Here is a 115343-nt window from a genome sequence, read left to right as displayed (position 1 = left end):
GCTTGATCACGACAGCTCCTTGCATTCCCTTGTCCACCATCAGCATACCGGAGCCACCCGCCGAGGGGCAGGGGGCTGCCGATTGCGCCGCCCTCGCCGGGTCACCATAATGGTGTTCCCACAGGCCCAGCGACAGGATCAGCCGCATGCCAGATGCCGAGTCACCCGATCACGATTTCGACTGCCTGGTCTTCATCGGTCGTTTCCAGCCCACCCATCTGGGTCACCTGGCGATCATTCATGAGGCCCTGAAGCGGGCCCGGCAGGTCATTGTGCTGATCGGCTCGGCCTGGCAGGCCCGTTCGCTGCGCAACCCCTGGCGCTTTGACGAGCGCCGCCAAATGTTGCGCAATGCCTTCGACGAAGCCGATAACCAGCGACTCGAGATCGAGCCGCTACTCGATGCCCTCTACAATAACGATGTCTGGGTACGCGATGTTCAGCGCAAGGTGCGTGACCTGACCTCACCGCGCCATGCCCGCCTGCCGCGCATCGGACTGATTGGCGCCAGTCGCGGCCAGTCCAGTTATTACCTGTCACTGTTTCCGCAGTGGGAATCGGTCAGCGTGCCCATGGTGGAGGGGATCTCGGCCAGTCAGATTCGCGAGCGCCTGTTCCGCTCCCCCCTCGCGGCGACCGACTATGCCAACGCCGGAGCGGCGCATGAACTGCCGCCCAGTGTGGTGGACGGTATCCGGACCTTTCTCGACAGTGAGGCGTATCAACAGCTCGTCGAGGAGCAGGCTCTGCTGGACCAGTACCGCCAGGCCTGGGCCCAGGCGCCCTACCCGCCCATCTTCGTGACCGTCAACGCCGTCGTCGTGCAGTCCGGGCACATCCTGCTGGTCAAGCGCACGGCAGCCCCGGGCAAGGGGCTATATGCCCTGCCCGGCGGTTTCATCAATTCCCAGGAACGCCTGCTGGATGCCTGTCTGCGGGAGCTGCGCGAACGGGTACGCCTGAAAGTGCCGGAGCCGGTGCTCAAGGGCTCGCTGCGTGGCCAGCGGTTGTTCGATGAGCCTCATCGCAGCTGGCGGGGTCGGACCCTGGCCGAGGCGTTCTACTTCGCCCTGCGTCCGGATCAACAACTCCCCCGCCTCAAGCCCGTCCAGGGCGGCGATCATGCGCGCTGGGTGCCGCTCGCCGACCTGGAGCCCGATGGCCTCTTCGAGGACCACTTCTTCATCATCCAGAACTTCCTCGGCCTGCCCGCCGACTTCAGTGGCCCCTGATGCCTTTCACCCCTCAAGAAAGTCGCGCGGCAGCTTCATCATCTGCCGCCACAGCTTCTCGACGCCGGGCTTGTGAACCAGCGAACAGCGGTAAAGGCGGATTTCCAGCGGTACATCGTTCTTGTCATCGCCGGCACGCACCAGGCGGCCATCATCGAGCTCCTGACGGATGCAGAAATCCGGAATCCAGGCCACGCCCACGCCCTGCAGCACCATGCCCTTGAGACCTTCGGCCATGGCCGTTTCGTAGACGGTGCGCAGGCGCATGCGCAAGGGGTCATTCTTCAACAGCATGCGCACACTGCGCCCGAGGAAGGCCCCCTGGGTATAGGACAGATAGGGAATGGCATCACCGTTATCCAGCGAGTAACGCGGGCGACCCCGGGCGTCCGGCACGCTCACGGGCAGCATCTTGACCTGACCGATGGCGAACGATGGAAAGACCTCCGGATCGAGCTGCATGCTCGCGTAGGGGTCATAGTAGGCCAGCATCAGGTCGCAGTTGCCCTCGCGCAACACATGGATGGCATCCCCCACGTTCATCGCCGCCAGGCGGGTCGGTAGCTCCCCCACCCCTTTCTGCAGGCGCGAGATCCATTGCGGATAGAAACTCAGCGCCAGGGAGTGCGCCGCCACGATATCCAGGGCCTCATTGGCCATGGAAAGCCCGCGCAGGTGCCCCAGACTCTCGTTGAGTTGCTCGACCATGCTGCGCGCGGTGACCAGAAAAAGCTGGCCCTCCGGTGTCAGCCCGACAGGCGTTGTCGAGCGATCCACCAGGGTAATGCCGACGGCCTGCTCCAGAGCACGGATGCGGCGACTGAAGGCCGGCTGGGTCACATGACGCTGGCGAGCGGAGGCAGAAAAGCTGCGGGTATTGGCCAGGGCGACGAAATCTTCCAGCCACTTGGTTTCGAGATTCACCGGTACTCCGATTGGTCAATGCATGGTGATGGCGCGCGCAAGCTGCCCTGCCCGCACTCTCCCGGCCCTTCCATGGGCTTGGGGCCAGAAATATCGAAGCCGTAATGTACCGCAGCGATACAGGAAGCCCAAGCCGGTCATTGCACCGGCGCCAACAGGTAGGCTGCCCGCGACACCAGCTTGCGCCACAGCGGCCGACACTGGATCTCTTCCAGCGTCACCCGGCGACACGCCGCGAAATCGCGTACCAGCATGGCATGCACATCCGCGGCGAAGCGGCGGTCCGGCACGAAGGCGGTGATCTCGAAGTTCAGCCGAAAGGAGCGATTATCCAGGTTGACGGTACCGACACTGGCAGCTTCATCGTCGATCAGCATGACCTTTTGATGCATGAACCCGGGCTGATAACGATAGACCCTGACCCCGGCACGCAGCATGTCGGGCAGGAAGGAAAAGGCCGAGAGAAAGACCAGCAGGTGGTCGGGCCGCTCGGGGATCATGATGCGCACATCGACGCCGCGCATGGCAGCCAGTCGCAGTGCATCCTGAACACTATGGTCCGGCACGAAATAGGGGCTGGTGACCCAGAGACGCTCACGGGCACTGTGAATGGCATGCTGTACCAGCAGGCTGGCCGTTTCCTGGGGATCGGCCGGACCAGACGGTACAATGATCACGTTCTGGCACTCCTCGCCGCTGGTGCTCGGGGTCCAGGTCAGGTTGATGACCTGGCCGGTAGCCCAGTGCCAGTCTTCCCAGAAGGCTTCCTGAAGGCCCAACACGCTCGGGCCCACCAAATGCAGGTGGGTGTCTCGCCAATGACCATGTCGCGGGCTTTCGCCCAGGTATTCCACGCCCACATTCGAGCCGCCGATCCAGCCTTCGCGACCATCGACCACCATCACCTTGCGATGATTGCGAAAGTTCAGCTGGAAGCGATGGCGAAACCCGCGCGAGGAATGAAAGGCACTGACCTGAACCCCGGCTTCACGCAGGTCATTGAGATAGTGCTCGGAGAGTTGGTGGCAGCCGATCTCGTCGTAGAGGAAATAGACCCTCACCTCGCGTTGCGCCGCATCCTGAAGATGCTGCTTGAACTCACGCCCCAGGACATCCTCACGCACGATGAAGAACTGAACCACAATATAGTCGTCGGCACGTTCGATACCGTCGAAGAGACTGCGAAAGGTCGCCTGGCCATCGACCAGCAGTTCCGCCCGGTTGCCACTGGTCAGTGGCATCATGGCGAGTTTTTCCACGGCAACTACATCGGCAACGCTGCCGGTCACCAGGTAGGGCTCAACCAGTTGGCGATAACGCCCTAGGACGCGTCGCAGCACGCTGTCGCGCACCCCCCTGGCCGACACATAACCGAAGAATCGCGGTCGACCGAAGATCCAGTAAAGTGGCACCGCCAGATACGGAATGGTCAACAGCGAGATCATCCAGGCGATGGCGCCCTGTGAGGTACGGCTCGACATCAGCGCCTGAACCGCCGACAGCACGCCGAGCACATGAATTACCACGATCAGCAGACCGAGCAGCCAGGACGCCATTCAACGCTTCCTTGCACCGAGTTCAGACACAAGCCATGGGCTCATGACGTTGGGAGGCGCGCCCACCCAGGGTCGAGGGCGCGCACGGCCGAGAATCAGACGCGCTCGGCGATGATTTCCTTCCATTTGGCCGGTCCGGTCTGGTGCACCGAGGTACCGGCGCTGTCCACGGCCACGGTCACCGGCATATCCTCGACCTCGAACTCATAGATGGCCTCCATGCCGAGATCCTCGAAGCCGACCACCCTGGCCTGCTTGATGGCCTGGGCGACGAGATAGGCCGAACCGCCTACCGCCATCAGATAAACGGCACGATTGTCGCGGATCGCCTCGATGGCCGCCTCGCCACGCTCGGCCTTGCCGACCATGCCCAGCAGGCCCGTTGCCTCGAGCATGGTTCGGGTGAACTTGTCCATTCGCGTGGCCGTGGTCGGGCCGGCCGGTCCCACCACCTCATCACCGACCGGATCCACCGGTCCGACGTAATAGATGAAGCGCCCCTTGAGATCCACGGGCAGCGACTCACCCTTGCCGATCATCTCGACCATCCGCTTGTGCGCCGCATCCCGACCGGTCAACAGCTTGCCATTGAGCAACAGGGTGTCTCCCGGCTGCCAGGTACGGATTTCCTCGGCGGTGATGGCGTCCAGATCGACCCGCTTGACGTTGTCGCCGGTTTCGTGCGTGATCTGCGGCCAGTCCTCCAGCTTCGGGGCCGGCAGTGCCGCGGGTCCGGAGCCATCCAGGGTGAAGTGAGCATGGCGGGTAGCCGCGCAATTGGGAATGATCGCGACCGGCTTGTTCGCCGCATGCGTCGGATAATCCTTGACCTTGATATCCAGCACCGTGGTCAGCCCGCCCAGCCCCTGGGCACCGATACCGGTCCGGTTGACCGTGTCATAGAGCTCGAGTCGCAACTCTTCCGCACGATTGGCCGCGCCCCGTGCCTGAAGGTCCTGGATGTCGATGGGATCCAGCAGCGACTCCTTGGCCAGCTCCATGGCCTTTTCCGCTGTGCCACCGATGCCGATGCCTAGCATGCCCGGCGGGCACCAGCCGGCCCCCATCTTCGGGAGCTGATCGAGCACCCAGTCGACCACATTGTCCGAGGGATTGAGCATGGCAAACTTCGACTTGGCCTCGCTGCCGCCGCCCTTGGCCGCGACATGGACCTCGATCCTGTCGCCAGGGACCAGTTTGTGATGGATCACCGCGGGGGTGTTGTCGCGGGTATTCTGACGCTTGCCATCAGGGTCGGCGAGCACCGAGGCGCGAAGCACGTTGTCGGGCAGCAGATAAGCCCGACGCACCCCTTCGTTGACCATGTCATCGAGACTCATGTCGGCCTCGAAACGCACGTCCATGCCGACATGCACGAAGACCGTGACGATACCGGTGTCCTGACAGATCGGCCGATGGCCGATGGCGCACATGCGCGAATTGATCAGGATCTGGGCAATGGCGTCACGGGCAGCGGGGTTTTCCTCGCGCTCATGGGCCTCGGCCATGGCGTCGATGAAGTCCTTGGGGTGGTAGTAGGAAATGTACTGGAGAGCATCGGCGACGCTCTGGATGAGGTCGTCCTGTTGAATCACGGTCATGAGCACGTCGCTCCTTGGTCGGGTCGCTATCCCGCTTCTGTGCCGGCAGAGGCCTGGTCACGCGTCACCGTGTCATGCGCGCGGCGCATCAGGCCCCGCCATGACGGCGGGCTTCCGGATGGATAATGGTACCGCAAGCATCGCGCCTGGGGCAGTTCGATCTTGCCTGTCTGATGTCTGCCTCGAGCCGGCTCGGACTACCTTGCTGACTTATCCCGTTTTTTTATATTTGCCGATCTTTTGAATAAACAAGATAACGGTATAAATCTTTGGCTTCTTGTTCATCCCTTCGGTTGAGCTTCATCCCAGGGCGAGCTGGCGCTCCTTGAGCTCATGAAGTCGATCGCGCATGCGGGCCGCTTCCTCGAATTCCAGGTTCTGCGCAGCCTCGACCATGGCATCCTCGAGCCGGGCCACTTCCTTGCGCAGCGCTTCCGGCGACAGGGCCTGCGGATCATATGGGCCGGAATCTTCCGCCACCTTGCGCTCGCCCTTGCGCCCCTTGCTCTTGCGGCCAGGCGTCTCGGCCGATTCGAGGATATCCGCCACCGAGCGCGTCACCGTCTCCGGGGTAATCCCCTCAGCTTCGTTGTGAGCCATCTGCTTTTGACGACGTCGCTCCGTTTCAGCCATGGCGCGCTGCATAGAATCGGTGATGCGATCGGCGTACAGCACGGCCTTGCCGTGCGCATTGCGTGCCGCCCTGCCCATGGTCTGAATCAGCGAGCGTTCATTGCGCAGGAAACCTTCCTTGTCGGCGTCGAGCACCGCGACCAGTGACACTTCCGGGATGTCCAGCCCCTCGCGAAGAAGGTTGATGCCGACCAGCACATCGAACTGGCCGAGGCGCAGGTCGCGGATGATCTCCACCCGCTCGACCGTGTCGATGTCCGAGTGCAGATAGCGAACCCGCACGTCATGTTCATCCAGATATTCCGTCAGGTCCTCGGCCATGCGCTTGGTCAGGGTAGTGACCAGCACGCGCTCTCCGGCACTACTGCGAACGCGCGCCTCAGAAAGCAGATCATCCACCTGGGTTGTGGCCGAACGAACCTCGATCTCCGGATCCAGCAGTCCGGTGGGCCGTACCACCTGCTCGACCACTTGGCCGGCATGCTCTGCCTCATAGGGGCCGGGCGTGGCGGAGACAAAGACCGCCTGCGGGCATATGCGCTCCCATTCCTCGAATTTCATGGGGCGGTTGTCGAGCGCCGACGGCAGGCGGAAGCCATAGTCCACCAGGGTTTCCTTGCGTGAGCGGTCTCCCTTGTACATGCCACCCACCTGGGGAACGCTGACATGGGATTCGTCGATGAACAGCAAAGCATCCGCGGGTAGATAATCGAAGAAAGTCGGCGGCGGCTCACCCGGATCGCGCCCCGAGAGGTAGCGCGAGTAATTCTCGATACCGTTGCAATAGCCCAGCTCCAGCATCATCTCGATATCGTAAAGGGTCCGTTGCTCGAGCCGTTGCGCCTCCACCAGCTTGTCATGCTTGCGCATCCAAGCCAGCCGCTCGGTCAACTCTTCCTTGATCGAGTCGATGGCCCCCATGATCGTCTCGCGGGGCGTGACATAGTGCGTCTTGGGGTAAATCGTCATACGCGGGACCTTGCCGCGGACCTCGCCCGTCAGGGGATCGAAGAGACTGATGCCATCGATCTCGTCATCGAACAGCTCGACGCGAACGGCCTCGTCCTCGGAGTCGGCGGGGAAGATGTCGATGACATCACCGCGCACCCGATAAGTGCCGCGCTTGAAATCCATGTCATTGCGCGTGTACTGCAGCTCGGCCAGGCGGCGCAGAAAGGCGCGCTGGTCGATCAGCTCGCCACGATTGAAGTGCAGACGCATCTTCAGGTAGGCATCCGGATCACCCAGACCATAAATGGCCGACACCGAGACCACGATCAGAGCATCCCGACGCTCCAGCAGGGCCTTGGTGGCCGAGAGTCGCATCTGTTCGATGTGATCGTTGATCGAGGCATCCTTCTCGATGAAGGTATCCGAGGAAGGGACATAGGCTTCCGGCTGATAGTAGTCGTAGTAGGAAACGAAATACTCGACGGCATTATCGGGAAAGAATGCCTTGAACTCGCCATACAGCTGAGCGGCGAGGGTCTTGTTGGGCGCCATGACGATGGTCGGCCGCTGCAGACGCTCCACCACATTGGCCATGGTGAAGGTCTTGCCCGAGCCGGTGACGCCGAGCAGCGTCTGATGAGCCAGTCCCGCATCCAGACCTTTCACCAGGTCCTGAATGGCCGCGGGTTGATCCCCGGCCGGCTTGAAACTGGACGCCAGGCGAAACGACTTGCTCATGGATTCTCCCTGCTGTGGTGTGGCCCCTGGGTGCCGGCTCGCGGGATAGCGTCTATCCACGGCGACGCGAGCGAGCTCAGGGCGTCTGCCGCGTGTTGATCTGCACCTCCGAGGTCGTCATCAAGCGGTGTATCGGGCACTTGTGACTGATTTCCTCGAGGCGCTGCCGCTGGGCATCATCCAGATCCCCCTGAAAGCTCATGATGACATCCAGGCGATAGATACCGCGGGTTTCATCGCGTTCGTCACGCACCACCATCACCTCGACACCCTCGAGTGGCCACTCCTTGCGACGCGCATACATCTGGGCCGTGATGGCCTTGCAGGCCCCCAGTGACAGATCGAAATAATCATGCGGATCCGGGGCCTGACCATCACCGCCATAGGCCTCCGGCACATCCACCAGCAGGTCCTCGAAAGACTCGATCCTGGCCCGCTGGCGCAAGCGGCCATCACGCTCACTCTGCAAGACGATACTCATTCAGCTCACCTCGATGTTCAGCCCCAGCGCACGGATGGTCTCGATCAACGCCTGTCGGCGAACCCGGCCATCCACCTCGGCGCCATGACGCCCTACTTCGGCACTCTCGACGCCATCCATCATCATCAGTGCCGTGGTGATCCGGTTGACCTGATCCGCGTTCTCGACACCCTTGAAACTCAGTGATACCTGCGACATGCCGGCAGCTCCATTGATCGTCAGTGAGCCCTGTCGGTCTCGTACCTGTGCATTGCGATGCGAAGTCTAACATGATGCCAGTTCGAGCGGTTCACGGCACTTGCATTGTGGCCCCGGCACCCTCACCTGTTAAGCTGACAACAGCCATGCGCACGCCACACCGGCAAGCACGTCCACAAGGATCCGACATGTACGACTGGATCACTCAGAGCGGCGGTCGCCGTGAACATGACACAGAAATCACCTTCGACACACCCGAGCCGGCTCAGCAAGCCCTGGAAGGGCCTGTCATGTCGCCCCTGCCCCGGCTCGGCCTGCTCGACGTCACGGGGGAAGGCGCCGAGCGGTTTCTCCAGGGGCAGACCAGCGCCCAAATGTCGCTAGTGGATGGCGGCTTTGCCCCGCCGAGCTGCTTCTGTACCCCCAAGGGCCGAGTGCTCGCCAACGTTCAGGTGTGCCGTGTCGACTCGGGGCACTACCGACTGCTGATGCACCATCAACAGCTCGACTCCCTGCGCCAGCATCTCGCCAAGTTCGCGCCCTTTTACAAGGTGGGACTCCAGATCCGGGAGGACCTGGCCCTGATCGGCCTGTACGGCCATGAGGCCCCAGCGGTTGCCGAAGCGCTGCTCGATATCACGCCCCCGCCCCCCTGGCAGCAGACCAGCCATGAGAGCGGCCTGGTGGTCGGTCAGCCCGGCCCGACGCCCCGTATGCTGATCTGCGTCCCCGACGACCAGGCTGGCCCAATGTGGTCATGCCTGTCGGGCAAGGTCACGCCGGTCGACAGCCTCACCTGGCAGCTTCACGACATCCAGTCAGGACTGGTCTGGCTGGACGCCGGCCAGAGCGACAGCTACCTGCCGCAAATGCTCAACTGGGAAGCGTTGGGCGGCATCAGCTTCAAGAAGGGCTGCTACACTGGCCAAGAGGTCGTCGCTCGGGCGCACTTCCGCGGCCAGGTCAAGAAACGCCTGATGCGTGCGCAACTGGAAGGTGCCCATCGCCCTCCAGTCGGCAGCGGCATCCTGGATGCCAACGGCAAGCGCCTCGGCGAGGTGGTGTCCGCCGCCCTGGACGCTTACGGCCAGGCCGAGATACTGGCCGTGATGAGCACCCGCGAACCAGCCGAACCGCTCAGCGTCGAGGATCAGCAGTTGAAACGTCTCAAGCTTCCCTACGCGATTGAACGGCTCGACCCGGAACAACTGGCTGGCGCTCTCTAGAAATCTCCGGCCCGTCCCGGCGTCAGGCTAGCGCGAAAAGACGCCGGGCATTGCGGGTGGAATTCATGGCCACCTGTTCCGGTGTCTGACCTTTCAGTTCCGCCACGGCGCGGCAAACCTCGACCACTCGCCGAGGCTCGTTGCGCTGGCCCTGGTAGCCGCTCAAAGGCATGTCGGGGCTGTCGGTCTCGAGCACATAGCCATCATCCGGAAGTGCCGCAACGGCGCGCTGCAAGCGCCTGGCTCGCGGATAGGTCACGGCACCTCCCAGCCCCAGCAAGAAGCCCAGGCGATGGAAGACCATGGCCTGTTCAACAGAGCCGGCGAAGCCATGCACCAGCCCCCCTGCCGGCGGGGCCAGCTGACGCAATCGCTTGGCGAGCTGATCATTGGCGCGTACACAATGCAGTACCAACGGCAAGCCATGCGCCTTCGCCAGGCGCAGCTGAGCATCCAGCAGCGTCTGCTGGGCGTCCAGGGTATGCGCGAAGCGTGCATCCAGCCCGCATTCGCCGACCGCCACCACCTCGCGATGATCCGCGAGCCATTCGCCCAGGGCCTCAATGTCACCCGGCCCATGCGCCTCCATGAAGCACGGATGCAGGCCCAGGCAAACCGCAATGTCCGCGTGGCGGCCCATGGCCAGCACCTCGGGCCATCGCTCACGGGTGGTGGCCGGCACCACAAAGCCACCGACGCCCGCCTCCCGCGCGCGTTGCAGAACATCGGTCCTGTCCGCTGCAAAGGCCTCGAGGTCGAGATGACAATGCGCATCGATGAAACACGACATGCTATTGAGCGGTCCACCCCAGGTCGATATTCCAGCTGGCGCCCGTGACGGCACCCGCCGCATCGGAGGAGAGATAACCCACCAGCTGCGCCACTTCATCGGGCTCGATGAGGCGTTTCACGGCGGCATTCTTGAGCATGATCTGCTCAATGACTTCCTGCTCCTGCATGCCGTGCATGCGGGCCTGGTCGGCAATCTGGTTATCCACCAGCGGGGTCTTGACGTAGGCCGGGCAAAGCGCATTGGCGGTGATGCCCTGGTCACCGCCCTCCAGTGCCGCCGTCCTGGTCAGGCCGATCATGCCATGCTTGGCACTGACATAGGCCGCCTTGCCCGGGGACGCCACCTGGGCATGCACGGAGGCGATGTTGACGATGCGCCCCCAGCCTGCGGCGCGCATGTGCGGCCAGGCAGCCTGTGTCAGCAGGAAGGGCGCCGTGAGCATCAGGTCGATGATGTGGCGCCACTTGTCCTCGGCAAACGACTCGATGGGGGCGACATGCTGGATGCCGGCGTTATTGACCAGGATGTCCAGATGGCCGAAGCGTTCCACGGCATGTTCGACCGCCGCCCGACACGCCTCTCCATCGGCCAGGTCGGCCTGGAAAAAGGCCGCACCGGCAGACTCTGCTGCCTTGCGCCCCTCGGCCTGGAAGTCCACTGCCAGCACCTGGTGGCCCTGGGCACAAAAGTGGCGCATCACGGCTTCACCGATGCCGCTGCCGGTACCGGTGACCAGGGCAACACGCGGCTCTTGTGACGTCTCGTTCATGGTTGACTCCTCGAGGATTGACGGCCATCAGAAAAACGCAATGTCGCCAGCATAAGCCAAAGCCTGACGTCCTGCCTATGACCAGCCGGCTGGCGCGGACAATCGACACTTTGCCACGGATGCCGGACACTGTGACATGCACCGCCACTAGACTCGAGGACTCTTGATGACACCTCAACAACGCCTGGAAATTGCCGAAGACATCGCCCGTCAGGCAGGTCGCATGATTCGCGATGCCCGGGACGGCCAGCACTTTCAGCATCGCTACAAGGACGGCCAGGAACTGGTCACCGACACCGACGTCGAGGTCGACACCCTGATCCGGCAACGTCTATCAGAGGCATTTCCGGAGGAGCAGAGGCTCAGCGAGGAGCTGGCGCCAAATCGCGATGCCCTGGAGAACCCCAGCGCCCTGTGGATCGTCGACCCCATCGACGGCACCGTCAACTTCGCTCATGGCCTGCGCCATGTAGCCGTCTCGATCGGCTGGGCCAGTGCCGGCCAACTGCATCTCGGCGTGGTGCATGCGCCCTTCCTCGATGAAACCTATACCGCCCTCTCGGGCCAGGGCGCCTGGTGCAATGGTCATCCCATCCAGGCGAGCCGGGCCAGCGGGCTGAAGCGGGCGCTGGTCGGCACCGGTTTCCCCTACCGCCATGACAGCCGCCCACCCTTGATGCGCCGATTGATGGCGGTGCTCACACATTGCCAGGATATCCGTCGCAACGGCTCGGCGGCTCTGGACCTGTGCGATGTGGCCTGCGGGCGTCTGGATGCCTACTACGAAAGCGTCGCCCCCTGGGACTTTGCCGCCGGGCTGGTCATCGCCAGGGAAGCCGGGGCAGCAACCGGCCATCTCTATCCGGGACCCGGCGGGATTCCACAGGATCTCTACGGCGAGAATCTGCTGGTATCCAGCCCGGAACTGCACGACGCACTCGGCGACCTGCTCCGACAGGCCGATGCCAGCGAGCTGGCGGCCTGGTAAGGCGAAGCCGCCACAGCCCGATGGCGGATAGCGGGGCACAATGGCGGCGCTTTAGAGAGTCTATTGGCCAAAGGGGGCCGGGCTCCGTCACAATCGCGCTTTAATACCTTTTTCCCTCATGAGGAGTCTCACGATGTACATTGTCATATTTGGCCGCCCTGCCTGCCCCTTCTGCGTGCGCGCCGAGGCGCTGGCAGAATCCTTGCAGACGGCCGGTGCCATCGAAGGATATCGCTACGTGGACATCATCGAGGAAGGCATCAGCAAGGCGGACATGGCCAAGACCATCGGCAAGCCGGTGAACACGGTGCCGCAGATCTTCGCCGACCAGACGCATATCGGCGGCTTCACCGAGTTCAACCAGTATGTCGCCGATAACGCCCTGCTGTCGCCCGCTACTCAATAAGCCTCCGCTCCCGCCGTCACCGTCCCCGATCGCGCCCTTGACCGCCCACTGGGCGGTCTCGACCCCGACCGTCTCGCCTCGTTGAATCCGCCCACACCGCGGCGGTATACAATATGAAGAAAGGAAAATCGGCACAGGGCGTCGACACTGGGGGTCACGGATGCAAGGCGGCACGCTCATCCAGGCATTATGGCGGGACTACACGGACCGGCAACCGGACATCAGCGCACTGGACCTGTGGTCGAGTGCCACCATGGCGGAATATCTCACCCTGCTGACCCCGAGCCTGGGGCCATGGTCGGCAAAGTCGCTGATTCCGGGACTCGCCGAACATGGATATACGCCACGTCAGCGCTATGCAATGCCCGAACGAGGGCTGCTGTTGACCTTGCTGGCCACCGACATGCCACGCCAGACCTGGCTTGTCCTGGCGGAATTCCAGGTCGCCACCCTGTCACGCCAGCCTCGCGACCTGTTGCAACGCCTGATTGACAGCGCCGACGGTCGGCCGGAAACGCTGCCCGTCGGCGGCCGCCCCTGGTCGATGCCGACCTGGGAAGACTACCAGGCCTTGCATCAGGCCGATCCACTGGCCGCCTGGCTGGCCGTCATGGGAACCCGTGTTCACCATCCGGGGTTCGACTGTGACCGGCTCGACACCTCCATGAAGACACTCGACAACCAGCTCGACCAGCGAGGCTACACAGGACATACCGACCGGCTGCAGGGCGTCTTTCCCGTATCACCGCTACTCGACTACCGCTTCTATCCAGGACATCCTCAGCGGTTGTGTTTTGCCCACGGGGAGCGTCGTGAGGTCAGCCTGGGCGGCCTGGCCCTTATCCAGCGGCGCGTCACTGCCAACCGGGAGCGCAGTGTGGAGCTGCTACTGCCTCATCATGCGCTGTGCGAACTCGGCTGACAGGCCCGACCGGCACCAAGCTGCCACGCCACGACATCATCCACAGTTTCTGTGGATAAGACTGTGAATCAGCGTGGTAGAAAGCGTTCCAGCCCAGACGTCTCGGCCGCATGTCACAGAATGGTCAGTTTTTCGACATGCTGTCGCCAACCTGCGCGGATGATGCTGGAGCAGTGCTTGTCTGCTCCGGCGTCGATCAGCGAGTCGCGAATAGCCAGGCAGGTGCCGGGTGACGTGCGGCACGAAAACGGTACACTGGTCCCGGGCGGCGCTCAGGGTACGACATCCCGCTGCCGCACTGACTGCCCGCCACCCACTGGATATCGACCAGGAGACCATCGTCATGAACACTCCCCTCTGGCAACCATCCGCCGAGACGCTCGAGGCCACGCAGATGGCCGCCCTGATGCGCAGGATTGCCCGACAGGATGGAATTCCCTTAGAGGATTATCAGGACCTTCACGCCTGGAGCATCGAACACCCCCAGCGCTTCTGGTCAGAACTCTGGGATAGCTTCGATATCGTGGCCGAACACAAGGGTGACAGGGTCCTGGCGCAGCCGCAGGCCATGCCGGGGGCACAGTGGTTTCCCGATGCTCGGCTGAACTTCGCGGCCAACCTGCTGCGCAAGCGTGACGCAAGCCCCGCCCTGATCGTCCACGACGAGCGCGGCCGGCGTCGCGAGCTCAGTCATGCCGAGCTTTACCATCAGGTGGCCAGGCTGGCGCATGCGCTGCGCGAGGATGGGGTCCAGCCCGGCGATCGTGTGGCCGGCTTCGTGCCCAACAGCGAACATGCCATCATCGGCATGCTCGCCGCCGCCAGCTTGGGCGCCATCTGGTCTTCGTGCTCGCCGGACTTCGGCCATCAGGGCGTGCTGGACCGCTTCGGCCAGATCACCCCCAAGGTACTGATTGCCGCCGACGGCTATACCTGGAACGGCAAGGCGATCGATACCCGACAGCGGCTGGCCGAGATCGTCGACTCCCTGGAGGATCTGACCCACCTGGTGGTCTTCCCCTTTCTCGAGGATGCCCCGGACCTTTCGGGCATGCCGCGCGCCATTGCCTGGGATGACTACCTGAATAACACGGCCCAGGAAATCGACTTTCAGCAGCAGCCGTTCGATCACCCGCTCTACATTCTCTACTCATCCGGCACCACGGGAACCCCCAAGTGCATTGTGCACAGTGCCGGTGGCACCCTCCTGCAGCATCTCAAGGAACACCGCCTGCACACCGACCTGCGCGACTCGGACCGGCTCTTTTACTACACCACCTGCGGCTGGATGATGTGGAACTGGCTCGCCTCCGGACTGGCCAGCGGGGCCACCCTGGTGCTCTTTGACGGCGCGGCCTTCGCCCCGGACGCCGATGTGCTGTGGAGAATTGCCGAGCAGGAAGGCGTTAGCGTTTTCGGTACCAGTGCTCGCTATATCGCGGCCTGTGAGAAGGAAGGACTCGAACCCGGACGCGAGCATGACCTGAGTGCCCTGCGTGCCGTTCTCTCCACGGGATCGGCGCTGACCCATGAATCCTTCGACTATGTGTATCGCGACATCAAGCAGGACCTCTTGCTGGCATCCATATCCGGTGGCACCGATATCGTCTCTTGCTTTGCCCTGGGCTGCCCCATCCGCCCCGTCTATCGTGGCCAGCTGCAATGCCGCGGCCTGGGCATGGCCGTGGATGTCTTCGACGATGAAGGCCGTCCATTGCGTGGCGAAAAGGGCGAGCTCGTCTGCACGGCGCCCTTTCCTGCCATGCCGATCGGCTTCTGGAATGACCCGGATGGTGAACGCTACCACGACGCCTATTTCGCAAGCTTCGAGAACACCTGGGCGCATGGCGACTATGCGGAAATCACCCCGGAGGATGGCCTGATCATTCATGGCCGCTCCGATGCGGTGCTCAATCCGGGAGGCGTGCGCATCGGCACGGCCGAGATTTACCGCCAGGTCGAAAAGGTCGATGAGGTGCTGGAGTCGCTGTGTATCGGTCAGACGTGGGGAGACGATATTCGTGTCGTGCTGTTTGTTCGCCTGCGAGACGGGCTGACACTGGATGACCAACTGCGTCACCAGATCAGGACCACCATCCGCTCCAACGCCACGCCTCGCCATGTTCCGCAGCGCATCCTGCAGGTGGCGGACCTGCCTCGGACCCTGTCGGGCAAGCTGGTGGAGCTGGCCGTTCGCAATGTGGTCCACGGCGAGCCGGTCAAGAACCGTGAAGCGCTGGCTAACCCCGAAGCCCTGGCACTGTTCGAGGATCTTCCCGACCTGAGTGAATGAGCCCGGCGCTTGCCCGGCTCTATGGTTGGCTGGGCAGAAGCGGGCGGATCCATTAGCATGTCGCTTCATCACGCAAGCCCGACGAGGAGATCGGCATGTCGACCCTGAAAGGGATCGCCAGCCTGCTGGTACTGACGCTCAACACCCTTTTCTGGGGGGTGCCGCTGGTCGCACTCACCCTGTTGAAGCTGGTCACCCCCGGCCGTCCGTTGCGCCGCCGCGTGCTCCGGGGGCTGAATGCCATTGCGCGCTGGTGGCTGGATGTCAACCTATGGTGGATGCGCCATTGGGTGGCACCGCCCCTCGACATCGATCTGCCGCAATCACTCACGCAGGATGATTGGTGGTTGGTGCTCTCCAACCACCGCAGCTGGACCGATATCTTCGCCCTGCTGATGGTGCTGCATCGTCGCATTCCCATGCCGCACTTTTTCGTCAAGCGCCAGCTGATCTGGATTCCCGTGGTCGGTCTGGCCTTCTGGGCGCTGGAATTTCCCATGTTGCGGCGCCTGACCCGTGAACAGCGCGAAAAGCGCCCGCATCTGGCGCGCCGCGACCAGGAGGCTACAGAGCGCATGTGTCGCCATGCGCGTGAGCGCCCTATCGCCATCTACAACTTCGTGGAAGGCACCCGCTATACACCGGCCAAACACGCAGCACGGCAAAGCCCCTACCGGAATCTGCTGCCGCCGAGAGCCGGCGGTATTGCCCAGGTGGTCGGCCTGCTGGGTGACCGACTCGGCGGCATCCTCGATGTGACCCTGAGCTATGAGGCATCCGAGCCAAGCTTCTGGCGCTTTCTCTGCGGCCGGGAAGACACCATTCATGTTCACGTCCGGCAAATCCCGGTGCCCGACTGGATGCAGGACGGCCACTACCATCACGACTCGCACTACAAGGAACGCTTTCACTCATGGCTCAACGCGCTGTGGCAGGCAAAGGATGCCGCACTGGACTCGCCCTGATAGGCCTGACCCTCCTGTTGAGCGGCTGTGCCGCTCAATCCCATGGCCCCTCGGGCGATACCGCCACCGGGGCGACTGCCTCGCATAAGAACATTGCCGGCAACTGGGTGGCCATACGACGGGGCGATACCCTGGGCAGTATTGCCCAGCGGGCCGACGTGCCCCTGGTCCGGCTCAAGCGCTTCAATCCCGATGTCGAACCGAGAAGCCTGGCGGTCGGCCAGCGCGTCCTGGTACCCAGCCAGCGCGAGCGAGCGCCTTCCAGTGGCCCCTATCGGTATCAGATTCGACCGGGTGACACTTTTTCGTCCGTCGCGCGGCGCTTTGCCACCAGCGCGCAAGTTCTGGCAAGCGCCAATCAGGGCGTAGAGGCCACAGATCTCAAAGTGGGCCAGATGATCCAGGTGCCACTCGATGGCTCTTCCGCCGACGCCACGGTGGAGGCAAACCCTCGCCCGGCCACCACCGGGGCGTCCTCAGCGAGCGCTTCGGCACCGACTGACGCGGCCTCATCAAACCGTCAATGGCCCTGGCCGCTGGATAACTATCAAATCGCGCGTCGCTTCGGCAAGGATGATCACGGAACGCTGCAACCCATGCTGCTCTCGACCCATCAGGGCGCTCGTGCCATGGCCGTGGCCGATGGCCAGGTGCGCTTCGCCAACAGCATGCGGCAACTGGGCAAGGTCGTGATTGTTCACCACCCGGATAACCTGCAGAGTGTCTATGCCCGCTGTCGGTCGCTAGTGGTCGAGAGTGGCGAACAGGTCCAGGCCGGCAGTCCGCTATGCCAGGTCGGCCAGGCCAGCAACGGCCAACACCAACTGCTCTTCGACATGCGTCAAGGTGGCAAGCCCATGAATCCCGCCCGGGTCCTGCGCCAGGCCACCCCCGGGGCTTGAAGACACGCCTTGTGCGAGGCGTCATCACCTCTTCATCGTCTTGTCGCTGAGCTGTCATCCCTGCCACGCAACCTCTCGGGTGAAAGGTGCTGAACCAGCACCGGTACAGCAAGAGGTTAAATATGCGCATCTGCCTGGTCAGCGAAACCTGGTCACCCGATATCAATGGCGTGGCGCATACGCTCCAACAGTTGACCCGGCAATTGCTCGAGCGCGGCATGACGCTGCAGCTGGTCAGGCCGGCCCCGCAAGGCGAGTCACACTCGGAACCAGACATGAGCCTGGAGCTGCAGGTCAGAGGCTTTGCCATGCCCGGCTACAGCGATGTGCGGCTTGGGCTACCCGCGGACCGCCGCCTCAGGGCCATGTGGCAGAAACAAAGGCCCGATGTCGTCTATGTCGCTACTGAAGGGCCCCTGGGGTGGTCGGCCCTGCGCTGCGCCGAACGCCTGAATATCCCGGTGGTCAGTGGCTGGCATACTAACTTCGATCACTACTGCCGTGACTATGGCGTCGGCTGGCTGGAACCTCTGGTCACGCGGCGCCTGCGCCACTTTCACAACCGCTGCCACGCCACCCTGGTTCCCACCCATCACCAGGCCGAGGCATTGACCGCCAGAGGCTTCGAAAGGGTCGGGGTGATGGCCAGAGGCATTGACGGCGAGCAGTTCTCGCCGGCCCATCGGTGTTCTGAATTGCGGCCAGGCTGGGACAGCGACGGGCACCGTCCGGTGGCCCTGCATGTCGGCCGCCTGGCGGCGGAAAAGAACCTTGGGGTATTACGGGAAACCTGTGCCGCCCTGCTGAATGCCTACCCCGAGATGCGTATCGTGGTGGTGGGCGATGGACCGCAACGCGAAAGCCTGCAAAAAGCGCTTCCGGACGTGCATTTCACCGGCTTCATCGATGCCCGACTTCTGGCACAACACTACGCCAGTGCCGACTTCTTCCTGTTTCCCTCGCTATCCGAAACCTGGGGCAATGTCGTCCTCGAGGCCATGGCCAGTGGTCTGGCCGTGGTGGCCTTTCGCCACGCGGCGGGACGCGAATTGATAGCGCATGAGGTCAACGGTCTCCATCTGGAGCCGAATGATAGCGCGGCGTTTCGCGATGCTGCGCTCAGCCTGGCCCGGCAACCCGAGCGCTGTGCGCGGCTCGGCGAGGCAGCACGAGAGCGCGCCCTGCAGTATCGCTGGCCGGCCATCACCGATGAGTTTGTTGCCGCCTTGAACCTGGCGCGGGAGGCCCAACATGAAGACACTGAGCAGTGCCGTGTTTGAACGTCTCGACCTTCTGGAATGGCAGTTATGTCAATGGATGGCCGGCTTCAGTATCCATCGACGCTGGCTGGCCAGCCTGCGATGGGCAAGCCGAGCCGGGGACTGGCCGATCTGGGTCGCGCTCATAGCCGCCCAGCCCCTTCTGCATGAAGGACCCCAGGCGGCGCGGATAATGGGCCAGTATATCCTGACCGCCCTGGTGGCGATTGGTATCTATCGGCTGGTGAAAACCCGTCTTTGTCGTGAAAGGCCCTTCATCACCTTTCATACCATTGCCTGCAACGAACCTGCCCGGGACCGCTACAGCTTTCCCAGCGGTCACACCATGCACGCCGTGATGTTCATGACGCTGTGCATGGTAGATACGCCCTGGCTGACCCCCTGGTTGTTGCCCATTGTCATCCTGATCGCGATCTCGCGGGTCGGACTGGGACTCCACTACATCAGCGATGTCATCGCCGGCGGCATTCTGGGCTATTGCATGGCATTGTTCAGCCTGGGGCTGAGCGGCGGGGCCTGACATCGGCCAGCTGACAGCCTGGAAGGCGAATGGCATGCTGATGGCATGACCGCATACGACCCCGAGAACTTCGCCGACTTCCTCCTGAAGACCCCACCACTGGTGCGCTTTCGACATCTCCTGGGCCAGCAAAGAGCTGACCGGATGTTGCAATGCCTTAATGACGAGCTGGCGTGGCAGCAGCCACGCCTGCGTCTGTTCGGACGCGAGCACCCCATCCCCCGCCACCAGGTCTGGATGGGCGATGCCGCCTACCGCTACTCGGGCCAGGACTTCGAGCCGGAAGAATGGCATCCCGGCGTCATGGAAATCCGCCAGGCGCTACAGGAACGACTCCAGCAGGCGGGGTTCGAGGCGACATTCAACAGCGTACTGATCAACCGGTACGCCCATGGCCAACACCGCATGGGATGGCACAGTGATAACGAACCCGAGCTGGGCGCTCGGCCCCTCATCGCCTCACTCAGTCTTGGCCGTGAGCGTCCACTGCGTTTCCGCTGGAAGGATCGCCGGGCACCGGCCTTCAATATCGATCAGCCCGACGACAGCGTCCTGATGATGGGCCCCGGGGTACAGTCGGAGCTGGAACACAGCCTGCCTGATCGAAAGGGCCAGGGGTTACGCATCAGCCTGACCTTTCGCTGGATACACTATTGAGCCCAGTTGACCCGGCTGATGCCCTCTCGCCTTGTTTTGCCGGTTGGCGCATGAAAACGGCCACTCAAAGGTAGCCGCTGTGTTGAATGCCGAAAAGATAACGGTATAAATCTAGCCGCGATGATAACCCGGGGTCACAAAGGGCATTCGCGTCACGGTCACCGCCAGGCGCTTGCCACGCACCTCGGCGTACACCACCTGGCCAGGGTGCGCCAGCTCACTGGTTACATAGCCCATGGCCACCGGCCGCCCCAGGCTGGGTCCGAAACCACCCGAGCAGACCACGCCTGCCGGCTCTCCATGCTCATCGAGCAACGGAGCCCCCTCGCGAACCGGGGCACGCCCCTCACCCAGCAGGCCAACGCGCTTGCGCCGATGATCCTTCTCGGCCACCTGGTGCAGGATGAGTTCGGCACCGGGGAAGCCGCCGGCACGTTCTCCGTCCTGACGCCGCGGCTTGCCGATGGCCCAGATGAGCCCGGCTTCCACGGGTGTGGTCGAGGTATCCAGATCATGGCCATACAGACACAGGCCTGCCTCGAGGCGCAGCGAGTCCCGCGCCCCCAGGCCGACCGGCGCCACTTCAGGCTCCGAAAGCAGGCGTCTGGCCAGTGCCTCTGTCGACGCCGCCGGCACCGAGATTTCGAAACCATCCTCTCCGGTATAACCACTGCGACTGACCCAGACCTCGACCCCGTCGATCATGAAGCGACCATGCTGCATGAATACCAGATTGCAGGCCGGCGGACACAGCCGCTGCATGACCGCGGCGGCTTCCGGCCCCTGAAGTGCCAGCAATCCTCGATCGAGCTCTTCTATCGAATGCCCCGACAGCCCCTGGCGCAGATGAGCAATGTCCTGCTCCTTGCAGGCCGCATTGACTACCAGATAGAAATGATCCCCGGCATTGACGATCATCAGATCATCCAGGATACCGCCTTCTTCGGAGGTAAAGAGGCCATAGCGCTGCCGCCCCGCTTCGAGCCCCACCAGATCGGACGGCACCAGGGTTTCCAGCGCTCCGGCCGGGTCCGGTCCATGCAGTAGCACCTGGCCCATATGGGATACATCGAACAGACCGCAGGCCTGGCGAGTATGTTCATGCTCTTTCTTGACCCCGGCGGGGAACTGGACCGGCATGGAGTATCCAGCAAAGGACACCATGCGTGCGCCAAGTTCCTCATGCAGATCAAAAAGCGGTGTCTTGCGTTGTTCTTTCATTGCCTGGCCAACCTTTTCCCGTGACAGAATGAACATGGCCGGCTTGAAGCCGGCCATGTCGTCATCATCATGACTTGTCGAGATCCTCGCCCGGCAGGACTTGCTTGCCGTCGAAATAATCCCGCGAGAGCTTGAAGACCACCGGCGACAACAGCGCCAGGGCCACCAGATTGGGAATGGCCATCATGGCATTGAAGACACTCGCCAACAGCCACACAAAGCCCAGCGGCAGCACGGAGCCGGCAAAGATCGCCAGGATGTAGACCACCCGATAGATCTTGATGGAGCCAACGCCGAACAGGAACTCGAAACACTTCTCGCCATAGAAGGCCCAGCCCAGAATAGTGGTGAAGGCAAAGACGGCGAGCGCGAAGGAGACCACATACTGGCCGACACCCGGCAGGGCCTCATTGAACGACATCGCCGTCAGCGCGGCGCCGGTTTCCCCGGACGTCCAGGCGGTGGTCAGGATGGCCAGCGCCGTGATGCTGCACACCACGATGGTATCGATGAAGGTGCCAAGCATGGCGATCAAGCCCTGACGCACCGGATTCTTGGTCTGTGCGGCCGCGTGGGCGATGGGCGCACTGCCAAGCCCCGCCTCGTTGGAGAAGACTCCGCGTGCCACGCCGAACTGAATGGCCTTGGCAACGGCGGCACCGGCGAAACCGCCCGCGGCGGAGATCGGCGTGAAGGCATGGCCGAAGATCAAGCCGAGGGCCGCGCCGATCTGGTCGGCATTGATGATCAACACCAGCAGACCGCAGAGAATATAGGCCACGGCCATGATCGGCACGAGCTTGCCGGCAACCTTGGCAATCCGCTTGATGCCGCCCAGGATGACCGCACCGGCCAGCACCATGATCACCAGACCGGTGACCCAGTGGGGAATGCCCAGGGACTCACCCAGGCCATCGGCCACCGAATTGGACTGAACGGTGTTGCCGATGCCGAAGGCCGCTACCGCGCCAAAGAAGGCAAAGGCCATGCCCAGCCAGGCCCACTTCTTGCCGAGGCCATTGCGAATGTAATACATAGGGCCGCCAACGTGATCCCCCGCTTCGTCGACCTCACGGTAGCGAACCGCAAGCACGGCCTCGGCAAACTTGGTCGCCATGCCGACTAGGGCCGTGATCCACATCCAGAAGACGGCACCCGGACCGCCCAGAAAAATGGCCGTGGCCACACCGGCGATGTTACCCGTACCGATGGTGGCCGACAGCGACGTCATCAGGGCATTGAATGGCGACACTTCGCCACCTTTGCGATCGTCTGCCGGTGTGGTGCGCCCACCCCACAGCAGCTTGAAGCCCATCCCCAGCTTGCGAATTGGCAGCAACTTGAGCCCCAGCTGTAGATAGAGGCCCACCCCGAGCAGCAGAACCAGCATCAGAGGACCCCAGACGATCCCCTCGATGGATGACAGTAGATTGGTCAAGGTTTCCACGTTTTGTCTCCCTCACGATTATTGTTATGCATCCCGGAGGTTGTTCTCCGATGCATGGCCAGAGAATGCGGCCGGAACCGCAATGCGACGAACCCGTTTACCATAGCGAATTCCTCCGCTTTCGCTCCAGCCCCATATACGAAAATCTTGGCATCATGGCGCAAAACAGCAAAAACGCTCATGGCCGAGTGGAAGCTTGCCGCCAGGCTTCCGGATTTCCCCTTGCCGAACAGACACAGCACCAGACCCTCCGGCGCGCCCATCCACTCTGTTTCTTATAAGAAACAAAAGGCACTCTACCCAGCCCGATGTCGAACAACAAGCGCTCGCGGCCAACAGGCTAAAGGCCCTGAACAGGTGCTCTTGCAAGGCCAACGATGATTTGCAGACCACCGCGCCGATGGCGCCAGCGGCGCCGAGCAGGGCATTGCCGCCCGAGCCAGGCATAAGCATGGGCAATTTCTGCGGGGTTTTCTATCATGGGCACAGGCGCAAGCGTTTGCGGGCACTCTCATGCCCCCGGGCCTCGCCAAAACGTCATGATGACGTTAGGATTCACCTCAGCCAGTCAACATTTTTCGTATAGGAAACCAGCATGAGCGCTATCCCTGCCAATCTGTATTATGCCGACAGCCATGAATGGATCCTGGATAACGGTGATGGCACGGTCACCATCGGTATCACGGATCACGCTCAGCAATCCCTGGGTGACGTGGTGTTCGTCGAGCTTCCCGAAGTGGGCACCCACCTGGCCAAGGGCGACGAATTCGGTGTGGTCGAATCCGTGAAAGCCGCTTCCGACCTCTTCGCCCCGGTCTCCGGTGAAGTCGTGGCCGTCAATGAATCGCTCGAGGATGCCCCCGAGTCCATCAATGAGTCGCCCTACGAAGATGCCTGGCTCATGAAGCTGCGCCTTGAAAGCGCCGCGGATCTTGACGACCTCCTCGATGCCGATGCCTATCAGGCGATTGCGGCCGCCGAGGAATAAGTCCTCCTCGCCCGGTGACGATGGCGCCGGGCCTCCTTTCGACTTTCGGCTGCCGCATGTCACGCGACATCGGGGCCAATCGACACCAAAGGTATGTCATGGCTTTCGATAACCGCCGCCTGGCCCAGCTGGCCAACCACGATGCCTTCCTGCAGCGTCACAATGGACCCGACGCCGACGACATCGCCACCATGCTCGAAACCCTGGAACTCGACAGCATGGAGAGGCTCATCGAGCAGACCATTCCCGCGGGGATTCGCCTGGGGCGCGAGCTGGACCTGGACCCGCCACGCAGCGAGGCCGAAGCCCTCGACTACCTTTACCGCCTGGCGCGACAGAATCGCGTGGCCAAGAGCTACATCGGCCAGGGCTACTACGACACCCTCCTGCCCGCCGTGATTCAGCGCAACGTGCTGGAAAATCCCGGCTGGTATACCGCCTATACGCCCTATCAACCGGAAATCTCCCAGGGGCGCCTCGAAGGCTTGCTGAACTTCCAGCAGATGATCATGGACCTGACGGGCATGAGTCTGGCCAATGCCTCCCTGCTGGATGAGGCGACGGCCGCCGCAGAAGCCATGGCGCTGTGTCGCCGGGCCAACAGGAAGGCGAAGTCGAATGCCTTCTTCGTAGCCGATGATGCCTTCCCGCAAACCCTAGATGTGGTCCGCACCCGGGCCCATTATTTCGGCTTCGAGCTCATCGTGGGGCCCGCCGAGTCGATTGCCGATCAGGAGGTTTTCGGTGCACTGCTGCAATATCCCGGTGAAAGCGGTAGGGTCAACGACCTCAGCCAGTTGATCCACCAGGCCGCTCAGGCCGGTATCATGACCTGCGTGGCGGCCGACATCATGTCGCTGGTCCTGCTCAGGGAGCCGGGGACCATGGGGGCCGACATTGTCATCGGGTCGGCACAACGCTTCGGTGTGCCCATGGGCTTCGGCGGACCGCATGCGGCCTTTTTCGCCACCACCGACAAGCTCAAGCGCTCGATCCCCGGCAGAATCATCGGCGTCTCCCGGGATGAGCATGGTCATACCGCTTTTCGCATGGCCATGCAGACCCGTGAACAACATATCCGCCGTGAAAAAGCCACCTCCAACATCTGTACGGCCCAGGCGCTGCTGGCCAATATTGCCGGATTCTATGCGGTCTATCATGGCGCCCAGGGGCTGCGGACCATCGCCGGCCGGATTCACCGCCTCACCACCATTCTGGCCACCGGGCTGCGCCAAGCTGGCGTCAAGCTGGTGCACGACACCTGGTTCGACACCCTGCGGCTGACCGGCGTGGATGCCGGCAAGATCCATGGCCGCGCCATGGCCCAGGACGTCAATCTGCGCTACTTCGCGGATGGCGACGTCGGCCTGAGCCTTGACCAGACCACGACGGCGCATGATGTCGGGCAGCTCTTCGATGTGCTGCTCGGCGAGGAGCATGGACTGGCGGTGCCGGTGCTCGATGAAGCGGTCGTGGCCGAGGGGCTCACCGGGATCCCGCCTGACTGCCAGCGTGAATCCGATTTTCTGACCCACCCGACCTTCCGGCGCTATCACAGCGAAACCGAGATGCTGCGCTACCTCAAGCGACTGGAAAACAAGGACCTCTCCCTGGCGCACGCCATGATCCCGCTGGGCTCGTGCACCATGAAGCTGAACGCCACCGCCGAAATGATGCCCATCTCCTGGCCCGAGCTGGCGCGCATTCATCCCTTTGCGCCCCAGGATCAGGTGGCCGGATACAAGCAGATCATCGGCGAGCTCGGCGCCTTTCTGAAAGAGATCACCGGCTATGATCACATCGCCATGCAGCCCAATTCCGGCGCCCAGGGCGAATACGCCGGCCTGATTGCCATACGCCGCTATCAGCAGGCCCAGGGTCAGGGGCACCGGCACGTCTGCCTGATACCCAGCTCGGCTCACGGCACCAACCCCGCCTCGGCCGCCATGGCTCACATGAAGGTCGTCGTTGTCGAATGCGACGATCAGGGCAACATCGACCTCGAGGACCTGCGCCACAAGGCTCAGGCGCATCATGATGACCTGTCCGCCATCATGCTGACCTATCCCTCCACGCACGGCGTCTTCGAGGAAGGCATTCGTGAAGCCTGCGAGATCGTCCACGAGCATGGAGGCCAGGTCTACATCGATGGCGCCAACATGAACGCCCAGGTGGGGCTGGCACGGCCCGGCGACTTCGGCGGCGACGTCTCTCACCTCAACCTGCACAAGACCTTCTGCATCCCGCATGGTGGCGGTGGGCCCGGCATGGGGCCGATCGGTGTCAAAGCGCACCTGGCCGCCCACGTACCCAACCACAGTGTGCGTCGTCTCGAGGGCGTCGACGCCGAGGCCGGCGCGGTGGCGGCGGCTCCCTTCGGCAGCGCCTCGATCCTGCCCATCTCCTGGGCCTACATCAAGATGATGGGAGCTCGTGGACTGCGTGAGGCCACCGAGCTGGCCATTCTCGGCGCCAACTACATTGCCCGACGCCTCGCCGAACACTATCCGGTGCTGTACAAGGGCAGCCACGGCAATGTGGCCCATGAATGCATCATCGATATCCGGTCGCTCAAGAGCAGCTCGGGCATCAGCGAGGAGGATATCGCCAAGCGCCTCATGGACTATGGATTCCATGCCCCCACCATGTCCTTTCCGGTGCCCGGCACCCTGATGATCGAGCCCACGGAATCGGAATCGCTGTATGAGCTGGATCGCTTCTGCGACGCCATGATCCATATCCGCGAGGAAATCGCCCAGGTCGAACGCGGCGACTGGCCGACGGACAACAACCCCCTGGTCAAGGCCCCGCATACCATGACCGACATCATGCAGGATGAATGGCACCGTCCCTATTCCAGGGAAGTCGGCGCCTTCCCCACTCCGGCCGTGAAGTCAGCCAAGTACTGGCCGACGGTCAATCGAGTGGATAATGTCCAGGGTGACCGCCAGCTGATCTGCTCCTGCCCGAGCATCGAGGCCTATCGCGAATAATCAATCCGCCTGATAGCTCAGGCTCCTGCCAGCACTGTCCCGGGTACGGCTCGCGCTGGCGAACATGCTGGCTGCCCTCCGGGCTGAGCCATCGCCAGCCGACGCGAGCCGTTTTCCAACCGGCAGGATGCCAGCAGGCCCCTGCCGGTAGCGCAGCGCTGCACCTTCGGCGGTCCCGTGATAGCATCAACTGGCGTTCGAAACCCGCTTCTCAGCCCTGGCTGAACAGGCTCTGAACGCCATGCCACGAATCCCTTTTTGCCGCGACACGGAAGCCCAGCATGGCCGACACCATCTCCAGCACCATCTCGCCGGAAGGCAGCCTGGAAATTCTCTCCCAGCAGGAAGTCAACCGCTTGCACGATACATCACGCAAGGGCCTACATGAGCTGCTGCGCAGCTGTGCGCTGGCCGTGCTGAATTCGGGCAACCCCACCGATGACGGCCTGGCCCTGATGGAGACCTATGCGGATTTCGATATCGAGGTCATCCAGCAAGATCGCGGCGTGCGTCTGCAGCTGTCCAACGCGCCCGCCGAGGCCTTCGTTGACGGCCGCATGATTCGCGGGATTCGAGAGCACCTGTCATCGGTGCTGCGCGATATCGTTTATGTCTACAACGAGATTCAGACTCGCCAGCGTTTCGACCTATCCACGGGTGAAGGCACCACCAATGCGGTGTTTCATATCCTGCGCAAGGCCGGCACCCTCAAGCCGAGCCGTGACCCCAGCCTGGTCGTCTGCTGGGGCGGCCACTCGATCACCCGGGAAGAATACGACTACACCAAGCATGTCGGCTATCACCTGGGGCTCCGCGATCTGGATATCTGCACCGGCTGCGGCCCGGGCGCCATGAAGGGGCCGATGAAAGGGGCCAACGTGGCACACGCCAAGCAACGACGTCGTGAGGGTCGCTATCTGGGCGTGTCAGAGCCGGGCATCATAGCCGCCGAAGCACCCAACCCGATCGTCAATGAACTGGTGGTGATGCCGGATATCGAAAAGCGACTAGAGGCCTTCGTGCGCCTCGGTCATGGCATCATTGTCTTTCCCGGAGGCGTGGGCACCGCCGAGGAAATCCTATACCTGCTGGGCATACTCCTCCACCCGGACAACGAGGACATGGCACTCCCAGTGATCCTTACCGGTCCTGCCGACTCTGCGGACTACTTCAAGCGCATCGACGAGTTTCTGGTCTATACCTTGGGCGAGGCGGTACGCAATCTGTACCGGATCATCATCGACGACCCCGTCGAGGTCGCACGTGTCATGCGCGATGGCATCTATGAGGTCAGCGAGTACCGGCGACAGCGTCAGGATGCCTTCTACTTCAACTGGCGACTCAACATCGCGCGAGACTTCCAGGAACCCTTCGAGCCGGATCACGCCAGCATGGCCGCCCTCGCCCTGCACCGTAATCAGCCGGTACACGAGCTCGCCGCCAATCTGCGTCGGGCCTTCTCGGGGATCGTGGCCGGCAATGTCAAGGAACGCGGAATCCGCTGTATCGAATCCCACGGTCCTTTCCGGCTCAGCGCGGAACCCGAACTCATGGCCCGCCTGGATGACCTGTTGACCTCTTTCGTCGCCCAGGGCCGAATGAAGCTAACGGGTGAATACGTGCCCTGTTATACGCTGGGCTGAGGGTCGAAGAAGGAAGAAGGAAGAAGGAAGAAGGAAGAAGGAAGAAGGAAGAAGGAAGAAGGAAGAAGGAAGAAGGAAGAAGGAAGAAGGAAGAAGGAAGAAGGAAGGCAGCATGACCCACGACGGCATAGAGTCAAGGTTTTTTTCTTCGCTCTTCAAGGCGCGCAGCGCCGTTTTTCCCTCTTCCAGCGGCGCCAGCCGCGTTCTTGAAGCTTACGGCGCAGCCGAGGGCTTCCACCAAAGCCCCATAGCGTGCAGCAGCAGCCCCAGGGTGGCGCCGTGAGACACCAGGACCGGCCAGCCGGTCCAGGTGGCGAAAAGCGCCTGCCAGAGACCCATCAGGACAATGCCGGCGGCCAGTAGAGCGGCCAATCGTCGGACCAGAACGCCCAGCAAGTGTCGATGGTCTGCCGATAATTGCCACCACTGATAGATCGCCAGCGTGGCGGCACCAACGCCGCCCAGCAGGAGCATGGCGAGGTGCGTATCATGTCCGCCCAGGTAATACCGCGGAACGCTGACCAGCATGAGCACCAACAGACCGATCAGCAGGCTGCAGCGCGCCGGGGAAACATTCATATTCAGGCAACCTTGAGCTGCTGGGTCTCGATCCACTCATCGACCCAAGGCAGGGCCTCATCGTCGGCCATGAAGGTTTCCATGGCATCGATCTCGAGGCGCTCGCCCAGGCGCTGAGCGCCCTGCTCCTGAAGAAGCTCGTCGAGATGTCGCCCGGCACCGCAATAGGAATCGACGTAGGAGCTGTCGCCAAGGGCGATCAGACCATAGCGCAGTTCACCGAGTCCGGGGCTCTTGGCCTGCAGGTCACGCACAAACGCCACCAGATTACCCGGGAAGTCCCCGCTACCGGTACTCGAGGTGCAGAACAGTGCCAGGTCCGTGGGAGACTCGATGAGATCGCTCAAGCTGGGCTGATCGAAGATCGCCACCTCATACCCAGCCTGCTCGAAGAGCGGCGAGACCTGCTCGGCGACGTCCAGGGCTCCGCCGTACACGGTTCCCACGAATATCTTGAGTTTCGGCATATCGATGTTTTCCGTGGAAAATTCACCATGATGTTAACACCCATGGCCTGGCCTCGCACCTGGCGAAGCGTTTTTTACCCGGGGATGAATGCAAATGCCATGAATGAAAACACCAGCATCGGAAGAACCGATACTGGTGCCAGGAGACGGGGCGGACGGCGATCTCATCCTTCGTCGGCAAGCGACTCGACCCGGATCTTGAGCTTCTGGCCGGGCCGGAAGGTCACGACACGCCGTGCCGAGATCGGAATCTCTTCTCCCGTTTTGGGATTACGCCCCGGGCGCTCGCGCTTATCGCGCAGGTCGAAATTACCGAACCCGGAAAGTTTAACCTGCTCGTTTTCGCGCAGGCAACCGCGTATTTCCTCGAAGAAGGTTTCCACCATTGACTTGGCCTCCCGCTTGGAGAGACCGAGTTCAGCGTGCAAGTGTTCAGCCAGTTCCGCCTTGGTCAACGCCCCCATGCTGCTTTCCTCACGCAGTGTCGATCGATCCGGAACCGAGAGCCTGTAAGGCATCCGATGGCCCTCAGGTGCGCAACTCGGCGCCCAGGGTGTTACGCGATGCCATCACGATGGATTCGACCAACTGATTGATTTCTTCGTCATTAAGCGTGCGCGAAGGATGCTGCCAGGTCAAGCCCAGGGCGATGCTCTTGCGGCCTTCCGGCACACCCTGGCCCTGGTAGACGTCGAACAGGTGGGCATCGACCAGCCATTCACCGGCCTCCTGCTCGAGAATATCCAGCAAGTCCTGGACGGGCTTTTCGGCGTCAACCAGGAACGCGAGGTCGCGCCGCACTTCCGGAAAGCGGGACAACGGCTTGAAGGCCGGAATCCGACCCTGACTCAGCGCCTCCAGCTCGACCTCGAACAAGAGCGCATCGACCTTGAGCCCGAGCTGGGCTCTCACGGCAGGGTGCAGCTTGCCGATCCAACCGACCGGCTGCCCCTGATGCAGGACGCGAGCACTCTGACCGGGATGCAGTGAAGGGTGCTCGGCCGCTACGAAGGACCATGCCCGAGCGCCCTCGCCGAGTTCCATCAGACTCTCCAGGTCTCCCTTGAGATCGAAAAAATCCACTGGCGCGTTGTCACCGTGCCAGCCCTCGGGGTCACGCTTGCCACAGACTAGAGCCCCGAGCATGGGCACCTGCTCCAGATCATCCAGTGGGCCACGGAAGACCAGCCCGGTCTCGAACAACCGTACTCGCGGCTGCTGACGATTAAGATTGTGCTGCAGAGCACGAATCAGACCGGGGAACAGGCTGGCCCGCATCACCGAAAGATCATTGGAAATGGGATTGGCAAGCGCCGGTGACACCGCATCGGGCAGCAGGGTCGTCTGCAACTCGGGCGCCACGAAGCTGTAGGTCACGGCCTCGAAGTAACCGCGCGAGACCATTCGACGACGCAAAGACGCCAGCGGATGGGTCGCCTCGTTATCGGGACGAGGCCCCAGGCGGGCTCGGGGAGGCCGACTGGGCAGCTGATTGTAGCCATGGATGCGAGCGATTTCCTCGATCAGATCCTCTTCGATGGCAATATCGAAACGCCAGCTGGGCACCCTCGCCTGCCAGCCTTGTGCGACGCTGCTCACCGTAATGCCCAGTCGCTGGAGAATCTCGCTGACTTCGTCTTCCGCCAGCACCTTGTCCAGCGCCTGATCCAGACGACCACGGCGCAGCAGCACCTCTGCCTGGTCATGGTCGGCTTCGCCAGCCACGGCTTCGGTCAGCGGTCCGGGCTGCCCCCCGGTGATCTCCACCAGCAGCGCCGTGGCACGCTCCGCGGCCTCGCGCACTCGCTGCGGATCGACACCGCGCTCGAAGCGGTGCGATGCATCGGTGTGCAAGCCATAGTGGCGCGCCTGGCCGGCGATGGCCAAGGGAGAAAAGTGCGCCGCCTCGAGGAAGATGTCACGAGTGCCCTGATGGACACCGGAATGCTCGCCGCCCATGACACCCGCGATCGCCAGCGGGCCCCGGGCATCGGCGATGACCAGGGTGTCCTCGCTCAAGGCAACCTTCTGGCCATCGAGCAGGGTCAGCGGCTCCTGATGCCGGGCATGGCGAACCACGATGGCGTCATGGAGGTTGTCCCGGTCAAAGGCATGCAGGGGCTGACCGAGTTCGAGCATGACATAGTTGGTGACGTCGACCACCGGATCAATGCTGCGCACACCGCCGCGACGCAGACGCTCGACCATCCAGAGCGGTGTCGGAGCCGTGACGTCAACGTTGCGAATCACCCGACCGAGGTAGCGCGGGCACCCCGCTTCAGCCTCGATACGTACCGGGAAGGTCTCGTCGTGTCGAGCCTCGACCGGGTCGAGCGGCGGTGGCGCAACCGGCAGGCGATTGAGGACGCCCACCTCGCGCGCCATGCCCTGAATGCTCAGGCAGTCACCCCGATTGGGGGTCAGGTCGACCTCAATGGTGCTGTCATCAAGCGTCAGGTAATCACGGACGTCGTCGCCGACCGGTGCGTCGTCAGGCAACACCAGAATACCGGCAGAGGTTTCCTGATCCAGTCCCAGCTCGGAGGCCGAGCAGATCATGCCCCGGGACTCGACGCCCCGCAATTTGGCCTTCTTGATCCGAAAGCCTTTCGGGTCCTCGGCGGGCAGCACGGCACCGACCCGGGCAAAGGCTATCTTCTGACCCTGTGCCACATTGGGGGCCCCGCAGACAACCTGAAGCCTTTCGACACCATCGTTGACCTGACAGACGCTCAGCTTGTCGGCATCGGGATGCGGGGCGAGCTCGGTTACCTCGGCCACCACGACTCCCGTGAAGGCAGCCGCCACGGGCTCAATACCGTCGACCTCGAGACCCGCCATGGTGACCTGATCGGCCAACTGCTGGGTCGTCAGTGCCGGTGAGACCCATTCACGCAGCCACTGTTCGGAAAATTTCATGGCAATTCCTATCGCTGTGCTCACCGGGAGTATCGCCATCGGCACACGCTCGCAAGGGCTGCTACAAGGGTGCTGAGCCCGTTACCGCCGAGCGCTGGCGGCCTTGCTGAGGCAGGCGCTGTGCTCTGGGCCCACCCCCTGCCTCGACGCGTCCAGCCTGACCACGAATCTCCCTGGCTATGTATTGGTGACTATCAGGCGAACTGCTGAAGGAAGCGCAGGTCGTTGTCGAAGAACAGTCGCAGATCGTTGACGCCATAGCGCAGCATGGCCAGACGCTCAGCCCCCATGCCAAAGGCAAAACCGGTATAGCGTTCACTGTCGATGCCGGAATGGCGAAAGACCTCTGGGTGGACCATGCCGCAGCCCATGACTTCAAGCCAGCCGCTCTGCGAACAGACCCGGCAGCCGTCGCCGTCGCACATCACGCACGCTATGTCGACTTCGGCCGAAGGCTCGGTGAACGGAAAATAGGAAGGCCGGAAGCGTACCGCCAGGTCATCGCGCTCGAAGAAGGCATGCAGGAAATCCTGGATGGTGCCCTTGAGATCGGAAAAACGCACATCCTCGTCGACCAGTAGGCCTTCCACCTGGTGGAACATGGGGGTATGCGTCAGGTCCGAATCACTGCGGTAGACACGGCCGGGGCAGACAATGCGAATCGGCGGCTCGCCGCTTTTCATGGTGCGCACCTGCACCGGTGAGGTATGAGTGCGCAGCAGGCGGCTGGCGTCGAAATAGAAGGTATCGGCCATACCACGGGCCGGATGATGCGCCGGAATGTTCAGGGCCTCGAAGTTATGGTAATCATCCTCGATCTCCGGCCCCACGGCCACGTCATAACCGACATGGGTGAAAAGCCCCTCGATGCGCTCCAGGGTGCGTGTAACCGGGTGCAGTCCACCGCCTGCCTCGCCACGCCCGGGCAGGGTGACATCTAACGTCTCCTCGCCCAGACGAGCTTCCAGGGCCGCCTTCTCGAGGGCCTGCTTACGCTCATCGAGCTCGGCGGTCAGCGCCTGCTTGGCCTGGTTGATACGCTCCCCTGCCGCCGGACGTTCTTCCGCGGGCAGCTGGCCAAGCCCCTTGAGTAGCGCGGTGATCTCGCCCTTCTTGCCGAGGTAGCGAACGCGCAGATCCTCCAGGGCTGTCATGTTGTCGGCCGCCTGAATGGCCGCACGCGCCTCGGAGACCAGTGTGGGAAGATGGTCCATCCGTTGATGCTCCATATCTCGTTCCCGGCCTGCCGACCTGACCGCCTCATGCGGGGGCGGACATCGCTGCCGGGATGACATGCAAAAAAAACAGGGGAAGAGCGGCTGCTCTTCCCCTGCGACGATCATCGGGGCGGAACGCCTTCATAGCGAACCGACGACCCTCTCGACCCTCTTTACTGGGCAGCCTTGGCCTTCTCGACGATGGCAGCAAAGGCTGCCTTCTCGTTGACGGCCAGGTCAGCCAGAACCTTGCGGTCGATCTCGATCCCGGCCTTTTTCAGACCACCGACAAAACGGCTGTAGGACATGCCGTGCTGACGGGCACCGGCGTTGATGCGCTGGATCCACAGAGCGCGGAACTGACGCTTACGCTGGCGACGGTCGCGGTAGGCATACTGACCGGCCTTGATGACAGCCTGCTTGGCCACGCGAAAAACGCGCGAACGAGCACCGTAGTAGCCCTTGGCCTGCTTGAGGATCTTCTTGTGACGACGGCGTGCGACGACACCACGCTTGACACGAGTCATGGCTTACTCCTGACGTTAAAAATGGGCAACCAAGGGTTACAGGTTCGGCAGCATGCGCTGCACGAGCGGCTTGTCAGCGTCATGGACCTGCTTCATTCCGCGCAGATGACGCTTACGCTTGGTCGACTTCTTGGTCAGGATGTGGCTGCGGAAAGACTGCTTGTGCTTGAAGCCATTGGCCGTCTTCTTGAAGCGCTTGGCTGCGCCGCTGTTGCCTTTGATTTTCGGCATGAGATGAGCTCCGCTCGAGATTGTTGAGAAAACCCGGGGCCGAAGGCAGGCCTGCAAGGCCCGCCAACCGTTTAACTGGCCGCCGAATCACTTCTTCTTGGGGGCAATGATCATGATCATCTGTCGGCCTTCCATCTTGGGGAAGGATTCGACAGTGCCGATCTCCTCGAGATCGGCGGCAATGCGCTCCATCAGTTTACGACCGATGTCCTGGTGGGCCATCTCTCGACCACGGAAACGCAGGGTGACCTTGCCCTTATCGCCACCTTCGAGGAAACGGGTCAGATTCTTCATCTTGACCTGGTAGTCCCCCTCGTCGGTGCCAGGCCGGAATTTGACTTCCTTGACCTGGATCTGCTTCTGCTTTTTCTTTTGAGCCGCCTTCTGCTTCTTCTGCTCGAAGACGAACTTGCCGTAGTCCATGATCTTGCAGACGATCGGATCGGCATTGGAGATCTGTACGAGGTCCAAACCAGCCGCTTCGGCACGCTCGAGGGCGTCTCGCGTCGGCAGGATACCGAGCTGCTCGCCATCGCTGTCGATCAGGCGTACCTGTTCGTCGGTGATTTTCTCGTTCATCGGTGGACGCTTTTCCTGCGGACGTCCTCTGGGGTTGCTTCTCTTGATGGTTCCGCCTCCACTTCTGTCTTGGAAGATGTCGCTAGCGCCGCTCGGCCTGAATGCGGTCTATGAAGGTATCCACCGTCATGGTACCGAGATCCTCGCCACTTCGCGAGCGAACAGCAACCGAGTCGGCTTCGACTTCCTTATCTCCCACCACCAGGAGATAGGGGACCTTCTGCAACGTATGCTCGCGGATTTTAAAGCCGATCTTCTCATTCCTCAAGTCTGCCTTGACGCGAAGCCCCGTTTTCTGCAAACGGCGCTCCAGAGAAGTCGCAAAATCCCGTTGTGAATCGGTGATATTCAGGATCACCGCCTGCTGGGGAGCCAGCCATAGCGGCATGGCCCCGGCATGCTGCTCGATGAGTATGCCCAGAAAGCGTTCAAAGGAGCCGAGAATCGCCCTGTGAAGCATAACCGGCGTCTTGCGCTCGCCATCCTCATCGACAAATTGCGCACCCAGCCGCTCCGGCAGATTGAAATCGAGCTGCAGGGTACCACACTGCCAGACGCGATTGAGACAGTCGCGCAGCGAGAACTCGATCTTGGGTCCGTAGAAGGCGCCCTCGCCCGGCTGCAGCTCCCAGTCCAGTCCGGTCGTGTCGAGCGCAGCCTCAAGTCCCGTCTCGGCACGATCCCAGAGGGCCGGCTCGCCCATGAAGCCTTCGGGGCGAGTGGACAGCTTGAGCTCGACATCCTCGAAGCCCAGCTCCTTGTAAACCTGCAGGGTCAGGGCGATGAAGGCTTCAGCCTCGGCCTGAATCTGCCCCTCGGTGCAGAAGATATGCGCGTCATCCTGGGTAAAACTGCGCACCCGCATCAGGCCGTGCAGCGAACCGGAGGGCTCGTTACGATGACAGCTGCCGAATTCGGCAAGGCGCAGCGGCAGGTCGCGGTAGCTCTTCAGCCCCTGGTTGAACACCTGAACATGGCACGGGCAGTTCATCGGCTTGACGGCATACTCGCGCTTTTCGGATTCCGTGGTGAACATCAGTTCACTGTAGTGGCCCCAGTGCCCGGATGCCTTCCACAGCGAGAGATCGACCACCTGCGGTGTCTTGATCTCCTGATAGCCATGGTCAATCTGCACGCGTCTCATGTACTGTTCGAGGGCCTGATAGATGGTCCAACCATTCGGATGCCAGAACACCATCCCCGGCGCTTCCTCCTGAAGATGGAAAAGATCCATCTTCTTGGCCAGCTTGCGATGATCGCGCTTTTCGGCCTCCTCGAGGCGTTTCAGATAGGCTTTCAGCTGCTTTTTGTCACCCCAGGCCGTGCCGTAGATACGGGTCAACATGGGGCGCTCGGCATCGCTACGCCAGTAGGCACCCGCGAGCTTCAGCAACTTGAAGGCCTTGAGGTGGCGTGTGTTAGGAACATGAGGCCCCCGACACATGTCGATGTACTCCTCATGGTGATACAGCCGAATAGTTTCTCCTTCGGGAATGTCGGCCACAATTTCCTGCTTGTAGGTCTCGCCCCGCTCCCGGAAGGTGGCCATGGCCGCATCCCGATCGACATATTCGCGTACCACATCGTAGCCGGAGTCGATCAGCGCCACCATGCGCTCCTCGATCGCCTCGAGGTCTTCCGGCGTTACCGAGCGACCGAAGTCGATATCGTAGTAGAAGCCATCCTCGATCACCGGGCCGATGGCCATCCGGGCATCCGGATACAACTGTTTTACGGCATGACCCACCAGGTGGGCACAGGTGTGGCGAATGATCTCGAGGCCCTCCTCGTCACGGGCCGTGATGATGGCCGCTCGGGCATCATCGTTGATGACATCCGCCGCATCCACCAGCTGGCCATCGATGCGCCCGGCGATACAGGCCTTGGCCAGGCCGGTGCCGATGCTTTGCGCCAGTTGCATGATGCTGATGGGTTCGTCAAAGGATCTCTGACTGCCGTCCGGCAGGGTCACGGTGGGCATGTTGAAACACTTCCTTGGGCGCAGTGGTGATCCATACCAGGGATCACTTGTCGCAATGATGAATTGCCAGTGGGATGGGACCAAAAAGTCAATAGCTTACCAGAAGGCTTCGGGCTTGCGCCATGCGTTGACCGCGCATAAAAAAGGCGCCCGAAGGCGCCTTATCGACATCGCCTGCCCCGACCGATAGCCGGGACATGGGGAGACGAGTCAAGCGGGATTTATTCCCACTCACCAAGCTCAACACGACGGTTTTCGGCGCGGCCAGCCTTGGTGTCGTTGGTCGCAACCGGCTGCATCTCGCCGTAACCGATGGTCTTCATGCGGTTGGGGGCGATGCCCTGGTTAGACAGGTAGTCTGCCACAGAATCAGCACGGCGCTGTGACAGGTCCTTGTTGTAGCCGGCAGAACCGATAGAGTCAGTGTGACCTTCGATGCGGACACGAACGCTGTCGTTGGCACGCAGCTTGGAAGCCACGTCGGACAGCACAGACTCGGCGCCCATGGTCAGCTTTGCGGAATCAAACTCGAAGTTGACGTCCTGCAGCACCAGGTCCTCGACGCAACCCAGGGCGTTGACTTCAGCACCGGCCGGGGTACCCGGGCACTGGTCCTGGTAGTCCGGCACGCCGTCGCCATCGGAGTCCAGCGGGCAGCCCACTGCGTCAACGGCCACGCCAGCCGGAGTACCCGGGCACTGATCCTGGTCGTCCGGCACGCCATCACCATCGCTGTCGCCCACCGGGGCAGGGCCCTTGTTAGGCTCGGCGCACAGCAGCGCAGCCGCGGTGGCACCCAGGGTACCGCCGACGTAGGCGCCGGTATCTTCGTCGTCTTCATCCATAGACGCATAGCCGATGCCACCGCCGATCAAGCCACCAGCCACGCTGCACACGGCAGGATGCTTGTACCAAGCGCGATCGGAAGCAGAACTGTCGTCCATGCCGGAGGACTGAGAAGCCGAGCTGGCACAGCCGGAGAGGCCGACAACCAGAGCGGAACCGAGCAATAAACCAGTCGTTGATTTTTTCATGTAAGACTCCTTCTTGACACAAATCTAGCGGGGCCAGCACAGGCTAAGCCAACCAGCCAGTTCGTTGGTATGGCTAACCGATAACGGTGGGACCGTCATCACTGAACAAGAAAGCATGTTCAAGCTATCTCGACCAGTCGGAACACGGATGACATGCGATTTCATCCATATACCAGCCATTTACGTTGCAGTTAGCAGCTTGCCGGAGACTGAGCCACCTTTCAATCGGAAAACGCAGTGAAAAGTGTAATAGATTGTTTTGGCTAGGTCATTCATCTCATTCTAGGGCTCCGGGCCACTTTCCCCGAAAAGCCACGACATGCCCGGCGGATTCCAAGATGGCATCTCGCCACTCATGCTCGACGGCCCAACGCTCGCGATCTTCACGGAATCGCTCCTTGGGGGTCAAGGCCTGGCGCGCCGAATGAGTGTGCAAGTGCCTGGTGCGTTCATGAACTTCACTGAACGCGATGAATTCCGGGCGCCCGGCCAGCGAGCTGTCCAAAATGTCGAGAAGTGTCTTGCAGCGCCAGGCACCTTCTGTGATGTCCACTTGGCCCTGCTGCAGAGCGCTGGCCACCAGCTCCAGATTTTCCACGCAATTTTCGTGGGCCCGACGCAACTCATCCTGACGAAAGGCTTCGCGACGGCGTACTTCGCGCCACAGCTTGACGGCGTAAACGGCCAGCCCGGCCACGACAGCCAGGGCCAGACCCAATAGCAGCAGAACGATGGAAGTCGTCATGAATACGTCTCGCTATATCGGGAACATAAAAGTATTCTACGCCCTACTGGCGGGCCTCACCAAGGCTGACCCACAGACGCCATTCATCCGTTCTTTCCCGGACACCGGATTCGCTGGACTCAACCGCGATTCACTACCCGAGCCAGCCAGGCGGGCGGCACCCATCGCGAGCGCTGCTCGAGGCAAGCCGCTGTCCCGACTCGCTGCCACTGCCAGAATGCCAGCAAGGCCAACAACATGCTCAAGGCGGCGCCCGCTGTGTGCAAAAGCGCCAGCCAGGCAGGTAGCCAGAGCAGAACATTGGAGGCGCCCAGGGCCGATTGGGCTATCGAGACGCCCAGCCAGGTCAGCACGAGGCGCCTAACCCTCGGCTCACGCCGGCAGCGCCAGGCCAGTGCCGCCAGGCTCAACAACAGGGCTCCTCCCCCAAGCCGGTGAGCCAGGTGAATGGCAGTACGTGCCTCGGCATGGAGCTGGCCGTGCAGGTACTCCGGCCCGACTGTCTGGGTAAGGTGAAAGCCCTCGCCCCAGTCTGCACTGGGCCACCACTCACCGTTGCAGGCAGGAAAGCCATGGCAGGCAAGCCCCGCGTAGTTACTTGACGTCCAGCCACCCAGCGCCAGCTGTAGAACCAGCAGACCCAGGGAAAGCGCCCACAATGGCGAGAGTCCGCGATGGCGCGGGTGCTTGAGGACCTGCCCCAATGGGTGTCGCAGATGAAGATGCAGCCACAGAAACAGACCCGCCACTGCCAGGCCCCCGAGCAGGTGCAGAGTCACTACCTGGGGCCAGAGTCTAAGCGTCACTGTCAGGGCACCGAAGCCACCCTGAATGAGTATTATCATCAGCAGACCCAGCGACAGCCGCCAGGGATAGCCCGAGTGCCGGCGCAACGGCCGGCCCAGCATCACCACCAGCACCACCACCACCCCCAGCAGGGAAGCCATGTAGCGATGCCACATTTCCATCCAGGCCTTGGAGGCATCGAAGACACTTCCGGGTGAATGAGAAAGCGCTGTATCGACATCCGGCACGTTCCATTGGCCGAAGCATCCCGGCCAATCAGGGCAACCCAGGCCGGCATCAACCAGCCGTGTCCAGGCACCGGCCAGCACCACCAGCAGGGACAGCAGCATGCCCAGCAGACTCAACCAGCACACGACTCGTTGCCTGGTCGGCCTTGAAGCGCTTTGATCCATGCACAGCCCCTCCTCTCAAGCGTCGTCCATTGAAGTCACGGGGGGCTCGGGATTGAGCTCAAGAAGCCGCTCGATATCCTCCAGCACATGAGAGGCATCCACCCCTGGCGCATAGCTGAGAACGGGCCTGCCTTCAGGGTCTAGGATCCACAGCACACCGGCGCTAGCCCAGGCGGGTAGCTGCTTCCAGCCCACAATCCGCTCCCCCGGAAGCGCCTTGCCGGATGCCTCAGCAATCCGCAAACGACTCACGCGGTGGGCATCGCGCCCCAAAGCTCGATGGACCCGCCACCAACGGTCTGCTTGCGTGGCACACCCCGAATCGCAGTCAAAGACCATGAGCCAGTCGTCCGCGCCCTCCTTTTCCACGGGCGGCAGCGGCCATTCAGCCAGCCTGGGTAGCGCCGTATGAAGTTGTCCATGAGCGGTTCGTTCATCCGGCACCCCGATGCGCCATTCGACCATGGCCCAGGCCATAGCCATGGGCAGTGCGAACACCACGAAGAGTGCCAGCAACTTGAGCCGGCCGCGTGAATCAGCGTCTTTCACCATCCTGGGTCTCCCTGTCCGCGCGCATTCGTCGTGCTCCCAGCAGCATGATGACTATCGCCGCCATGGCCAGCCCCCACCATTGAAAGGCGTAGGCTAGGTGTCGCGAGGGCGGCAGCACATTGGGTTGCCACCACGGCGTCAGCTGCCCATCACCACTCGTCTGATGCAACCAGCCGGCATGGGCAAACGGTCCCAGGGACGGCCAGGCAGCCAGGTCGATGCGCTGCAGACGACGCCCCTCCCGGTTGGGGCCGAAAAGCGGCGCCGCTTCGCCCGACGCCTGCCAGCGACCCTTGACCGTGACCGACCCAGTCGGAGTCGCCACCCGCGGCTCGGCACGCGTCGGCCCGGTCTCGTGGAACCCGCGCTGAATCAGCCACAAGCGTCCATCCTCGCCCCTCAGCGGCGTCAACGCCGCAACCCCCAGGCGACCATCATGGGTACGGTTGTCCAGATAGAGTGTGCGTTCGGCAATGAACTCTCCGCCAACCGTCAGCCGTGCCCCCTCGGGGGGAGCCTCGCGGGGTGCCTCAAGGCTCGGTGCCGTATCGAATTGCGTAAGCATCGCTTGCTTGTCGGACGCACGCTCCCACTGCCATAGTCCCAGTGACAGACCCGTGATCACCACGCATGCCCAGAAGGCATACCAGCACAATAGACGACGTTTCCAACGGTCAGCGGTCCGACCTGTCGTCCGGGAGTCGCTAATGCTCATCAAGATCCTTGTTGCACTCATCTTCATCGCCATGCTGGCAAGCCTGGCGGCGGGCGCCGGCTGGTTGATGAAGGATGGTGGCCGATCCCGGCGCGTGCTCATTTCGCTGAAGCTGCGCGTGTGTCTGGCCACCCTCTTGCTTGCCCTGCTGGTCTATGGCTTTCTTTCCGGTCAACTGGGGCATTGAGGCCCATCCGCCCGGCGCCGGTTCAGAACACATAGACAAACAGAAACAGACCGATCCATACCACATCGACGAAGTGCCAGTACCAGGCAGCCGCTTCAAAGCCGAACTGATCGTCCGGCGCAAAGTGGCCGCGTAGAACCCGGACCAGCATGACAGCCAGGATCAGGGTGCCGATGATTACATGTGCCCCGTGAAAGCCGGTCAGGAGAAAGAAGGTCGCCCCATAGATGCCCGCGTCCAGGGTGATGCCGTAGTGCAGATAGGCCTCGCGATACTCGATGCCCTGAATCGCAATGAAACACAGCCCCAGCAGCACGGTCAGCCCGAGCCAGTTTTTCACCACCCGACGCTGCCCTTCCTTGAGCCCTTCATGTGCCACCGTCAGGGTAATGCTCGAGCCCACGAGAATCAGCGTGTTGACCAATGGCAGGTGCCAGGGGCTGAGGGTCGAGGAAGGCCCTTGCACGTCAGTACCCGGGGGCTCCAGCAGCGGCCAGCTGGCGGTGAAATCCGGCCATAGAAGAGCGGCGACCCCCTTGGCGCCCTCGCCGTCCAGCCATGGCAGGGCAAAGATGCGAATATAGAAAAGCGCGCCGAAAAAGGCCGCGAAGAACATCACCTCGGAAAAGATGAACCAGCCCATGCCCCAGCGAAAGGAGCGATCCATCTGTTCGTCGTAGAGCCCCTTTCGCGACTCCAGCACCACGTCGCGAAACCACAGCGCCATCACCAGCAAAACACCCACGAGGCCTGCCATCATGATCGGCATTCCGGAGGCGCCGTACACCAGCAACATACCTGTTCCCAGCATCATGCCCCCCAGGGCAAGGCACGCCAGGATCGGCCACTTGCTGGATGCGGGTACGTAATAGCTACCACCGCTCATGTTTCACCTCCCGGTCGTTGCATCGCGCTGTGACGCGACAGGCTGACCTGCTGTTCATAGAGGGTATAGACCAGGGTGACCGTCTTGACGTCTTCCGGCAGGTCTCGCGTCAACTGGAATACCAGAGGCGCCTCGAAGCGCTCGCCGGCGGCCAGGCGCTGGTTCTCGAAGCAGAAACAGGCCAGCTTGCGCAGGTGCACCGAGGCCTCGGATGGCGACACGCTGGGCACGGCCCTTGCCACATAAGGCCTGTTGCCCAGGTTGTGAAAGGTGAACGAGACTTCAGCGCTCTGGCCGGGATGAAGGCGCAACTGACGAGTCTCGGTGGTCAGCGCCCAGGGCAGACCGGAACTGCTTCGCGTAATAAACTGCATGGTCACCAACCGGGTTTGATCGGCCGACTGAGCTGACAGGGCCTGGGCGCGGGATGCGGTCTTGCCATTCAGCCCGGTGACCTCGCAGAACACATCGTAGAGGGGCACCAGGGCAATCGCGAAGCAGCCCATTAACACCAGGGCCACCAGGGTTCTCGCCACCGTGCGTCGCACCCCGCGACGCCTGCCTTCCAGGAACTGTCTGTCCATCCGAGCCTCCCGTCATCCGTCACTCAGTGACGATAGGGGGTGAAATCGGGAGGTGTCTCGAAGGTATGCAAGGGCGCCGGGCTGGGCACCGTCCATTCGAGATCCTCGGCCCCCTCCCAGGCTTGCGCCGGAGCCTTCCTGCCGCCACGAACACAGAGCACCACGACCAGCACGAACAGCAACTGGGAAAGACCGAACAGAAAGCCGCCGATGCTGGTGATCATGTTGAAGTCGGCGAATTGCAGGGAGTAATCCGGAATGCGCCGGGGCATGCCGGCCAGGCCCGCAAAGTGCATGGGAAAGAATGTCAGGTTCACCCCCACCACCGACAGCCAGAAATGCCACTGCGAAAGGCGCAGATGCGGGTAGTGACCGGTCCACTTGGGTAGCCAGTAATAGACTGCCGCCATGATGGCAAAGACCGCGCCCGGGACGAGTACATAATGGAAGTGCGCCACGACGAAGTAAGTGTCGTGATACTGGAAGTCCGCCGGGGAAATGGCCAGCATCAACCCGGAGAATCCGCCAATGGTGAACAACACCACAAACGCCAGGGCAAACAGCATCGGCGGCTCGAAGGTCAGCGAGCCCCGGAACAGGGTGGTAATCCAGTTGAACACCTTCACCCCGGTGGGCACCGAAATCAGCATGGTGCTGTACATGAAGAACAGCTCGGCGGTCAGCGGCAGGCCCACCACGAACATGTGATGCGCCCAGACCAGGAAGGAAAGAATGGCAATGGAGGCGGTTGCGTAGACCATGGAGGCATAACCGAACAGGCGCTTGCGGGCGAAGGTCGGAATGATCACCGAGACAATGCCGAAGGCCGGCAGGATCATGATGTACACCTCGGGATGACCGAAAAACCAGAAAAGATGTTGAAAGAGGACCGGGTCACCACCGCCTGCGGCATTGAAGAAGCTGGTGCCGAAATGAATGTCCAGCAGCATCATGGTGATCACGCCGGCCAGCACAGGCATGACCGCGATTAACAGGAAGGCGGTGATCAACCAGGTCCAGACGAACAGCGGCATGTCCATCATGCGCATGCCCGGCGCGCGCAGATTGAGAATGGTGGCGATGATGTTGATGGCGCCGAGAATCGAGCTGATTCCCGCCAGATGCAGCGAGAAGATGAAAAAGGTCGTGGACGGTGGCGCATAGGTGGTCGAAAGCGGCGCATAGAAGGTCCAGCCGAAGTTCGGTGCCCCGCCGGGCATGACCAGGGTGGCCAGCAACATGGTGAATGCCACGGGCAGCAGCCAGAAGCTGAAGTTGTTGAGCCGCGGCAACGCCATGTCCGGCGCGCCGATCTGCAGGGGTACCATCCAGTTGGCCAGGCCCACGAAGGCCGGCATGACGGCGCCGAACACCATGATCAGGCCATGCATGGTGGTCATCTGGTTAAAAAACTCGGGCTGCACCAGTTGCAGTCCCGGCTGAAAGAGCTCCGCCCGCACGACCATGGCAAAGAGACCGCCAATGAAGAACATGGCCAGTGAAAACAGCAAGTAAAGGGTACCGATTTCCTTGTGATTGGTCGTCAACAACCAGCGCATCAGGCCGGTTGGCCCGCTGTGGTGCGTGTCGGATGTCATCTCCGCGGCCCCGGACTGCTGTTGCGAGGCGGACGATCCAGTAGGCAAGTGCGACGCCATGGCCTATCTCCTCGATATGCGACTGCCGATTCAGGGCGAGTCGATCAATTCGGCAATTCGTGCCGGCTGGATGGCTTCCCCGGTGTCATTCCCCCAGGCATTTCGCTCATAGGTGATCACCGCTGCGAGCTCCACGGCATTCAAGGTGCTTCTGAAGGCCGGCATGGCGCTTCCCGACACACCATTGATGACGGTTTCGATGTGATAGTCCGCGTCATCCAGCATGGTCTGGTTACCCGCCAGCGCCGGGAAGGCCGGCGGACTACCCTGACCATCCGGCATGTGACAGGACGCACAGATCGTGGCATAGACCTGCTCACCACGTGTCATCAACTCCTCGAGCGCCCACTCGCGGTCGACGCCCAATGCCGCCTGTGCGGCCGCTTCCTTGCGTTGGGCCAGCCAGGATTCGAATTCGGGGGGCTCGACGGCCTTGACCACCACCGGCATGAAAGCATGATCCTTGCCACACAACTCGGCGCACTGCCCGCGATAGATGCCCGGCTCATTGATACGCACCCAGTTCTCGTTGACAAACCCCGGCACCGCATCCTGCTTGACCGCCAGGTCCGGCACCCACCAGGAATGAATGACATCATCCGAGGTCATCAACAGCCTGACTTTCTGCCCGACCGGCAGGACCAGCGGCTCATCGACTTCGAGAAGATAGTTCTCGCTCTTGGCACTCTTGCCTTCGACCTGGGAGCGCGGCGTGGCAAGATTCGAGGTGAATGCCACCTCTTCACCCAGATAGGAGTAGCGCCAGCGCCATTGCTGGCCGGTGATCATCACATCCAGGTCGGCCTCGGAGGTGTCGTACATTTTCTTGAGGGTCGCCGTGGCCGGTATCGCCATGGCCACCAGGATCAACAGGGGGACCACGGTCCAGACAATCTCGAGCGTGGTGTGCTCATGGAAGTTGGATGCCCTGGCGCCCCGCGAGCGGCGATAGCGAAACAGCGAATAGAACAGCGCGCCGAAGACAACGACACCGATCGCCACACAGATCCAGAAAATGATCATGTGCAGCGAATGAATCTCGCGGCTGACGTCCGTCACGCCCACCGGCATGTTCCATTGGTTGGCCAGCACCTTGCTGGACAGTCCCGCGCTGACAAGCCCTACAGTCCATACGAGCCGCATGGGCACGGCCTCCTTGTGACAGATGCCTGATAACCGGCGGTGCTATGAGGAGTATAGAAGAGCCCAGCCATTCGTCACGGACCAGTGTTCAGCGCAGTGTCGGAAAGCGCTCGCGAAGCAGCCCCTCCCCACCTGCCCAAAACATGCAGCCCCCTTGCGTCAGCGCGAAATGGGCGATACGGGCGAACCGGCGGCCCCGGCTATTCGGCGGCGAGAGACGCCACCAGAACCAGTAGCCCCACCAGCAGCGCCGCCATGACCAGGCCGACAACGATGAACACAAAACCACGCCCATGAGTGAAGTCCTCGGTTCGGCGGCTCTCCTTCTGAACACCAAAAAAAGCGGCCAGAACCGACTGAATGACACGCCACATGCTGCAATCCTCCTTGCCGGGGCATCAGATACTCTCAGACGCACCCCGCCCCATGGCCCGGGAAATGCCCCGGCAGGTCATCGAGCGCAGACAGTTTTCGAACAATGCCTAGTTCATGCCAAGCAACTGGATCACTAGGGGCAGAATGAAAGCCGTCAGCAGGCCAGTCAGGCCCATGGCCAGGCCTGCCAGGGCACCCGCCACAGTGCCCAGCCGGGCAAAGCAATGCGCCGTGCCGAAGCCATGTGCCGCAAGCCCCATGCTGAACCCCATCACGGCCGGATCCGTGATGCGCAACAGACGAAAGATGCCCGGCCCCAGCGCGCACCCGATAGAGCCCGTCAGCAACACCAGTCCCGCGGCCAGCGACGGAATGCCACCAATCTGTTCGGCGATACCCATGGCGATCGGCGACGTCACCGAGCGCGGCGCCAGCGACACCAGGGTCTCTTGACCTGCCCCCAGCAACAGCGCCATGCCCAGAGTACTGGCGACGGCCGTGACAATCCCCGCGACACAGGCAATCAATAATGGCCAGAGGAGTCGCCTCACCCGCTCGCGGTGATCATAGAGCGGAATGGCCAGCGCCACCGTGGCGGGGCCGAGTAGAAAATGGATGAACTGAGCCCCTTCGAAATAACGGGGGTAATCCATGTCGATCAGCCAGAGCCAACCGATGAGGATGGCTATCGCCAGAGTGACGGGATGCAGCAGGGGCGTGCCACCCAACAGACGATTGAGGCGCACCGCCAGGGCAAATGCCACCAGCGTCGCCAGCAGCGACAGCAAGGGGCTGGCGGCCAGATACACCCACAGGGTATCGAGTGGCACGACATTCATCGGTCACCATCCTCCGAACCGCTCACTCCCCAGCGCCGTTGCAGCCAGTCAAAGACCCAGGCCGTCACTGCGATGGTCAAGGCGGTGGAGGCGATCAGCGTGAGCACGATGGCCAGCCAATCCGCCCCGATCAGTGCCCCGTGCACCATCAGACCCACGCCCGCCGGGACGAACAACAGCGTCAGGTAGCGCAAGAGCCCTTCTCCCGTATGGCGTAGGCCTTCCGGCACTTTGCCGTAAAGCAACAAGCCACCCAGCAGTATCACCATCCCGATCACAGGCCCCGGTACGGGCAGTGACAAACCGATCGTCACCAGCTCACCGAGCATCTGGCAGGCCAGCAACATACTCATCCCCATCACCAACGGCATCTCAACCTCTCGTGTGTGTTTTCGATGGAGGCGTCTCCACGCCCGCCACACGCCATATTAACCCGGCATGCTGTCATGTCGGGTCAATCGTGGCACTGCAACGTACCGCCGCCAGCCCAGGCCGACGCGAGCCCGCGCCACACCAGAAGAACCATCTGTGCCAGCGTGGTACGGGCGATAATCAAATGGACCTGGACGATCCATTTGATGGCCAGGCTGATAGTGTGGCACAACGATCACTCAAGCCACCCTTTCGACCCGTGCCGCCAAGCAATTGAAAAGAAGCCAAAAAAGGGCTTTTCATTTGGTCATCAACGCGCTAGTATACGCCTCGTTCTCGGGCAAGTCCGGGACATGAATCGGAGCGTGGCGCAGCTTGGTAGCGCGTCGCAATGGGGTTGCGAAGGTCGCTGGTTCGAATCCAGTCGCTCCGACCAAAATGCTGAAAACCGCCACTCACGGGTTATTCCGAGTGGCGGTTTTTTTGTATGGCACGATGGCCACTTGGCGAGCCGGCACGGGCGCCCTGAAGAACGCTTGGACACAATGGCGCTTGCCGGCCGATCATGAAGCTCTGGCTTGAATGAACCAGTCGCCGGCCAATCGCAACCAACTGGCACAATGTCCTGGAGACATCATGAGTCATATCAAGCGATCCGGGTTGGCCCTGCTGCTGACCGGGCTGCTGCTGGGAGGCTGCACGACCTATACCTGGCAGGACGGCAGTCGCGAGACGGTGTGGGGCGTGCCCGCCGAGGATGACACCAAGACGCGTCAGGAGCGCCGACAAGAGGGCCCGCGTTATCGGGTACCGGGAGAGCCCCCGGCGTCGCGTTGAGATCTCCCGGGGCTTGTCCCCGGGAGCGGTATCGCCTCGGCGACGCCTATCCGGCCAGGCGTTCGGCCGCCAGGCGTGAAAGGGCCTGATGATCCTCGTCGAAGCGAAGAATCCGCTCGGCCAGAATGGTCACAGACAGTCACAAAGATCCCCAGGCTCAACGTAACCATTCCCGGAGCGGTATTGCCGTTACTGATGGGCCCAGCATTTTTGTCACCGCCAGCGCTAGACACCAGGCCACCCTCGCCGCCTGGTCCGGTTGGACCTCGAACTAGTCCACGCTAAGCACTCATTGTCGGACCATGAATTCCGTCATCATCGCAAGACGAGGCATTGCCGACAGCGTTTGATCCGTGGCGACGCAGCACTACGCTGAGGTTGTTGGCCGGCATCTCGACCACGCGCTCGAGCACCAGGCCGTGACGCCCCGCCAGCTCCAGCACCCGGTCTAGATCTCTCACCCCCCAGCGCGGATCGCGCCGCTGGAGATCCGCATCGAAGGTCGCATTGCTGGCAGAGGTGTGCTGCCCATGGCGTCGATAGGGGCCGTAGAGATAAAGCACGCCGTTCGCTATCAGCGTCTCGCCGGCACGCGCCATCAAGGCCTCGGTCACCTGCCAGGGCGAGATATGCACCAAGTTGATGGCCACGATGGCATCCAGCTTGCCGGACGGCCACTCCCGGGTCGCATCCAGGCGGATAGGAGAGGCGAGATTGCCGGGGCCGCAGGCACTCCGCCAGGCCTCGATGGACGCCAGGGACTCATCGTCCAGGTCGCTGGGCTGCCAGCGCCAGCCCGGCATCGCCGTCGCACAATGCAGGGCATGCTCGCCACTGCCGCTGGCCAGCTCCAGCACCTCGGCCTGCTCCGGCAGCACCGCCTGGAGGACCTCGAGAATGGGTTGCCGATTACGCACCGCGGCGGGGCTATGACGCATTGCCGGACTGGCCGTGAAATCGCTCGATGCCATGACGTTTCTCCTGGAGGGGCAAAAAGGAAGCCGAGTCGTGCGACAGGCCTCGACCAGCGCGGTGGCGTTTGGCGAATAGGGTGATATCATCTGCGCCCGCAACACCGCTGATCGTCTGGTCTCAGGCCAGCCTGCAAGCTGTCGCCGCGACTGGCCGGATACCGGTCAGGGCGCACAAGGGCTACAAGATACCAGCCTGGCCGACCGGGATCACCCGACAAGATTCTCACCCCATTCTTCATTCAAGGGACAAGACATGAACGCTGTAGTCCTGGCCATCCTGGTCATGGTCACTCTGAGCCTGATGCGTGTATCCGTGGTGTTCGCGCTGATTGCCGCCGCCCTGGTGGGCGGCCTGACGGCCGGCATGCCACTGGGCGAAATCCTTTCCGCCTTCAACGACGGCCTGGGCAACGGGGCCAAGGTCGCCATTTCCTATGCGGTCCTCGGTGCCTTCGCCGTGGCGCTGTCACGTTCGGGCATCACCCAGTTGCTTTCCAGCAAGGCGATTGCTGGGCTCAACCTGGATGACAGCACTGCCAACCATCGCCACATCGCCTTCATGGTGCTCGGCGTACTGTTGGCGGCGGCCGTCAGCTCCCAGAACCTGATTCCGGTGCATATTGCCTTTATCCCGGTGCTGGTGCCGCCGCTGCTCAAGCTCATGAACCACCTGCAGCTCGACCGCCGCGCCGTGGCCTGCGTCATCACCTTCGGCATCACCGCCCCCTACATGCTGCTGCCGGTCGGCTTCGGTTCGATCTTTCTGAACGACATCCTCCTGACCAACCTCAATGACAACGGTCTGGACGTCTCCGCCGGCATGGTGCCCATGGCCATGATCGTGCCCATCGGCGGAATGGCCATCGGTCTGGTCCTAGCCGTGCTCTTCAGCTACCGCCGTAAACGCGATTATCAGGACATCGACCTGGCGCATGGCGATGAAACGCCCGAGCAGGCGGCCCAGCAGCTCAGGCCCTGGCAGATCGCCATTCTCGGCCTGTCCCTAGTGGGCACGGTGGCGGTTCAGCTGTTCAGTGGCTCCATGGTGCTGGGTGGTCTGTTCGGCTTCGCCCTGCTCTCGGTAAGCGGCGTCTTCCGTTGGCACGAGCAGGACGACATCTTCACCGAAGGCATGCGCATGATGGCCCTGGTCGGCTTCATCATGATCTCGGCGGCGGGATTCGCCAGCGTCATGCAGGCCAGCGGTGAAGTCGAGGCACTGGTCTCGGGCTCGGCCGACCTCATCGGCGACAACAAGGGGCTGGCGGCGTTGATCATGCTGCTGGTGGGACTTTTCATCACCATGGGCATCGGCTCCTCCTTCTCGACGATTCCCATCATTGCCTCCCTCTATGTGCCCCTGGCCCTCAACTTCGGCTTCTCGCCCATGGCCACCATCGCCCTGGTGGGCACCGCAGCGGCACTGGGCGACGCCGGCTCCCCGGCCTCGGACTCGACGCTGGGCCCTACCGCCGGCCTCAACGCCGACGGGCAGCATGACCACATCTGGGACAGCGTGGTGCCGACCTTCCTGCACTACAACATCCCGCTGATCGCCTTTGGCTGGGTGGCCGCCATGACGCTCTGATCCTGGCTGATGCCAGAAAGCAAAAGGCCCGCCGGTGCTGAGCCGACGGGCCTTTTTTGTCAGGAGGAGAAGCACGGCTCGCACTGCGCGCGCAGCCACTCAACCGTGCTTGAGCAGATATTTCAGGTCGCCGAGAATCGAATCGATGGTGTCGAAATCACTGGCCATGAAACGCGCTTCGCCCTCGCGATTGAAGGCAAAGACACTGCTGGAGTGGGTCACATTGTAGTGGCCCTGGTCATCCCGCTCGCCATATTCATAGGTCACCCGGTAGCGATTGGTCACGGCATCGATCTTTTTCCGCTGGCCGGTCAGGCCGATGAACTGCGGACCAAAGGCCTGGGTATACTGCTTCATGATCTGCGGCGTGTCGCGTCCCGGGTCCACCGAAACGAAAAGCACCTGGACATCATCCCGACGCGACTCATCCAGCTGCTTGATGGCGGCCGAGAGCTTGGCCAGGGTGGTCGGACAGACATCCGGACAATGGGTGAAGCCAAAGAACACAAAGGTGGGCTTGCCGATGTAATCCTCGGCGCTGACGTCCTGACCATTCTCGTCGACCAGATCGAATTCCAGGTCCGGCATCACATCGGTGATGTCATTGGTTTCCCAGTTGTGATCCACACAGCCGGCCAACAGCATCGTGCCCCCCAGCAGCAGAGCCAGCCGCCAGGCAGGGAAAGCCCGAGACCGTCGCCTTGCGAAAACAGAGAACATGGACAACATCGACTCCTAGAGTGACGTGGGCGGCACGGCCTCGAAGTCCACGGACAACGGCTCGGCCTGTTCGAAGTTGAGGACGATTTCGACACTCTCGCCCACGGCCACCTCGCCGGCGGGCTGCATCAACATCAGATGATACCCCTGGGGCGCGAATTCGATGGACTCGCCGGCTGCCAGTTCGACCTGCTCGACGGCCTCCATGCTGGCCATGCCGTCATGACTCATGCTGCGGTGCAGCTCCACGTGGCCGAAGGCCGCACTATGCGCACCGACCAGTACCACAGTCCCTTCCCCACCGTTGTGGAGCTGGAAATAACCGGCCGCCGGCATCTCGCCGGGCAGCACGCGCATGCGCGCCTCCGAGACTTCAAGGTCGCCAGCCTGCGCATTCAATGACATCACAGCGCCGGCCAGAAGGGCCAATGGCGCCATCCAGCCAGGCTGACGGGTCCCGCGAAATTGCTTTGCCATGAGAGGCTCCTTGTCAGGGGGCACCCGGTACCCGGGTAAAGACGTCTTCACCTGCTGCCATATGCTTCAGCAGAAGGACGACAGACCACAATTGGAGGTGAAGCGATCGGACTTGATGTCGACCGTCACTCGGTCCTCGATAGTGTTGTAGAAGAAGGACGCATATCCGTCCTCGGCGGAAGCCGACTTGTACAGCCCGCAATAGCCATAACCGTTGTTGACGCGCTGCAGGTGATCCACCTGAATGGCATCATCGATGGCCAGCTTGTTGGCCAGCGCCTGCTCAATCTCGCTGTCGAGTTTGATGGCTGAGATAGCTTGCCCCCCGAAGATCAAACCGCCCAGCAGCGTCAAAAACCCCAGGGGAACGCCCAGACACAGCACAAGACCCCGATGTTTCATGTCATTCTCTCCCGCCGCCATCGATGCCGTGTCATCAGGACCGAAGGCAGCACTGTTTACCCTTGCGTCCGCTGCCACACGGGCAGGGGTTGTTGCGACCCGGCTTGAGGCGCATTACGCGCGGCTCGCCATCCGCATAGCACCAGCCAGCATCGAGTCGAGTGAACCTGGAGTCCTCCTCGAGCACGCCCCAGCGCCGACCTTCACGGAAGGTGGCACGAAAGTGCACCCGCCCCTGGTCGCCATCGCTTGAGCTTTCGATGATCTCGAGGCGAATCCAATGGGTCGGATCCTCGTCCGGCAAGCTGGCCGGCCGCGTATCCGGGTGCCAGGTCGCCAGCAGATAGTCATTGCGACCCAGAGCGAAGGCGCTGAAGCGGGCGCGCATCAGGGCTTCCGGCGTTGCCGCCGGCTCGCCGTCGTGATGGCGACCACAACACGCGGCCAGAAAGTGGCCGCTACCACAGGGACAGGATTCGCGCATGAACCACCCTTTAGTGCAGAGATTTTCGCACTATTATATCGCTACACTATGACTTTCTCAGTCTGCCGGGCCGCCGACAAGGCTTTACGTGGCCCGAGCCGTGCGTCACGGTGTCGCACCAACATCATCCAGAGGCGATGATGACCGACCACAGGCCGTGGTTTTTTGCCGGCGAGATGTCATGCTCTGACACGGCCATCCTGATTTCCCGACAGCAAGCATCCCCCATGAGTCATTCACCATCCGCCATGCGTCTTCTGCGTGGCCCGCTACTGAGCTTCCATCACGACCCGGGAGACAGCGACACTCCCGCCCAGGGCAGCGTCTTTCATGAACAGGACGGCGCCATTCTGATCGAAGGCGGCGTCATTCGCCGCGTAGGTCATCATGCGGCAGTAGCCGAGGACCTGCCGGCGCATATCGAGACCGTCGACTATCGCGACAAACTGATGATGCCCGGCTTCATCGATACCCATGTGCACTACGTGCAGCTCGACATCATGGCCTGTTGGGGGCGTCAGCTGCTCGACTGGCTCAACGACTACACCTTCCCCGAAGAATGCCGCTTCGCCCGCCAGGCCCATGCCGATGTCATCGCCGAGGCCTTTCTCGATGAGGCGCTGCGCGTCGGCACGACTACGGCCCAGGTGTTCTGCACCTCGCACCCCGGCTCGGTGGATGCGTTCTTCACCGCCGCTCGGCGACGCGGGCTGCGCATGCTAGCCGGCAAGGTGTTGATGGATCGCCATGCCCCGCCCGAGCTGCTCGACACCCCGTTGGGCGGCATCGCCGATAGCGAACGCCTGATTGCCGACTGGCACGGCCGTGACCGCCTGGGTTACACCCTGACGCCGCGCTTTGCGCCGACCTCGACCCGCGAACAGCTGGATGCCACGGGCGGCGTCCTGGCTGATGCGCCGGACCTGCACCTGCAGACACACCTCTCCGAAAACCAGGGCGAGATCGACTGGGTGGCCGAGTTGTTTCCGGAGAGTCGCGACTACCTGGACGTCTACGAACGCCACGGCCTGGTCGGCCCGCGCAGCACCTTCGCGCATGGCATTCACCTGACCCGGCCCATGCGCCAGCGGCTGGCGGATGCCGGAGCCAATGTCGCCTTCTGCCCCACGTCCAATCTGTTCCTCGGCAGCGGCCTCTTCGATCGCCAGGCCAGCCGCGAGGCGGGACTGACCGTCAGCCTGGCCAGCGACGTTGGCGGCGGGACCGACCTGTCACCGCTCGGCAGCCTCAAGGCCGCCTACCAGGTCGGCCAGTTACTAGGCCAGCCACTGACCGCCTGGCAGGGCTTCTATCAGCTAACCCTGGGCAATGCGCGAGCCCTGCGTCTCGACGAGCATATCGGCCAACTGCGCCCCGGTGGCGAGGCCGACATCGTTGTCCTCGACCCGGATGCCAGCCCCTTGCTCAAGCGACAGAATGCCCGCAGCCGGAACCTGGCCGAGCGCCTCTTCGCGCTGATGATGCTGGGCGATGATCGCGCCGTGCATGCTACCTGGGCCAACGGCGAGTGCGTCCACCAGCGATCCGGCTAAGCCGGCGTCGACTTCAGCAATCAGCCAGGCGGGCCTGCAGCTCGGCGCGCCTGGCTTCGCTCATGAAGGCCTCGTCGATGGCATTGGCCGCCAGTTGCCGGAAGGTCGCTTCCCCCCAGCCGAAGGCCTCCCGGCAGGCCAGGAAGTTGTCCAGCATGCCGCCGCCGAAGTAGGCGGGATCGTCGGAGCTCAGGGTCAGGCTGAGCCCCGCCTCGAGCAGGCGCGGCAAGGGATGCTCGGCGAGTCGCTCGACCACCTTGAGGCTGACGTTGGACAAAGGGCATAACGTCAGCACGATGCCACGCTCGCGAAGCGTCTCGACCAGGGCCGGATCCTCCAGGCAGCGCACGCCGTGATCGACACGACGCACCTGAAGCTGCTCCAGCGCCTCGTGGATATACTCGGGCGGGCCTTCTTCGCCGGCATGCGCCACACAGGCCAGCCCCATCTGCCTGGCACGCTGGAAGACCCCGGCGAAGCGGCCCGGTGGATAGCCAAGTTCGGCACTATCCAGGCCGACCGCCGCGAATCGCTCCCGGTAGGGTTCGACCGCTTCCAGCAACTGCATGGCTTCGTCGACGGGCTTGTCACGCAGGAAGGCCAGAATCAGTGCCGTCGAGATATCGAGCTCCCGCGCGGCACGCGTGCGGGCCCGCTCCAGACCATTGAGCACCGCCTCGAGCGGCACGCCGCGGGCCAGATGCGCCTGGGGATCGACATGCATCTCGACATGCACCACGCCCTCGGCATGGGCGCGGCGCAAATAGTCCATGGCCAGATCCTCGAAATCCGCCTCATGGCGCAGGACGCTCATGCCGAGGAAGTACAGCTCGAGAAACGCCGACAGATCGGCGAAGTCATAAGCCCGGCGGACCTCCTCGACCGATGCATACGGCAGGGTCACACCATTGCGCTCGGCGAGCGCCATCATCAGCTCCGGCTCGAGGGTCCCCTCGATGTGCAGATGCAGCTCGGCCTTGGGCAGTTGCCTGAGAAAATCCTGCATGGGTTCACCCGATCGATAAAAACACGCTCCATGCTCCGTCATGACCCACTGCTGTGGTAAGCAGAAGCGCCGCGCGCCCTCATCCCTGGTCGGCAAGCGTCACGCGGCGGCTCACCCCCGGCAAGGGCTGAACCTCTGGTTCATGGTGATGGGAAAAGACGATCACGCTGCGCCCTTCCAGCCACTGGTCGAGGCGCGCCGCCAGTCGCCGCGCCAGTGGCGCATCCAGACCATTGAAGGGCTCATCGAGCAGCACCAGGCCCGGATCGCGAAGCATCAGGCGCGCCAGGGCCACGCGCCTGGCCTGACCACCGGATAGCCGCCGCCCGCCCTCGCCGACACGCGTGGCAAGCCCCTGGGGCAGCTCACGCGCCCAGTCGCCCAGCTCGACGTCATCGAGACGCTGCCACAGCATCGCCTCGCTGGCCTCCGGATCACCCAACCAGAGATTGGCCGCCAGGCTGTCATCGAACAGCTCGGTGTCCTGGGTCAACACCGCCAGGCGACGGCGCAGAGCTTCTTCATCGAGGTGTTCGATCGCACAGCCGCCCACGTAGATGCTCCCTCTGTCCGGCCGAAGCTGGCTCGCCACCAGTGCGGCGAGACTGGACTTGCCGGACCCCGAAGGCCCGCACAGGGCGACTCGCTCGCCCGCCTCCAGGGTCAGCGAGACATCCGCCAGGGCCGCTTTCAGGGCGCCGGGATAGTGCAGGCTGACCCGGTCAAGGACCAGCGACAGCGGCCCCGACGGCAAATCAAGACTGTCGACTGTCTGACTCGGCGCAAGACGCGCGGCTTCCAGGGCGTTGAGTCGCTCGGCGGCGGCCAGGGTGGCACCGAACTGGGTATAGGCCATGGGCAATGCCATCACCGCTTCATTGAGCGCCATGATGGCCAGCGGGATCATCACCAGCACGGGCCCGGAAAGGCCCTCGGCCTCCCACAGGCTGGCGCCGAGCCAGAATGCCAGCAGCCAGGCCAGGCCGACCATCAGGCCGCCCAGCGCCAGGCCCAGAGCCGCGATGCGGCCCAGCTGGCGTTGATCCTCGCGCAGGCGAGTCTCGATGACATCCAGGCGCTGGCGCTGCTCGGCAAGGGCACCAAAGGTCTCGAGTTCGGCCATGCCCGCCAGATGCTCGATGACCCGGCCCCGCAGTCGCTCCAGCTCGGCAACCCGACGCCGGCTCGCCGCCATGCCCCAACGGGCCTGGCCGAAGGTCAGCCAGGCCCAGGCCACCCCCAGCACCAGAGCCACCGCTCCGCCGGCCAGGGGCGCCCAGAGGGCCACAAAGCCACTTAGCCCGAGAATCGCCACCAACGCCACCAGCGCCGGTGCAAGCAGGCGCAGAAAAAGGCTATCCAGGCTGTCGATATCGGCGGTCAAGCGGTTCAGCCAATCACTGGCGCGACGCCGGCTGAGGCTGGCCAAATCCAGCGCCGCCAGCACCGAAAAAAGGTGCCCGCGCAGGTCGGCCAGCAGCCGCAGCACGGTGTCGTGGTTAAAGAGACGTTCGCCGTAACGCGCCAGGGTGCGTGTCAGGGCAAAGGTGCGAATGCCGCCCCCGGGCACATAAACATCCAGGGTCACGGCCGCCCCGGCCGCCAACGCCAGGCCGGTCAGGCCCGTGGCGGTAATGAACCAGCCGGAGAGCGCCAGCAGCCCCAGGGCCGCCAAAAGGGCCAGCAGCATCAGCAGAGCGCCGATCGCCAGGCGTCCACGCCGGCGCGCCAGGTGCTTGAGCCAGGGCCGCAGTGTCGTGATCACGCCAAACTCATTCATTGCCATACCCTTCATGTGCCTGCAGCGCCAACCGGCGACTCGCCAGCGCCAGGGGTGCGGGCCGGTGGCTGGCGATGACCAGGGTTCGGCCCTGTTCGATCAGTGCGGAGAACGCCGCCAGGACCCGCGCTTCGCTCTCGTCATCCAGACTCGCCGTGGGCTCGTCCAGCAGCACCAATGGTGCCTCGGAGAGAAAGATGCGGGCCAGTGCCAGCCGCTGCGCCTGCCCGCCCGAGAGGCCGACGCCGCGTTCCCCCAGTAGCGTCTCGAGCCCCGCCGGCAGCGCCGCCAGCAGGTCACCCAGACCCACACGTTGCAGGGCATCGCGAAGGGCCGCGTCGCTTGACTGTGGCGCGGCAAGCCGCAGGTTGTCGGCCAGGCTGCCATGAATCAGCAAGGGACGCTGGTCCATCCAGGCCAGGCGCAATCCCGGCACGGCACGATGCTCACCGGCACTGGGCTCCACGAAGCCGGCCAGCAGCTGCAGCAGTGTCGACTTGCCCACCCCGGAGGGACCGCTGATGCCCAGCACCTCGCCGGCTTCCAGCGTCAGATCAAGCGGCCCCAGCACACGGCCGCGTTCATCGTGACGAACACAGACCGCGTCCAGCTCGACCAGCGCCTTGCCCCGCGGGGCGGCCTGCTTGTGGCCCTGACGCGGCGAGCTCTCATTGAGCAGTTCGACCATCCCCTCGGCCGCGCCCAGGGCAGCGGCGCGATCATGATAGTGCTGTGACAGGCTGCGCAGCGGCTGGAAGAACTCCGGCGCCAGCAGCAGCACCAGCAGACCACTGAACAGGGTCAACTGGTCCGCGGGCCCGAAGCTGATATAGCCCAGCAGGCCGAAGCCCACGTACATGGCCACCACCGCGATGGCCACGGCGGCGAAAAACTCGAGCACCGCCGAGGACAAAAAGGCGATACGCAGGGTTCGCATGCTGCGCAGGCGATAGGCATCCGCCGCCGCGTATACCTCCTCAGTGGCCTGATGACCGACACCGAACAGCTGCAGGGTGGTGATGCCCCGCACCCGATCAATGAAATGACGCGAGAGTCGTGACACCGTCTCGAACTGATCGCGGTTGAGACGCTCGGCCCCCATGCCGACCAGCGCCATGAACAGCGGAATCAGCGGCGCTGCCAGCAACATGAACAGAGCCGCCAGCCAATCCAGGGCCAGCACGACCCCAAAAATGACCAGCGGCACCAGTACCGCCAGCCGCATCTGCGGCAGAAACCGCGCCACATAGCCATCCAGGGCCTCGACCTGATCGACAACCCGGTTGGCCAGGCTGGCAGTGTGATGCCCGGTGAGTCCCACCGGACCGAGCGACTGTAGATGGTCCAACAGGATACGCCGCGCCTCGCCGCGAACCCGCAGGCTTGCCTGAACGCCGGCGGTTTCCTGCCACCACTGGGCCAGGGCCCGCAGCACCATGGCCACCGCCAGCAGCGCAAACCCCGGCAAGAGTGTCGCCGGTCGGGCGGCGTCAATAACCAGGGCACTGATCAGCCAGGCCAGGGTCGCCATCTGCAGGATGGTCATCAGGCCGACTAACAGGCCGGCCACAACCGCCAGGCCGAGCGACTTGCGCTCGGCCCGGGCGAGGCGCGCCAGCCAAAGGCGCGCCGTGAGGTGGGAAGTGTTTTTGGCCATAGGATCAGTGATAGCCATCCCCTTCCCGAATCTTGCCGCGGAAGACCCAGTAGGTCCAGGCGGTGTAGGCCAGCACAATGGGAATCACGAACAACACCCCAAGCAGCAGGAAAAGCTGCGATTCCGGCGCCGAAGCGGCTTCCCAGATCGTGTAGTCCGGCGGCACGATGTAGGGCCACTTGCTAACCACCAGGCCCAGATAGGTGAACAGGAACAAGCCCAGAGTGGCGATGAACGGCTGGCCTTCACGTCGCTGCCGGACAGCTCGCCACACCACACCGGCACACACCAGCGCCAGCACCGGGAAGATCCAGATCAGGTGCAGATGGCCGAACCAGCGTTCGCGCACGAACTCATCCACGAAGGGCGTCCACACACTGATGATGGCGAACACCGCCAGTACCGCGACCAGCAGCCTGGGAGTCAAACGATAGACCCACTCCTGCAGTTGGCCTTCGGTCTTCATGATCAGCCAGGTGGCCCCCAGCAGCGCATAGCCGGCCATCAACCCCACGCCGGTGAGCACAGTGAAAGGCGTCAACCAGTCGAAGGGGCCGCCGACATAGACATAGTTCTCGACCGCAAAGCCCTGGATGTAGGCACCCACCACGACACCCTGGGCGAAGGAGGCCACCGCCGAGCCCCAGCAGAAAGCGCGGTTCCACCAGTGGCGGTTGCGGTGCGACTTGAAGCGAAATTCGAAGGCGATGCCCCGAAAGATCAGGCCGGCCAGCATCAGGAAGACGCCCAGATACAGTGCCGGCAGAAAGACTGTGTAGACCAGCGGGAAGGCCGCCAGCAGGCCGGCACCGCCCAGCACCAGCCAGGTCTCGTTGCCATCCCAGACCGGGGCCACTGTGTTCATCATCACATCGCGCCCCGCTTCGTCCGGGGCAAACGGAAACAGCAGACCCACGCCCAGATCGAAGCCATCCATGAGCACATACATGATGACACCGAAACCGATGATCGCGGCCCAGATAAGCGATAAATCCAACATTTCCATGGCTCAGCTCCTGCCCGGTTGACTGGCGGCGTCCTCGAGGGGGACGTGTGTAGCGGAAAGCGGGCGCATCGGCCGCTCTACCTCATCGTCATGCGACTCGAGGTCCGGCAGCATGCCCTGACGCACCACACGGGTCAGGTAGTAGACACCGACCCAGAAGACCACGGCATAAACGGCCACATACCCCAGCAGGGTCGCCAGCGCCATCCAGCCACTCAGCGAAGGTGTCAGCGCCTCGGACTGATCCATGATGCCGTAGACCAGCCAGGGGGCCCGACCGATTTCGGTAACGAACCAGCCGGCCAGCACCGCCACAAAAGGCGAGATGCTCATCACCCGCATCAATTGCAGGAAACCGCGGCTCTCGTAGAGGCGTCCTCTGACACGCAGCCAGAGGCCGGCGATCGCCACTCCGATCATTACCAGGCCGATACCCACCATGACGCGGAACGACCAGAAGACCATCCACACCGGCGGCTGCTCGGCCGGGGCGGCCTCACTGATGCCGGGAATCTCACCCTCGACATCATGGGTCAGGATCAGGCTCGCCAGCCCCGGAATACCGAACTCCACCAAGTTTTCCTGAGCATCCTGGTCCGGCCAGGCGAACAGCAGCAGGGGCGCATTGCTCTGACGCTCCCAGTTGCCTTCCATGGCCGCCACCTTGGTCGGCTGATGCTCCAGGGTATTGAGGCCATGGTAGTCGCCAACCACCGCCTGGGCAGGCGCCAGCACCAGCAACAGCCACAGACACATGGAGAAGGCTTTGCGGTTGGCCTCGACATCACGCCCAATCAGCAGATACCAGGCACTCACGCCGGCCACCACGAAACCACCGGTGAGGAAGGACGCCAGTACCATGTGCGAGAAGCGATACGGGAAGGAAGCGTTGAAGATCACCGCGGACCAGGACGTGACCTCGAAACGACCATTGATCATCTCAACCCCGGCCGGTGTCTGCATCCAGCTATTGGCCGAGATGATCCAGAACACCGAGATGAAGGTACCCAACGCTACCATCAGCGACGCAAAGAGGTGCACGCCCTGGGGTACCTTGCCACGCCCGAACAGCAGCACCCCCAGGAAGGCGGCTTCCAGGAAGAAGGCCGTTACCACCTCGTAGCTGAGCATGGGGCCCAGGACATTGGAGCCGGCCCAGGAGAAGTTGCTCCAGTTGGTACCGAACTGGAAGGACATCACGATGCCCGAGACAACGCCCATGCCGAACACCACGGCAAACACCTTGGCCCAGAAGATCGCCAGGCGCTCCCAGGCCGGGTTACCGGTCTTGTAGAATAGCCCGTTCAACAGGGCAAGGTAAGACGCAATACCGATGGAGAACACCGGAAATATCGCGTGAAAGGAAACCACGAAGGCAAATTGCAATCGTGACAGCAGCAGAGGATCGAGTTCCATATCTGGCTCCAGGTGGCTGCGCGAGACACAAGACAGACAAGGCCTGTCCTATTCTGTATTTCCGGCAATTCCAGAACCCGTCAGCCCTTCGGGTCTGGCGCTACCGGGGATACCCTTATTATCATAACGCCATGTACCGCGGAGTCTAACGTGTCGCATTGTCGCAGCCGGCCACACCACGTCTGCCGCGATCAGGCACCCTGCACCACCAGATGGATCATGAAGCCGCTATAGACCAGGTACATTACCATCAGGGCGCCTCCCTCCAGCCGATTGATGCGTCCGGCGCGCCCCCGCCAGCCCAGCGCAAAGACCGTCATCAGCACGGTCATGGCCGTCATCAGGGCCCAGTCGCGCAACAGCACCTCGGAGGTCACCCCGATCGGCGCGATCAGCGCCGCCAGCCCCACCACGCCAAGGGTGTTGAACAGGTTGGAACCCACTATATTGCCCAGTACCAGATCATGCTCGCGGCGCCTAAGGGCACTGATCGACGAGGCCAGCTCGGGAAGCGAGGTGCCCACTGCCACAACTGTCAGTCCGATGATCAGGTCACTGACGCCAAAGCTCTGGGCAATCGATACCGCACCCCAGACCAGCAGGCGCGAGCTCACCACAAGCAACACCAGCCCGGCCGCCGTCCATGACAGACCACGGCGCAATGACACCGCCTGATGCGCAAGGCTCTGCTGAGTATCCGTGGCCAGCGCGTCGCCCGGGGGTTGCGTGCCCTGCCAGATGGAATACGCCATGAAAGCCGCCAGTATCAGCAGCAGCAAGCCACCCTCGACACGACTGACGACACCGCCCAGCAACAACAGGGCCGACAGGAGCGTTACGGCCCCTAGGACAGGCAGTTCGCGGCGCACCATGCTCGAGTGCACCGCAAGCGGCGAGATCAGCGCCACCAGGCCGAGGATGAGACCGATGTTGGCGATATTCGAGCCATAGGCATTGCCCAGCGCCAACCCCGGATTGCCCTGGTAGGCGGCAATCACCGACACCACCAGCTCCGGCGCCGAAGTGCCGAAACCAATCACCAGCATGCCGATCAACAAGGGCGACACCCCCAGATGCGCCGAAGTGGCGGCAGCACCGTCGACGAATCGCTCGGCGCTCCACATCAAAAGCACCAGACCCACCATCACCGCCAGAAGGGAAAGCAACATGCTAACTCCTGTCACATTCGAGACTGTATGTTTGTCTGTGGTTCCGGGGGCGTCAACGTGACACACTTGCCCTCTGGAAAACAGCAAAAAACCGACTGCTGAATCACGCCAGCTCCAATGAGGATGTCGCGCTCGTGCCAAGGCCGATTCCCCCGCACATTGCAATGCCCAGACCCGCTCCGCTGGTTGACCGCACGCCGCCGGAGGCGCGTCATTCGCGGCGGCGCCTGCGTGCTTGTCACCACTGTGACTGGGTCATGGCACTGCCGCCGCTAAATTCCGGCGAGCAGGCCAACTGCCCGCGTTGTGGGCATGCCGAGGTGAGGCGCCACCGTTACCCGGCGCAGCGCAGCATGGCCCTGGCCCTGGCCTCACTGATAACGCTACTGGTCGCGGTGCTCCATCCCTTTCTGGGCTTTAGCGTCCAGGGCGTCAGCAACCATATCGAGCTTACCCAGTCGGCCACGCAGCTCCTCGGCTTCCATGAGCCCGTGGTCGCGATCGCCGTGCTGCTGACTATCATGGTGCTGCCGTCACTTTACCTGCTGAGTGTGATCTGGCTGCAGGCCGGACTGCTGTGGGGCCGCCCCCTTCCCTTGAGCCGTGGCATTGCCCGCTCACTAGCGCATCTCGAGCCCTGGATGATGGCCGATGTCTTCCTGGTCGGCACCCTGGTTAGCCTGATCAAGATCGCCGGACTGGCGGACATCGACCTCGGCGCCGGCTTCTGGGCCTTCGGCGTTTTCGTGGTGCTGCTTGTGGCCACCAGCCAGTCCCTGGACCGCGACTGGTTATGGTTCGCCCTGGCCGGCGAGCCCGCGGCTCCGGACGCCACCCGCACCGGCGAGACCGCCTTCCCCCAGGGCCTCACCAGCTGCCACACCTGCGGGCTGATCAACCGCCTGGATTCACAGGGCAAGGGCCGTTGCCGACGTTGTGGCGAACACCTGCATAGTCGCCGCCCCATGAGCCTGCAGCGCACCTGGGCTCTTCTCGCCGCCGCGGCCATCCTCTACATTCCGGCCAATGTCTATCCGATCATGACCACCACCAGCTTCGGACGGGCCGACCCTTCGACGATCATCGGCGGCGTGTTCAAATTGATCGAGACGGGCTCTTGGCCGGTAGCCGTCGTCATACTGGTGGCCAGCGTGCTGGTACCTCTGGGCAAGCTCGTGGTTCTGGCCTGGCTGTGCCTGGTCGCGCCCAGGGCCCATCAGTTCAACGCCCTGACGCGCACCCGGCTGTACCGCTTGACCGAGTTCATCGGTCGCTGGTCCATGGTCGACATCTTCGTGGTGGCCGTGCTGGTCGCATTGATCCGCGCCGGCCAGTTGATGTCGATCACCCCGGGGCCCGCTGCCCTCGCCTTTGGCGCCGTAGTGGTCATCACCATGCTGGCGGCCATGAGTTTCGATCCCCGGCTGATCTGGGATACGCCTGTTGAACAGCAACACAAACAAGGAAGCGTTTGATGAATAACAGCCCTGTCGACAACGATCGGGAAGACAGCGAACACCGGGCCCGGGCGAGTCGCCAGGCTCCCCTGTCGCCGATCTGGATCGTACCCATCGTGGCGCTGCTGATCGGTGCCTGGCTGGTCTATGACAACTATGCCAGCCAGGGCCCAATGATCACCCTGACCATGGACAGCGCCGACGGCATCGAGGCCGGCAGCACCATGATCAAGACCCGCAATGTCGAGGTCGGGCAGATTGAGTCGGTGTCACTGTCGGACGACCGCTCCCAGGTGGTCATGCAGGCCCGCATGTCGGAGCAGGCCGAACCCATGCTGGTCGCAGACACCTCCTTCTGGGTGGTCAAGCCGCGCATCGGTCGCGAGGGCATCAGCGGCCTCAATACCGTGCTGTCCGGTTCCTATCTGCAACTGGAGCCCGGCCGCAGCGACGAGGAAGCGCGCTCCTTCGAGGTCAGCGATCAACCGCCCGTGGCCGCCCCCGGGGCCGAGGGGCTGCGCATCAACCTGACCAGTCAGGTCGGCAACGCCCTGAGTGTCGGCGACCCCATCACCTATCAGGGATTACCGGTCGGCCGGGTCGAGAAGGCCGACTTCGACATCGACAACCAGAAAATGCAGCACCGGGTTTTCATCGAGAGTCCATATCACCGCCTGATCACCCGCAATACGCGCTTCTGGACCACCAGCGGCATCGACTTCAGCCTGGATTCCCAGGGCATCAACATCCAGGTGGAGTCCGTGGAGGCCCTGCTCGGCGGCGGCGTCACTTTCGGGGTGCCCGACGACCTGCCCCAGGGAGACCCCGTCTCTTCCGATACCCACTTTACCCTGCACCCCGACGAGCAGAGCGCTCGCCAGGGGACCTTCGACGAATACCTGGAATACGTGCTGCTGATCGAGGACACGGTCCGCGGCCTGTCCAAGGGGGCGCCGGTCGAGTTCCGTGGCGTGCGCATCGGCACCGTGGCCAGCGTGCCCTGGAACTTCACCGCGCCCCAGCTGGATGGCCGCGACCGCCTGGCCATCCCGGTGCTGATCCGCATCGAGCCTCAGCGGCTCGGCATCGACAACCAGGAAATGGACCTCGAAGAATGGGAGGCCCGCTTCAAGCGGCTCTTCGAACGCGGCCTGCGCGCCTCGCTGAAGAGCGGCAGCCTGCTCACCGGTGCGCTCTTCGTCGACCTGACCTTCGATGACCAGCGTGCCGGCGAATACACCGCCGAGACCTTCGTGCAACACGATGTCTTCCCGACCACCTCCACCGGCCTCGCGCAGATCCAGTCGCAGGTGACCAACCTGCTCGACAAGCTCAACGGCCTGGAAGTCGAACCGATCCTCACCGGCCTGGACGACAACCTGTCCACCTCGAAGGCCATGCTGGAAGAAGTGCGACAGTTGACCACCAGCGTCGACAGCCTGGTCAAGGATCCACAGACCCGGCAACTGCCGGCTAACCTCAACACCACACTCAAGGAACTGCAGTCCACCCTGCAGGGACTGTCCGCCGACTCGCCGGCCTACCGCGAGCTGACCGACACCCTGGACCAGGTAAGGCGCCTGATGCGTGACCTGCAACCCGCGGCGCGCAAAATCAGTGAGGATCCCCGCGCCCTGCTTTTCGACACCCAGGAGGGCGAAGACCCGATACCGCGCGCCCCCGGCACAAGGAGTCAGCCATGAAACCACGCGGCCTCGCCACCCTCTTGACCGTCTCGCTGGCGGCACTGGTCATCAGCGGCTGTGCCACCAGTCAGGCACCGGTCGAGCTCTACACCCTGCCCGACGTGCCGATCAGCGAGAGCGATGTAGCGGCGTCCGCCGACCACCAACTGGTCATACGCCCTGTTCGCCTGGCCAGCTACCTGGAAGTCGAGGGCATCGTCTTTCAGGTCGACGACCTCACCGTCAGGGCCGCCCAGGGCCACCAATGGGCCGAGCCGCTGGGAAGTCAGCTTGAACGGGGCCTGCGCGACCGACTTGCCGCCAGGCTCGGCGATACCCGGGTGATGCTCGACAGCGATACCAGTCGCCAGGAAACCCCGCTGGCCCTGAAGGTCGAGATGACCCGCTTTCAGGGCCGTCACGATGGGGAGGCCATCGCCGAGGGGCGCTGGATGCTGCGCGACCCGCAGGGCGAGCTACTGGCCCTGACCCCTTTCCGGCTCACCACCACCCTCAAGGCCGATGGCTACCCGGCCCTGGTCAAGGCCCTGGGGGATGATCTGGACCGCCTCGCCGACCGGCTGGCGACCGACATCCGGCGGCTGCGCTGACGTCATCGCTATGGCATAATAAATACTGGCGCGGCAACGCTGGTCCCTCCTGCCGCGGCCAACCCTATTTTCTGCGTCTCGATCCGGGACTGGCCGATGGCATGACGCCATCGGCACGGGTCGCGACGTTGTTGCGGAGACTGCATGAGTTTTTCCGACCTGGGCCTCAGGCCTGAACTGCTCGGTGCCATTCAGGCACAGGGCTATAGCGAAGCGACCCCGATCCAGCGCCAGGCCATTCCGGCCGTGCTGGATGGCCAGGACCTGCTGGCCAGCGCCCAAACGGGCACCGGCAAGACCGCCGGCTTCACCCTGCCAATGCTGCAACGGCTGGCCGGCGGCAAGCGCCCCGCCAAGCGAGGCGTGCGCGCCCTGGTGCTGACACCGACCCGCGAGCTCGCCGCCCAGGTGGGCGAGAGTGTCCGCGACTATGGCCAGAACCTGTCACTGACCTCCCACGTCATTTTCGGCGGCGTGGGCCAGCAACCCCAGGTGGATGCCATCCGCGCGGGGCTCGACATCCTGGTGGCCACCCCCGGGCGTCTGCTCGATCTCCAGCAGCAGGGTCACGTCGACCTGTCCGGCGTGGAGATTCTGGTCCTCGACGAAGCTGATCGCATGCTCGACATGGGCTTCATCCATGACATTCGCAAGGTCCTCAAGCTGCTGCCGGCCAAGCGCCAGAACCTGCTGTTCTCGGCCACTTTCTCCAACGAGATCCAGACCCTGGCCAACCAGCTGCTCGACAACCCGACCCTGATCGAAGTCGCACGCCGTAACACGACGGCCGAAACCGTCGACCAGGCCGTCTATCGCGTCGACCGCGAGAAAAAACGCGAGCTGCTGGCCCACCTGATCCATTCCCAGCGCTGGTTCCAGGTACTGGTGTTCACCCGCACCAAGCACGGCGCCAACCGTCTCGCCGAGCATCTGGGAAAACGTGACATCCCGGCCATGGCCATCCACGGCAACAAGAGTCAGTCGGCCCGTACCAAGGCCCTGACGGCCTTCAAGTCGGGCGACCTGCAGGTCCTAGTGGCCACCGACATCGCCGCGCGGGGCCTGGACATCGACGAGCTGCCGCATGTCGTCAACTTCGAGCTGCCCAATGTGGCCGAGGACTATGTGCATCGCATCGGTCGCACCGGCCGAGCCGGTAACGAAGGCCAGGCCGTCTCGCTGGTCTGCGTCGACGAACACGGCCTGCTCAAGAACATCGAGCGGCTCATCAAGCGCGATCTGGTCAAGCACATCGAGCCCGGCTTCGAGCCCGACCCTAATGCCAAGCCCGAACCCATCGAGAATGGACGAGGTGGCCGGGGCCGCGGCGGTGGCGGAAAACCGAGTGGCGGAAAACCGGGCGGCGGCAAGCCCGGCAACAGCGGCGGCACCTCGACCAGCGACGATTCGGCGCGGCGCAAGCGTCGCCGGCGTGGCGGTCAGAAGCGCCAGCAAGCCTGACATCGCAGCGCCATGCATCACCCTGACGGCTTGGCATCCGGCGCCTGCCGTCAGCGACACGACCTGCATTCCCATTGAATCAAAAGCAAGGAACGCCATGGACACCCAGAACCTGCTCCGTGACTACAACCGCTGGCTCGCCTTCCAGCGTCAGGCGCAACTCGAGCGCGAACACAACGCCGCCATGCGCGAGATGGAAAAAGCCCGTGTCTCGGCCCAACGCATGACCGAGGCCTATCGCAGCATGGCCGAGAAAGCCGCCAGCGAAGGGGCCTGCTATCGCACCCTCTTCCTGCGCGATGTAGAAGGCCAGGCAATGGCCTGCGAAGGCTGGCTGTTCGTGCGTCGCGTCCTCGCCGAGGGCGGCAGTACCCGCGTGCGAGCGACACTGCTGACCACCTTCACCCTGCAGGATGGTCAGCTGAACCCGGGCGACCAGCCTGCTGAGAAAGTCACCCTGGAAATCTACGAGCACCTCCGGGTCAACCAGAGCATGGCCAGCATGGGCCGCGTCGACCGCATCAATGGCGGCAATGATGTCCAGTTCATCACCCTGCTCGACTCTGCCCGCGGCGACCTGGGCTCCTACCTCAAGTAACCCTCATGCCCAGTGTTCGCCAGCCAGCGCCAGCCCGGTCTTCACTGCATCCGGTGTCCTTCATGCTGCTGATGGTGCTGGTCGGCCTCAACCTGAGGCCGGCCCTGTCCTCCCTGGCCCCGCTGCTTCCGCGTGTCGAAGCCTCGACCGGCATCAGCAACGTCGGCATCGGTGCGCTGACCACCCTGCCGGTGCTCTGCCTGGGCCTCTTTGCCCCGCTCGCCCCCTGGTTGTCAAACCGTCTGGGTGCCGAGCGCAGCCTTTCGGCTGCACTGCTGGTGCTGGCCACGGGCCTGGCCCTGCGCGGGCTGGCTACCCCCTTCTGGCTGTTTGCCGGCACCCTGCTGGTGGGCGCCGGCATCGGCGTGGTCGGCAGCCTCCTGCCGGCCTTCGTCAAACGTGAACTGCCCCGAGCGGCAGACCTGACGACCGGTGTCTATACCATGGCCCTGTGCCTCGGCGGCGCCCTCGGCGCCGGGTTGAGTATCCCCATGGCCGAGGCTCTCGGCAGTTGGTCGCTGGCGCTGATGAGCTGGTCGGCCCTGGCCATCGCCGCCCTGATCGCCTGGTGGCGAATGATGCCGCAACCTTCGACGCCCGGCACACGCCCCGCCATTACCGGCAATACCCGCGAGCTGATGCGCCAGCCACTGGCCTGGCATGTCATGTTGCTGATGGGCGCCCAGTCGTCACTGGCCTATATTGTCTTTGGCTGGCTACCCAGCCTGCTGATCGAGCGAGGCTACGATGCCGCCCAGGCGGGCTGGATGATGGCGGCCTCGGTGATGGTCCAGTTGTTCGCCGCCCTGGCCGCTCCCTGGATCGCCCGGCTCGGCCGCGACCAGCGCCCGGTGCTGCTGCTGACCCTGTCGATGGTCGCCGGCGGATTGAGCCTCCTGCTGGTGGGGCCCATCGAATGGCGTTGGGCGGGCGTGCTGCTGCTTGGCCTGGGCCAGGGCGGCGGCTTCAGTATGGCACTCACGCTGATCGTGCTGCGTACCGCCGACTCCCGCCTGGCCGGCAAGCTGTCAGGCCTGGTGCAGGGCGGTGGTTACACCCTGGCCGCCCTGGGGCCGCTGGCCGTAGGCGTGATGCGGGATTTCGAGCTCGGCCTGCCCATCATCAACCTGGCCCTGCTGAGCATCGCCGTGCTAGCCGCTGGCTTTGCCTGGCTTGCCGGACGTCAACGCCGCCTGGAGCTGGATGACCAGGGCCGGCTTTTCACGCGCGTATATCGCTGAAGCGACATCGTTGACCGAGGATCCCCGAGGAGCCCATATGCCATCCAATCCGTCTACCGTGCTGGTCATCTATACGGGGGGCACCGTCGGCATGGTGGAGAGTGCCGACGGCCTGGTACCGAGTCGCGATTTCGAGCAGCGGCTGCGCCATCACCTCGCCGGGCTGGCCCCGGATCAGCGCAGCCGCCTGCCCGACATCGAGTGGCTGCAGACCGACCCGCCCATCGATTCCAGCGCCGCCACGCCCAGTGACTGGCAGCACCTGGCCGCCCTGGTGGCCGAGCATTATGCCCACCATGCCGGCGTGGTCATCCTGCATGGTACCGATACCCTGGCATGGACGGCCTCGAGTCTGGCCTATCAGCTCCAGGGCATCGACCGCCCGGTCGTGCTGAGCGGTGCCATGGCACCCCTGGAAGCACCCCACAGTGACGCCTCGGACAATATCCAAATGGCCCTGCGCTTTGCCGCACAGCCCGGCCTTCAGGAAGTCGCCATCTGCTTCGGCGGGCAACTGTTGCGTGGCGCACGCAGCCGCAAATGGCAGACTCACCAGGCGGCGGCCTTTGCCAGCCCCAACTACCCGCCCCTGGGGGCCGGGGACAGGGATGGCATCCGGCTGTTCGACGAACGGGGCCTGAACGCCCATCAACGCGGCGCACCACGTCTTGAACGCCCCGACTATGCGGGCCTCGCCGCGGGGAGTGTGCCACGCCTCGTGCTGTGGCCCGGTATCCGCGCCTGGCAGCTCGAGGCTTGGCTGCTCGACGATCGCGTCCAGGGCGCACTGCTGGAGGTCTGGGGCGGCGGCAATGTGCCCCAAGACCCCGAGATTCTCGGCGTCCTGGCCCGCGCCAGCGGAGAAGGCAAGCTGCTAGCCGCCATCAGCCAATGCCCGCACGGCGCGGTCAACATCGGCCACTACGCCGCCGGCTGTGGGCTGATCGACGCCGGGGTGCTCTCCGGCGACGACATGACCCCCGAAGCCGCCGTGACCAAGCTGATCCACCTGCTCGCCCAACCGCTGGACAACGCCGAAAGGCGGCGACGCTTCCTGACCCCGCTGGTCGGCGAACGCAGCGCATCTACGGGCGGGGGGTGAGCTGGAAGAGGGAAGAAAAAAGAGGGAAGAGGAAAGATGGAAGGCAGCAGGGACTCTGAGACCTTGGGTCAAGGTTTTCGTCCAGCTTAAAGCTTATGACTTCGAGCTCCTTCTTACTTCTTACTTCTTCCCTCTTCCCCGAGCACACCATCCCATCAACGTCTAGGCTTCTCACATCGACTCACTTTGCGAGGAACAACGATGGAAGCCTATGACCATCCCTTCAGCGAACTCTTCGATCAGCTCGGCCTGGCGTCGGACCCCGAGTCCATCAAGCGCTTTATCGACCACCATGCGCCCATCCCCGGCGACACCGCCCTGCCCGACGCGGCGTGCTGGAACGAGGGGCAGTCGGAGCTGCTGCGCGAGGCGCTGGAGGCCGACGCGGACTGGGCCGAGGTGGTCGATCACCTGGATGCCTCGCTGCGAAAATCCGGCTGAAGCGGACATCACTCCCCAGCGTGGAGACGGGCGGCAACGCGGTCGAGGATCTGCTGGCTGACGCGGTTGACCAGCGGACTGGCCGCCCGCCTTACCGCCTTTTCGACAAAGCGATTGTGAATCTCGTAATCGACCCGTAGTGCCACCCGGGTTCCCTCCGGCACCTGGGCGAGCTCGTAGCGCCCGGTGTTGTGAACCCCATCCACGGACTCCCAGGCCAGCACCGAGGGAGCAACCGACTCGGTGATCGCCACATCGAAGGTCCAATCCATGCCCACCGCCCTGACGTGCCAGCGATAATGATCATTGCCCAGAGGTTCGATGTCCTTGATCAGATCCGAATAATCGACGAAATCCTCGACCCGCTCGAGCAGAGCAAAGACCCGCTCGGGTGGCGCATGCAGCGTGGCGCTATGTTCGATCCTGGCCATGATGACCCCATGAAAGCGTGTATTGGCTCGACAGCACAGCGCTGTCCGTCCTGAACCGATGCCGAGCAGTATACCAGCCAGAACCGGGCGCCCGAACCTGAATCAGGGTGATGGGCCAGTTTGCAGAGCGACACGACCCATGCACCTGGCGCCACCGCCACGGCCCACGTAGACTATGCACCGCCGGACCGGAACCCGGCCATCAAATTCTCCGACTAGCAGGCCCGAAATGCCCCAGTCTTTTTCTGCCAACGCCACCGTGGTCATTTACTCCGGCGGCATGGACTCCTATACCGTTTTGCACCGCGCCCTGCGCGAGGGCCTCGAGGTGCATGCCCTGTCCTTCGATTATGGGCAGCGCCATGGACGCGAGCTCGAGACCGCCCGGCGTGTCTGCGCCGCGCTCGAGGTGCCTCACCAGGTCATCGACATCCGTGCCATCCATTCCCTCATCGACAACTCGGCACTCACCGACAGCGACCGCAGCATGCCCGACGGGGACTATGACGCCGACAACCTGACGGCCACCGTGGTGCCCAACCGCAACATGATGCTGCTCTCCATGGCCATCGCCAAGGCCGTCAACATCGGCGCCGGCCGAGTCGACTACGGGGCCCACGGCGGTGACCATGTGCTCTATCCGGACTGTCGACCGGCCTTCGTCGAGGCCATGAACGCCGTGGCCGGCATCGCCAACTTCGAGCCGGTGACCCTTCACACGCCCTATCTGCACAGCAGCAAGGCCGAGATCCTCGCCGATGGCCTCGCCATGGGCCTCGACTATCGCCACACCTGGACCTGTTATGAAGGTGCGGCGCTGGCCTGTGGGCGTTGCGGCAGTTGTCGCGAGCGCCTGGCGGCCTTTGCCGCCAACCGGGCCAGCGACCCGCTGGCCTATGCCGCCACCCCTGAGTCAGCCGGGGCGAGCGAGGGCCGCGAGGATGTATAGCGTCAAGGAAGCCTTCTACTCCCTGCAGGGCGAAGGCGGTCAGGCCGGCCGCGCCAGCGTTTTCTGCCGTTTCGCCGGCTGTAACCTCTGGTCGGGCCGCGAGGCCGATCGAGCCACGGCGGCCTGTCACTTCTGCGACACCGACATCCGCGGCACCGACGGCCAGAATGGCGGCCGCTTTGCAGATGCCGACGACCTCGGCACGCATCTCGCCTCCCTCTGGCAAGGAGGCCCGGATGGCGCGCATCCCCAGGTGATCTTCACCGGAGGCGAGCCGCTGCTGCAGCTGGATGATGCCCTGATCGCCGCCATGCACGAACGCGGCTTCGATGTCGCCGTGGAAACCAACGGCACCCTGGCCGCCCCGGCCGGCATCGACTGGCTGTGCGTCAGCCCCAAGGGCCGCAACCCGCTGGTCCAGACCCGGGGCGATGAACTCAAGCTGATCTACCCCCAGGCCGAGGCACCGCCCGAACGCTTCACCGACATGGACTTCGCGCATTTCTTTCTGCAGCCCATGGACACGGCGGCTTTGCCGCCACGGACGCGCCCCGCGGATGCTATGGCCCGCACCGTGGCCTATTGCCTGGCGAATCCCCGCTGGCGCCTCTCGCTCCAGACCCACAAAATCGCGGGGATCGACTGATGACACTCTTCGTCAACCGCCTGACACAACTGGACACCTCCATGTGGTGCCCGACGCGAGGCCTGATCGGCACCAGCTGGCGGGTGGATGCCGAGCTCGACGGCGAGCTGGGCGAGGATGGCATGCTGTTCGACTTCGGTCGGGTCAAGCCCTGGATCAAGTCGCACCTCGACCAGAGCCTCGATCATACCCTGCTGGTGCCCACCGAGGCACCCGGGGTGAACGTTCAACCCTGCCCGGAAGGCCTGCGCGTTCGTACCGAAACCCCCTATGTCATGGAGGTCCGCGGCCCTCGCCAGGCCTTTAGCCTCCTGCCCTGGGCGGCGATCACCCTGCCGAACCTGGCCGAGCATCTCCAGCAGATGCTGGTGCGTCAGCTTCCGCCACGCGTCGACGCCGTGCGGCTGACACTCGGTGAAGAGACCATCGAGGGCGCTCACTACACCTATAGCCACGGCCTGAAGCACCATGACGGCAATTGTCAGCGCATTGCCCACGGCCACCGCTCGCGGCTGCATATCTGGCAGAACGGCCAACGCGCTACCCGACTGGAAGCCGACTGGGCCCAGCGCCTGGCGGATCGCTACCTGGTGGATGAAGCCGATGTGGTAGACGGCCTGGATGCTTCGATCATGGGGCGGCTAATGGCTGGCTACCGTGCCGCTCAGGGACGCTTTCTGATCGACCTGCCCCGCGAGCGCTGTGTGATCATGCCCTGCACCACCACGGTGGAAAACATCGCCGCCTGGCTGGCAACGGAAATCCGCCGCGAAACCGGCCGGGATACCCGAGTCCAGGCGTTCGAGGGTATCGAAAAGGGGGCGATTGCCGAAGCTCGAAGCGGCGAGTAACGAGATTCGGGCCGCGAGTAACGAGCCGCGAGAAACGAGAAATGAGCGGCGAGAAACGAGCAACGAGTGGCGAGCGCTGGGTGATCGGCTGCGGAGTCGAGAAACGAGCGGCGAGCAACGAGCCACGAGTTGCGAGTGCTGGGTGATCGGCTGCGGGGTCAAGAAACGAGCGGCGAGCAACGAGCCACGAGTTGCGGGTACTGGGTGATCGGTTGCGGGGTCGAGAAACGAGCGGCGAGAAACGAGCGGCGAGTAACGAGCAACGAGTGGCGAGCGCTGGGGAGTCGGCTGAGGGGAACGGGTAGCGAGCAGCAAACGTATGCTGCTCTTGGCCCTGTAACCCGGCTGCCAGCCGCTCGTCGCTCGCAGCTCGAGGCTCGAAAACGAGAGGGTTCAGGTGTTCACTTCCAGGGCAGCGATAAGCGCCATGGCCTGGTCGCGATTGTTGCCACAGAGCTCAGGGTCGTAGTCGAAGGCCAGGCAAACCGCAGGACGTCGGGGGTCGCCGAACAACCTGCAGAGGTTGTCGACGTCGAGCTGCGCGCAGCGTACACCCTGCGGTTTGCCGTCGGGCATGCCCGGAATCGGCGAGCTGATCGAGGGCGCGATGCAACAGGCCCCACAGCCCGCACGGCACCCCGTATCAGCGGAGGGGCGCGGCCCTTGATCCTGATCACGCCTCGCCATTGACGTATTCTCCCACCGTTGAGGCTCGTAGGCGACTGGCTTTCACACCGGCTGCCAAATACCCGGGGTGGCGCCAACAGCTCGCCTCGAGCTTCGAGAGCCGAGCTACGAGCGGCTGGAAGCCGAACTCTGGGGCCGGGAGCGGCACCTTTGCATACTAATCGCCACTCGCATCCCGCAGCGCTCGCAACTCGCGGCTCGTTTCTCGCCGCTCGTTACTCACCGCCAGTCCCTAGACATCCACCAGATGCGGCAAGCGCTTGTCCAACAGATTGCGCCATCGCACCAGCACCGGCGCATCACTGTGACTGACCTTGCCGAGCAACTCGCGGAAGGCCTCCCGCGCCTGGGTGCCTTCCGCATCGACCACGGTCAACCAGAGTTCCAGCCCGAACAGCTCCTGATGCAGATTGCCATCCTTGCGGGCCTGGGCAAGCGCCTGCTCGACCAGGGTACGCACATCCTCCGCCGGGCGGCCGAGACGCTGACGCACCAGCGCCAATTGAATGGAGAGCTCCGGAATGAACAGCGTCGAGCGCTCCCGGGCCACCATCAGCGACTGGTCGAGGTAGTCCTCGGCACGCTCCAGCTCGTTCATCGAGACACAGGCATCGATGAACCACAGTGCCGGGCGTTGATGGGGATCCCGACCGGTGAGATCGGCCAGCTCCTGCAGGGTGCCCTCTAGCACTGTCAGGCCTTCGCGATCCCCGGCCATGGCGCGCTGCCAGCCGAGCACACTGCGGGCGGAAATCTGCCACAGGTGCAGGTCCGATGAGCCGGTGATGTCATAGGCGCGCTCGGCACGACTCGAGGCCAGATGCACATGCCCCAACTGGCGATACAGGGCCGCGGCGTACATCAACGCCATGGCCAGGCTGCCCGGGTGATTGATCTGCTCGGCCAGGCGAATGGCCGACTCGACCTGACGCTCGGCGCGCTGATAGTCACCCCGCAGGCACAGCGCCCAGCCCTGGAAGCAGGAAGCCGCTACCTGCGGATGATCGGAAAACGGCAACCACTCGATCATCATCGGCGAATTGAGCGGATCAATTTCCTCCAGGTGTTCATAGGCCTGCTCGATGCGCCCGGCCCAGTATTCGCAGCTGGCACGAGCGAAGGCGGCAAGGCGGCGATAGCGCGGGTCGTCCAGACGTGCCGCCACATCGGCCAGGCGCGAAGCCAGCATGAAGGCATCGGCGTGCGCATTGCGCTGGCTGCAGCCTACCCAGAGGCCCCACTTGACGAGAAAGACCTGCTCGAGGTCCTCGTTGTCCTCGGGCAGCTCGTCACCGGTATTGAGCAGTTCACGGGCTCGCACGAAGCTCTCGTGCGCCGTCGGCGAGCCGTGGCCCTCGAGGGCGAAAGCCGCCTGACCGCGGACCGTATGCAGGCTGACCTCGCGCTCGACCTTGTCTTCCACATGGCGCAGGCTCGCCAGGCCGAAATCGGCCATTCTCAGCGCCGTGCGGTTGGCACTGACCTTGAGGGCTTCGCGCGCGGCCAGCTCGAAATAGCGGGCGCCACGCGCATAATGCCCGCTGCGGCGAAGATGTGTGGCAAAATCGCCCGGGTGGCGACTGATCCACACCGGAAAATGCTCCTCGATCAAGCCCACCACCTGGCGGTGAAGATCAACGCGAATGTCCCGCGGGCAGGACAGATAGGCCGCTTCCTGCAGCAACTGGTGGGTAAACTGATACTCGCGCCCCTCGCTGTCGTTATCCATCGGCTCGATGATCTCCAGGCGGATCATCTGCTCGATGGCCGACTTCAGGCGCGGCATCTCCCAGCCGCTGCACTCCGCCAGCAGGTCGAGACGAAACTGACGACCGAGTACCGCCGCCACATGCGCCACCTCCCGGTCGGTGTCCAGTTGATCGATGCGGCTGGCCAGCAGCCCCAGCAGGCCGCGCGGCAGCTCATCGAGCTGGGTGGTGCGCCCCTCGCGGCGATCCATGTCGACGCGCCGACAGATCTCCTGCAGATAGAGCGGCACACCGTCGCAACGCTCGATGATCTGGCTGCGCAACCGCGGGCTAATATGCAGGCGATAGCGCTTGGCCAGCTGCGACAGCAGCCGCGATGACTGGGTCTCGTCGAGGCGTCCCAGGGTAATCTGCTGATCCCAGTCCAGGCGGGTCGGCAGGGTCTCGCGACCATGATGGCTGGCCACCAGCATGAAAGGACAATTGATCGGCAGGCGGGCCTGCAGGGCCGCCAGCAACTTGAAGGACGGCTCGTCCAGCCACTGCAGGTCGTCGACCATCAGCACCAGGGTGCGTGACTCGGTCAACACTGCGATCAAACGACTCAGCAGCCCCCCCACCAACTCGACGGCCTCGCCGCTCTTGGCAAGCGCCAGCCCCTCGCGAGGCTCGCAGACGCCCAGCGCCTCCTTGAGCAGCAGGCGACGTTCATCACTCAGGGCACCGGGCATCAAGGCCAGCAGATGCTCATCGAAATCCTCACAGCGGATCTCGCCGTCCAGATGCCAGCGGACCAGCTGGCGTGCCACACCATAGGGTTCCTGGACCGAGAGCCGAGTAGTCGGCTGCCAGCAGATCAGCGCATCCTGACTCTGATCCAACTGGCGGAAGCCGACAAGCAGCGCCGACTTGCCCAGGCCGGAAGGACCGCGCACCAGCACACTCTGACGCAGCCCGATACCGGCACGTGCCAAGGCATCACGCAGGGTCCGCAGCGCGGTTTCACGTCCCACCAGGCTAGGCGGCATGGCGTCACGCCCTCCTTCGTTGCCGCCAAGCACAAGGGCGCGCAGCCGCACCCGGCCGTCGTTGGCGACCAGCCGCGAGGTCAGCCGCGGCTGCAGGTCCAGGGCCGGCGGCATATGCTGACTGGCCTCCTGAGAGATCACCAACTCACTGCCCTCGGCGGCATTCATCAGCGACACCGCCACCTGAGTGACCTGGCCCAGCGGATCGACCAGATGACGTTCCGGCAGGTAGACCACCCGACCGCTGTTCAGGCCCGCCGCGAACTGAAACTGCGGCGGCTCGCCTTCTCCCGTCCAGTGACGCCGACATTCATCCGGCAGGCTGTGGCGACAGTGCTCGTAGAGCGCGACCAACTCGGACAACTGATGGGCCGGACCATGAGTGCCGAAGCAGGCAAGCCCCAGGCCCCCGGTGGCACCGGGCAGCCAGGAGCCACCCAGATGATGGCACTGTTGCTCCAGCCAGCGCATCAACTCCACCTGCAGCGCCAGGAAGTCTCTTGCTTCGCTGCGCGAGGATAGATCAGCCTCGATGTGCAAGCGAATCGCCATGACTGACAACTGACGCTGCTCGACCTCATCCTCGCGGATCGGTGCCGAGTGGTCGATGCTGGGCGGGGCAAAGCCATGGCCGGCACTCGTCGCGGCCGGCTCAGGCGCCCCGTCCGACCAGTAGCGGGCCAGCTGCAAAAAACTCGGGTCCGGCTGCTGACCGCTCAGTGCCAGCTGTTGCAGAAAGGCGTTGTACTGCTCGTGAGCCGCCGCCAGCTGCCCGTGGTCGGCCAGCTGGCGCACCAGCTTTTCGTGAAAGGGGCCATACCCGGAAAAGCGGCTGACCAGCCCCTCGAGCAAGGGGTCGGGCAGCGGCTCATTCTGTTCGAGAACAAGCTCGGCAAAGCGGATCACCCGCTGGCGCCACTCATTGCGCACCTGCACCAGCCATCTCAGGAACTCGGTGCAATTGGGCAACTGCAGCTCCTCGACCAGGTCACCCTGATAGTAGCCGAGCACGGCTTCCAGGGTGGCCACATCCGGCGGGCCATCCAGCAGGCCCTGCAATTCATGCAGATCGAAGGTCCAGTGCTCTGGCAGCCGAAAGGCAATGGTCTGGCGCGACACCATCAACACCTGATCGGCCTGCTCGCCCATGGACTGCCGCAGGCAGTGCAGGGCATGGCGCAGATTGGTGCGTCCCGAGGACAAGCCCTGGTCAGGCCACAGCAGCTCGGCCAGCGAGGCACGGTTGACCGGCTGATCGTGCAACAGCAGATAAACCAGCAGTGCCTTGACCTTGTCGTAACTGAAGTGCGTCAGAGCATCATCGCCGATGGTAAGCGAGAAATGTCCGAAAAGGGCCAGAGTGTCCTGTTCTTCACGAACGGCGTCTTCGGGAGCGTCCCGCATGATGGATTTATCCTGCTGTGCGGCAGCCACCGGCGTCAGGCCGGTACACCGCTGTGAAAACGAAATTCGGTATCTGGCGTGGTGATCAATTCTGCTTCCCGGGCGACAAGGAAGGCGACCCTTTCCTCGATGGGCTGATGAGAAAGCCGCTCCGCCAGCATCAGATAATCTTCGTAGTGCCGACCTTCCGACTTAACCAGACCGCGATAGAACTTGGCAAGCTCATCATCCAAGTAGGGAATGAGCCGCGCGAAACGCTCGCAACTGCGGGCCTCGATGATCGCCCCGACAATCAGCACATCCACCAGCCGCTGAGGCTCCTGACTGCGCACATGGCGGCGCAGTCCCTCGGCATAACGCGCTGCCCCGATGGGCCGGTAGGTAATGCCCCGGCCCTCCATCAACTTGACGACTTGCTCGAAGTGCAACAATTCTTCACGCGCCAGCCGCGCCATCTTGGTCAGCAACTCACTGTCATCGACATATCGATAGAGCAGGCTCATGGCCGTGGAGGCAGCCTTTTTCTCGCACTGTGCATGGTCGATCAGCAGGGTTTCAGGGTTTTCCAGCGCCCAGTCGACCCAGGCAGCCGGAGTCGGACAGGCCAGAAAGTCGAGAATGGCCTCGGGCAGTCTGGGATCATGTGTGGCAGTCATGGCATTTCCGCTCAAAAAACAGGTTCCGAAAGCGCCCGCTTCAGGTTCACTCGACCCGAAGCCTCGGGCTCAGGTAACAGAGACGAGACACTGGCGACGAGCCTCACCGGCCCGGCCAAGCTCGTCGGCCAGGCGCCGGTGAAGGGCCTCGGCATCCAGGTCGGCATGCGGCACCAGGCCGTAGCGCGACAGTTCGCGAATCCGCCCTCGCCCGACACGCAACAATTCCACCGCGCGCGACATTGCCGGCTGGTCCTCGCGATAGCGAATCCGGTGACGGTCGAGCTGGGCCTGAAGAGCCGCGGCGTCAACCACCCTGAGGTGGCGAGCCGCCACCTCCACACGTAACGCGTCCAGCGCTACCATGCGGGCCTGGCGCTGCGACGTCTCGAGCGCCGGCCAGTCACGTATCTCGTCATCGTAACGCTGGCAGCCACGGCACACTCGATCACCGACCGTGGTCGAGCAGACTCCGATACAGGGAGACACCACACGCCCGGACATCGCAGACCCTCCATCAATCAACCCGCTATGGTAACGCGATAGCGAGCATCTGGCACCCCGGCCGGCTCCCGTCGGCAGCAGGCATGGCTCAAGGTCCGCCATCATGGGCCTTCTTAACATTGTCGACAGTTTCTTCTAGAATAACGGGACCGATGACTGCGACGTCCAAGTGCCGACCGTTCCGCGCGGGTTCAGCCCTCGGCGGGCCGCGAGTGTCGGCCGCCATAACCAATGAGGGCCACCACGTGCTTGAAGCCTACCGCCAACATGTCGAGGAACGTGCCCAGAACGGCATTCCTCCCAAGCCCCTGAATGCCGAGCAGACGGCTGCCCTGATCGAGCTGCTGAAAAACCCGCCGGCCGGCGAGGAAGAGTTTATTCTTGACCTGCTGACCAACCGCATCCCCCCCGGCGTCGATGAAGCCGCCTACGTCAAGGCCGCCTTCCTGACCGCCATCGCCAAGGGCGAGGCCGAATCGCCGCTGGTCGACAGGATCCACGCCGTCAAACTGCTGGGCACCATGCAGGGCGGCTACAACATCGTCTCGCTGGTCGAGCTGCTCGATGACGAGACACTGGCCACTGAAGTCGGCGAACAGCTCAAGCACACCCTGCTGATGTTCGATGCCTTCCATGACGTGGAAGAACGCGCCAAGGCCGGCAACGAGGTCGCCAGGGACATCATCCGCTCCTGGGCAGAGGCCGAATGGTTCCTGTCTCGCCCGGCACTCGACGAGAAGATCACCCTGAGTGTCTTCAAGGTGCCCGGCGAGACCAACACCGATGATCTCTCGCCGGCACCCGATGCCTGGTCGCGTCCCGACATTCCGCTGCACGCCAATGCCATGCTCAAGAACGAGCGCGAGGGCATCGAGCCGGTCGAGCCCGGCAGCACCGGCCCACTCAAGCAGATCGAGGACGTCCGCGCCCAGGGCTTCCCGGTCGCCTATGTAGGCGATGTGGTCGGCACCGGCTCCTCGCGCAAGTCGGCCACCAACTCGGTGCTGTGGTTCTTCGGCGACGACATCCCCAATGTCCCCAACAAGCGCGCCGGCGGCTTCTGCTTCGGTGGCAAGATCGCCCCGATCTTCTTCAACACCATGGAAGACTCTGGCGCCCTGCCCGTCGAGATGGATGTCGAAAAGCTCGCGATGGGCGATGTCATCGATGTCTACCCGTATGAAGGTAAGGTCTGCCGCCATGGCACCGACGAGGTCCTGACCACTTTCGAACTCAAGACGCAGCTGCTGCTCGACGAAGTACGTGCCGGTGGGCGCATTCCGCTGATCATCGGCCGCGGCCTGACCGCCAAGGCCCGCGAGTCCCTTGGCCTCGAGCCATCCGAGGTGTTCCGACGCCCTGAGCAGCCGCCTTCCAGCAACAATGGCTTCACCCTGGCACAGAAGATGGTCGGCAAGGCCTGCGGCATGAAAGGCGTGCGTCCCGGCATGTACTGCGAGCCGAAGATGACCACCGTCGGCTCCCAGGACACCACAGGCCCGATGACCCGCGACGAACTCAAGGATCTGGCCTGCCTGGGCTTCCAGTCCGATCTGGTCATGCAGTCCTTCTGCCATACCAGCGCCTATCCCAAGCCGGTGGACGTGGAAACTCACCACACCCTGCCTGACTTCATCATGAACCGTGGCGGCGTCTCTCTGCGCCCCGGCGACGGCATCATCCACAGCTGGCTCAACCGGATGCTGCTGCCCGACACCGTGGGTACCGGCGGCGATTCGCACACGCGCTTCCCGATGGGCATCTCCTTCCCGGCGGGTTCCGGCCTGGTGGCCTTCGCCGCCGCTACCGGCGTGATGCCGCTGGACATGCCGGAGTCCGTGCTGGTGCGCTTCAAGGGCAAGCGTCAGCAGGGCGTCACCCTGCGTGACCTGGTCCATGCGATCCCCTACTACGCCATCCAGCAGGGCCTGCTGACCGTCGAGAAATCCGGCAAGAAGAACGCCTTCTCCGGCCGCATCCTGGAAATCGAGGGCCTCGAGGATCTTACCGTCGAGCAGGCCTTCGAGCTTTCCGATGCCTCCGCCGAGCGCAGCGCCGCCGGCTGCACCATCACGCTCTCCGAGGACAGCGTCAGCGAATACCTCAAATCCAACGTCACCCTGCTCAAGTGGATGATCGCCAACGGCTACGGCGACAAGCGGACCATCGAACGCCGGATCCTGGCCATGCAGGAATGGCTGGATAACCCCAGCCTGATGCGCGCCGACAAGGACGCCGAGTACGCCGAGATCATCGAGATCGACCTGGACCAGCTCGACCAGCCAGTGCTCTGCGCGCCCAACGACCCGGACGACGCCCGCCTGCTCTCCGATGTCGCCGGCCGCTCCATCGACGAGGTCTTCATCGGCTCGTGCATGACCAACATCGGTCACTTCCGTGCCGCCGGCAAACTCCTCGAGAAGCAACCCGCCGGCAGCCTGAAGACCAAGCTATGGCTCGCGCCGCCGACCAAGATGGACCAGCACCAGCTCACCGAGGAAGGCTACTACGGCATCTATGGCCGCGCCGGCGCACGGATGGAAATGCCCGGCTGCTCGTTGTGCATGGGTAACCAGGCGCGTGTCGCCGCCAGGAGCACCGTGGTCTCCACCTCGACGCGCAACTTCCCCAATCGACTGGGCGACGGCGCCGATGTCTTCCTGGCCTCGGCCGAGCTGGCCGCCGTCTCCGCGGTCGAAGGGCGCCTGCCGAGTGTCGACGAGTACCGGCGTTACATGGCAGAATTCGATGCCATGGCAGGCGAGATCTACCGTTACATGAACTTCCACGAGATCGAGGAGTTTCAGAACGCCGCCTCCAACGTGATTCCGGTAGCCCAGGAGGCCTAAGGAATCAGTACGCTCGACTCCGATGCTCGCAACATCGAAGGCCCGCTGCCAAGGCGGCGCGGCCGGAGCCGATGACAGAAGCGCCCCACGGGGCGCTTTTTTTATGTCTCGTCAATTGATGTGGCATGATTGATCTAACCATTCACTATCAGGGGTTGTATCATGAGTCACATCATCACACCCGATATCTGCGATGAATATCCCGAAGTCGCCGTGCTCGACCCCATGCTGCTGAATGTCGGGGGCATCGAGGCCTTCGGTGGGCCGGTACGCACCGTGAAATGCTTCGAGGACAATTCCCTGGTCAAGCAGGCCATCGACGAGCCCGGCGAAGGCGCCATCCTGGTGGTCGATGCCGGCGGCTCCACCCGCTGTGCTATGCTTGGCGACATGCTGGCCGAAAAGGCCGCCGGCAATGGCTGGGCCGGGGTAATCATGTACGGCTGTGTGCGTGACGTCGACGAACTGGCCGAGACCGAACTGGGCATCCAGGCACTGGCCGCTCATCCGCGCAAGAGCGAGAAGCGTGGTGAAGGGCAGCGCGATATCCCCGTCACTTTCGGCGGCGTGACCATCAGCCCCGGCCAGTGGCTATATGCCGACAACAACGGTGTCGTGATCAGCGAACGACAACTGCCACTGGGCTGAACCCGGCAGGCCGGGCCATCAGGGGCATGTGCCAGCATCGCCGCGTGAATGTCACGGTATTGTCATCATGCCGCCCCTGACGACCATGCGCACTCTGACTCCCCTAGGCGCCGAGGTTCTTGTCGACCTTCACCAGCATCAGCGCCCTCTTGTCGCCTACCATCTGTTCTACACCATCCTGGCATCCAGCCTTCTACTTCCGGCGGCCGGTTGGGCCCTGGCCTGGCTGCTCGGCCATGTCGGCCACCCCCTGATATCCAATACCAAAACTGCTGGACTCAGTCCCGGGTCTTGTCTGCGCGATAGCAGCGCCACCAGGCCAGCCCTCCGATCAGGGTGATAACAGCCAGACCGGCGGCCCCCAGGCCCAGAATTTCCACCAGCCGATGATAGGCCATCGGCGCCGACCCCGGCCGCGCGGCCATGCCGAACTCCGCCAGCCGGGCTCCGCCATACAGCAGGCCTGCCACCAGCGCCAGCGACCAGGTCGCCGACAGGGGCGCCAGGGCGTGGGTCAGCCTCCAGGGCTCGCGGAGTGACCGATCCTGGTCGCGCTTCGACGCTGCCCCGGCCTTTTTGGCGGTCGCTTTCTGTGAAGTCGCCTGCGAGGCCGAGGCCTTGCCGGATTTCGCCTTGCCAGCCTGGCTGAACTTGAGCTTTTCCTGCTTTGGCCGCGAATGGGCCCGTGTCGAACGTCCCTTCGAGCGCCGAGGCTGTTGACGGCTCCGCCCTAGTCGACCGCCCAGCCAGCGCAGGCATCGCCACAGGGTCCAGCCCGCCAACACCGAGAGTGACAGGACAAGGCCCCCTATCACCGCAAAATAGGTCATCACGCGAGTCCTTGATCCGGATAGACGCGACATGGTGCCAAAAACCCGCACCAATGTGGACATTCCACCGGGCCACGGAGAACGACACCCGGCACAGGGCCGGGTGTCGAGCATCGCAGTGCAAGGAAATAAAGACGGATCAGCCGAGTTTCTCGCCTGCCAGCATGAACCAGGTCTCCAGCACCGCATCCGGATTCAGCGACACCGAGTCGATGCCCTGCTCCATCAGCCACTTGGCCAGATCCGGGTGATCCGAGGGCCCCTGGCCGCAAATGCCCACGTACTTGCCCTGGGCCTTGCATGCCTGGATGGCCATGGCCAGTAGCTTCTTCACGGCCGGATTACGCTCCTCGAAGTGATGCGCCACGATCCCCGAGTCGCGGTCCAGCCCCAGGGTCAGCTGGGTCAGGTCGTTGGACCCGATGGAGAAACCGTCAAAATACTGCAGAAACTCATCGGCCAACAGGGCGTTGGCCGGCAGCTCGCACATCATGATGACCTTGAGGTTATCGCGACCCCGCTCCAGGCCGTTGGCCGCCAGCAGGTCGACGACATCTCTGGCTTCTTCGGTGGTCCGCACGAAGGGCACCATGATCTCGATGTTGTCGAGCCCCATTTCATCACGCACCCGCTTGAGTGCTCGACACTCCAGTTCGAAGCAGGGGCTGAAGGCCTCGGAGAGATAGCGCGAAGCCCCGCGGAAGCCGAGCATGGGGTTCTCTTCCCCCGGCTCGTAAAGTTTGCCGCCGATGAGGTTTTCGTACTCGTTGGACTTGAAGTCCGACAGGCGCACGATGACCCGCTCGGGGTAGAAGGACGCCGCCAGGGTCGAGATGCCCTCGACCAGTTTGTCGACGTAAAAGCTCACCGGATCATCATAGCCGGCCGTGCGCAGATCGATGGTCTGCTGCAGATCCGGGGTCTGCTTGTCGTATTCCAGCAGTGCCTTGGGATGCACACCGATCATGCGGTTGATGATGAACTCCAGCCGCGCCAGTCCCACCCCGGCATTCGGCAGGCTGGCAAAACTGAAGGCACGATCCGGATTGCCGACGTTCATCATGATCTTGAACGGAATCTCGGGCATGGCATCGACGCTGGTCACATTACGATCGAACTCCAGCAGCCCATGGTAGACATGACCGGTGTCACCCTCGGCACAGGAGACCGTGACCGTCTGACCATCGGCCAGGGCCGCCGTGGCATCGGCGCAGCCGACCACGGCCGGAATCCCCAGCTCCCGGGCGATGATCGCGGCATGGCAGGTTCGTCCACCACGGTTGGTCACGATCGCCGAAGCCCGCTTCATGATCGGCTCCCAGTCCGGATCGGTCATGTCGGTCACCAGCACATCGCCGGCATTGACCTTGTGCATGTCATCCGGTGACGCCACGACCTTGACCTCGCCCTGGCCGATACGCTGGCCAATGGCGCGGCCGGTCACCAGGGTGCGTCCCTTTTCCCTGAGCTGGAAACGCTCCAGCTTGCCGCCTTCCTGCTGCGAGACCACCGTCTCGGGACGCGCCTGGACGATGTACAGCGTACCGTCATCACCATCCAGGGCCCACTCGATGTCCATGGGTCGGCCATAGTGCTGCTCGATGGTCACTGCCTGACGCGCCAGCGACATGATCTGCTCGTCGTTGATACAGAAACGCGCCCGGTCCGCCAGCGGCACATCGACGGTTTCCACCGACTTGCCGGCACTGGCGTCCTCGCTGTAGATCATCTTGATCAGCTTGGAGCCCAGGTTGCGACGCAGCACCGCCGGGCGACCCGCCGCCAGGGTCGGCTTGTGTACATAGAACTCGTCGGGATTAACCGCCCCCTGAACCACGGTTTCACCCAGCCCCCAGGAGGCCGTGACAAAGACCGCATCGCGATAACCGGACTCGGTATCCAGAGTGAACATCACACCGGAGGCCCCGGTCTCGGAACGCACCATCTTCTGGATACCCGCCGACAAGGCGACATTCTCGTGGGGGTAGCCACGATGCACGCGATAGGAAATGGCCCGGTCGTTGAACAGCGAAGCGAAGACCTCATGCACGGCCCGCTTGATGTTGTCGAAGCCCTCGATGTTGAGAAAGGTCTCCTGCTGTCCGGCGAAGGAGGCATCCGGCAGATCCTCGGCGGTAGCCGAGCTGCGCACCGCCACCTTGAGATTGGGGTGGCGCGCCTGGAGCTGCTCGTAGCTTTCACGCAGAGCCTGCTCGAAGGCCGGCGGCAAGGGTGTGTCAATCACCCACTGACGAATCTCCGCCCCGGCCTCGGCCAGCGCATTGACATCATCCACATCGAGCCTGGCGAGACGCTGGTTGATGCGCTCGTTCAGGCCTTCGTGAGACAGGAACTCGCGGTAGGCGTGGGCCGTGGTCGCAAACCCGCCCGGCACGGTCACCCCGGCACCGGCCAGACCGGAAATCATCTCGCCGAGCGAAGCATTCTTGCCCCCGACTCGCTCGACATTGTTCATGCCCAGCTCTTCGAACCACAGAATATTATCGTCCACGCAACCCCCTGGATGTCGACGCAAGAAAGTCCATGACACGTCGTCATGAATGGATGATCGCGACTCTACCAGCGGCCTTCCATATTCGCCATTGGTCTAACATCGAAGTCACTGAAGGTTTTTTACAACATTCGTCGAAATGGCTGGGGTTATGTAGTCGCGAGTTTCGAGCGGCGGGCAGTGAGGTGTGAGGTGTGAGGTGTGAGGTGTGAGGTGTGAGGTGTGAGGGACAGGCTATGGGCAGCGACCTGTAGAGCCAAACACGCGGTGGCAACATGCTGCTCGTTTCTCGTGTCTCGCGACTCGTATCTCGCGTCGCGGCTCGCTAGCCGGCAGGACCGCTTGTGCAATCCCTCTAGGCAACTGACAATGCTCGCAACCTACACCTGGCGTCGAGAGTCACATGACACGTACCGCTTTCTTCATATCCGATGGCACCGGCATTACCGCCGAGAGCCTGGGCCGCAGCCTGCTGGCGCAGTTCGAGAACGTCGAGATCCGCATGGTCACCAAGCCCTATATCGACAGTGTCGCCAAGGCACATGAGCTGGCGGCGGTGATCGCCTCCACGGCGGCCCGGGATGGCGAGAAGCCGATCATCATCGACACCGTGGTCGACAGCGCCATCCGCGACGTGATTCGCGATGCACCGGGCTTCAAGGTCGACATCTTCTCCACCTTCCTCGAGCCCCTGGAGCAGGAGCTTGCCACCCACTCGTCCTACAGTGTCGGCCGGACCCACGCCATCGGTAGCGACGATGTCTACATGGACCGCATTCACTCGGTCCATTTTGCCCTGGACAACGACGACGGCGCCCGCACTCACCAGTACGACCAGGCCGACATCATCCTGATCGGCGTGTCACGCTGCGGCAAGACGCCCTCCTCGCTCTATCTGGCTCTGCAGTTCGGCATTCGCGCCGCCAACTACCCGCTCACCGAGGATGACCTCGACGAGAGCGGCAAGCTCAAGCTGCCCGAGGTGCTGGAAAAGCATCGTCACAAGCTGTTCGGGTTGACCATCGACCCCCGCCGACTGGCCGCCATTCGCCACGAGCGACGCCCCGACAGTCGCTACAGCTCCATGGACCAGTGCATGCAGGAAGTCACCCAGGCGGAAGCCCTGTATCGGCGCATGCACGTGCCCTTCATCGACACCACCCGCTTCTCGGTGGAAGAGATCTCGACCCGAATGATCGCCGAAACCGGCATCAACCGGCGCTTCTCACCGCGCTGAACGGCCAGCGACGCGAAACGAGCGACGAGCATCGAGCTGCTTGGCTGAAGTCTCGCAGCACACTGCTCGTTTCTCGCATTTTGTTAACAAACGCTAAAAAATCCCATTCGCACCCTTGTCCGATATTGGTTATCATCACGCCACGAGTCAGCGTATCTGCCAATAACCAAAGAGGCTTCCTCATGCCGACTCATTTCGTCCAGCGCCCTCTGCGCCGTGCCGTACTGCTCGCCGCTCTGCTGCCGGCGTCGCAGGACCGGCAAGGCCTGCCTGCTGTTCGTCACTCTCGGCGGGGCGTCCGAGGCCTCGGGCAATCCCCTCGCACCGATCCAGAAAACGCCTGACATCGGCGGGCAGGGTTCCGTCGAGCAATTCGATCACAATGCCTACTCCCTGCCGCTGTACAACATGTCGATGACCCAACGGCTCGACTTCAGCGTCGGCAACAGCTTCTTCCACAACCCCTGGGTCGAGGCCCCGGCCAGCATCGAGGCGCGCGACGTCCTGGGCCTGCTCGAGCCCCTCCCCGCCGTGACCCTCGAAGCCACTGCTGATCCGCATGACGAAGATGGTGACGGCATTTCAGGCCGCGTCAATCGCGTCTAGGATATCCGTGAGGGCAAGAACATGGTCGGACGTTGCGGCTGGAAGGCCGGCGAGCACGGGATCGAGCAGCAGAGCCTGCATATCCAGATCGCACAGATCCACCACCAACTCGCCGGCATCGGCCGTGAGTTGGGCATGGTGCGCGCTGTGACGGCCAGGGCGGCTTTTTCGTCTCATCGGGTCGGTTGGGCTGTACCGCCTTGGCGGCGATGGCAGCGCCCCTCAACAGACCCACGACCTGCCGATCCGCTGGGATAACCACCTGACCTGAGCGCACCATCACACCCGCGCCTCAGCGCACGATGCCGCGTCGTCTCAGCTCGGCGATTTCCGCGTCCGACAGGCCCATCCCGCCAAGCACGGCGTCGCTGTCCTGGCCCAGGGTCGGCGGCGGCATATTGCTGGTGGCACTGGTTCCGTCGAAGCGCAACGGGTTGGCCATCTGGGGCAGTGGCTGGCCGTCGCGCCACAGCTCGCGGCACATGCCACGATGCTGTACCTGGGGATCTGCCAGCGCCTCGGCCACGCTGTTGATCGGCCCGGCCGGTATGCCCGCCGCTTCGAGATCCGCCAGCCACTCATCACGGCGCCTGGCCAGCAGCAGCTCGGCCACTTGCGCCACCAGGCTCTCGCGGTGCGCCACCCGGGCGGCATTGGTGGCATAACGGGGATCCTCGGCCCAGCCCGGCTGGCCCAGCAACCCGGCTAGACGGGCGAACTGAGCGTCATTGCCCACGGTCAGCACCAGATAGCCATCGGCGCAGGCGAAGGCCTGATAAGGCACGATATTGGGGTGGGCATTGCCATGACGCGGCGGACTGCTGCCGCTGACCCGAGTGTTCAGAGCCTGATTGGCCAGAGTGGCAACCTGAACATCCAGCAGGGCCAGATCGATATACTGGCCGACGCCAGAGTCACGCCGCTCATGCAAGGCGGCCAGCACCCCGATGGTGGCATAGAGCCCGGTCATCACATCGGTGATCGCCACCCCGGTCTTCATCGGCATGCCGTCGGGTTCGCCGCTGAGGCTCATCAGGCCGCCCATGGCCTGAATCATGAAGTCATAGCCGGCGCGCCCTGCATAGGGGCCGTCCTGGCCGAAGCCGGTGATCGAGCAGGCAATCAGGCGCGGGTTGCGTTCGCGCAGACTGGCCGGATCCAGGCCGTAGCGCGCCAGGCCGCCGACCTTGAAGTTTTCCAGCAACACATCGGCCCCCGCCGCCAGTTCGCGGATCAGCGCCTGACCATCCGGGGTGGCGATGTCCACGGCCAGCGACTGCTTGCCGCGATTGGCACACAGGTAGTAGGCGGCCAGCCGCTCGGCATCCGCCTCGCCCTGCCACCAGGGCGGGCCCCAGCCGCGGGTATCATCGCCGCGCTCGGGATGTTCGATCTTGATGACACGGGCACCGAGATCCGCCAGCAGCTGACCGGCCCAGGGACCGGCCAGCACCCGCGACATATCCAGCACCACGACGCCTGCCAATGGTCCGCTCATTCTGGTTCCTTTTACAGAAGCTCCAAAGAGGCTCCAAAGAGACTCGGCGGCAAGCCTACGAGGAGGCGCTATGAACCCATCCATGGGCGCTACCGACGCCCAGCGGCGCTCTCGCATCCTGCTCCGCTTGCAGGACCGGTGCTGGCCATCCATGGCCAGCCCGTTCGGAGCAGTGCTCCTCACCCTTGGCGTCGGACCTCCTCTTCGGCTTGCCCCCTCGCTCCCGGCTACAGGCTGCATCGCCCTCTGGCCCATATCTCCGGTAACGGCCAACACTGCATGAATCGACGAGCAGCTTGAGGTACACCGAGCGCACCCCATTCACACCTCACTCCTCACACTTCACACCTCACAACTTACCCATCAACCCTCACCCGTGAACGCCTGCAGACCGGTCTGCGCTCTCCCCAGAATCAGCGCGTGGACGTCATGGGTGCCTTCGTAGGTATTGACCGCTTCAAGGTTCATCACGTGGCGGATCACGTGATATTCATCGCTGATGCCATTGCCACCGTGCATGTCGCGGGCCTGGCGGGCGATATCCAGGGACTTGCCGCAGTTGTTGCGCTTGATCAGCGAGATCACCTCGGGCACAAGCTGACCGTCGTCGATCATGCGACCGGCGCGCAGCGTGCCCTGAAGTCCCAGGGCGATTTCGGTCTGCATGTCGGCGAGCTTCTTCTGGATGAGCTGATTGGCGGCCAGGAGGCGGCCGAACTGCTTGCGCTCCAGGGTGTAGTCGCGGGCGGCATGCCAGCAGGCCTCGGCGGCCCCCATGGTGCCCCATGCGATGCCGTAGCGTGCCCGGTTGAGACACGAGAACGGCCCCTTGAGGCCGGTGACCTCCGGAAGGCGCTGATCATCGCTGACCTCGACATCCTGCATGGCGATCTGTCCGGTCACCGAGGCACGCAGGCTGAACTTGCCGTCAATCTTCGGGGCCGTGAGGCCCGGCATGTTCTTTTCGAGGATGAAACCGCGCACCACACCTTCCTCGTCGCGCGCCCAGACCACGAAGACATCGGCGATCGGGGAGTTGGTAATCCACGTCTTGGTCCCGTTGAGGCGCCAGCCATCGGCGGTGCGCATCGCCCGAGTCGACATGCTGCCCGGATCCGAGCCATGGTCCGGCTCGGTCAAGCCGAAGGCCCCCGCCCACTCGCCGCTGGCCAAGCGGGGCAGGTATTTCTCCTTCTGCGACTCGCTGCCGAAGGCATGGATGGGATACATGACCAGGCTGGACTGGACGCTCATGGCACTGCGATAGCCGGAATCCACGCGTTCGACCTCGCGGGCGATCAGGCCATAGCTGACATAGTTCATGCCTGCACAGCCATAGCCCTCGATGGTGGATCCCAGCAGCCCCAACTCGCCCATCTCGTTCATGATCTCGCGGTCGAAGCGCTCATGCCGGTTGGCTTCCAGCACCCGCGGCATCAGCTTTTCCTGACAGTAGTCATGGGCGGTCTGCTGGACGAGGCGCTCATCTTCCTCGAGCTGGTCGACCAGGCGGAAGGGGTCATCCCAGGTCATGGGGGTAATCTGGCTCATGCATGGCTCCATAATATCGACATTTTTATAAAATATAGACTAAAAGCCAGGCAAAACCAAGCTGTACCGGCGTCGCGCCTCTTGTCACGCCGGATCAGACATCCTCGCCGGCTCGATAAAGCCACTGAATGCTCGAGAAATCCCGACCACCATACCCCTGGGCACTGTGCAGAACGAACAGATTGCGCGCCTGGGAGCCCATGGGCACGCTAGTGCGTGCTTTCTGCGCCAGCTCCCAGGCCAGCCCCAAATCCTTGGCCATCAGATCGGTGAGAAAACCGCCCTCGTAGTTCCGCGACGCCGCCGACTCGGGCATCACCCCCGGCCAGGGGTTATAAACATTGAGTGCCCAGTTGCCACCACTGCTCTGCTTCATGATCTCCGACAGCACAGCCGGGTCCAGGCCATTCTTCACGCCCAACGCCAAGGCTTCCGCCGTGCCGCTCATCAGGATGCCCAGCAGCATGTTGTTGCAGATCTTTGCCACCTGACCATCACCGATATCGCCGGCATGGAAGACGTTGCGCCCCATGCACTCGAGCACCGGCATGGCCTGATCGAACCCGGCGGCATCACCGCCGACGATGAAGGTCAGGCTTCCTGCCCGGGCGCCACCGATGCCGCCGGAAACCGGCGCGTCCAAGTAGGTCAGGCCACGCTCGCGGGCCGCCTGACCCACCCGGCGGGCGTCTTCCGGGGATATCGTCGAGGCATCGATGATCAAGGGCTGGTGCGTTAGGGTATCCAGCAGCCCGGGCCCCTCGATACCCAGATAAAGTCCGCGCACATGCTCCCCGGCAGGCAGCATCGAGATTACCACCTCGGCCTCGGCGCAGGCCGCTGCGGCGCTCGCCGCGCGTTTTGCCCCTTGTTCCTCCAGGGCCTGCATGGCGTCCTCGACCAGATCATTGACGACGACATCATGTCCGGCGGCCAGCAGGTTGCCGGCCATGGGCATGCCCATGTTGCCCAGTCCGATAAAGGCGATATTCATGGCGTTGCTCCTCGATGTTGGCAGCAGGATGCTGCGCTTCGAATCACTGGCGGATTTCCGCCAAGGCTCGGGTCACACGCCGTTCAGCCCAGATCTTTCAAGGGGTGCTCGGCGTCAGCCCAGGGCGAGCGCAGAAGAGCCTCGACGTCCGCCGGCGGCACGCTGGCCACGTCGGCATGCGACCAGCGCGGCTGCTTGTCCTTGTCGACCAGCAGGGCCCTGACGCCCTCGCCGACATCCCCGTGGTGAGACACCTGGACCGACACGCCGAGCTCATCGCGAAATGCTTCGGCCAGGCTGCTGTGACGATGGCGTTCCAGCATCCGCCACACCAGATGGGCGGTCATCGGGCAGCCCGTGGCCAGCCGCTGGCGGTTGGCAGCGAGCCAGGCATCCTCGCTATCATCATTCAGCACCTGCGTCACGGCCTCGCTGACCGTGCCGCGATCGGTCAGCGCCTGGACATGATCGCGTTGCGCCATGACCTGCCCTTGCGGGGCCTGGCGCCGATCCTCGACACTCGCCACCGCCTCGATCACCGCGCCACGACAGCCGGCCATGTCGTGCGCCTCGTAATCCGCCTCGGTCAGCGCCGCCAGCAGTGCATCACGCCGGTCACGCGGCACGAAGCGATCCGCCAGCCCCAGGTCCAGCATGTCACGGGCATTGAGCTGCGCTCCCGTCAGGCCCAGATAGGCACCGATCCCCCTCGGCAGACGGGCCAGCAACCAGCTGGCGCCCACGTCCGGGTACAGGCCTATGGTGATTTCCGGCATGGCCATCAGGCTGGTCTCGGTGACCAGGCGCTGAAAGCCACCGGCCATCAGCCCTACGCCACCGCCCATGATGATGCCATCGCCCCACACCAGCAGCGGCTTGGCACAGGTATGCAGCCGATGGTCGAGACGATATTCGGCGGCAAAGTAGCTGGCCGGAAACGGCGATTGACGATTCTGCTCGAGGGCGCGATACAGCGCCACCACATCACCACCGGCACAGAAGGCCTTGTCACCGGCACCTTCCAGCCAGATGGCCACGATCTCGTCATCCTGCTCCCAGGCATCCAGCTGCTCGTTCAGCAACTGGATCATACCGAGCGACAGGGCATTGAGGGCTTTCGGCGCATTCAACCGAGCCAGACCAAGGCGTCCTCCCCCGCGCGTAGGGCATTCTTCAAAGTGCACCAGGGCTTCGCTCATCCGAACTCTCCTGAGAGGGGTTAAAAGTTATTGAAAGGACTCGATGACACCGTCGGCCAGCAGGCGGCGCGCCACGATCAACCGCATGATCTCGTTGGTACCCTCGAGGATCTGATGGACCCGCGTATCCCGCACCAGACGCTCCAGAGGATACTCACGAATATAGCCATAGCCACCATGCAGTTGCAGGGCCTCGTTGCAGACGTTAAAGCCGGCATCCGTAGCATACCGCTTGGCCATGGCACAGTGGGCCGTGGCCTCCGGATCCTGTGCATCCAGCCGCCAGGCGGCGTGGCGCACCATCAGCCGCGCCGCGGTCAGCTCGCTGGCCATGTCGGCAAGCTTGAACTGCAAGGCCTGAAAGGTCGACAGCTCGCGTCCGAACTGTTTGCGCTGGGCCATATAGTCGCGCGCCAGGGTCAGCGCCTGCTGGGCGGCCCCCAGCGAACAGCTGGCGATGTTCAGGCGGCCGCCATCCAGACCGCGCATGGCCAGCCGGAAGCCTTCGCCCTCTTCCCCCAGGCGATTACCGACCGGCACGCGAACATCATCGAAGCTCACCAGACGGGTCGGCTGGCTCTTCCATCCCATCTTGTCCTCGTTCCTGCCGTACTCGATGCCGGCGGCGTCCGCAGGGACCAGCAAGGCCGAGACCCCCGCGGCACCACTGTCGGGCTCACCGGTGCGCGCCATGACCACCAGCATCTGGGTAGCACCGGCGCCGGAGATGAACATCTTGGAACCATTCAGCACATAGTCATCGCCATCGCGCACCGCCCGGGTCTTAAGGCTCGCCGCATCCGAGCCGGCGCCGGGTTCCGTCAGGCAATAGGAGCCCAGCGACTCGCCCGCTATCATCGACGCGAGGTATTGATCACGCAGACCGTCGCTGCCCCAACCGGCGACCATCCAGGTCACCATGTTGTGTATGGTCAGGTAGGCCGTGGTAGAGACGCAGCCCTGGGCCAGCTGCTCGAAGATCAGGGACGCATCGAGACGCGACAGGCCCAGACCACCCTGCTCCTCGGCAATATAAATGCCCAGAAAGCCGGCCTCTCCGGCGCGCCGAATCACATCCACGGGAAAATGAGACTCCGCATCCCAGCCGGCGGCATGCTCGCTTAACTCCGCCCGGGCAAAATCCGCGGCCGCAGTGGCCAGTGCCTTCTGATCCTCGCTCAGCGCAAAATCCATGGGAACCTCTCACAAGATGACAGGAAACCGGGCGACGCCCGGGCAGGTACTGCCAGGCAGCGAGCCGCTGACGCCCTCGCGCCGACCGGGACCCATGCCCCGAGCATGCAGCTTCATTTACCCTAGCAGTTGCTTGGTTTATCCCACACCTCACCATGGTCGAACAAGCACTTTACGTAAACGTAAAGCTGATCTAGGCTTTGCGACATATCGGCAAACGCTTCTCCAGGCACCGTTCCGAACGACGAAGCCTCGAAGCCAGGCCGCTCAGAGGTCAACAGGATACCTACACTCGATGAGCGAAGAGACGACCGCAGAAAAGCACGCATCAGCCGACCAGGCGACAATCAGCGGCAGCGATGCCAGCAGCCAGGCACTGCCCCGACAGCAACGCACTTATAGCATCAGCGAGCTGGCCAGGTTATTCGACGTCACACCCCGCACGATCCGCTTCTACGAGCAGGAAGGACTGCTTGCCCCACAACGGCAGGGGCAGAAGCGTATCTACCGCGACAAGGACCGCGTGCGTCTCAAGCTCACCCTGAGAGGCAAGCGCCTCGGGTTTTCCCTCGCCGAGATCCGCGAAGTGGTGATGATGTACGACGCCATGCCCGACGGAAACACCCGACAGCTCCAGCGCCTGATCGAGATCCTCGAGGAAAAACGCGCCGAGCTCGAACGCCAGGAAGACGACATCCGCCAGATGCGGCGGGAAATGGACGACGTCGAACAGAAAGCGAGGGAAGCGTTGGGGAAGCTCGGCGCCGGTAGCTAGAAGAAGGAAGAAGGAAGAAGGAAGAAGGAAGAAGGTAGCCAGGGTGTATGGTGTAAAGGGTTTTCTTCCAGGCGCGAAGCGCCGTTCTTCCCTCTTCAAGCGGCGCCAGCCGCGTTCTTACCTCTTCCAGGCGCGTAGCGCCGTTCTCCCCTCTTCGTTCTCGTAACGGCGTCAACCGCCATCCAACAACAATGGAGCCACCATGTCACGCCGGATCAGCTACGTCAGCGGGGTCAGCGACACCCCACTGAAAGGCCAGACCATCGGGGATTGTTTCGACGACACCGTGTCCCGGTTCGGGGATCGGGATGCCTTGATCAGCCGTCACCAGGGGCTGCGCTATAGCTGGCGGGAGCTGCGTGACGAAGTGGATCGGGTGGCGCGGGCGATGATGGCGCTGGGCGTGGAGAAAGGTGATCGGGTGGGCATCTGGTCACCCAACCGTGCCGAGTGGGCGATCACCCAGTTCGCCACGGCCAAGCTCGGCGCCATTCTGGTCAATATAAACCCCAGCTACAGAACCCACGAGCTGGAATACGCGCTGCGCCAGTCGGGCACCTCGACCCTGGTACTGCAGGGTGCCTTCAAGGGGTCGGATTATGTCGCCGCGCTTGCCGAACTGATGCCCGAACTTAACGAGGCCAGCGGTGCAGACAGCTGGCAATCCGAGCGCCTACCCGAACTGCAACGAGTCATCTGCCTCGATGCCGCTCACGCCCTGCCCGGCATCCTCTCCTGGCAGGCCATGCGCGAGCATGCCGGTGACGTCAGCCCCAAAGCGCTGGCCGAGCGCCAGGCCAGTCTGCAGTTCGACGAGGCGATCAACATCCAGTACACCTCGGGCACCACCGGCGCGCCCAAGGGCGCCACCCTCTCGCACCACAACATCCTCAACAACGGCTTTTTCGTAGCCCGCACCATGAAGCTCGACGCCAGCGACCGCATGGTAATCCCGGTCCCGCTCTACCACTGCTTCGGCATGGTGATGGGCAACCTGGGCTGCATGACCCACGGCAGCACCATGATCTACCCCGACCAGGGCTTCGATCCGTTGCTGACACTCCAGGCCGTTAGTGAGGAAGGCGCCACGGCGCTATACGGGGTCCCCACCATGTTCATCGCCGAGCTCGAACACCCCGAGTTCGAACACTTCGACCTCTCGACCCTGCGCACCGGCATCATGGCCGGCTCCATCTGCCCCATCGAGGTCATGCGTCGCGTCATCGAGCGCATGCACATGCAGGAAGTCACCATCTGTTACGGCATGACCGAAACCAGCCCGGTGAGCTTCCAGACCAGGACCGACGCCCCGTTCGACAAGCGCGTGACCACCGTCGGCACCATACACCCGCACACCGAGGTCAAGCTGACCAGCCCGGACGACGGCAGTGTGGTACCGCCCGGTACACCCGGCGAGCTCTGTACCCGCGGCTACAGCGTCATGCTCGGCTACTGGAACAATCCGGAGGCCACCCACGACGCCATCGACCAGGCCGGATGGATGCACACCGGCGACCTGGCCACCATGGACGACGACGGCTACGTCGCCATCGTGGGACGAATCAAGGACATGATCATCCGCGGTGGTGAGAACATCTACCCCCGCGAAATAGAGGACTTTCTCTACACCCACCCCGCCATCTCCGACGTTCAGGTCATCGGCGTACCCAGCGAGAAGTACGGCGAGGAAATCATGGCCTGGGTCAAGCTCAGCGAAGGCGAATCACTCGACGAAGACACCCTCAAGGCCTTCTGCCAGGACCGCATCGCCCACTTCAAGATCCCCCGCTATATCAAGTTCGTCGAGGAATTCCCGATGACCGTCACCGGCAAAGTGCAGAAGTTCAGGATGCGGGAAGAAGCCGTGGAGGAGTTGGGGTTGTGAAGAGTGAAGAGTGAAGAGTGAAGAGTGAAGAGTGAAGAGTGAAGAGTGAAGAGTGAAGAGTGAAGAGTGAAGAGTGAAGAGTGAAGAGTGCCAGGCTAGCCCCAGGGTTGGGAGCGTCAAGGTTTATCTTCCCTCTTCAAGGCGCGTAGCGCCGTTCTTCGCTCTTTCAGCGGCGTCAGCCGCGTCCTTCCAGGCGCTCAGCGCCTGGGTCAGTGCTCCCTCGTATGATGAAACTTGACGTCGGGCCAGCGCTCCTGGGTCATCTGCAGGTTAACGCGGGTCGGGGCGATGTAAGTCAGGTGACCGCCGCCGTCGATGGCGAGGTTAGCGCTGACCTTGCGCTTGAAGTCTTCCAGCATCTTCGGGTCGTCGCATTCGACCCAGCGGGCGGTCTGGACGTTGACGCCCTCGTAGATGCAGTCGACCTTGTATTCCTGCTTGAGACGATGGGCCACCACATCGAACTGCAGCACGCCCACGGCGCCCAGGATCAGATCATTGTTGTCCAGCGGCATGAACACCTGCGTAGCGCCCTCTTCCGAGAGCTGCTGCAGGCCTTTCTGCAGTGCCTTCATCTTCAGCGGGTCGGTGAGGCGCACGCGCTTGAACAGTTCCGGGGCGAAGTGCGGGATGCCGGTGAAGCGCATGTTCTCGCCCTGGGTGAAGGTATCGCCGATCTGAATGGTGCCGTGGTTGTGTAGACCGATGATGTCGCCGGGCCACGCCTCTTCAACATGCGTGCGGTCGGATGCCATGAAGGTAAGGGCATCGGCAATCTTCACATCCTTGCCGACGCGCACATGGCGCATCTTCATGTGGCGCTCGTACTTGCCGGAACACACCCGCAGGAAGGCCACCCGGTCGCGGTGGTTGGGGTCCATGTTGGCCTGGATCTTGAAGACGAAGCCACTGAAGCTGCCGTCTTCGGCCTCCACGGTGCGCAGGTTGGTGTCCCGTGGCTGCGGGGACGGCGCATATTCGACGAAGCCGTCCAGCATCTCGCGCACGCCGAAATTGCCCATGGCGGTACCGAAATACACGGGCGACAGCTCACCGCGCAGATAGGCGTCATGGTCGAAGGTATGCGAGGCACCGCGCACAAGCTCGACCTCCATGCGCAGTTCCTCGGCTGCATCTTCGCCCAGCACCTCATCGACCTCGGGGCTGTCGAGTCCCTCGATGCGATTGTCCTCGGGAATACGGTTGCCCTGGCCCTGCTTGTAAAGATGAATCACGTCATTGTAGAGGTGATAGACCCCCTTGAAGTGACGCCCCATGCCGATCGGCCAGGTCATCGGTGCACACTGGATCTTGAGTACGTCCTCGACTTCATCCATGACCTCGATGGGATCACGGGTATCGCGGTCCATCTTGTTGATGAAGGTCAGGATCGGCGTGGTCCGCAGCCGACATACATCCATCAGCTTGATGGTCCGGTCCTCGACACCCTTGGCCCCGTCGATGACCATCAGGGCCGAGTCCACCGCCGTCAGGGTGCGGTAGGTATCCTCGGAGAAGTCAGCGTGGCCCGGCGTATCGAGCAGGTTGACGATGCGCCCGTTATAGGGGAACTGCATCACCGAGGTGGTCACCGAGATGCCCCGCTCTTGCTCCATCTTCATCCAGTCGGAGGTGGCGTGGCGATCATCCCGCTTGCTCTTCACCGACCCCGCCATCTGGATGGCATTGCCGAACAACAGCATCTTCTCGGTGATGGTCGTCTTGCCCGCATCGGGGTGGGAGATGATGGCGAAGGTCCTACGAAGCCCCGTCTCATGGGCCTGCTTGGCGTCTGTCATTACAACTCGGCTCTAGGTTGTACTAGCCCCTGTACTCACTTCCGGAAGCAGCCAGGCGAGTATGGATAAGGAATGCGGGGATTGTACCGGCAAGGCGGGTCGGGTGCACGAGCAGGAAGAAGGAAGAAGGAAGAAGGAAGAAGGAAGAAGTCAGGCTAGTGACAGTGTGTGTGGCGCCAAGGGGGTTCTTCCCTCTTCAAGGCGCGAAGCGCCGTTCTACCCTCCTCCTTCTTTGAACGCGCGCAGCGCCGTTCTTCCAGCTTCCAGCTCCGGGCCCGGGCCGGCCCGGCCGGTTTTAGCCTTGTTCACTCCCGACCCCGCGTCTCTCGCGGTGCATCCTGTTACAATCCTGCGTCTATTCAAACCATTGATAGATTTAAAGGGATACGCCCTTGGCCCTTTCACGCCGAGCCTCACAGCCCGACACCGTGGCGATATCGACGCGGCGCATGCAGGCGTTGCCGATTCTGCGTGCCTGCTTGCCCGAGTTCGAGCACTTCCCCTTGCTGGGTAGCTGGGCCGCGCGTCGTGCGGGGGGGATCGCGGGCTGGGGCTTGAAGCCGAGTTCACGCAAGGCGCGTGACCATGCCGATGCGCATGGGCTGCCTTATCTCGCCGTCGAGGATGGTTTCCTGCGCTCCTGGGGGCTCGGCGTCGAGGGGCATCCCCCCCACAGCCTGATCGTCGATTCGGTGGGCATCTACTATGACGCCAGCCGCCGCTCCGAGCTGGAGCAGTTGATCCAGGCGGCGGACGACTTCCCGGCGGAGGAGCTCGAGCGGGCACGCCGCGGCATGCAGCGGCTGCGCGAGCTGCGGTTGTCCAAGTACAACCATGCGCCGGACCGCACGCTGTTCGCCGACCAGCGGCCCCGCGTGCTGGTTGTCGACCAGACCGCCGGTGACGCGTCCATCGAAGGGGCACTGGCTACGGCCGAGGACTTCCAGTGCATGCTCGACCGTGCCCGCAGCGAACATCCCGAGGCGGAAATTCTGGTCAAGGTGCACCCCGATGTAATTGCCGGCAAGAAGGCCGGCCATCTGGGTGATGCCGGCGAGATACCCGGCTGCCGCCTGATCGGCGAGACGCTCAATCCCTGGGCACTGCTGGATGCCGTCGACACCGTCCATGTGGTCAGCAGCCAGCTCGGCTTCGAGGCCCTGATGGCCGGCAAGCGTGTCGTCTGCCACGGGGTGCCCTTCTATGCCGGCTGGGGGCTCACCGATGACCGCAAGGCCTGCCCGCGACGCCAGCTTCCCCGCAGCCTGGAGCAGGTCTTCGCCGCGGCCTATCTTCGCTATACGCGTTACGCCAACCCTTATACGGGCCTGGCCAGCAACTTCGAGGACGTCATCGAGCTGATCGGTGACCAGACGCGCCAGCACCACCGCCTCGCCGGGCGCTGGGCCGTATACGGTCTGTCCTCATGGAAGCGCGGCTTCGTCGGCGATTTCCTGGGCGAGCTGAGCCGGGTTCGTCACCTTCGCCACCACCAGCCGCCACAGGGTGCCGAAGCCGACGAGCGGATTCTCTGCTGGGCCTCACGCCTCGACGAGAACGCCGCCACACGCTGTCGGCAAAGCGGCCATGCGCTCTGGCGCATGGAGGATGGCTTCCTGCGCTCCATTGGCCTGGGCGTCGACCTCGCCCGTCCGCTGTCGCTGGTCGTCGATTCGCTGGGCATTCATTACGATGCCAAGCGCGAAAGTGAACTCGAGCGCCTGCTCAACGAGGCCGATTTCCCGCCGGCGCTGATGGCACGCGCCGCCCGGCTGCGCGAGCGCCTGGTGGCGCTGCGGCTCTCCAAATACAACCTGCCGGGAGCAAGGCCTCTCGAGCGCCCGCCGGGGAAGCGCCTCCTGCTGGTCACCGGCCAGGTGGAAAGCGACGCCTCCATCGCCCACGGCACCGTGGATATCCGCACCAATGGCGACCTGCTGACCGCCGTGCGCGAGGCCAATCCGCACGCCCGGATTCTCTACAAGCCCCACCCGGACGTGCTGACCGGGGCGCGTGTCGGTGCCCTCGATACCGCCCACGAGGCGCTATACGACCAGTCGGTCAGTGATGTCGACATCACCGGTCTACTGGACATGGTCGATGAGGTCCATACCATGGGGTCCCTGGCAGGCTTCGAAGGCTTGCTGCGTGGCTGTCGTATCGTCACCTATGGCCTGCCGTTCTATGCGGGCTGGGGGCTCACCGAGGACCGCCACCAGTGCCCGCGTCGGCGGCGGACCCTGGAGCTGGATGAGCTGGTGGCGGCCACCCTGATTCTCTACCCGCTTTACGTCGACCCCGTCAGCCGTGGGCTCTGCAATGCCGAGACCGTGGTGACACTACTCGAACAACAACGCGCTCGCCATCAGCGTCCCGCCTGGTGGACGTACCTCTATCGCGGGTACCGCAACACCTTTATTGGAAGGCATTAACCGTGACGTCGCCGAAACGCTCTTTCCTGTTCCTTCAGGGTGTCTGCTCGCCGTTCTTCCCGCGTCTCGGCAGGAAGCTGAGTGCCGATGGTCATCATGTCGCCAAGGTCAACTTCGCCGCAGGTGACATGGCCTACTGGTGCAAGAGCGCAGGTCCCGGCCACAACTTCCGCGGCAAGCTGGAGAACCTGCCTGAATTCCTCAGAGACCTCTGGCAACGGCACGGCACCACCGACCAGGTTTTGTTCGGCGACCAGCGGCCCATGCACCTGATCGCCATCGAGGAGGCCCGCAAGCAGGGCATCCGCAACCATGTGCTCGAGGAAGGCTATTTCCGGCCGCACTGGATCACTCTGGAACGCGAAGGCGTCAACGGCTATTCACTGCTGCCACAGGACGCCGACTGGTTTCGCGAGGTCGGCAATCGCCTGCCACAACCCGCGAGACCCAAGCGCTTTCAGCCATCTTTCAAGCGGCGTGCCACCCATGATGTCCTCTACCATTTGGCCGGCCTCGGCAACCCAGCAATATTCCCGCGCTACCGCACCCATGCGCCCGTTACCGCGCCAGTGGAATACGCCGGCTATATCAAGCGCTTCACCCAGCTGCGCTGGTGGAAGCCCCGGGATGCCGAGCGCATCAAGGCACTGATCGGCGGCAACCGGCCTTACTACGTGCTGCCCCTGCAACTCAATGGCGATGCCCAGATCCGCAACCACTCTCATTTCAGCGACATGGTCGAAGTCATCGAGTACATCATGGCCTCCTTTGCCCGGCATGCCCCCTCGGACAGCCTGCTGTGCATCAAGAACCATCCGCTGGACATGGGGCTGATCAATTACTCCGGCCTGATCAAGCGCCTGGAAAAACGCTTCGCCATCGAGGGCCGCACGGTCTACCTGGAGTCCGGCGATCTCAATGCCCTGCTGGATGCCGCCGCCGGCACCGTGACGGTCAACAGCACCTCGGGGATCGTCGCCCTGGAGCATCGCTGCCCGACCATCGCCCTCAGTCAGCCCATCTACCGCCTGAATGGTCTGACCTTCGAGGGTGGACTGGACGACTTCTGGCGAGACGCAGAGGCCCCGGACGACGAACTCTTCCGCTGCTTTCATCGCACCATCATGCACACCGTCCAGCTCAATGGCGGCTACTACTGCGACACCGGGATGCAACTGGCCATCGACAACGTGGCCAACCGCCTGGAGGAACCCCGCTCACCGCTCGAGGCCCTGCTATGACGCCACGCAGCCTGCTGATCACCGGTGCCACCGGCGCCATCGGCGGCGCTCTGGCTCGCCACTATGCGGCCCCGGGCATTCGCCTGGTGCTGCATGGACGGCGTGCCGAGCCCCTGGAGGCAGTGGCCAGAACCTGTCGTGACGCCGGTGCAGAGGTCGAGCTCAGCCGGGTCGACCTGACCGATGACACGGCCCTGGGCGAATGGCTGGAGCAGCTCGCGCTGCCCGATGTGGTCATCGCCAATGCCGGCCAGAACCTGCACGCAGAGCCCGGCGAGGAAATGGAAGACTGGCAGGCCACCAGCCGGCTGCTCGACATCAACCTGCGCACGCCCATGGCCATGGCCCACCACCTGGCACCGCGCATGGCCGAGCGCGGCCACGGCCAGCTGGTGTTTCTCAGCTCGCTGGCCGCCTGGCACGGCCTGCCGCTGACGCCCAGCTACAGCGCCAGCAAGGCCGGCATCAAGGCCTACGGCGAGGCCCTGCGCGGCTGGCTGACGCCGCGAGGCGTGGGCGTCAGTGTCGTCATGCCGGGGTATGTCAGCTCGCCGATGTGCCACGACATGCCCGGCCCCAAACCCTGGCAGATAGACGCCGACGCCGCGGCACGGCGCATGGCCCGTGGCATCGCGCGCAACAAGGCACGCATCAGCTTCCCCTTCCCGCTCAACCTGGGCTGCTGGTGTCTAGCGGTGTTGCCCGCTGGCCTGGCGCAACCCATCCTGCGCTGGATGGGCTATGGGAGACCGGCATGACGGCAGCACTGCTCTGGCCCTGGGGCCTCGGGCTGGTCGCCAGCCTGCTCGCCGAGTCGCTGCTGCGCCCCGCGCCCGCCGCGGCCTGGCAGCGCCCGGCCTCGACGCTGGCGGTGCATGTCGGCACCTGGAGTCTGGCCTTCGGCGGCCTGGTGCTGATCCTGCAGCGCCCCTGGTTCGCCCTGATGCTGTTCGTGGCATTACAGCTGGTGGTCGTGCAATCGAGCAATGCCAAATCCAGGACCCTACGCGAACCCTTTATCTGTCAGGACTTCGAGTACTTTCTCGACGCCATTCGCCATCCACGCCTCTATGTGCCCTTCTTCGGCATCGGCCTGGCGATTGGCGCGACCCTGGCCGGCCTGGCGGCCATCATCGGCTTTGTGCTGATCGAGACCTCACTGCTGGCCCGGCATGGCGGGGAGGTCTTCCTGTCGCGCAGCGCGCTGCTCATCGTGGCCTCGATCCTGCTACTGCGGCTCAGCCTGCGTCGCCTGCCGACGTGCAGCCTCGACCCGGCAGTGGATACCCACCGGCTCGGCCTGTTCAGCGCCCTCTGGGCCTATGGCCTGCTGATGCGCCGGCCGCTCGGCGAGCTCGCCTCGCCCTATGCACCCGCGCCGGAGACCCTGAAGGACCAGCCATCTCTGCCCCATCTGGTGGTGGTGCAGAGCGAATCCTTCTTCGACCCGCGCCCCTGGCATGGCCAGCTCCGCGACGACCTGTTGCCGAACCTGGATGCACTGCGCGATGAAGCCATGCTGCAAGGCCGCTTACGAGTCCCGGCCTGGGGCGCCAATACCGTGCGCACCGAGGCCGCTGTGCTGACCGGCCTCGACCAGCAGACCCTGGGCATCCACCGCTTCAATCCCTATCACCAATTGACCAAGCGTCCGGTACCCAGCCTGGCCGCCGAACTCAAGCGACTCGGCTATCGCACCGTCTGCGTTCATCCCTACGCCGCCAGCTTCTACCAGCGCGACCGCGTCATGCCACATCTCGGCTTCGATGAGTTCATCGATATCCAGGCCTTCGAGCGCTCGGATTACTGCGGTCAGTACATCGGCGACCTCGCGGTAGCCGATAAGGTTGGCAGTCTGCTCGCTGATACGGATAATAAGCCATTATTCGTGTTCGTGATCAGCATGGAAAACCACGGTCCCTTGCAACTGGACCAGTGGGCGGCTGACCAGCCCAGGGACTCGCTGGCCCCCGGCGCCCCGCCGCTGCCGGACGATGACGGCGAGCTGGCCAGCTACCTGGCGCACCTGCAGAATTCCGACCGCATGGCAGGGCGCCTGCAACAACAGTTGGCAACCAACACCAGACAAGGCCTACTGTGCTGGTATGGTGACCATGTACCGATCATGCCGAACGCGTATGAACATCATGGCGAGCCCGACGGCGACACGCCCTATTGGCTATGGTCGAGTCGCGGCTTCTGTAAAACGACCCAGACGAGCGAATCGCTGGGCGCCGAGCAATTGAGTCAACGGATATGGCAGGCTGTCGTCGAACAGGCGCAAGGCGCCGATGACGGCTGCAACCAGGAGCATCGGGAGCGAGCATGACAAGACGCGTGGCCATCATCGGTGTTGCCCACCGGATGCCGGGAACCACCCCGGAAGGCTTCTGGCAGGACCTGAAAGACGAGAAGGACCTGGTTACTCAGGTCGCCCCTGACCGCTGGAGTCATGAAGCCTTCCAGCACCCTGACAAGCGCCACCCCGGCACCAGCGTGACCTTCGCTGCCGGCAGTCTGGGCGACATCAGTGGCTTCGATGCCGACTTCTTCGGCATCTCGCCGCGTGAAGCGGCCAACATGGACCCGCAGCAACGCATGCTGCTGGAACTGACCTGGGAAACCATGGAAAGCGCCGGCATTGCCCCCTCTCGGCTGCGCGGCAGCCAGTGCGGTGTTTTCCTGGGTGTCGCAGCACTCGATTATTCGTATCGCTATACCGGCGACATGGGGGCCATCGATGCCTCCACCGCCACCGGCAACACCTCCAGCATCGCCTCGAACCGGCTCTCCTACCTGTTCGACCTGCACGGGCCGAGCATGTCGGTGGACACCGCCTGCTCATCATCCATGGTGGCCTTCCACCAAGCCTGCCAGGCTATCCGCAGCGGCGAGACCAGCATGGCCCTGGCCGGCGGCATCAGCCTGCACCTGCACCCCTACGGCTTCATTATCTTTTCCAAGGCCAGCATGCTCTCGCCCAATGGCCGCTGCCGCGTCTTCGATGCCGATGGTGATGGTTATGTGCGCTCGGAAGGCGCCGGCCTCTTCATGCTCAAGGACTACGACCAGGCTGTGGAAGACGGCGACAACATCCTGGGTGTGGTCGCCGGCTCGACCGTCAACACCGACGGCCACAAGCAGGGCCTGACCGTCCCCAATCCGGACGCTCAGACCCAGCTGATGCGCCAGGTCTACGAGCGCGCCGGAATCAGCCCCGACGAGATCGACTACCTGGAAGCGCATGGCACCGGCACCGCCGTCGGCGACCCCATCGAGACACACGCCATCGGCGATGCCCTGGCCCGGCACCGTCGCACGCCTTTGCCCATCGGCTCGGTCAAGAGCAACCTGGGCCACCTGGAAACCGCCTCGGGCGTGGCCGGCCTGGCCAAGGCGCTCTACAGCCTGCGTCATCGTGAAGTTCCGGCCACCATCGGCATTCGGCGCCCCAACCCGAAGATTCGCTTCGACGACTGGAACCTGGAAATCGTCACCCAGGCACGCAAGCTGAAGCCTGAGGGCCGCCTGGTCATCGGCGTCAACTCCTTCGGTTTCGGCGGCGCCAATGCTCACGTCATCCTCGAGAGCGCCCCGGCAGGGCCAGAGCCGTCGCCCGTGGTGCCGGAGCAAGCACTGCCCTTGCGCCTCTCCGCGCGTAGCGAGCCCGCCCTGCGCGCCATGGCCGGCGAGCTGGCCGCCTGGCTGGGCGACACCGAAAGCCGCCTCTACGATATCGCCGACAGCCTCTACCGCCGCCGCGAGCATCACGCCGACGGCGCCCTGCTGCTGGCGCGCAACAAGCAGGAAGCCGCCGAGCGCCTCGCCGCCTTTGCCGAAGAACGCGACACCGACAGCCGCGGCCTGGAGCTCGAACACCCGGTGGTTCGTGGCCAGCGGCTCGCCAGCGCCCAGGGCCCGGCCTTCGTCTACGACGGCAACGGCTGCCAGTGGGAGACCATGGGCCGCGACCTGCTGCACGAATCCAAGGTCTTCGCCGCCGCCATCGACGAGGTCGACGCCCTCTTCCAGCGCCATGCCGACTTCTCGCTGCGCGCCGAGCTCGACGGCAACAACGGTACCGAGCGCTTCCAGCGCACCGAGATCGCCCAGCCGGCGCTGTTCGCCGTTCAGGTGGGCATCACCCGCATGCTCGCCGCCCAGGGCATCGAGCCGGTGGCCGTGACCGGGCACAGCGTCGGCGAAGTAGCAGCCGCCTGGGCCTGTGGGGCTCTCTCGCTGAGCGACGCCGTGCGCGTCATCCACCTGCGCAGCCACTATCAGGGCCTGACCCGTGGCCAGGGCGAGATGACCGCCGTGGGCCTTGGCGCCGAGGCCATGGAAGGTTATCTGGCGCGCCCGGAGTACCGCGACCTCCACCTGGCCGGCATGAACAGCGCCAGGGGCGTCACCCTCGCCGGTCCGGCCGAGGCGCTGGAACGCATCGAGGCCGAGCTGCACGGACAGCGCCACTTCGCCAAGCGCCTGGGGCTCGATTACGCCTTCCACAGCCCGGCCATGGACCCCATCCGCGATGACCTGATCGGCTCGCTCAAGGGGCTGCGGCCGCGTCAGTCGCGGATTCCCTACATCTCCACTGTCACCGGGGCCGAGCTCGAGGGCGAGCACCTGGACGCCGACTACTGGTGGCAGAACATTCGCGAACCGGTGCGCTTCGCCGATGCGGCCCGCGCCATCACCGCCGACGGCACCAATGTGCTGATCGAGATCGGCGCTCACCCGATTCTCAAGCGTTATCTGAACGAGGCCCTGAGCGAAGCCGAGCTCGAAGGCGTGGTCATCGCCACCCTGGAGCGCGACCTGGCCGGCCCGCAGTGCATCGACCGGACCATCGGGCAGACCCTGCTCTCGGGCCTGGACACTGATACCGATCACTGGTTCCCGGTGACCGGTCAGCTGGTCGAGCTGCCGCGTTATCCCTGGCAGCACCGCTCCTACTGGATGCCCAGCACCTCGGACGCGCTCAACCTGCTCAACCGCCATTACGAACACCCCTTGCTGGGCTATCGGCTGGCGCAGCACACCCTGACCTGGGAAAGCCAGCTGGATACCGGCCGCCGCCCCTGGCTGGCCGGCCATGTGGTCGGCAATGCCGCCATCTTCCCCGGGGCCGGCTTCATCGAACTGGCTCTGGCCGCCGCCGCCCGCTGGCGCGACGCCCGCCCGCTGGATATCGAGGAACTCGAGATCCAGGCCCCGATGATGCTCGATGGCCAGCATGGCCGCCTCAGTCGCCTGGCCATTACGCCGGAAGACGGCCGCGTCAGCGTGCACTCCCGCGAGCCCGCCGTGGGCGAGGAATGGCAACTGCATGCCACGGCGCGCATCATGACCCAGAGTAAGGGTCTGATGCTCGAGCGTGCGGCCCCGCGCCTGCCCGAGCGCGAGCCTGACCTGACCCTGCCGGAACATCTAGCCATGGCCAGCCGCCTGGGCCTCGACTACGGCCCGGCCTTCCAGGCCATCGACCGCGCCTGGATCGACGAAAACGAGGTCATCGGTCACATCCAGCCCACCCCCGCAATTGCCGAACAGCTCGACGTGCAGCACCTGCACCCGGGCATTCTGGACAGCGCCTTCCAGTTGTTCCTGCCGCTGCTGGCGCGCCAGAGTGCCCGCCAGGGCGAGTCGTTCGAGCGCCAGGGCATGGCCTTCGTTCCGGTGCGGGTCGGCCGCATCCAGTGGTCACCGGATGCCGGCCAGCCGGCCGTGGCCCGGGCCAGGCTGCTCAAGCAAGCGCCGTACTCCTTCACCGCCGACTTCGAACTCTTCGATGCCGAGGGCCGCGCCGTCGCAGTGGTCAGCGAGACGCGCTTCAAGGCCGTGCGTCTTACCAGCCACGCCGAGCAGCGCCTCAGCCATCTGGACGTGCGCCTGACACCGGCGCCGCGCCCGGCGCAGCAACAACCGGCCGACCTCAGCGCGCTGATGGCCACCATGCCCGAGCTGGTTGACGGCTACGCCGCCGCCACCGGCCAGCGCTATGCCAGCGAACTCGCGCCGCTGCTCGACCGCCTGGCCGAGGCCTTCGCTGCCGAAGCCCTGGCCGACAGGCTGATAGACGGCGAACTGCGCCAGGCGGACTACCAGTCGATGGTGGCCGCCCAGCCCCAGACACAGGCCCTGCTCGACCAGCTATTGCACCTGCTGGTCGACGCCGGGCGCCTGGAACGCCATGACCATGGCTGGACACAGCGCGATGTCGAGGACGATGTCGATGCCACCACCATCTGGCGCCTGCTGGCCCAGGATTACCCAGGCCACATCGGCCCCATCCAGCGTCTGGGTCGCTTCGGCCTGAACCTGCGCGAACTCCTCGCGGGACATCGCAGTGCCGAGGACATCGGCCTCGACCGCGACCGCCTGACCCGTCTCAACCGCCAGTTGATCGGCCATGCCGGCTGGCAGGCGATTGCCGGGCCCCTCGGCAAGGCGCTCGGCGAGACCCTGGCCGAACTCCCCGAGGGCCAGCGCCTGTCGCTGCTCGAGGCCGGCGTCAGTGCACCGGCCCTGGGCGAGCGGCTTACCGAGCTGCTCGATCCCGACCTGTGCGACTATCGCCTGCTCACCGCCGGCGAGCTTGCCGCGCAGCATGCCGAGCAACTGCGCGAACGCCAGCCGCTCATCGAGGTCGAGTCGCTGGAGGCCTCGGGCAGCGAGCCGGCCGCCGGCAAGCCGGCCCAGCTTGCCATGGTCTCGCTGGATGTCACCAACCCCGAGCTCAGCCGCCGCCTCATCGAGGCCCTGCCGGCTCGCCTGGCACCCGGCGCCAGTGTGCTGTTGCTGGGAGTTGCCCCCTCGGCCTGGATCGACACCCTGCTGGCCACCCCGGGGCTCGACGACACCTCGCTGACCCCCAGCGCCTGTGAGCCCGACGACGTCAGCCAATGGCTGGAAGGGCTCGGCGCCCGGGACATTCAGGCACTTCCGCTGGAAGACGACGCCGGGGCCTATCTGATTCATGCCCGGCTGCCCGAGGCGCAGGAAGCCGCCGACGGCGTGCTGGACCGCGAATCCATGGCCGGCACGTCCCGCGACTATCTGCTGGTCGCCGATGAAGATGACACCGCCCTGGCCGAGGAGCTGGCCGCCACGCTGGAACGCCAGGGCCATTACGCCATGATCGGCGATGCCGAGGACGCCCATCGCGCCAGCCGCATCATCGACCTGCGCAACAGCGGCCTGCAGCGCTGCCAGCAGGCCGCCCGCTGGCCCGGCATTCTCGAGCCGCTGGCCGAGAACACCGCCGAGCCGCCGGCACTCTGGCTGATCACCCGCGAGGTGGCCGGCACCTGGCGCGAGGACCACCCGGCCGCCCGTGACGTCAGTGATGACGCCGCCCTCTGGGGCTTTGGCCGCTCGCTGGCCAACGAGGCCCACGGCTATCGTGTGCGCCTGCTCGACCTGCCCGCCGGCGAACTCTCGGCCAGGGCCTTCGCGACACTCGGCGACGAACTGATCGACCCCGACGCCGAGACCGAAGTCGTCATCGATGCCCAGGGCAAGCGATATGCCACTCGCCTGCGCATGCTGCCCGCCCCGGGCCAGCAGGAGGCCACGCCCGGCGAAGCCGCGCCCCGCGACACAGACCACGCTATGCGCCTGGGCTTCCCCATGCCCGGCCAGCTCCGCCACCTCGACTGGCAGGCCACCACCCTGCCGCAGCTCGCGAGTGGCCAGGTGCAGGTGCGGGTCGAGGCCACCGGCCTCAACTTCCGCGATGTCATGTATACCCTGGGGCTGCTCTCGGATGAGGCCATCGAGAACGGTTTCGCCGGCCCGACCCTGGGCCTCGAGTTCTCCGGCGTGGTCGAGCAGGTCGGCCCCGATGTCGAGGGCGTGGCCCCGGGCGATGCCGTGGTGGGCTTCGGCCCGGCCAGCTTCAGCGACCGCCTGATCGCCAGCCAGCACGCTATCGCGCCGCTGCCCAACGGCATCGACTTCGCCGCCGCGGCGACCATCCCGACCACCTTCTTCACCGTCTACTACGCGCTGAAGCACCTGGCGCGTCTGGCCCCCGGCGAACACGTGCTGATCCACGGCGCCGCCGGCGGCGTCGGCCTGGCCGCCATCCAGGTGGCTCGCTGGCTGGGTGCCGAGATCCACACCACCGTGGGCGCCGAGGAAAAGCGCGACTTCCTGCGCCTGAGCGGCATCGAGCGGCTGTATGACTCGCGCTCGCTGACCTTCGCCGAGGAGATCCTCGCCGATACCGACGGCCGTGGCGTGGACGTGGTGCTCAACTCGCTGGCCGGCGAAGCCATCAACCAGAACCTGCGGGTACTGCGGCCCTTCGGACGCTTCCTGGAACTCGGCAAGCGCGACTTCTACGAAAACACCCACATCGGCCTGCGGCCCTTCCGCAACAACCTCAGCTACTTCGGTATCGACTCCGACCAGCTGATGAAGGAATGCCCGGAGCTGACCCAGACCCTGTTCAGCGAGATGATGGCGCTGTTCGAGGACGGCACCTTCACGCCGCTGCCGTACACTGCCTTCGGCAACCGGCAGGTGGTCGAGGCCTTCCGCTACATGCAGCAGGCCCGCCAGATCGGCAAGGTGGTGGTCACCCAGGACCAGCCGCTGAGCCCGGCCGCCGAGAGCCGGCCCGCCGAGGCTCCAACGCTTTCCGCCGCGGCCAGCTACCTGGTCACCGGTGGCCTGGGCGGCTTCGGCCTGCGCACCGCCCGCTGGCTGGCCGAATGCGGCGCGCGTCATCTCATCCTGGTGGGCCGCCGCGGCGCCGCCTCGCCGGAAGCCGCCGACGGCATCGCCGAGCTGGAGGCCATGGGCGTCACGGTCGAGGCCGCTGCCTGTGACGTGGGCGACCGAGCCGCGCTCAGTGCCCTGCTTAAGCGTTGCCGCTCCGAGCATCCGCCGCTCAAGGGCATCGTTCACGCCGCCGCGGTCATCGAGGACGGCCTGATCCGCAATCTCGACGACGAACGGATCGCACGCGTGCTGACACCCAAGATCGAGGGTGCGCGCCTGCTCGATGAGCTGACCCGCGACGACGCCCTGGACTTCTTCGTGCTCTATTCCTCGGCGACCACCCTGTTCGGCAACCCCGGCCAGGCCAGCTATGTGGCGGCCAACCACTGGCTCGAAGCCCTGGCCGCCAACCGTCGCGCCCAGGGGCTGCCCGCCACCTGCGTGCGCTGGGGCGCCATCGAGGATGCCGGCTTCCTGGCCCGCAATACCCGCACGCGGGATGCGCTACAGGAGCGCCTGGGTGGCTCCGCCCTGCGCGCCGATGACGCCCTGAGCGTGCTCGGCCGCATGCTCGCCGCACCGGGGCCCAGCCTCGGCGTGCTCGAGCTCGACTGGCCGGCGCTGGCCCGCTCGTTGCCCACCGCCGACAGCCCGCGTTTCAGCGAAGTCGCTCGCGCCGCCGGTGACGAGAGCCACCAGGACGACAGCGACCAGGACATCACGCAACTGCTCGCCGAGCTTTCGCCGGAAGAATTGCACGGCACCGTCACCGAGCTGCTCAAGGCCGAGCTGGCCAGCATCCTGCTGGTGGAGGAAAGCAAGATCGACGTTCACCGCTCGGTCTACGACATGGGCTTTGATTCGCTGATGGGCGTCGAGCTGATGACCGCCATCGAATCACGCCTCGGCGTGCGCGTGCCCGTCATGGTGCTCAGCGAAGCCTCGACGCTGGACAAGCTCAGCGGCGTGCTCATCGAGCGTTTGACCCGCGGCGACGATGACGACGACGCGAGCGGCGACGAACAGGCCGGACTGGCCTCGCTTGCGGCCCAGCACGGTGCTGATGCCATCGCCGACGCCGCTGAAACGCCACCGCAAGAGGCCACGACGCGATGAGTCAGCAGGGTTCCCGGCAGGACCTCAAGCGCCAGCTACTCGACGGGGCGCGCAGCCGCAAGCGCTCGCGCCCGCCCAGCGATGCGGGCAGCGCCAACAGTGGCCAGAACCGTGTCGCCGAGCGGCTGACCCGCTTCGACAGCCACCCGGGATATCAGCAGTTGACCCTGATGCGCGAGGCCGCCACGCGGCTCGGCCTGGTCGACCCCTTCTTCCGTTGCCACCAGGGCAATGCCGGGGCTACCAGTCGCATCGACGAGCGCGAGGTCATCAACTTCGCCAGCTACAACTACCTGGGCTTCTCCGGCGACCCGCGGGTCAACCAGGCGGCCATCGACGCCGTACAGCACTACGGCAGCTCCGTCTCGGCCAGCCGCATCGTCTCCGGTGAGCGCCCCATCCACGGCGAACTGGAAAGTGCCATCGCCGAGGCCTACGACGTCGAGGCGGCAGTGGCCTTCGTCAGCGGCCACGCCACCAACGTCTCGACGCTTGGCTACCTGCTCGGCCCGGGCGACCTGATCCTCCACGACGAGTACATCCACAACAGCGCCCTGGTCGGTGCCCAGCTCTCCGGCGCCCGGCGCATGAGTTTCCCGCACAACGACGCCGACGCTCTGGACGACTTGCTGCGCCGTCATCGCCCGCAGTTCGAGCGCGTGCTGATCGTCATCGAGGGGCTCTATAGCATGGACGGCGACCTGCCCGACCTGCCGCGCTTCGTCGATATCAAGCAACGCCACCAGAGCTGGCTGATGGTCGACGAAGCGCACTCCTTCGGCGTACTGGGCGAACATGGTCTGGGTCTGCGCGAACACTTCGACATGCCCGCCAACAGTGTCGATATCTGGATGGGCACCATGAGCAAGACGCTGGCCGGCTGTGGCGGCTACATCGCCGGCTGCCAGGCACTGGTGGAGACTCTGCGCCACCTGGCGCCGGGGTTCCTGTACAGCGTGGGCATGCCCGCCCAGGTCGCCGGCCCCTCGCTCAAGGCGCTGGAACTCATGCACCAGGAACCGCAACGCGTGCACCGCCTGCAGGCCATCTCGCGCTACTTCCTGGAGCAGGCCCGGCAAATGGGACTGGACACGGGGGAAAGCATCGGCGCCGCCGTGGTCCCGGTGATCATCGGCAGCTCGGCCCGCGCCGCCGGGCTTTCCCACGCCCTGCTGGAGCGCGGCATCAACGTCCAGCCCATTCTGCACCCCGCCGTGCCCGAGCAGAGCGCCCGCTTGCGCTTCTTCCTCTCCTGCGAGCACACCGAAGCCCAGGTCGACCAGACCCTCGAAGCCCTGCAGGAAGAGCTGGCACGGTGAACTCCGCCACATGACATCCGTCATCCAATCATGTAGGCTCGTGCTCGTTCTTGGGGAGTAGCCTGCTTCCTGCGCACGATCAAGCCCTTGGCCTGGCGAGCGCGTGGGAGTCTCCGTGTCAACATACTCGGCCGCAAAGCCGTGGCACGGTAGCCGCAAGGTTGGCGAGACCAATGATGTCACCGCGCTGGACAGACGTTTTCCAACGTCGCTCAACAGCGCATGTCGTCTTGGCCTGTCGATCGCCGGAGCCTGTGCATGTCCCTTTACTCGACCATTTTTCTCGCCTTCTCCATGTCCAGCGATGCCTTTGTCGCCTCGCTGAGCAAAGGCGCCGCCTTGTCCCGGCGACCCAGTTTTCTCCAGGCGCTGCAAACCGGCCTGATCTTCGGCGTCATCGAGACCCTCACCCCACTGCTCGGCTGGGCCCTGGGCCTCTCGATGGCGCAGTACATCACTGCCTGGGACCACTGGATCGCCTTCGCGCTGCTTTCCTTACTGGGCGCCCACATGATTCATGAGGGGCTGAAGAATGAAAGCCCCGAAAGCGAAGGCCCCGCCAACACAAACGCCGGAACGTCTCCGCCCCGGCGCTCATCGCGCTCCCTATTGCATCTCGTGGTAACCGCCCTGGCAACCAGCATCGACGCTCTGGTCATCGGCATCACGCTGGCCTTCATGGACGCCCACATCATCTGGACCTCACTCGCGATCGGCACCGCCACCCTGCTGATGACCACCCAGGGAAAACGCATGAAAAATCCTAGACCGCGAGAATGTCTGCAAGGTACGTCTCATCCAGCGCCGCTTTCTTCTGTTTTCGCCGGATTCCGCCCTTGAATCCTTTCTCTCCTTTCAGGTAATTCAAGGCGATATGCCGCACCCTGGCGAGGTTTTCTGCCGCCTGTCCTCGGTGGATTTTGCAGGCATCCTCGCGGAGAGTGACGTCCAAGGACCAGTGGAGCTTATTCTCGACATACCAATGCTGGCGGGCCGCTTCGGCAAGCTTTTTGGCACTGAGTTCGGTGGAGCTGATGTAGTAGCGGATCATCGGTACCTCTGGTGCTTCGCCACCTTCCTGACGAAAGCTCATGACCACGCCCACTGTTTTCAAGCCTGGCCACTCGTAGCTAAGCTCCTGAAACTCTTCAGTAATCTCACTAACGATGTGATAACGGGTCTCTTGCCGCCCTCGGTTCTTTTCATCCGTGACATAGGCATCACCATCGAAGTTGACCACCTTGGCCATGGGGAACGCCGCCTCAAAGGCATCTGCCAA

General features: G+C 63.6%; 99 protein-coding genes and 1 tRNA gene (1 of these 100 cut by a window edge). 43 read left to right on the top strand and 57 right to left on the bottom strand.

The window, feature by feature from the left end:
* On the bottom strand, nt 1-10 hold the start of the coding sequence (locus QWY74_RS11500) for a YihY/virulence factor BrkB family protein (protein ID WP_320109330.1). It extends 1130 nt beyond the left edge of the window; the window shows 10 of its 1140 coding nt (coding positions 1-10); the start codon lies at nt 8-10; its stop codon lies off the left edge, out of view.
* 136 nt (nt 11-146) lie between these two features.
* On the opposite strand from QWY74_RS11500, the gene QWY74_RS11495 reads away from it, so the two are divergent.
* Entirely contained in the window at nt 147-1232 is a 1086-nt protein-coding gene (locus QWY74_RS11495; RefSeq protein ID WP_264825779.1) for a bifunctional nicotinamide-nucleotide adenylyltransferase/Nudix hydroxylase, read from the top strand.
* A gap of 6 nt (nt 1233-1238) precedes the next feature.
* On the opposite strand, the gene QWY74_RS11490 is transcribed toward QWY74_RS11495, so the two are convergent.
* From QWY74_RS11490 to QWY74_RS11465, 6 genes are all read right to left on the bottom strand, one after another.
* Complete coding sequence (locus QWY74_RS11490) at nt 1239-2156, bottom strand: LysR substrate-binding domain-containing protein (protein ID WP_264825778.1); 918 nt, start codon at nt 2154-2156, stop codon at nt 1239-1241.
* A gap of 137 nt (nt 2157-2293) precedes the next feature.
* On the bottom strand, nt 2294-3712 hold the full coding sequence (gene cls / locus QWY74_RS11485) for a cardiolipin synthase (RefSeq protein WP_290314367.1): 1419 nt from the start codon (nt 3710-3712) through the stop codon (nt 2294-2296).
* A 95-nt stretch (nt 3713-3807) separates the two neighbouring features.
* Nucleotides 3808-5313 carry a fumarate hydratase gene (locus tag QWY74_RS11480; protein WP_290314366.1) on the bottom strand — a complete coding sequence of 502 codons (1506 nt, stop codon included), beginning with the start codon at nt 5311-5313 and terminating at the stop codon, nt 3808-3810.
* A 300-nt stretch (nt 5314-5613) separates the two neighbouring features.
* The gene (uvrB, locus tag QWY74_RS11475) at nt 5614-7635 is read right to left on the bottom strand and encodes an excinuclease ABC subunit UvrB (RefSeq protein WP_264825773.1); all 2022 of its coding nucleotides are present in this window, start codon (nt 7633-7635) and stop codon (nt 5614-5616) included.
* A gap of 76 nt (nt 7636-7711) precedes the next feature.
* Nucleotides 7712-8116: an OsmC family protein gene (locus tag QWY74_RS11470; protein WP_264825772.1), complete on the bottom strand. Its 405-nt coding sequence runs from the start codon at nt 8114-8116 to the stop codon at nt 7712-7714.
* Entirely contained in the window at nt 8117-8314 is a 198-nt protein-coding gene (locus QWY74_RS11465; protein ID WP_264825771.1) for a hypothetical protein, read from the bottom strand. It abuts the gene before it with no gap.
* A gap of 188 nt (nt 8315-8502) precedes the next feature.
* On the opposite strand from QWY74_RS11465, the gene ygfZ reads away from it, so the two are divergent.
* Nucleotides 8503-9540: a CAF17-like 4Fe-4S cluster assembly/insertion protein YgfZ gene (ygfZ, locus tag QWY74_RS11460; RefSeq protein ID WP_290314365.1), complete on the top strand. Its 1038-nt coding sequence runs from the start codon at nt 8503-8505 to the stop codon at nt 9538-9540.
* A gap of 22 nt (nt 9541-9562) precedes the next feature.
* Here ygfZ and QWY74_RS11455 read toward each other — a convergent pair whose 3' ends face one another.
* Both QWY74_RS11455 and QWY74_RS11450 read right to left on the bottom strand, forming a co-directional pair.
* On the bottom strand, nt 9563-10330 hold the full coding sequence (locus tag QWY74_RS11455; RefSeq protein WP_290314364.1) for a TatD family hydrolase: 768 nt from the start codon (nt 10328-10330) through the stop codon (nt 9563-9565).
* A 1-nt stretch (nt 10331) separates the two neighbouring features.
* On the bottom strand, nt 10332-11102 hold the full coding sequence (locus QWY74_RS11450; protein WP_264825767.1) for a 3-hydroxybutyrate dehydrogenase: 771 nt from the start codon (nt 11100-11102) through the stop codon (nt 10332-10334).
* 166 nt (nt 11103-11268) lie between these two features.
* On the opposite strand from QWY74_RS11450, the gene QWY74_RS11445 reads away from it, so the two are divergent.
* The 9 genes from QWY74_RS11445 (at nt 11269) to QWY74_RS11405 (ending at nt 20035) form a co-directional block, all read left to right on the top strand.
* On the top strand, nt 11269-12090 hold the full coding sequence (locus QWY74_RS11445; protein WP_264825766.1) for an inositol monophosphatase family protein: 822 nt from the start codon (nt 11269-11271) through the stop codon (nt 12088-12090).
* A gap of 133 nt (nt 12091-12223) precedes the next feature.
* Nucleotides 12224-12496 (top strand): GrxA family glutaredoxin, encoded by a 273-nt coding sequence (locus QWY74_RS11440; RefSeq protein WP_264825764.1) that lies wholly within the window; start codon nt 12224-12226, stop codon nt 12494-12496.
* A gap of 160 nt (nt 12497-12656) precedes the next feature.
* Nucleotides 12657-13418 (top strand): VOC family protein, encoded by a 762-nt coding sequence (locus QWY74_RS11435; RefSeq protein WP_264825763.1) that lies wholly within the window; start codon nt 12657-12659, stop codon nt 13416-13418.
* 343 nt (nt 13419-13761) lie between these two features.
* Nucleotides 13762-15711: an acetoacetate--CoA ligase gene (locus tag QWY74_RS11430; RefSeq protein WP_290314362.1), complete on the top strand. Its 1950-nt coding sequence runs from the start codon at nt 13762-13764 to the stop codon at nt 15709-15711.
* A gap of 95 nt (nt 15712-15806) precedes the next feature.
* Complete coding sequence (gene yihG, locus QWY74_RS11425) at nt 15807-16676, top strand: 1-acylglycerol-3-phosphate O-acyltransferase, YihG family (RefSeq protein WP_264825761.1); 870 nt, start codon at nt 15807-15809, stop codon at nt 16674-16676.
* Nucleotides 16625-17578: a M23 family metallopeptidase gene (locus QWY74_RS11420; RefSeq protein WP_264825760.1), complete on the top strand. Its 954-nt coding sequence runs from the start codon at nt 16625-16627 to the stop codon at nt 17576-17578. The genes yihG and QWY74_RS11420 overlap by 52 nt, the downstream gene beginning before the upstream one ends.
* Nucleotides 17579-17700: 122 nt before the next feature.
* Complete coding sequence (locus QWY74_RS11415) at nt 17701-18858, top strand: glycosyltransferase family 4 protein (protein WP_264825759.1); 1158 nt, start codon at nt 17701-17703, stop codon at nt 18856-18858.
* Complete coding sequence (locus tag QWY74_RS11410; RefSeq protein WP_264825758.1) at nt 18830-19378, top strand: phosphatase PAP2 family protein; 549 nt, start codon at nt 18830-18832, stop codon at nt 19376-19378. Before QWY74_RS11415 ends, QWY74_RS11410 begins: the two co-directional genes overlap by 29 nt.
* Nucleotides 19379-19423: 45 nt before the next feature.
* Nucleotides 19424-20035 carry an alpha-ketoglutarate-dependent dioxygenase AlkB family protein gene (locus tag QWY74_RS11405; protein WP_264825757.1) on the top strand — a complete coding sequence of 204 codons (612 nt, stop codon included), beginning with the start codon at nt 19424-19426 and terminating at the stop codon, nt 20033-20035.
* 111 nt (nt 20036-20146) lie between these two features.
* Here QWY74_RS11405 and gcvT read toward each other — a convergent pair whose 3' ends face one another.
* Both gcvT and QWY74_RS11395 read right to left on the bottom strand, forming a co-directional pair.
* Entirely contained in the window at nt 20147-21256 is a 1110-nt protein-coding gene (gene gcvT / locus QWY74_RS11400; protein WP_264825913.1) for a glycine cleavage system aminomethyltransferase GcvT, read from the bottom strand.
* 67 nt (nt 21257-21323) lie between these two features.
* Nucleotides 21324-22703 carry an alanine/glycine:cation symporter family protein gene (locus QWY74_RS11395; RefSeq protein ID WP_264825755.1) on the bottom strand — a complete coding sequence of 460 codons (1380 nt, stop codon included), beginning with the start codon at nt 22701-22703 and terminating at the stop codon, nt 21324-21326.
* Between the two features lie 595 nt (nt 22704-23298).
* Between QWY74_RS11395 and gcvH the strand changes: the two genes are divergently transcribed.
* The 3 genes from gcvH to ppnN all read left to right on the top strand — a co-directional run bounded on the left by gcvH (nt 23299) and on the right by ppnN (nt 28327).
* Complete coding sequence (gene gcvH, locus QWY74_RS11390) at nt 23299-23691, top strand: glycine cleavage system protein GcvH (RefSeq protein ID WP_264825754.1); 393 nt, start codon at nt 23299-23301, stop codon at nt 23689-23691.
* Between the two features lie 98 nt (nt 23692-23789).
* Nucleotides 23790-26684, top strand: coding sequence for an aminomethyl-transferring glycine dehydrogenase (gcvP, locus tag QWY74_RS11385; protein ID WP_290314361.1), 2895 nt, complete (start codon nt 23790-23792; stop codon nt 26682-26684).
* Nucleotides 26685-26965: 281 nt separating this feature from the next.
* Nucleotides 26966-28327: a nucleotide 5'-monophosphate nucleosidase PpnN gene (gene ppnN, locus QWY74_RS11380; protein WP_290314360.1), complete on the top strand. Its 1362-nt coding sequence runs from the start codon at nt 26966-26968 to the stop codon at nt 28325-28327.
* Between the two features lie 213 nt (nt 28328-28540).
* Here the strand turns inward: ppnN and QWY74_RS11375 are convergent, their stop codons facing one another.
* The 14 genes from QWY74_RS11375 to QWY74_RS11310 all read right to left on the bottom strand — a co-directional run bounded on the left by QWY74_RS11375 (nt 28541) and on the right by QWY74_RS11310 (nt 41072).
* Nucleotides 28541-28906 (bottom strand): hypothetical protein, encoded by a 366-nt coding sequence (locus QWY74_RS11375; RefSeq protein WP_264825752.1) that lies wholly within the window; start codon nt 28904-28906, stop codon nt 28541-28543.
* A gap of 2 nt (nt 28907-28908) precedes the next feature.
* Nucleotides 28909-29373: a flavodoxin gene (locus QWY74_RS11370; protein ID WP_264825751.1), complete on the bottom strand. Its 465-nt coding sequence runs from the start codon at nt 29371-29373 to the stop codon at nt 28909-28911.
* A 164-nt stretch (nt 29374-29537) separates the two neighbouring features.
* Nucleotides 29538-29837 carry an integration host factor subunit alpha gene (gene ihfA / locus QWY74_RS11365; protein ID WP_264825749.1) on the bottom strand — a complete coding sequence of 100 codons (300 nt, stop codon included), beginning with the start codon at nt 29835-29837 and terminating at the stop codon, nt 29538-29540.
* Nucleotides 29838-29901: 64 nt separating this feature from the next.
* The gene (gene pheT, locus QWY74_RS11360; protein WP_264825748.1) at nt 29902-32292 is read right to left on the bottom strand and encodes a phenylalanine--tRNA ligase subunit beta; all 2391 of its coding nucleotides are present in this window, start codon (nt 32290-32292) and stop codon (nt 29902-29904) included.
* 194 nt (nt 32293-32486) lie between these two features.
* A complete protein-coding gene (pheS, locus tag QWY74_RS11355; RefSeq protein ID WP_264825746.1) occupies nt 32487-33506 on the bottom strand; it encodes a phenylalanine--tRNA ligase subunit alpha in 1020 nt (339 codons plus the stop codon).
* A 176-nt stretch (nt 33507-33682) separates the two neighbouring features.
* Nucleotides 33683-34036 carry a 50S ribosomal protein L20 gene (rplT, locus tag QWY74_RS11350; RefSeq protein ID WP_089791941.1) on the bottom strand — a complete coding sequence of 118 codons (354 nt, stop codon included), beginning with the start codon at nt 34034-34036 and terminating at the stop codon, nt 33683-33685.
* 36 nt (nt 34037-34072) lie between these two features.
* A complete protein-coding gene (gene rpmI / locus QWY74_RS11345; RefSeq protein WP_264825745.1) occupies nt 34073-34267 on the bottom strand; it encodes a 50S ribosomal protein L35 in 195 nt (64 codons plus the stop codon).
* 87 nt (nt 34268-34354) lie between these two features.
* Nucleotides 34355-34894 carry a translation initiation factor IF-3 gene (infC, locus tag QWY74_RS11340; RefSeq protein ID WP_264825910.1) on the bottom strand — a complete coding sequence of 180 codons (540 nt, stop codon included), beginning with the start codon at nt 34892-34894 and terminating at the stop codon, nt 34355-34357.
* 34 nt (nt 34895-34928) lie between these two features.
* A complete protein-coding gene (gene thrS, locus QWY74_RS11335) occupies nt 34929-36827 on the bottom strand; it encodes a threonine--tRNA ligase (protein WP_290314359.1) in 1899 nt (632 codons plus the stop codon).
* Nucleotides 36828-37048: 221 nt separating this feature from the next.
* On the bottom strand, nt 37049-37861 hold the full coding sequence (locus QWY74_RS11330; protein WP_290314358.1) for an OmpA family protein: 813 nt from the start codon (nt 37859-37861) through the stop codon (nt 37049-37051).
* Between the two features lie 277 nt (nt 37862-38138).
* Nucleotides 38139-38606: a DUF2489 domain-containing protein gene (locus QWY74_RS11325; RefSeq protein WP_264825741.1), complete on the bottom strand. Its 468-nt coding sequence runs from the start codon at nt 38604-38606 to the stop codon at nt 38139-38141.
* Between the two features lie 119 nt (nt 38607-38725).
* On the bottom strand, nt 38726-39805 hold the full coding sequence (locus QWY74_RS11320) for a COX15/CtaA family protein (protein ID WP_290314357.1): 1080 nt from the start codon (nt 39803-39805) through the stop codon (nt 38726-38728).
* Between the two features lie 15 nt (nt 39806-39820).
* Entirely contained in the window at nt 39821-40357 is a 537-nt protein-coding gene (locus QWY74_RS11315; protein ID WP_290314355.1) for a redox-active disulfide-containing membrane protein, read from the bottom strand.
* Entirely contained in the window at nt 40341-41072 is a 732-nt protein-coding gene (locus tag QWY74_RS11310) for an SURF1 family protein (protein WP_290314354.1), read from the bottom strand. The genes QWY74_RS11315 and QWY74_RS11310 overlap by 17 nt, the downstream gene beginning before the upstream one ends.
* Here QWY74_RS11310 and QWY74_RS11305 point away from each other — a divergent pair.
* Nucleotides 41065-41259, top strand: coding sequence for a DUF2909 family protein (locus tag QWY74_RS11305; RefSeq protein ID WP_264825737.1), 195 nt, complete (start codon nt 41065-41067; stop codon nt 41257-41259). The genes QWY74_RS11310 and QWY74_RS11305 overlap by 8 nt on opposite strands.
* A gap of 22 nt (nt 41260-41281) precedes the next feature.
* Here QWY74_RS11305 and QWY74_RS11300 read toward each other — a convergent pair whose 3' ends face one another.
* The 7 genes from QWY74_RS11300 to QWY74_RS11270 form a co-directional block, all read right to left on the bottom strand.
* Nucleotides 41282-42145: a cytochrome c oxidase subunit 3 gene (locus QWY74_RS11300; RefSeq protein ID WP_290314353.1), complete on the bottom strand. Its 864-nt coding sequence runs from the start codon at nt 42143-42145 to the stop codon at nt 41282-41284.
* Nucleotides 42142-42729, bottom strand: coding sequence for a cytochrome c oxidase assembly protein (locus tag QWY74_RS11295; RefSeq protein WP_290314352.1), 588 nt, complete (start codon nt 42727-42729; stop codon nt 42142-42144). Before QWY74_RS11295 ends, QWY74_RS11300 begins: the two co-directional genes overlap by 4 nt.
* 23 nt (nt 42730-42752) lie before the next feature.
* Nucleotides 42753-44327: a cytochrome c oxidase subunit I gene (ctaD, locus tag QWY74_RS11290; protein ID WP_264825909.1), complete on the bottom strand. Its 1575-nt coding sequence runs from the start codon at nt 44325-44327 to the stop codon at nt 42753-42755.
* Nucleotides 44328-44417: 90 nt separating this feature from the next.
* Entirely contained in the window at nt 44418-45530 is a 1113-nt protein-coding gene (gene coxB, locus QWY74_RS11285; protein WP_264825734.1) for a cytochrome c oxidase subunit II, read from the bottom strand.
* Nucleotides 45531-45730: 200 nt separating this feature from the next.
* Nucleotides 45731-45904, bottom strand: coding sequence for a DUF2970 domain-containing protein (locus tag QWY74_RS11280; protein WP_264825733.1), 174 nt, complete (start codon nt 45902-45904; stop codon nt 45731-45733).
* Between the two features lie 108 nt (nt 45905-46012).
* Complete coding sequence (locus tag QWY74_RS11275) at nt 46013-46744, bottom strand: LrgB family protein (protein WP_264825731.1); 732 nt, start codon at nt 46742-46744, stop codon at nt 46013-46015.
* The gene (locus tag QWY74_RS11270) at nt 46741-47097 is read right to left on the bottom strand and encodes a CidA/LrgA family protein (protein WP_353960325.1); all 357 of its coding nucleotides are present in this window, start codon (nt 47095-47097) and stop codon (nt 46741-46743) included. Before QWY74_RS11270 ends, QWY74_RS11275 begins: the two co-directional genes overlap by 4 nt.
* A 378-nt stretch (nt 47098-47475) precedes the next feature.
* Between QWY74_RS11270 and QWY74_RS11265 the strand changes: the two genes are divergently transcribed.
* A tRNA-Pro gene (locus QWY74_RS11265) sits at nt 47476-47552 on the top strand.
* Between the two features lie 200 nt (nt 47553-47752).
* Nucleotides 47753-47953 carry a hypothetical protein gene (locus tag QWY74_RS11260; protein WP_264825729.1) on the top strand — a complete coding sequence of 67 codons (201 nt, stop codon included), beginning with the start codon at nt 47753-47755 and terminating at the stop codon, nt 47951-47953.
* 281 nt (nt 47954-48234) lie between these two features.
* On the opposite strand, the gene QWY74_RS11255 is transcribed toward QWY74_RS11260, so the two are convergent.
* A complete protein-coding gene (locus QWY74_RS11255; RefSeq protein WP_264825728.1) occupies nt 48235-48924 on the bottom strand; it encodes a class I SAM-dependent methyltransferase in 690 nt (229 codons plus the stop codon).
* A gap of 256 nt (nt 48925-49180) precedes the next feature.
* On the opposite strand from QWY74_RS11255, the gene QWY74_RS11250 reads away from it, so the two are divergent.
* Nucleotides 49181-50515, top strand: coding sequence for a Na+/H+ antiporter family protein (locus QWY74_RS11250; RefSeq protein WP_264825727.1), 1335 nt, complete (start codon nt 49181-49183; stop codon nt 50513-50515).
* A 99-nt stretch (nt 50516-50614) separates the two neighbouring features.
* On the opposite strand, the gene QWY74_RS11245 is transcribed toward QWY74_RS11250, so the two are convergent.
* From QWY74_RS11245 to QWY74_RS11230, 4 genes are all read right to left on the bottom strand, one after another.
* Entirely contained in the window at nt 50615-51160 is a 546-nt protein-coding gene (locus QWY74_RS11245; RefSeq protein ID WP_290314347.1) for an SCO family protein, read from the bottom strand.
* Between the two features lie 90 nt (nt 51161-51250).
* Nucleotides 51251-51712, bottom strand: a complete 462-nt coding sequence (locus tag QWY74_RS11240) for a copper chaperone PCu(A)C (protein ID WP_264825725.1) — start codon at nt 51710-51712, stop codon at nt 51251-51253.
* A gap of 66 nt (nt 51713-51778) precedes the next feature.
* A complete protein-coding gene (locus tag QWY74_RS11235) occupies nt 51779-52114 on the bottom strand; it encodes a hypothetical protein (RefSeq protein ID WP_264825724.1) in 336 nt (111 codons plus the stop codon).
* A 34-nt stretch (nt 52115-52148) separates the two neighbouring features.
* A complete protein-coding gene (locus QWY74_RS11230) occupies nt 52149-52598 on the bottom strand; it encodes a YchJ family protein (RefSeq protein WP_264825722.1) in 450 nt (149 codons plus the stop codon).
* 227 nt (nt 52599-52825) lie between these two features.
* Between QWY74_RS11230 and guaD the strand changes: the two genes are divergently transcribed.
* A complete protein-coding gene (guaD, locus tag QWY74_RS11225; protein WP_264825721.1) occupies nt 52826-54151 on the top strand; it encodes a guanine deaminase in 1326 nt (441 codons plus the stop codon).
* Between the two features lie 13 nt (nt 54152-54164).
* On the opposite strand, the gene QWY74_RS11220 is transcribed toward guaD, so the two are convergent.
* The 6 genes from QWY74_RS11220 to QWY74_RS11195 form a co-directional block, all read right to left on the bottom strand.
* Nucleotides 54165-55157 (bottom strand): adenosine deaminase, encoded by a 993-nt coding sequence (locus tag QWY74_RS11220; protein WP_264825720.1) that lies wholly within the window; start codon nt 55155-55157, stop codon nt 54165-54167.
* A gap of 79 nt (nt 55158-55236) precedes the next feature.
* Nucleotides 55237-56922 (bottom strand): thiol reductant ABC exporter subunit CydC, encoded by a 1686-nt coding sequence (gene cydC / locus QWY74_RS11215; protein ID WP_264825719.1) that lies wholly within the window; start codon nt 56920-56922, stop codon nt 55237-55239.
* Nucleotides 56923-56929: 7 nt separating this feature from the next.
* Entirely contained in the window at nt 56930-58612 is a 1683-nt protein-coding gene (cydD, locus tag QWY74_RS11210) for a thiol reductant ABC exporter subunit CydD (RefSeq protein ID WP_264825718.1), read from the bottom strand.
* Nucleotides 58599-59600, bottom strand: a complete 1002-nt coding sequence (cydB, locus tag QWY74_RS11205) for a cytochrome d ubiquinol oxidase subunit II (protein ID WP_264825717.1) — start codon at nt 59598-59600, stop codon at nt 58599-58601. Before cydB ends, cydD begins: the two co-directional genes overlap by 14 nt.
* A 3-nt stretch (nt 59601-59603) precedes the next feature.
* The gene (locus QWY74_RS11200; RefSeq protein ID WP_264825715.1) at nt 59604-61016 is read right to left on the bottom strand and encodes a cytochrome ubiquinol oxidase subunit I; all 1413 of its coding nucleotides are present in this window, start codon (nt 61014-61016) and stop codon (nt 59604-59606) included.
* 191 nt (nt 61017-61207) lie between these two features.
* Entirely contained in the window at nt 61208-62185 is a 978-nt protein-coding gene (locus QWY74_RS11195; RefSeq protein ID WP_264825713.1) for a calcium/sodium antiporter, read from the bottom strand.
* A 164-nt stretch (nt 62186-62349) separates the two neighbouring features.
* Here QWY74_RS11195 and QWY74_RS11190 point away from each other — a divergent pair, with 164 nt between their 5' ends.
* The 8 genes from QWY74_RS11190 (at nt 62350) to QWY74_RS11155 (ending at nt 70781) form a co-directional block, all read left to right on the top strand.
* Nucleotides 62350-63660: a paraquat-inducible protein A gene (locus QWY74_RS11190; RefSeq protein WP_264825712.1), complete on the top strand. Its 1311-nt coding sequence runs from the start codon at nt 62350-62352 to the stop codon at nt 63658-63660.
* On the top strand, nt 63660-65345 hold the full coding sequence (gene pqiB / locus QWY74_RS11185) for an intermembrane transport protein PqiB (protein WP_264825711.1): 1686 nt from the start codon (nt 63660-63662) through the stop codon (nt 65343-65345). The genes QWY74_RS11190 and pqiB overlap by 1 nt, the downstream gene beginning before the upstream one ends.
* Nucleotides 65342-65938, top strand: coding sequence for a PqiC family protein (locus QWY74_RS11180; protein ID WP_264825710.1), 597 nt, complete (start codon nt 65342-65344; stop codon nt 65936-65938). Before pqiB ends, QWY74_RS11180 begins: the two co-directional genes overlap by 4 nt.
* Before the next feature lie 144 nt (nt 65939-66082).
* Nucleotides 66083-67399 (top strand): DEAD/DEAH box helicase, encoded by a 1317-nt coding sequence (locus tag QWY74_RS11175; protein WP_264825709.1) that lies wholly within the window; start codon nt 66083-66085, stop codon nt 67397-67399.
* Nucleotides 67400-67496: 97 nt separating this feature from the next.
* Nucleotides 67497-67997, top strand: coding sequence for a hypothetical protein (locus QWY74_RS11170; protein ID WP_264825708.1), 501 nt, complete (start codon nt 67497-67499; stop codon nt 67995-67997).
* A gap of 5 nt (nt 67998-68002) precedes the next feature.
* The gene (locus QWY74_RS11165; protein WP_264825707.1) at nt 68003-69238 is read left to right on the top strand and encodes an MFS transporter; all 1236 of its coding nucleotides are present in this window, start codon (nt 68003-68005) and stop codon (nt 69236-69238) included.
* A gap of 37 nt (nt 69239-69275) precedes the next feature.
* Entirely contained in the window at nt 69276-70340 is a 1065-nt protein-coding gene (locus tag QWY74_RS11160; protein ID WP_290314345.1) for an asparaginase, read from the top strand.
* A gap of 201 nt (nt 70341-70541) precedes the next feature.
* Complete coding sequence (locus QWY74_RS11155) at nt 70542-70781, top strand: DUF2789 domain-containing protein (RefSeq protein WP_290314344.1); 240 nt, start codon at nt 70542-70544, stop codon at nt 70779-70781.
* A gap of 8 nt (nt 70782-70789) precedes the next feature.
* On the opposite strand, the gene QWY74_RS11150 is transcribed toward QWY74_RS11155, so the two are convergent.
* Nucleotides 70790-71212 (bottom strand): SRPBCC family protein, encoded by a 423-nt coding sequence (locus tag QWY74_RS11150; RefSeq protein WP_264825704.1) that lies wholly within the window; start codon nt 71210-71212, stop codon nt 70790-70792.
* A 229-nt stretch (nt 71213-71441) separates the two neighbouring features.
* Here QWY74_RS11150 and queC point away from each other — a divergent pair, with 229 nt between their 5' ends.
* The 3 genes from queC to QWY74_RS11135 are packed head-to-tail and all read left to right on the top strand — an operon-like array spanning nt 71442 to nt 73658.
* On the top strand, nt 71442-72161 hold the full coding sequence (gene queC / locus QWY74_RS11145) for a 7-cyano-7-deazaguanine synthase QueC (RefSeq protein ID WP_290314343.1): 720 nt from the start codon (nt 71442-71444) through the stop codon (nt 72159-72161).
* A complete protein-coding gene (gene queE, locus QWY74_RS11140; RefSeq protein ID WP_264825702.1) occupies nt 72154-72807 on the top strand; it encodes a 7-carboxy-7-deazaguanine synthase in 654 nt (217 codons plus the stop codon). Before queC ends, queE begins: the two co-directional genes overlap by 8 nt.
* Nucleotides 72807-73658 carry a 6-carboxytetrahydropterin synthase gene (locus tag QWY74_RS11135; RefSeq protein WP_290314341.1) on the top strand — a complete coding sequence of 284 codons (852 nt, stop codon included), beginning with the start codon at nt 72807-72809 and terminating at the stop codon, nt 73656-73658. Before queE ends, QWY74_RS11135 begins: the two co-directional genes overlap by 1 nt.
* A gap of 393 nt (nt 73659-74051) precedes the next feature.
* On the opposite strand, the gene QWY74_RS11130 is transcribed toward QWY74_RS11135, so the two are convergent.
* The 4 genes from QWY74_RS11130 to QWY74_RS11115 all read right to left on the bottom strand — a co-directional run bounded on the left by QWY74_RS11130 (nt 74052) and on the right by QWY74_RS11115 (nt 79646).
* Nucleotides 74052-74345 carry a YkgJ family cysteine cluster protein gene (locus QWY74_RS11130; protein WP_290314339.1) on the bottom strand — a complete coding sequence of 98 codons (294 nt, stop codon included), beginning with the start codon at nt 74343-74345 and terminating at the stop codon, nt 74052-74054.
* Between the two features lie 232 nt (nt 74346-74577).
* Nucleotides 74578-78486 carry an ATP-binding protein gene (locus QWY74_RS11125; protein WP_290314337.1) on the bottom strand — a complete coding sequence of 1303 codons (3909 nt, stop codon included), beginning with the start codon at nt 78484-78486 and terminating at the stop codon, nt 74578-74580.
* 35 nt (nt 78487-78521) lie between these two features.
* Nucleotides 78522-79142 (bottom strand): MiaE family protein, encoded by a 621-nt coding sequence (locus QWY74_RS11120; RefSeq protein WP_264825698.1) that lies wholly within the window; start codon nt 79140-79142, stop codon nt 78522-78524.
* A 69-nt stretch (nt 79143-79211) separates the two neighbouring features.
* Complete coding sequence (locus QWY74_RS11115; protein ID WP_264825697.1) at nt 79212-79646, bottom strand: DUF1289 domain-containing protein; 435 nt, start codon at nt 79644-79646, stop codon at nt 79212-79214.
* 245 nt (nt 79647-79891) lie between these two features.
* On the opposite strand from QWY74_RS11115, the gene acnB reads away from it, so the two are divergent.
* Entirely contained in the window at nt 79892-82495 is a 2604-nt protein-coding gene (acnB, locus tag QWY74_RS11110; protein ID WP_290314335.1) for a bifunctional aconitate hydratase 2/2-methylisocitrate dehydratase, read from the top strand.
* Between the two features lie 162 nt (nt 82496-82657).
* A complete protein-coding gene (gene rraA / locus QWY74_RS11105) occupies nt 82658-83143 on the top strand; it encodes a ribonuclease E activity regulator RraA (RefSeq protein WP_264825694.1) in 486 nt (161 codons plus the stop codon).
* A gap of 278 nt (nt 83144-83421) precedes the next feature.
* On the opposite strand, the gene QWY74_RS11100 is transcribed toward rraA, so the two are convergent.
* Together QWY74_RS11100 and ppsA are read right to left on the bottom strand one after the other, a co-directional pair.
* A complete protein-coding gene (locus tag QWY74_RS11100) occupies nt 83422-83973 on the bottom strand; it encodes a hypothetical protein (protein ID WP_290314334.1) in 552 nt (183 codons plus the stop codon).
* A gap of 139 nt (nt 83974-84112) precedes the next feature.
* Nucleotides 84113-86485 carry a phosphoenolpyruvate synthase gene (ppsA, locus tag QWY74_RS11095; protein ID WP_264825692.1) on the bottom strand — a complete coding sequence of 791 codons (2373 nt, stop codon included), beginning with the start codon at nt 86483-86485 and terminating at the stop codon, nt 84113-84115.
* Between the two features lie 403 nt (nt 86486-86888).
* Between ppsA and ppsR the strand changes: the two genes are divergently transcribed.
* Nucleotides 86889-87722: a posphoenolpyruvate synthetase regulatory kinase/phosphorylase PpsR gene (gene ppsR / locus QWY74_RS11090; protein ID WP_264825691.1), complete on the top strand. Its 834-nt coding sequence runs from the start codon at nt 86889-86891 to the stop codon at nt 87720-87722.
* A gap of 216 nt (nt 87723-87938) precedes the next feature.
* Nucleotides 87939-88328 (top strand): hypothetical protein, encoded by a 390-nt coding sequence (locus QWY74_RS11085; protein ID WP_264825690.1) that lies wholly within the window; start codon nt 87939-87941, stop codon nt 88326-88328.
* A gap of 292 nt (nt 88329-88620) precedes the next feature.
* Here QWY74_RS11085 and QWY74_RS11080 read toward each other — a convergent pair whose 3' ends face one another.
* From QWY74_RS11080 to QWY74_RS11060, 5 genes are all read right to left on the bottom strand, one after another.
* Nucleotides 88621-89826: a CaiB/BaiF CoA transferase family protein gene (locus QWY74_RS11080; protein ID WP_290314331.1), complete on the bottom strand. Its 1206-nt coding sequence runs from the start codon at nt 89824-89826 to the stop codon at nt 88621-88623.
* Nucleotides 89827-90189: 363 nt separating this feature from the next.
* The gene (locus tag QWY74_RS11075) at nt 90190-91377 is read right to left on the bottom strand and encodes an acyl-CoA dehydrogenase (protein ID WP_290314329.1); all 1188 of its coding nucleotides are present in this window, start codon (nt 91375-91377) and stop codon (nt 90190-90192) included.
* A gap of 94 nt (nt 91378-91471) precedes the next feature.
* Complete coding sequence (mmsB, locus tag QWY74_RS11070) at nt 91472-92371, bottom strand: 3-hydroxyisobutyrate dehydrogenase (RefSeq protein WP_264825685.1); 900 nt, start codon at nt 92369-92371, stop codon at nt 91472-91474.
* Nucleotides 92372-92454: 83 nt separating this feature from the next.
* The gene (locus tag QWY74_RS11065) at nt 92455-93570 is read right to left on the bottom strand and encodes an enoyl-CoA hydratase/isomerase family protein (RefSeq protein ID WP_264825684.1); all 1116 of its coding nucleotides are present in this window, start codon (nt 93568-93570) and stop codon (nt 92455-92457) included.
* Between the two features lie 27 nt (nt 93571-93597).
* The gene (locus QWY74_RS11060) at nt 93598-94764 is read right to left on the bottom strand and encodes an acyl-CoA dehydrogenase family protein (RefSeq protein ID WP_264825682.1); all 1167 of its coding nucleotides are present in this window, start codon (nt 94762-94764) and stop codon (nt 93598-93600) included.
* Nucleotides 94765-95059: 295 nt separating this feature from the next.
* Here QWY74_RS11060 and QWY74_RS11055 point away from each other — a divergent pair, with 295 nt between their 5' ends.
* Nucleotides 95060-95539 (top strand): MerR family transcriptional regulator, encoded by a 480-nt coding sequence (locus QWY74_RS11055; protein ID WP_264825680.1) that lies wholly within the window; start codon nt 95060-95062, stop codon nt 95537-95539.
* Nucleotides 95540-95741: 202 nt separating this feature from the next.
* Nucleotides 95742-97424 carry an AMP-binding protein gene (locus QWY74_RS11050; protein WP_264825679.1) on the top strand — a complete coding sequence of 561 codons (1683 nt, stop codon included), beginning with the start codon at nt 95742-95744 and terminating at the stop codon, nt 97422-97424.
* A 209-nt stretch (nt 97425-97633) separates the two neighbouring features.
* On the opposite strand, the gene QWY74_RS11045 is transcribed toward QWY74_RS11050, so the two are convergent.
* Nucleotides 97634-99223 (bottom strand): peptide chain release factor 3, encoded by a 1590-nt coding sequence (locus QWY74_RS11045; RefSeq protein WP_264825678.1) that lies wholly within the window; start codon nt 99221-99223, stop codon nt 97634-97636.
* Nucleotides 99224-99615: 392 nt separating this feature from the next.
* On the opposite strand from QWY74_RS11045, the gene QWY74_RS11040 reads away from it, so the two are divergent.
* From QWY74_RS11040 to QWY74_RS11010, 7 genes are all read left to right on the top strand, one after another.
* Entirely contained in the window at nt 99616-101655 is a 2040-nt protein-coding gene (locus tag QWY74_RS11040; protein WP_290314326.1) for a capsule polysaccharide biogenesis protein, read from the top strand.
* Nucleotides 101656-101657: 2 nt separating this feature from the next.
* The gene (locus tag QWY74_RS11035; RefSeq protein ID WP_290314325.1) at nt 101658-102896 is read left to right on the top strand and encodes a capsule polysaccharide biogenesis protein; all 1239 of its coding nucleotides are present in this window, start codon (nt 101658-101660) and stop codon (nt 102894-102896) included.
* Nucleotides 102893-103654, top strand: coding sequence for an SDR family NAD(P)-dependent oxidoreductase (locus QWY74_RS11030; RefSeq protein ID WP_290314323.1), 762 nt, complete (start codon nt 102893-102895; stop codon nt 103652-103654). The genes QWY74_RS11035 and QWY74_RS11030 overlap by 4 nt, the downstream gene beginning before the upstream one ends.
* Entirely contained in the window at nt 103651-105225 is a 1575-nt protein-coding gene (locus tag QWY74_RS11025) for an LTA synthase family protein (protein WP_290314320.1), read from the top strand. The genes QWY74_RS11030 and QWY74_RS11025 overlap by 4 nt, the downstream gene beginning before the upstream one ends.
* Entirely contained in the window at nt 105222-112745 is a 7524-nt protein-coding gene (locus tag QWY74_RS11020) for a type I polyketide synthase (RefSeq protein ID WP_290314318.1), read from the top strand. The genes QWY74_RS11025 and QWY74_RS11020 overlap by 4 nt, the downstream gene beginning before the upstream one ends.
* Nucleotides 112742-114064, top strand: a complete 1323-nt coding sequence (locus tag QWY74_RS11015; RefSeq protein WP_290314316.1) for an aminotransferase class I/II-fold pyridoxal phosphate-dependent enzyme — start codon at nt 112742-112744, stop codon at nt 114062-114064. Before QWY74_RS11020 ends, QWY74_RS11015 begins: the two co-directional genes overlap by 4 nt.
* A 258-nt stretch (nt 114065-114322) precedes the next feature.
* On the top strand, nt 114323-114904 hold the full coding sequence (locus QWY74_RS11010) for a manganese efflux pump MntP (RefSeq protein WP_290314315.1): 582 nt from the start codon (nt 114323-114325) through the stop codon (nt 114902-114904).
* Here QWY74_RS11010 and QWY74_RS11005 read toward each other — a convergent pair.
* On the bottom strand, nt 114828-115343 hold a 516-nt coding region (locus QWY74_RS11005; RefSeq protein WP_290314313.1), incomplete at its 5' end, for an ISAs1 family transposase. The genes QWY74_RS11010 and QWY74_RS11005 overlap by 77 nt on opposite strands.

Origin of the sequence: Halomonas almeriensis, assembly GCF_030409235.1 — a bacterium.
Classification (GTDB): domain Bacteria; phylum Pseudomonadota; class Gammaproteobacteria; order Pseudomonadales; family Halomonadaceae; genus Halomonas; species Halomonas almeriensis.
This window is presented reverse-complemented; position numbering and strand designations above follow the sequence as displayed.

Excerpts from the sequence above, each read along its gene's own strand:
- pheT (WP_264825748.1), bottom strand. The coding sequence starts at position 32,292 with ATGAAATTTTCCGAACAGTGGCTGCGTGAATGGGTCTCACCGGCACTG.
- QWY74_RS11155 (WP_290314344.1), top strand. The coding sequence starts at position 70,542 with ATGGAAGCCTATGACCATCCCTTCAGCGAACTCTTCGATCAGCTCGGC.
- QWY74_RS11060 (WP_264825682.1), bottom strand. The coding sequence starts at position 94,764 with ATGGATTTTGCGCTGAGCGAGGATCAGAAGGCACTGGCCACTGCGGCC.
- ygfZ (WP_290314365.1), top strand. The coding sequence starts at position 8,503 with ATGTACGACTGGATCACTCAGAGCGGCGGTCGCCGTGAACATGACACA.
- QWY74_RS11455 (WP_290314364.1), bottom strand. The coding sequence starts at position 10,330 with ATGTCGTGTTTCATCGATGCGCATTGTCATCTCGACCTCGAGGCCTTT.
- QWY74_RS11115 (WP_264825697.1), bottom strand. The coding sequence starts at position 79,646 with ATGTCCGGGCGTGTGGTGTCTCCCTGTATCGGAGTCTGCTCGACCACG.
- QWY74_RS11295 (WP_290314352.1), bottom strand. The coding sequence starts at position 42,729 with ATGGACAGACAGTTCCTGGAAGGCAGGCGTCGCGGGGTGCGACGCACG.
- QWY74_RS11250 (WP_264825727.1), top strand. The coding sequence starts at position 49,181 with ATGAACGCTGTAGTCCTGGCCATCCTGGTCATGGTCACTCTGAGCCTG.
- QWY74_RS11015 (WP_290314316.1), top strand. The coding sequence starts at position 112,742 with ATGAGTCAGCAGGGTTCCCGGCAGGACCTCAAGCGCCAGCTACTCGAC.
- QWY74_RS11320 (WP_290314357.1), bottom strand. The coding sequence starts at position 39,805 with ATGGATCAAAGCGCTTCAAGGCCGACCAGGCAACGAGTCGTGTGCTGG.
- QWY74_RS11240 (WP_264825725.1), bottom strand. The coding sequence starts at position 51,712 with ATGGCAAAGCAATTTCGCGGGACCCGTCAGCCTGGCTGGATGGCGCCA.
- QWY74_RS11260 (WP_264825729.1), top strand. The coding sequence starts at position 47,753 with ATGAGTCATATCAAGCGATCCGGGTTGGCCCTGCTGCTGACCGGGCTG.
- QWY74_RS11450 (WP_264825767.1), bottom strand. The coding sequence starts at position 11,102 with ATGAACGAGACGTCACAAGAGCCGCGTGTTGCCCTGGTCACCGGTACC.
- rplT (WP_089791941.1), bottom strand. The coding sequence starts at position 34,036 with ATGACTCGTGTCAAGCGTGGTGTCGTCGCACGCCGTCGTCACAAGAAG.
- QWY74_RS11135 (WP_290314341.1), top strand. The coding sequence starts at position 72,807 with ATGACACTCTTCGTCAACCGCCTGACACAACTGGACACCTCCATGTGG.
- QWY74_RS11410 (WP_264825758.1), top strand. The coding sequence starts at position 18,830 with ATGAAGACACTGAGCAGTGCCGTGTTTGAACGTCTCGACCTTCTGGAA.
- QWY74_RS11010 (WP_290314315.1), top strand. The coding sequence starts at position 114,323 with ATGTCCCTTTACTCGACCATTTTTCTCGCCTTCTCCATGTCCAGCGAT.
- ihfA (WP_264825749.1), bottom strand. The coding sequence starts at position 29,837 with ATGGGGGCGTTGACCAAGGCGGAACTGGCTGAACACTTGCACGCTGAA.
- QWY74_RS11430 (WP_290314362.1), top strand. The coding sequence starts at position 13,762 with ATGAACACTCCCCTCTGGCAACCATCCGCCGAGACGCTCGAGGCCACG.
- QWY74_RS11300 (WP_290314353.1), bottom strand. The coding sequence starts at position 42,145 with ATGAGCGGTGGTAGCTATTACGTACCCGCATCCAGCAAGTGGCCGATC.
- QWY74_RS11405 (WP_264825757.1), top strand. The coding sequence starts at position 19,424 with ATGACCGCATACGACCCCGAGAACTTCGCCGACTTCCTCCTGAAGACC.
- queC (WP_290314343.1), top strand. The coding sequence starts at position 71,442 with ATGCCCCAGTCTTTTTCTGCCAACGCCACCGTGGTCATTTACTCCGGC.
- gcvP (WP_290314361.1), top strand. The coding sequence starts at position 23,790 with ATGGCTTTCGATAACCGCCGCCTGGCCCAGCTGGCCAACCACGATGCC.
- QWY74_RS11050 (WP_264825679.1), top strand. The coding sequence starts at position 95,742 with ATGTCACGCCGGATCAGCTACGTCAGCGGGGTCAGCGACACCCCACTG.
- QWY74_RS11170 (WP_264825708.1), top strand. The coding sequence starts at position 67,497 with ATGGACACCCAGAACCTGCTCCGTGACTACAACCGCTGGCTCGCCTTC.
- QWY74_RS11235 (WP_264825724.1), bottom strand. The coding sequence starts at position 52,114 with ATGAAACATCGGGGTCTTGTGCTGTGTCTGGGCGTTCCCCTGGGGTTT.
- QWY74_RS11445 (WP_264825766.1), top strand. The coding sequence starts at position 11,269 with ATGACACCTCAACAACGCCTGGAAATTGCCGAAGACATCGCCCGTCAG.
- QWY74_RS11200 (WP_264825715.1), bottom strand. The coding sequence starts at position 61,016 with ATGGAACTCGATCCTCTGCTGCTGTCACGATTGCAATTTGCCTTCGTG.
- QWY74_RS11130 (WP_290314339.1), bottom strand. The coding sequence starts at position 74,345 with ATGGCGAGGCGTGATCAGGATCAAGGGCCGCGCCCCTCCGCTGATACG.
- pheS (WP_264825746.1), bottom strand. The coding sequence starts at position 33,506 with ATGGACCATCTTCCCACACTGGTCTCCGAGGCGCGTGCGGCCATTCAG.
- rpmI (WP_264825745.1), bottom strand. The coding sequence starts at position 34,267 with ATGCCGAAAATCAAAGGCAACAGCGGCGCAGCCAAGCGCTTCAAGAAG.
- QWY74_RS11370 (WP_264825751.1), bottom strand. The coding sequence starts at position 29,373 with ATGCCGAAACTCAAGATATTCGTGGGAACCGTGTACGGCGGAGCCCTG.
- QWY74_RS11435 (WP_264825763.1), top strand. The coding sequence starts at position 12,657 with ATGCAAGGCGGCACGCTCATCCAGGCATTATGGCGGGACTACACGGAC.
- guaD (WP_264825721.1), top strand. The coding sequence starts at position 52,826 with ATGAGTCATTCACCATCCGCCATGCGTCTTCTGCGTGGCCCGCTACTG.
- QWY74_RS11415 (WP_264825759.1), top strand. The coding sequence starts at position 17,701 with ATGCGCATCTGCCTGGTCAGCGAAACCTGGTCACCCGATATCAATGGC.
- ppnN (WP_290314360.1), top strand. The coding sequence starts at position 26,966 with ATGGCCGACACCATCTCCAGCACCATCTCGCCGGAAGGCAGCCTGGAA.
- gcvT (WP_264825913.1), bottom strand. The coding sequence starts at position 21,256 with ATGAAAGAACAACGCAAGACACCGCTTTTTGATCTGCATGAGGAACTT.
- QWY74_RS11150 (WP_264825704.1), bottom strand. The coding sequence starts at position 71,212 with ATGGCCAGGATCGAACATAGCGCCACGCTGCATGCGCCACCCGAGCGG.
- QWY74_RS11055 (WP_264825680.1), top strand. The coding sequence starts at position 95,060 with ATGAGCGAAGAGACGACCGCAGAAAAGCACGCATCAGCCGACCAGGCG.
- QWY74_RS11030 (WP_290314323.1), top strand. The coding sequence starts at position 102,893 with ATGACGCCACGCAGCCTGCTGATCACCGGTGCCACCGGCGCCATCGGC.
- yihG (WP_264825761.1), top strand. The coding sequence starts at position 15,807 with ATGTCGACCCTGAAAGGGATCGCCAGCCTGCTGGTACTGACGCTCAAC.
- QWY74_RS11245 (WP_290314347.1), bottom strand. The coding sequence starts at position 51,160 with ATGCTGTTGGCCGGCTGTGTGGATCACAACTGGGAAACCAATGACATC.
- QWY74_RS11480 (WP_290314366.1), bottom strand. The coding sequence starts at position 5,313 with ATGACCGTGATTCAACAGGACGACCTCATCCAGAGCGTCGCCGATGCT.
- uvrB (WP_264825773.1), bottom strand. The coding sequence starts at position 7,635 with ATGAGCAAGTCGTTTCGCCTGGCGTCCAGTTTCAAGCCGGCCGGGGAT.
- QWY74_RS11495 (WP_264825779.1), top strand. The coding sequence starts at position 147 with ATGCCAGATGCCGAGTCACCCGATCACGATTTCGACTGCCTGGTCTTC.
- QWY74_RS11180 (WP_264825710.1), top strand. The coding sequence starts at position 65,342 with ATGAAACCACGCGGCCTCGCCACCCTCTTGACCGTCTCGCTGGCGGCA.
- QWY74_RS11465 (WP_264825771.1), bottom strand. The coding sequence starts at position 8,314 with ATGTCGCAGGTATCACTGAGTTTCAAGGGTGTCGAGAACGCGGATCAG.
- cydB (WP_264825717.1), bottom strand. The coding sequence starts at position 59,600 with ATGGAAATGTTGGATTTATCGCTTATCTGGGCCGCGATCATCGGTTTC.
- QWY74_RS11160 (WP_290314345.1), top strand. The coding sequence starts at position 69,276 with ATGCCATCCAATCCGTCTACCGTGCTGGTCATCTATACGGGGGGCACC.
- QWY74_RS11470 (WP_264825772.1), bottom strand. The coding sequence starts at position 8,116 with ATGAGTATCGTCTTGCAGAGTGAGCGTGATGGCCGCTTGCGCCAGCGG.
- QWY74_RS11165 (WP_264825707.1), top strand. The coding sequence starts at position 68,003 with ATGCCCAGTGTTCGCCAGCCAGCGCCAGCCCGGTCTTCACTGCATCCG.
- QWY74_RS11420 (WP_264825760.1), top strand. The coding sequence starts at position 16,625 with ATGGCTCAACGCGCTGTGGCAGGCAAAGGATGCCGCACTGGACTCGCC.
- QWY74_RS11315 (WP_290314355.1), bottom strand. The coding sequence starts at position 40,357 with ATGGTGAAAGACGCTGATTCACGCGGCCGGCTCAAGTTGCTGGCACTC.
- QWY74_RS11045 (WP_264825678.1), bottom strand. The coding sequence starts at position 99,223 with ATGACAGACGCCAAGCAGGCCCATGAGACGGGGCTTCGTAGGACCTTC.
- cydD (WP_264825718.1), bottom strand. The coding sequence starts at position 58,612 with ATGGCTATCACTGATCCTATGGCCAAAAACACTTCCCACCTCACGGCG.
- QWY74_RS11255 (WP_264825728.1), bottom strand. The coding sequence starts at position 48,924 with ATGGCATCGAGCGATTTCACGGCCAGTCCGGCAATGCGTCATAGCCCC.
- QWY74_RS11310 (WP_290314354.1), bottom strand. The coding sequence starts at position 41,072 with ATGAGCATTAGCGACTCCCGGACGACAGGTCGGACCGCTGACCGTTGG.
- QWY74_RS11020 (WP_290314318.1), top strand. The coding sequence starts at position 105,222 with ATGACAAGACGCGTGGCCATCATCGGTGTTGCCCACCGGATGCCGGGA.
- QWY74_RS11195 (WP_264825713.1), bottom strand. The coding sequence starts at position 62,185 with ATGTTGCTTTCCCTTCTGGCGGTGATGGTGGGTCTGGTGCTTTTGATG.
- QWY74_RS11080 (WP_290314331.1), bottom strand. The coding sequence starts at position 89,826 with ATGAGCGGACCATTGGCAGGCGTCGTGGTGCTGGATATGTCGCGGGTG.
- QWY74_RS11065 (WP_264825684.1), bottom strand. The coding sequence starts at position 93,570 with ATGAGCGAAGCCCTGGTGCACTTTGAAGAATGCCCTACGCGCGGGGGA.
- QWY74_RS11275 (WP_264825731.1), bottom strand. The coding sequence starts at position 46,744 with ATGAATGTCGTGCCACTCGATACCCTGTGGGTGTATCTGGCCGCCAGC.
- thrS (WP_290314359.1), bottom strand. The coding sequence starts at position 36,827 with ATGCCCACCGTGACCCTGCCGGACGGCAGTCAGAGATCCTTTGACGAA.
- QWY74_RS11375 (WP_264825752.1), bottom strand. The coding sequence starts at position 28,906 with ATGAATGTTTCCCCGGCGCGCTGCAGCCTGCTGATCGGTCTGTTGGTG.
- ctaD (WP_264825909.1), bottom strand. The coding sequence starts at position 44,327 with ATGACATCCGACACGCACCACAGCGGGCCAACCGGCCTGATGCGCTGG.
- coxB (WP_264825734.1), bottom strand. The coding sequence starts at position 45,530 with ATGCGGCTCGTATGGACTGTAGGGCTTGTCAGCGCGGGACTGTCCAGC.
- QWY74_RS11075 (WP_290314329.1), bottom strand. The coding sequence starts at position 91,377 with ATGAGCCAGATTACCCCCATGACCTGGGATGACCCCTTCCGCCTGGTC.
- QWY74_RS11025 (WP_290314320.1), top strand. The coding sequence starts at position 103,651 with ATGACGGCAGCACTGCTCTGGCCCTGGGGCCTCGGGCTGGTCGCCAGC.
- QWY74_RS11440 (WP_264825764.1), top strand. The coding sequence starts at position 12,224 with ATGTACATTGTCATATTTGGCCGCCCTGCCTGCCCCTTCTGCGTGCGC.
- QWY74_RS11125 (WP_290314337.1), bottom strand. The coding sequence starts at position 78,486 with ATGCGGGACGCTCCCGAAGACGCCGTTCGTGAAGAACAGGACACTCTG.
- QWY74_RS11325 (WP_264825741.1), bottom strand. The coding sequence starts at position 38,606 with ATGACGACTTCCATCGTTCTGCTGCTATTGGGTCTGGCCCTGGCTGTC.
- QWY74_RS11190 (WP_264825712.1), top strand. The coding sequence starts at position 62,350 with ATGCCCAGACCCGCTCCGCTGGTTGACCGCACGCCGCCGGAGGCGCGT.
- pqiB (WP_264825711.1), top strand. The coding sequence starts at position 63,660 with ATGAATAACAGCCCTGTCGACAACGATCGGGAAGACAGCGAACACCGG.
- QWY74_RS11330 (WP_290314358.1), bottom strand. The coding sequence starts at position 37,861 with ATGAAAAAATCAACGACTGGTTTATTGCTCGGTTCCGCTCTGGTTGTC.
- QWY74_RS11220 (WP_264825720.1), bottom strand. The coding sequence starts at position 55,157 with ATGCAGGATTTTCTCAGGCAACTGCCCAAGGCCGAGCTGCATCTGCAC.
- QWY74_RS11100 (WP_290314334.1), bottom strand. The coding sequence starts at position 83,973 with ATGACCTATTTTGCGGTGATAGGGGGCCTTGTCCTGTCACTCTCGGTG.
- gcvH (WP_264825754.1), top strand. The coding sequence starts at position 23,299 with ATGAGCGCTATCCCTGCCAATCTGTATTATGCCGACAGCCATGAATGG.
- QWY74_RS11270 (WP_353960325.1), bottom strand. The coding sequence starts at position 47,097 with ATGAGTATGTTGCTGGCCTGCCAGATGCTCGGTGAGCTGGTGACGATC.
- rraA (WP_264825694.1), top strand. The coding sequence starts at position 82,658 with ATGAGTCACATCATCACACCCGATATCTGCGATGAATATCCCGAAGTC.
- ppsR (WP_264825691.1), top strand. The coding sequence starts at position 86,889 with ATGACACGTACCGCTTTCTTCATATCCGATGGCACCGGCATTACCGCC.
- QWY74_RS11230 (WP_264825722.1), bottom strand. The coding sequence starts at position 52,598 with ATGCGCGAATCCTGTCCCTGTGGTAGCGGCCACTTTCTGGCCGCGTGT.
- cls (WP_290314367.1), bottom strand. The coding sequence starts at position 3,712 with ATGGCGTCCTGGCTGCTCGGTCTGCTGATCGTGGTAATTCATGTGCTC.
- QWY74_RS11305 (WP_264825737.1), top strand. The coding sequence starts at position 41,065 with ATGCTCATCAAGATCCTTGTTGCACTCATCTTCATCGCCATGCTGGCA.
- mmsB (WP_264825685.1), bottom strand. The coding sequence starts at position 92,371 with ATGAATATCGCCTTTATCGGACTGGGCAACATGGGCATGCCCATGGCC.
- QWY74_RS11175 (WP_264825709.1), top strand. The coding sequence starts at position 66,083 with ATGAGTTTTTCCGACCTGGGCCTCAGGCCTGAACTGCTCGGTGCCATT.
- QWY74_RS11280 (WP_264825733.1), bottom strand. The coding sequence starts at position 45,904 with ATGTGGCGTGTCATTCAGTCGGTTCTGGCCGCTTTTTTTGGTGTTCAG.
- queE (WP_264825702.1), top strand. The coding sequence starts at position 72,154 with ATGTATAGCGTCAAGGAAGCCTTCTACTCCCTGCAGGGCGAAGGCGGT.
- QWY74_RS11120 (WP_264825698.1), bottom strand. The coding sequence starts at position 79,142 with ATGACTGCCACACATGATCCCAGACTGCCCGAGGCCATTCTCGACTTT.